Origin of the sequence: Nocardia rhamnosiphila NBRC 108938 (assembly GCF_000720425.1) — a bacterium.
GTDB lineage: Bacteria > Actinomycetota > Actinomycetes > Mycobacteriales > Mycobacteriaceae > Nocardia > Nocardia rhamnosiphila.
This window is the reverse complement of record NZ_JOAJ01000001.1, coordinates 455,320-570,662: the sequence shown is the minus strand read 5'-3', so window position 1 is coordinate 570,662 and position 115,343 is coordinate 455,320. Positions and strand designations below refer to the sequence as shown.

At 68.3% G+C, this 115,343-nt stretch carries 95 protein-coding genes and 2 pseudogenes (1 of these 97 running past the window's edge); 55 read left to right on the top strand and 42 right to left on the bottom strand.

The window, feature by feature from the left end; genetic code table 11:
• The first annotated feature begins 65 nt into the window (after positions 1-65).
• The 4 genes from IG75_RS0102685 (at position 66) to IG75_RS0102670 (ending at position 5,387) form a co-directional block, all read left to right on the top strand.
• A complete protein-coding gene (locus IG75_RS0102685; protein WP_030519520.1) occupies positions 66-2,012 on the top strand; it encodes an oxidoreductase in 1,947 nt (648 codons plus the stop codon).
• 116 nt (positions 2,013-2,128) lie between these two features.
• Entirely contained in the window at positions 2,129-3,172 is a 1,044-nt protein-coding gene (locus IG75_RS0102680) for an extracellular solute-binding protein (RefSeq protein WP_051714145.1), read from the top strand.
• Positions 3,173-3,207: 35 nt separating this feature from the next.
• On the top strand, positions 3,208-3,996 hold the full coding sequence (locus tag IG75_RS0102675; RefSeq protein ID WP_030519518.1) for an SDR family NAD(P)-dependent oxidoreductase: 789 nt from the start codon (positions 3,208-3,210) through the stop codon (positions 3,994-3,996).
• A gap of 62 nt (positions 3,997-4,058) precedes the next feature.
• Positions 4,059-5,387 (top strand): FAD-dependent oxidoreductase, encoded by a 1,329-nt coding sequence (locus IG75_RS0102670; RefSeq protein ID WP_030519517.1) that lies wholly within the window; start codon positions 4,059-4,061, stop codon positions 5,385-5,387.
• A gap of 163 nt (positions 5,388-5,550) precedes the next feature.
• Here IG75_RS0102670 and IG75_RS0102665 read toward each other — a convergent pair whose 3' ends face one another.
• Positions 5,551-5,958 (bottom strand): MerR family transcriptional regulator, encoded by a 408-nt coding sequence (locus tag IG75_RS0102665; protein WP_030519516.1) that lies wholly within the window; start codon positions 5,956-5,958, stop codon positions 5,551-5,553.
• Positions 5,959-6,013: 55 nt separating this feature from the next.
• On the opposite strand from IG75_RS0102665, the gene IG75_RS0102660 reads away from it, so the two are divergent.
• Both IG75_RS0102660 and IG75_RS0102655 read left to right on the top strand, forming a co-directional pair.
• Complete coding sequence (locus IG75_RS0102660; protein WP_030519515.1) at positions 6,014-6,991, top strand: oxidoreductase; 978 nt, start codon at positions 6,014-6,016, stop codon at positions 6,989-6,991.
• A gap of 52 nt (positions 6,992-7,043) precedes the next feature.
• Complete coding sequence (locus IG75_RS0102655) at positions 7,044-7,493, top strand: hypothetical protein (RefSeq protein WP_030519514.1); 450 nt, start codon at positions 7,044-7,046, stop codon at positions 7,491-7,493.
• 56 nt (positions 7,494-7,549) lie between these two features.
• Here IG75_RS0102655 and IG75_RS0102650 read toward each other — a convergent pair whose 3' ends face one another.
• Positions 7,550-8,596: a YdcF family protein gene (locus IG75_RS0102650; protein WP_030519513.1), complete on the bottom strand. Its 1,047-nt coding sequence runs from the start codon at positions 8,594-8,596 to the stop codon at positions 7,550-7,552.
• A 356-nt stretch (positions 8,597-8,952) separates the two neighbouring features.
• On the opposite strand from IG75_RS0102650, the gene IG75_RS0102645 reads away from it, so the two are divergent.
• Positions 8,953-10,374: a hypothetical protein gene (locus IG75_RS0102645; RefSeq protein ID WP_030519512.1), complete on the top strand. Its 1,422-nt coding sequence runs from the start codon at positions 8,953-8,955 to the stop codon at positions 10,372-10,374.
• Between the two features lie 110 nt (positions 10,375-10,484).
• On the opposite strand, the gene IG75_RS0102640 is transcribed toward IG75_RS0102645, so the two are convergent.
• Complete coding sequence (locus tag IG75_RS0102640) at positions 10,485-11,693, bottom strand: MFS transporter (RefSeq protein WP_373863725.1); 1,209 nt, start codon at positions 11,691-11,693, stop codon at positions 10,485-10,487.
• A gap of 506 nt (positions 11,694-12,199) precedes the next feature.
• Here IG75_RS0102640 and IG75_RS0102635 point away from each other — a divergent pair.
• Complete coding sequence (locus tag IG75_RS0102635; protein ID WP_030519510.1) at positions 12,200-13,018, top strand: alpha/beta hydrolase; 819 nt, start codon at positions 12,200-12,202, stop codon at positions 13,016-13,018.
• Between the two features lie 43 nt (positions 13,019-13,061).
• Here the strand turns inward: IG75_RS0102635 and IG75_RS0102630 are convergent, their stop codons facing one another.
• From IG75_RS0102630 to IG75_RS0102620, 3 genes are all read right to left on the bottom strand, one after another.
• Complete coding sequence (locus tag IG75_RS0102630) at positions 13,062-14,114, bottom strand: hypothetical protein (protein ID WP_051714144.1); 1,053 nt, start codon at positions 14,112-14,114, stop codon at positions 13,062-13,064.
• A gap of 126 nt (positions 14,115-14,240) precedes the next feature.
• Positions 14,241-15,092, bottom strand: coding sequence for a crotonase/enoyl-CoA hydratase family protein (locus IG75_RS0102625; protein WP_030519508.1), 852 nt, complete (start codon positions 15,090-15,092; stop codon positions 14,241-14,243).
• 39 nt (positions 15,093-15,131) lie between these two features.
• The gene (locus IG75_RS0102620) at positions 15,132-16,037 is read right to left on the bottom strand and encodes a LysR family transcriptional regulator (RefSeq protein WP_030519507.1); all 906 of its coding nucleotides are present in this window, start codon (positions 16,035-16,037) and stop codon (positions 15,132-15,134) included.
• A gap of 36 nt (positions 16,038-16,073) precedes the next feature.
• Here IG75_RS0102620 and IG75_RS0102615 point away from each other — a divergent pair, with 36 nt between their 5' ends.
• Positions 16,074-17,123, top strand: a complete 1,050-nt coding sequence (locus IG75_RS0102615) for a YeiH family protein (RefSeq protein ID WP_030519506.1) — start codon at positions 16,074-16,076, stop codon at positions 17,121-17,123.
• A gap of 70 nt (positions 17,124-17,193) precedes the next feature.
• On the opposite strand, the gene IG75_RS0102610 is transcribed toward IG75_RS0102615, so the two are convergent.
• From IG75_RS0102610 to IG75_RS0102585, 6 genes are all read right to left on the bottom strand, one after another.
• The gene (locus tag IG75_RS0102610) at positions 17,194-17,928 is read right to left on the bottom strand and encodes a DUF8020 domain-containing protein (protein ID WP_030519505.1); all 735 of its coding nucleotides are present in this window, start codon (positions 17,926-17,928) and stop codon (positions 17,194-17,196) included.
• A 77-nt stretch (positions 17,929-18,005) separates the two neighbouring features.
• Positions 18,006-19,259 carry an ABC transporter substrate-binding protein gene (locus IG75_RS0102605; RefSeq protein ID WP_030519504.1) on the bottom strand — a complete coding sequence of 418 codons (1,254 nt, stop codon included), beginning with the start codon at positions 19,257-19,259 and terminating at the stop codon, positions 18,006-18,008.
• Positions 19,249-20,301, bottom strand: a complete 1,053-nt coding sequence (locus IG75_RS0102600; protein ID WP_030519503.1) for a branched-chain amino acid ABC transporter permease — start codon at positions 20,299-20,301, stop codon at positions 19,249-19,251. The genes IG75_RS0102605 and IG75_RS0102600 overlap by 11 nt, the downstream gene beginning before the upstream one ends.
• Complete coding sequence (locus IG75_RS0102595; RefSeq protein WP_030519502.1) at positions 20,298-21,179, bottom strand: branched-chain amino acid ABC transporter permease; 882 nt, start codon at positions 21,177-21,179, stop codon at positions 20,298-20,300. The genes IG75_RS0102600 and IG75_RS0102595 overlap by 4 nt, the downstream gene beginning before the upstream one ends.
• Entirely contained in the window at positions 21,176-21,907 is a 732-nt protein-coding gene (locus IG75_RS0102590) for an ABC transporter ATP-binding protein (protein ID WP_030519501.1), read from the bottom strand. Before IG75_RS0102590 ends, IG75_RS0102595 begins: the two co-directional genes overlap by 4 nt.
• Positions 21,904-22,662 carry an ABC transporter ATP-binding protein gene (locus tag IG75_RS0102585; RefSeq protein ID WP_081876592.1) on the bottom strand — a complete coding sequence of 253 codons (759 nt, stop codon included), beginning with the start codon at positions 22,660-22,662 and terminating at the stop codon, positions 21,904-21,906. The genes IG75_RS0102590 and IG75_RS0102585 overlap by 4 nt, the downstream gene beginning before the upstream one ends.
• A gap of 230 nt (positions 22,663-22,892) precedes the next feature.
• Here IG75_RS0102585 and IG75_RS0102580 point away from each other — a divergent pair, with 230 nt between their 5' ends.
• From IG75_RS0102580 to IG75_RS0102555, 6 genes are all read left to right on the top strand, one after another.
• Entirely contained in the window at positions 22,893-24,212 is a 1,320-nt protein-coding gene (locus tag IG75_RS0102580) for a PucR family transcriptional regulator (protein WP_030519499.1), read from the top strand.
• A 166-nt stretch (positions 24,213-24,378) separates the two neighbouring features.
• On the top strand, positions 24,379-25,200 hold the full coding sequence (locus IG75_RS0102575) for an LppX_LprAFG lipoprotein (RefSeq protein ID WP_051714140.1): 822 nt from the start codon (positions 24,379-24,381) through the stop codon (positions 25,198-25,200).
• Between the two features lie 447 nt (positions 25,201-25,647).
• Positions 25,648-27,135 carry a cytochrome b5 domain-containing protein gene (locus tag IG75_RS0102570; protein ID WP_030519497.1) on the top strand — a complete coding sequence of 496 codons (1,488 nt, stop codon included), beginning with the start codon at positions 25,648-25,650 and terminating at the stop codon, positions 27,133-27,135.
• A 76-nt stretch (positions 27,136-27,211) separates the two neighbouring features.
• Positions 27,212-28,396 (top strand): type III polyketide synthase, encoded by a 1,185-nt coding sequence (locus IG75_RS0102565; RefSeq protein WP_030519496.1) that lies wholly within the window; start codon positions 27,212-27,214, stop codon positions 28,394-28,396.
• 51 nt (positions 28,397-28,447) lie between these two features.
• On the top strand, positions 28,448-30,238 hold the full coding sequence (locus IG75_RS0102560; RefSeq protein ID WP_030519495.1) for an ATP-binding cassette domain-containing protein: 1,791 nt from the start codon (positions 28,448-28,450) through the stop codon (positions 30,236-30,238).
• Positions 30,239-30,440: 202 nt separating this feature from the next.
• Positions 30,441-31,697 carry a cytochrome P450 gene (locus IG75_RS0102555; protein WP_245713118.1) on the top strand — a complete coding sequence of 419 codons (1,257 nt, stop codon included), beginning with the start codon at positions 30,441-30,443 and terminating at the stop codon, positions 31,695-31,697.
• A gap of 15 nt (positions 31,698-31,712) precedes the next feature.
• Here IG75_RS0102555 and IG75_RS0102550 read toward each other — a convergent pair whose 3' ends face one another.
• Positions 31,713-33,314, bottom strand: a complete 1,602-nt coding sequence (locus tag IG75_RS0102550; protein WP_051714138.1) for an alkaline phosphatase D family protein — start codon at positions 33,312-33,314, stop codon at positions 31,713-31,715.
• 461 nt (positions 33,315-33,775) lie between these two features.
• Here IG75_RS0102550 and IG75_RS0102545 point away from each other — a divergent pair, with 461 nt between their 5' ends.
• The 3 genes from IG75_RS0102545 (at position 33,776) to erm (ending at position 38,179) form a co-directional block, all read left to right on the top strand.
• Positions 33,776-35,386: a tetratricopeptide repeat protein gene (locus IG75_RS0102545; RefSeq protein ID WP_030519492.1), complete on the top strand. Its 1,611-nt coding sequence runs from the start codon at positions 33,776-33,778 to the stop codon at positions 35,384-35,386.
• A gap of 121 nt (positions 35,387-35,507) precedes the next feature.
• Positions 35,508-36,989 carry an MFS transporter gene (locus IG75_RS0102540; protein WP_081876591.1) on the top strand — a complete coding sequence of 494 codons (1,482 nt, stop codon included), beginning with the start codon at positions 35,508-35,510 and terminating at the stop codon, positions 36,987-36,989.
• Between the two features lie 359 nt (positions 36,990-37,348).
• Entirely contained in the window at positions 37,349-38,179 is an 831-nt protein-coding gene (gene erm / locus IG75_RS0102535) for a 23S ribosomal RNA methyltransferase Erm (protein ID WP_051714136.1), read from the top strand.
• A gap of 66 nt (positions 38,180-38,245) precedes the next feature.
• Here erm and thpD read toward each other — a convergent pair whose 3' ends face one another.
• The 11 genes from thpD to IG75_RS0102470 form a co-directional block, all read right to left on the bottom strand.
• Positions 38,246-39,115 (bottom strand): ectoine hydroxylase, encoded by an 870-nt coding sequence (thpD, locus tag IG75_RS0102530; RefSeq protein WP_030519489.1) that lies wholly within the window; start codon positions 39,113-39,115, stop codon positions 38,246-38,248.
• An 18-nt stretch (positions 39,116-39,133) separates the two neighbouring features.
• Positions 39,134-39,529 carry an ectoine synthase gene (locus IG75_RS0102525; RefSeq protein WP_030519488.1) on the bottom strand — a complete coding sequence of 132 codons (396 nt, stop codon included), beginning with the start codon at positions 39,527-39,529 and terminating at the stop codon, positions 39,134-39,136.
• Positions 39,530-39,545: 16 nt separating this feature from the next.
• Positions 39,546-40,805: a diaminobutyrate--2-oxoglutarate transaminase gene (gene ectB, locus IG75_RS0102520; RefSeq protein WP_030519487.1), complete on the bottom strand. Its 1,260-nt coding sequence runs from the start codon at positions 40,803-40,805 to the stop codon at positions 39,546-39,548.
• Positions 40,802-41,416 (bottom strand): diaminobutyrate acetyltransferase, encoded by a 615-nt coding sequence (gene ectA / locus IG75_RS0102515; RefSeq protein WP_030519486.1) that lies wholly within the window; start codon positions 41,414-41,416, stop codon positions 40,802-40,804. Before ectA ends, ectB begins: the two co-directional genes overlap by 4 nt.
• Before the next feature lie 592 nt (positions 41,417-42,008).
• Positions 42,009-42,269: a hypothetical protein gene (locus IG75_RS39790; RefSeq protein WP_174561161.1), complete on the bottom strand. Its 261-nt coding sequence runs from the start codon at positions 42,267-42,269 to the stop codon at positions 42,009-42,011.
• A gap of 161 nt (positions 42,270-42,430) precedes the next feature.
• Entirely contained in the window at positions 42,431-42,736 is a 306-nt protein-coding gene (locus IG75_RS0102500; protein WP_051714134.1) for a hypothetical protein, read from the bottom strand.
• 214 nt (positions 42,737-42,950) lie between these two features.
• Positions 42,951-44,060, bottom strand: a complete 1,110-nt coding sequence (locus IG75_RS0102495; protein WP_030519482.1) for a PP2C family protein-serine/threonine phosphatase — start codon at positions 44,058-44,060, stop codon at positions 42,951-42,953.
• 142 nt (positions 44,061-44,202) lie between these two features.
• Entirely contained in the window at positions 44,203-45,576 is a 1,374-nt protein-coding gene (locus IG75_RS0102485; RefSeq protein WP_030519481.1) for an FAD-dependent oxidoreductase, read from the bottom strand.
• A gap of 279 nt (positions 45,577-45,855) precedes the next feature.
• Entirely contained in the window at positions 45,856-47,397 is a 1,542-nt protein-coding gene (locus IG75_RS0102475; protein ID WP_036512096.1) for a flavin-containing monooxygenase, read from the bottom strand.
• A gap of 335 nt (positions 47,398-47,732) precedes the next feature.
• On the bottom strand, positions 47,733-47,924 hold the full coding sequence (locus IG75_RS38885) for a hypothetical protein (protein WP_030519479.1): 192 nt from the start codon (positions 47,922-47,924) through the stop codon (positions 47,733-47,735).
• Positions 47,925-47,934: 10 nt separating this feature from the next.
• Positions 47,935-49,014, bottom strand: a complete 1,080-nt coding sequence (locus tag IG75_RS0102470) for an NAD-dependent epimerase/dehydratase family protein (protein ID WP_036512533.1) — start codon at positions 49,012-49,014, stop codon at positions 47,935-47,937.
• Between the two features lie 112 nt (positions 49,015-49,126).
• On the opposite strand from IG75_RS0102470, the gene IG75_RS0102465 reads away from it, so the two are divergent.
• From IG75_RS0102465 to IG75_RS0102455, 3 genes are all read left to right on the top strand, one after another.
• Positions 49,127-49,768 carry a TetR/AcrR family transcriptional regulator gene (locus IG75_RS0102465; protein ID WP_081876590.1) on the top strand — a complete coding sequence of 214 codons (642 nt, stop codon included), beginning with the start codon at positions 49,127-49,129 and terminating at the stop codon, positions 49,766-49,768.
• A 91-nt stretch (positions 49,769-49,859) separates the two neighbouring features.
• Positions 49,860-50,168 (top strand): hypothetical protein, encoded by a 309-nt coding sequence (locus tag IG75_RS0102460; RefSeq protein ID WP_030519476.1) that lies wholly within the window; start codon positions 49,860-49,862, stop codon positions 50,166-50,168.
• A gap of 321 nt (positions 50,169-50,489) precedes the next feature.
• On the top strand, positions 50,490-50,906 hold the full coding sequence (locus tag IG75_RS0102455; protein WP_162183769.1) for a DUF779 domain-containing protein: 417 nt from the start codon (positions 50,490-50,492) through the stop codon (positions 50,904-50,906).
• 11 nt (positions 50,907-50,917) lie between these two features.
• On the opposite strand, the gene IG75_RS0102450 is transcribed toward IG75_RS0102455, so the two are convergent.
• A complete protein-coding gene (locus IG75_RS0102450; protein ID WP_030519474.1) occupies positions 50,918-52,471 on the bottom strand; it encodes a succinic semialdehyde dehydrogenase in 1,554 nt (517 codons plus the stop codon).
• 166 nt (positions 52,472-52,637) lie between these two features.
• Between IG75_RS0102450 and IG75_RS0102445 the strand changes: the two genes are divergently transcribed.
• Genes IG75_RS0102445 through IG75_RS0102430 form a run of 4 tightly spaced genes read left to right on the top strand, consistent with a single transcriptional unit; the run spans position 52,638 to position 56,466 of the window.
• A complete protein-coding gene (locus tag IG75_RS0102445; RefSeq protein WP_030519473.1) occupies positions 52,638-55,043 on the top strand; it encodes a sensor histidine kinase in 2,406 nt (801 codons plus the stop codon).
• On the top strand, positions 55,044-55,457 hold the full coding sequence (locus IG75_RS0102440; RefSeq protein WP_030519472.1) for a roadblock/LC7 domain-containing protein: 414 nt from the start codon (positions 55,044-55,046) through the stop codon (positions 55,455-55,457).
• Positions 55,458-55,496: 39 nt separating this feature from the next.
• Positions 55,497-55,871, top strand: a complete 375-nt coding sequence (locus IG75_RS0102435; RefSeq protein WP_030519471.1) for a DUF742 domain-containing protein — start codon at positions 55,497-55,499, stop codon at positions 55,869-55,871.
• Between the two features lie 10 nt (positions 55,872-55,881).
• Positions 55,882-56,466, top strand: coding sequence for a GTP-binding protein (locus IG75_RS0102430; RefSeq protein WP_036512093.1), 585 nt, complete (start codon positions 55,882-55,884; stop codon positions 56,464-56,466).
• 40 nt (positions 56,467-56,506) lie between these two features.
• Here the strand turns inward: IG75_RS0102430 and IG75_RS0102425 are convergent, their stop codons facing one another.
• Complete coding sequence (locus IG75_RS0102425; RefSeq protein WP_030519469.1) at positions 56,507-56,914, bottom strand: NUDIX hydrolase; 408 nt, start codon at positions 56,912-56,914, stop codon at positions 56,507-56,509.
• A 62-nt stretch (positions 56,915-56,976) separates the two neighbouring features.
• On the opposite strand from IG75_RS0102425, the gene IG75_RS0102420 reads away from it, so the two are divergent.
• The 16 genes from IG75_RS0102420 (at position 56,977) to IG75_RS0102345 (ending at position 76,226) form a co-directional block, all read left to right on the top strand.
• Complete coding sequence (locus IG75_RS0102420) at positions 56,977-57,387, top strand: Rv3143 family two-component system response regulator (protein ID WP_030519468.1); 411 nt, start codon at positions 56,977-56,979, stop codon at positions 57,385-57,387.
• 282 nt (positions 57,388-57,669) lie between these two features.
• Positions 57,670-58,050 (top strand): NADH-quinone oxidoreductase subunit A, encoded by a 381-nt coding sequence (locus IG75_RS0102415; protein WP_030519467.1) that lies wholly within the window; start codon positions 57,670-57,672, stop codon positions 58,048-58,050.
• Between the two features lie 64 nt (positions 58,051-58,114).
• Positions 58,115-58,669 carry a NuoB/complex I 20 kDa subunit family protein gene (locus IG75_RS0102410; protein ID WP_030519466.1) on the top strand — a complete coding sequence of 185 codons (555 nt, stop codon included), beginning with the start codon at positions 58,115-58,117 and terminating at the stop codon, positions 58,667-58,669.
• Positions 58,666-59,391 (top strand): NADH-quinone oxidoreductase subunit C, encoded by a 726-nt coding sequence (locus IG75_RS0102405; protein ID WP_051714133.1) that lies wholly within the window; start codon positions 58,666-58,668, stop codon positions 59,389-59,391. Before IG75_RS0102410 ends, IG75_RS0102405 begins: the two co-directional genes overlap by 4 nt.
• Complete coding sequence (locus IG75_RS0102400; RefSeq protein WP_030519464.1) at positions 59,391-60,776, top strand: NADH-quinone oxidoreductase subunit D; 1,386 nt, start codon at positions 59,391-59,393, stop codon at positions 60,774-60,776. Before IG75_RS0102405 ends, IG75_RS0102400 begins: the two co-directional genes overlap by 1 nt.
• 139 nt (positions 60,777-60,915) lie before the next feature.
• Positions 60,916-61,629 carry an NADH-quinone oxidoreductase subunit NuoE gene (gene nuoE, locus IG75_RS0102395; protein WP_036512077.1) on the top strand — a complete coding sequence of 238 codons (714 nt, stop codon included), beginning with the start codon at positions 60,916-60,918 and terminating at the stop codon, positions 61,627-61,629.
• Entirely contained in the window at positions 61,626-62,954 is a 1,329-nt protein-coding gene (gene nuoF / locus IG75_RS0102390; protein ID WP_030519462.1) for an NADH-quinone oxidoreductase subunit NuoF, read from the top strand. The genes nuoE and nuoF overlap by 4 nt, the downstream gene beginning before the upstream one ends.
• A complete protein-coding gene (locus tag IG75_RS0102385) occupies positions 62,951-65,407 on the top strand; it encodes an NADH-quinone oxidoreductase subunit G (RefSeq protein ID WP_030519461.1) in 2,457 nt (818 codons plus the stop codon). Before nuoF ends, IG75_RS0102385 begins: the two co-directional genes overlap by 4 nt.
• Positions 65,400-67,217, top strand: a complete 1,818-nt coding sequence (gene nuoH, locus IG75_RS0102380) for an NADH-quinone oxidoreductase subunit NuoH (protein ID WP_030519460.1) — start codon at positions 65,400-65,402, stop codon at positions 67,215-67,217. The genes IG75_RS0102385 and nuoH overlap by 8 nt, the downstream gene beginning before the upstream one ends.
• Complete coding sequence (locus IG75_RS0102375) at positions 67,214-68,065, top strand: NADH-quinone oxidoreductase subunit J (RefSeq protein ID WP_030519459.1); 852 nt, start codon at positions 67,214-67,216, stop codon at positions 68,063-68,065. The genes nuoH and IG75_RS0102375 overlap by 4 nt, the downstream gene beginning before the upstream one ends.
• The gene (gene nuoK, locus IG75_RS0102370) at positions 68,062-68,361 is read left to right on the top strand and encodes an NADH-quinone oxidoreductase subunit NuoK (RefSeq protein ID WP_030519458.1); all 300 of its coding nucleotides are present in this window, start codon (positions 68,062-68,064) and stop codon (positions 68,359-68,361) included. The genes IG75_RS0102375 and nuoK overlap by 4 nt, the downstream gene beginning before the upstream one ends.
• 77 nt (positions 68,362-68,438) lie before the next feature.
• A complete protein-coding gene (nuoL, locus tag IG75_RS0102365) occupies positions 68,439-70,325 on the top strand; it encodes an NADH-quinone oxidoreductase subunit L (protein ID WP_030519457.1) in 1,887 nt (628 codons plus the stop codon).
• Positions 70,322-71,944: an NADH-quinone oxidoreductase subunit M gene (locus tag IG75_RS0102360; protein ID WP_030519456.1), complete on the top strand. Its 1,623-nt coding sequence runs from the start codon at positions 70,322-70,324 to the stop codon at positions 71,942-71,944. Before nuoL ends, IG75_RS0102360 begins: the two co-directional genes overlap by 4 nt.
• Positions 71,934-73,556, top strand: coding sequence for an NADH-quinone oxidoreductase subunit NuoN (nuoN, locus tag IG75_RS0102355; protein ID WP_030519455.1), 1,623 nt, complete (start codon positions 71,934-71,936; stop codon positions 73,554-73,556). The genes IG75_RS0102360 and nuoN overlap by 11 nt, the downstream gene beginning before the upstream one ends.
• A gap of 479 nt (positions 73,557-74,035) precedes the next feature.
• On the top strand, positions 74,036-74,593 hold the full coding sequence (locus IG75_RS0102350; protein ID WP_030519454.1) for a MarR family winged helix-turn-helix transcriptional regulator: 558 nt from the start codon (positions 74,036-74,038) through the stop codon (positions 74,591-74,593).
• Positions 74,586-76,226 (top strand): MDR family MFS transporter, encoded by a 1,641-nt coding sequence (locus tag IG75_RS0102345; RefSeq protein ID WP_245713119.1) that lies wholly within the window; start codon positions 74,586-74,588, stop codon positions 76,224-76,226. Before IG75_RS0102350 ends, IG75_RS0102345 begins: the two co-directional genes overlap by 8 nt.
• A gap of 122 nt (positions 76,227-76,348) precedes the next feature.
• Here the strand turns inward: IG75_RS0102345 and IG75_RS0102340 are convergent, their stop codons facing one another.
• Positions 76,349-76,654 carry a hypothetical protein gene (locus IG75_RS0102340; RefSeq protein ID WP_051714362.1) on the bottom strand — a complete coding sequence of 102 codons (306 nt, stop codon included), beginning with the start codon at positions 76,652-76,654 and terminating at the stop codon, positions 76,349-76,351.
• 148 nt (positions 76,655-76,802) lie between these two features.
• Here IG75_RS0102340 and IG75_RS0102335 point away from each other — a divergent pair, with 148 nt between their 5' ends.
• The 3 genes from IG75_RS0102335 to IG75_RS0102325 all read left to right on the top strand — a co-directional run bounded on the left by IG75_RS0102335 (position 76,803) and on the right by IG75_RS0102325 (position 79,338).
• The gene (locus IG75_RS0102335; protein WP_245713120.1) at positions 76,803-77,060 is read left to right on the top strand and encodes an AMP-binding enzyme; all 258 of its coding nucleotides are present in this window, start codon (positions 76,803-76,805) and stop codon (positions 77,058-77,060) included.
• 263 nt (positions 77,061-77,323) lie between these two features.
• On the top strand, positions 77,324-78,706 hold the full coding sequence (locus IG75_RS0102330; RefSeq protein WP_030519450.1) for an ABC1 kinase family protein: 1,383 nt from the start codon (positions 77,324-77,326) through the stop codon (positions 78,704-78,706).
• Positions 78,706-79,338, top strand: coding sequence for a TetR/AcrR family transcriptional regulator (locus tag IG75_RS0102325; protein WP_030519449.1), 633 nt, complete (start codon positions 78,706-78,708; stop codon positions 79,336-79,338). Before IG75_RS0102330 ends, IG75_RS0102325 begins: the two co-directional genes overlap by 1 nt.
• Here the strand turns inward: IG75_RS0102325 and IG75_RS0102320 are convergent.
• The 3 genes from IG75_RS0102320 to IG75_RS0102310 all read right to left on the bottom strand — a co-directional run bounded on the left by IG75_RS0102320 (position 79,335) and on the right by IG75_RS0102310 (position 85,375).
• Complete coding sequence (locus tag IG75_RS0102320) at positions 79,335-80,675, bottom strand: PucR family transcriptional regulator (protein WP_063834084.1); 1,341 nt, start codon at positions 80,673-80,675, stop codon at positions 79,335-79,337. The two genes, IG75_RS0102325 and IG75_RS0102320, sit on opposite strands and share 4 nt — an antisense overlap.
• A gap of 525 nt (positions 80,676-81,200) precedes the next feature.
• Positions 81,201-82,400: an esterase/lipase family protein gene (locus IG75_RS0102315; protein WP_036512075.1), complete on the bottom strand. Its 1,200-nt coding sequence runs from the start codon at positions 82,398-82,400 to the stop codon at positions 81,201-81,203.
• 737 nt (positions 82,401-83,137) lie between these two features.
• A complete protein-coding gene (locus IG75_RS0102310; RefSeq protein ID WP_081876586.1) occupies positions 83,138-85,375 on the bottom strand; it encodes an MMPL family transporter in 2,238 nt (745 codons plus the stop codon).
• Between the two features lie 263 nt (positions 85,376-85,638).
• Between IG75_RS0102310 and IG75_RS0102305 the strand changes: the two genes are divergently transcribed.
• The 5 genes from IG75_RS0102305 (at position 85,639) to IG75_RS0102285 (ending at position 95,469) form a co-directional block, all read left to right on the top strand.
• Positions 85,639-92,040: a type I polyketide synthase gene (locus IG75_RS0102305; RefSeq protein WP_030519445.1), complete on the top strand. Its 6,402-nt coding sequence runs from the start codon at positions 85,639-85,641 to the stop codon at positions 92,038-92,040.
• A gap of 28 nt (positions 92,041-92,068) precedes the next feature.
• Complete coding sequence (locus IG75_RS0102300; protein WP_030519444.1) at positions 92,069-93,469, top strand: condensation domain-containing protein; 1,401 nt, start codon at positions 92,069-92,071, stop codon at positions 93,467-93,469.
• The gene (locus tag IG75_RS0102295; RefSeq protein ID WP_156058594.1) at positions 93,466-94,149 is read left to right on the top strand and encodes a hypothetical protein; all 684 of its coding nucleotides are present in this window, start codon (positions 93,466-93,468) and stop codon (positions 94,147-94,149) included. Before IG75_RS0102300 ends, IG75_RS0102295 begins: the two co-directional genes overlap by 4 nt.
• A 175-nt stretch (positions 94,150-94,324) precedes the next feature.
• Positions 94,325-94,609 (top strand): hypothetical protein, encoded by a 285-nt coding sequence (locus IG75_RS0102290; protein ID WP_156058592.1) that lies wholly within the window; start codon positions 94,325-94,327, stop codon positions 94,607-94,609.
• A gap of 497 nt (positions 94,610-95,106) precedes the next feature.
• Positions 95,107-95,469: a hypothetical protein gene (locus tag IG75_RS0102285; protein ID WP_156058590.1), complete on the top strand. Its 363-nt coding sequence runs from the start codon at positions 95,107-95,109 to the stop codon at positions 95,467-95,469.
• A 181-nt stretch (positions 95,470-95,650) separates the two neighbouring features.
• Here the strand turns inward: IG75_RS0102285 and IG75_RS0102280 are convergent, their stop codons facing one another.
• Both IG75_RS0102280 and IG75_RS0102275 read right to left on the bottom strand, forming a co-directional pair.
• Positions 95,651-96,580: a hypothetical protein gene (locus IG75_RS0102280; RefSeq protein ID WP_036512058.1), complete on the bottom strand. Its 930-nt coding sequence runs from the start codon at positions 96,578-96,580 to the stop codon at positions 95,651-95,653.
• Positions 96,581-97,048, bottom strand: a complete 468-nt coding sequence (locus IG75_RS0102275) for a hypothetical protein (protein WP_030519439.1) — start codon at positions 97,046-97,048, stop codon at positions 96,581-96,583. It abuts the gene before it with no gap.
• Between the two features lie 67 nt (positions 97,049-97,115).
• Between IG75_RS0102275 and IG75_RS0102270 the strand changes: the two genes are divergently transcribed.
• Positions 97,116-100,649 (top strand): CHAT domain-containing protein, encoded by a 3,534-nt coding sequence (locus IG75_RS0102270; RefSeq protein ID WP_051714129.1) that lies wholly within the window; start codon positions 97,116-97,118, stop codon positions 100,647-100,649.
• 100 nt (positions 100,650-100,749) lie between these two features.
• Here the strand turns inward: IG75_RS0102270 and IG75_RS0102265 are convergent, their stop codons facing one another.
• On the bottom strand, positions 100,750-101,385 hold the full coding sequence (locus IG75_RS0102265; protein ID WP_030519437.1) for a TetR/AcrR family transcriptional regulator C-terminal domain-containing protein: 636 nt from the start codon (positions 101,383-101,385) through the stop codon (positions 100,750-100,752).
• A 69-nt stretch (positions 101,386-101,454) separates the two neighbouring features.
• Here IG75_RS0102265 and IG75_RS0102260 point away from each other — a divergent pair, with 69 nt between their 5' ends.
• Positions 101,455-102,414, top strand: a complete 960-nt coding sequence (locus IG75_RS0102260; protein WP_030519436.1) for a zinc-binding alcohol dehydrogenase family protein — start codon at positions 101,455-101,457, stop codon at positions 102,412-102,414.
• Positions 102,415-102,632: 218 nt separating this feature from the next.
• Here IG75_RS0102260 and IG75_RS40845 read toward each other — a convergent pair whose 3' ends face one another.
• The gene (locus IG75_RS40845; RefSeq protein ID WP_425594447.1) at positions 102,633-102,953 is read right to left on the bottom strand and encodes a spirocyclase AveC family protein; all 321 of its coding nucleotides are present in this window, start codon (positions 102,951-102,953) and stop codon (positions 102,633-102,635) included.
• A gap of 139 nt (positions 102,954-103,092) precedes the next feature.
• On the opposite strand from IG75_RS40845, the pseudogene IG75_RS35960 reads away from it, so the two are divergent.
• Together IG75_RS35960 and IG75_RS0102245 are read left to right on the top strand one after the other, a co-directional pair.
• Positions 103,093-103,680, top strand: a pseudogene (locus IG75_RS35960) (NAD-dependent epimerase/dehydratase family protein); the annotation flags it as partial.
• A gap of 584 nt (positions 103,681-104,264) precedes the next feature.
• Complete coding sequence (locus IG75_RS0102245; RefSeq protein ID WP_030519435.1) at positions 104,265-105,908, top strand: flavin-containing monooxygenase; 1,644 nt, start codon at positions 104,265-104,267, stop codon at positions 105,906-105,908.
• A gap of 53 nt (positions 105,909-105,961) precedes the next feature.
• Here the strand turns inward: IG75_RS0102245 and IG75_RS0102240 are convergent, their stop codons facing one another.
• From IG75_RS0102240 to IG75_RS0102200, 8 genes are all read right to left on the bottom strand, one after another.
• A complete protein-coding gene (locus tag IG75_RS0102240) occupies positions 105,962-107,065 on the bottom strand; it encodes a cytochrome P450 family protein (RefSeq protein WP_245713136.1) in 1,104 nt (367 codons plus the stop codon).
• Positions 107,066-107,457: 392 nt separating this feature from the next.
• Positions 107,458-107,784 (bottom strand): histone-like nucleoid-structuring protein Lsr2, encoded by a 327-nt coding sequence (locus IG75_RS0102230; protein ID WP_030519433.1) that lies wholly within the window; start codon positions 107,782-107,784, stop codon positions 107,458-107,460.
• A 140-nt stretch (positions 107,785-107,924) separates the two neighbouring features.
• Entirely contained in the window at positions 107,925-109,394 is a 1,470-nt protein-coding gene (locus IG75_RS0102225) for a DUF4153 domain-containing protein (RefSeq protein ID WP_168165604.1), read from the bottom strand.
• Between the two features lie 328 nt (positions 109,395-109,722).
• Complete coding sequence (locus tag IG75_RS0102220) at positions 109,723-110,670, bottom strand: HAMP domain-containing sensor histidine kinase (protein WP_373863731.1); 948 nt, start codon at positions 110,668-110,670, stop codon at positions 109,723-109,725.
• Between the two features lie 137 nt (positions 110,671-110,807).
• The gene (locus IG75_RS0102215; protein ID WP_081876582.1) at positions 110,808-111,509 is read right to left on the bottom strand and encodes a response regulator transcription factor; all 702 of its coding nucleotides are present in this window, start codon (positions 111,507-111,509) and stop codon (positions 110,808-110,810) included.
• 236 nt (positions 111,510-111,745) lie between these two features.
• Positions 111,746-112,702 carry a hypothetical protein gene (locus IG75_RS38880; RefSeq protein WP_156058588.1) on the bottom strand — a complete coding sequence of 319 codons (957 nt, stop codon included), beginning with the start codon at positions 112,700-112,702 and terminating at the stop codon, positions 111,746-111,748.
• A 207-nt stretch (positions 112,703-112,909) separates the two neighbouring features.
• Entirely contained in the window at positions 112,910-113,197 is a 288-nt protein-coding gene (locus IG75_RS35955) for a dihydrofolate reductase family protein (RefSeq protein ID WP_030519428.1), read from the bottom strand.
• A gap of 182 nt (positions 113,198-113,379) precedes the next feature.
• Positions 113,380-113,940 (bottom strand): TetR/AcrR family transcriptional regulator, encoded by a 561-nt coding sequence (locus tag IG75_RS0102200; protein ID WP_030519427.1) that lies wholly within the window; start codon positions 113,938-113,940, stop codon positions 113,380-113,382.
• 94 nt (positions 113,941-114,034) lie between these two features.
• Here IG75_RS0102200 and IG75_RS0102195 point away from each other — a divergent pair, with 94 nt between their 5' ends.
• On the top strand, positions 114,035-114,946 hold the full coding sequence (locus IG75_RS0102195) for an alpha/beta fold hydrolase (protein ID WP_051714123.1): 912 nt from the start codon (positions 114,035-114,037) through the stop codon (positions 114,944-114,946).
• A gap of 100 nt (positions 114,947-115,046) precedes the next feature.
• A pseudogene (locus IG75_RS40580) lies at positions 115,047-115,343 on the top strand (cupin domain-containing protein); its annotated part runs 210 nt beyond the window's last position; the annotation flags it as partial.

Below are 115,343 nucleotides of genomic sequence, written 5' to 3'. Positions count from 1 at the left end.
TACCCATTGTGGTGTCAATCACTGTGTGGCAATAATATGAAGTGAATCCAGTTCAAGGAGGAACGGTGAGCTCCCCTCATATGTCGTCCCCGCTGCGGATCGGCTCCCTGACGCTGCGCAACCGTCTCGTGGCCACCGCGCACGGATCCGGGGCGGTCAGCGCGGGTACGGCCCAGCCCGGCGACGAGGAATACTGGCGGCGCTGCGCGGCCGGCGGCGCGGCCATGGTGATCGCCGGCGGCACCGTGGTCGGCTCGGATTCGGGCAACCGCACCGGCAACATCACCGATGCCTCCGATCCCGCGGGGCTGCCCGGACTGCGTCGGCGCGCCCGGGCCATCACCGAGGCAGGCGCGGTGGCGGTCTGCCAACTGGTCCATTTGGGACGCGAAACGCTGGGCGCGGAGATCTGGGAGCACCCGGTGGCGCCCTCGCCCGTTCGCTCCCCCCGCGAACCGGTGCGGGCGCGCGTACTGTCCGACGGCGATATCGACGCGCTCGTCGACGCCTTCGTGCTCAGTTCCCGGCACGCCGCGAAGGCGGGATTCGCCGCGGTGGAACTGCACGCCGCGCACGGATACCTGCTGGCCCAGTTCCTGTCCGCGGCCTCGAACACCCGACCGGACGCGGGCACCCTCACCGGACGCGCCGCGATACTGCACCGGCTGCACACCGCGATCACCGCGGCGTGCCCGGAACTCGCGCTCGGCGTGCGTGTCTCGATCGACGGCGCCGAAGAGGCCGGGATGGACACCGACGGCCTCTGCGAACTGCTGCCGCTGCTGGGTATGTTCGACTACATCAATGTGACGGTGGGCGTTCGTACCACCTACGTCCGCGATATGGCGACCGCCGGCCCCCCGCTGCTCCCGGAACTGCACCGGTTACGCGCGGCCACCGACCGGCCGCTGCTGGTCTCCCAGGCCTTCCGGTCCCGGGCGGATATCGAGGCGGCGCTCGCCGCGGGCGCCGACCTGGTCGGCATGGCGCGACCCTTCGTCGCCGACCCCGATATCGCGCGGAAGCTGCTGCGCGGCGAGGACAGCCGGATCCGCCCGTGCGTCTCCTGCAACGAGGACTGCCGGTCGTTCACCCCGGTCCTGCTCTGCTCCGTGAACCCCGACCTGGCGCCGCCCGGGCAGTCGGCCCGCCCGGCTCGGCCGTTGCGGTTCGGTCCGGCACCGGACCGGAGGCCGCGAGTGGCGATCGTCGGCGCCGGGCCCGCGGGATTGGAAGCCGCCTTCCGGCTGGCCCCGACCCACACCGTCACCGTCTTCGAAGCGACCCGCTGGATCGGTGGCCAGTTGCGCACCGCGGCGCAGGCGCCGAACCGGACCGGCTGGTCGGCGCTGCTGCGCTACTACCAGGACAATCTCGGCGGCGCCGCGCTGGAACTGGGCTACCGCGCGCGACCGGCGGATCTCGCCGGATACGACGAGGTGATCGTGGCGACCGGCGCCACCGAAACCGCGACACCCGGCACCGCGACGACCACCGCGGCCCTGATCGATCCCTGGCAGATATGGCCCGGTGACCGGGTGGTGGTCGTCGACGACGGTTTCGGCTACTGGCCGGCCCTCGGCGTGGTGGAGGCCGCCCTCGCGGGCGGCGCGAGCCAGGTCACCGTACTCGTGCCCGGACCGGCCGTCGCCGCGAGCATCCCGGCGGAGAGCCGGGTCCAGCTGCGGCGGCGCCTGGCGGGCCGCCCGGTGGAGTTCATCGTCGAGGCCGCGGTGTCGGCGGTGACCCGGCAGGAGTCGCAGACCGTGGTGGCCTACCGGAATCTCCTCTCCGGCCGCACGACCGAACTGACCTGCGACAGGGTGGTGGTCGCGGGTGAACGACAGGCCACCGACTGGCAGTCGTTCACGCAGGAGTCGGCGCACGCCCGGGTCCAGATCATCGGCGACGCGGTGGTGCCCCGGCGGGTCTCCCATGCGATCGCCGAGGGCCGTGCCGCCGCGGCGGCCGTACTCGGCACCGGCAGCCACTCCCGCGCCCGGGCCGGGTGACCGGCGCCGGAGCCGACCCCGCCCAGTCACTTCCGAGACCGGACGCGTCCGGTCGGCCGAAACCACCCGTCGGTGTCGATACCCCTTGACATCAGGATCGAAATGATGAGGTACCCATGCGGAAAACCCTGCGAGTGCACGCACTGAGAACAGCCGCGATAGTCGGCTCCCTCGCCTTGGCCCTGGCGGGCTGCGGCGGGACCGGCGAAGTCTCCCGGCCCGTCGCCGGCACCTGGGAGGAGGTGGTCGCCGCGGCGAACGCCGAAGGCGCGGTCACCATCTACTCCACCCAGGCCCAGCCGGTGCTCGCGGACCTGGAGAAGGCGTTCGAAACCGCGTATCCGCAGATCGATCTCACCGTGGTGCGGGGTGTCGATGCCGACCTGCTCTCCCGGATCGACGCGGAATCGCGAACCGGAAAAGGTACCGGCGATATCGCGGTCATCACCGATGTGTCCTGGATGCAGCAGGCCGAGGGCACCGATGCCGCCGTGGAGGTGGTCGGACCCGCGTTCGACGCGCCCGAATACCGCCCGGCGGACAGCATCATCGAGGGGAAGTTCTTCCTCGAGGGCGCGGTGATCCTGGGCTTCGGCTGGAACACCGCCGGCTACCCCAAGGGCATCCGCACCGCGCAGGATCTGCTGGACCCCGCCCTGAAAGGCAAGGTCGGCATCGTCACCCCGGCCACCTCACCCACCTATATCGACTACTACGACCACATCGAGGAGAACTACGGCGGACGGGACTTCCTACGGCAGCTCGCGCAGAACAATCCGCGGATCTACCCGAGCAGCCAGCCTCTGGGACAGGCCCTGGCCTCCGGAGAGATCGTGGCCGCCCTCATGTGCAATCCGATGCTGCCCGAACGGGCCGCGGGAGCGCCGGTCGCCTGGACCGAAGGCCCGCACGTATGGGGCGCACGATGGTACGGGCTGGCGCTCGGCTCGGCGCCGCACCCCAATGCCGCCCAGGTGCTCGCCGATTTCATGGTGAGCCGGCCGGGCCAGCAGGCGACCTCACCCGGCTACGGCGCCGTGCTGCCCGATATCGACGGGGCGCTGGCGGTCGCGCAGGACGTCCCCGACCAGAACCTCGAGGTCACGATCGGCGAAGGCGCCGAACGCTATCGCAACGAATGGGAGGGCATCTTCCAGTGACCGGCAATGCGCGAACGGGGGACGAGGAGAAGACCATGACGACAGCACAGTTCGGCGACAAGGTGGCCCTGGTGACCGGAGCGGGTTCGGGCATCGGCGCCGCCACCGCCCGCCTGCTCGCCCGGCGAGGGGCCCGAGCGGTCTACCTGTGCGATATCGACCGGCAGGCGGCGGGGCGTATCGCGGCCGACATCCCCGGCGCGACCGCGATCGAACTGGACGTGGCCGACTCGGCCCAGGTGGACAGCGCCTTCGCCACCGCACTCGGCGACCACGGCCGCGTCGATGTGGTGGTACACGCGGCGGGTGTCGACGATCCGCACAGCAAACAGCGGATCTACGAGGCGGCCGAACAGTGCCGCCCCGCCGATGTTCTCACCCATCTCGGCGACGAGCAGTGGCGGCGGATCCTCTCGGTGAATCTGGACGGCACCTTCTATGTGCTGCGTGCGGCGGTCCGTGCGATGAAGGAGACCGGCGGCGGTGCGATCGTCACCGTGGGATCGTCGGCGGCCTTCGACACGCTCACCGGGTACCCGCACTACGCGGCCTCGAAGGCGGGCGTGCACGCACTGAGCCAGTCGGTGGCCAAGGAGGCCGCGCATTTCGGGATCCGGGTGAACACCGTGGCACCCGGCCCGGTGGACACCGGAATGGCGGCCCGGACCCCGGCGCATCTGCGTGCGGCCATGGCCGACGGCGCCCCACGCGGCTACGCGACCGCCGCGGAACTGGCCGACAACATCCTGTACCTCGCCTCCCCCGGGGCCGCCAATGTCATCGGCGCGGTGCTGCTCAGCAATGGCGGCAGGTTCACGGTATGAGCCGGCCGGGCCCGGATCGACGGCGGGCGCCCACCCGCGAAACGAGCGACAAGGAAACACCTATGCGGACAATCGACACAGATGTACTGGTGATCGGCGCGGGAATGGCCGGCCTCACCGCCGCCGCCCGATCCCTCGACCGGGGACGCTCGGTCGTGGTGGTGGAGAAGGCGGATGCGGTCGGCGGGTCGGCCCGGTATGCCGGCTATGCCTGGACCGCGCCCACCCGCGCGGTGATGGACGAGGTGAACCCGGACGGCGATCCGGCGCTGCGCCACGCGCTGGTCGACGGGTTCCCCGCGGCCCTCGCGTGGATCCGCGCGGTCGGGGTGCAGTGCGGTGATCCGGTCCCCGTGCTCCGGTACGGGATCGGGCATCAATTCGACACCAACCAGTACATCGACGAATGCCGGCGCCGGATCACCGCCGCCGCGCAATTGCTCACCGGCACCGAGACCGTCCGGCTGCTCACCGACGGTGCGGCCGTGACCGGAGCCCGGGTCCGCGGACCGGACGGGATCGACATCGAGATCCGCTGCGCCGCAGTGGTACTCGCCACCGGTGGCTTCCAGGCCGATGCCGAACTGGTCGCCGAGAACATCCATCCGCAGGCACCGGCCATGCAGTTGCGCTCCAATCCGGCGAGCGCCGGAGACGGACTCCGGCTGGCCGCCGAGGTCGGTGCCGCCACCGGTACGCCGAACTCCGGGTTCTACGGGCACCTGGTGCCGACGCGAGTTCCGTTCCGCGAGCCCGCCGATTTCGTGGCACTGTCGCTGTACTACAGCGAACACGCCCTGCTGTTCAACCTGGACAACCGGCGTTTCACCGACGAAACCCTGGGCGACCACCTGACCGCCATGCGGCTACTCGAACAGCCGGAGGCCCGGGGGCTGCTCGTCGCCGACGAACGGGTCTACCGCGACCGGGTGCTCGGCAGCTATGTCGAAGGCGCGGTGGCGGTCGACAAATTCGATCTCACCCGGCGCCGCGAGGGGCGTTGCGGCATCGCCGAGACCCTGGACGACTTCGCCTACCTGCCGGAGGAATGGGGTTACGACGGGGCCGCCATCGCCGAACAGATCCGTGCGGTGAACGCCGCCGGGGCCGCGGTGGCCCCCACCCGCACCTATGACGCACAGCCGCTGGACCGGGGCCCCTACTACATCATCGAAACCTGTCCGGCGCTGACCTTCCCGTTCCACGGGATCCGCATCGACGCCGCCGCCCGGGTACTCTCCGCCACGGGCGACCCGATCGACGGTCTATACGCGGCGGGGTCCGATACCGGCGGTCTCTACGACAACGCGTACGCGGGCGGTATCGCACCGGCACTCGTCTTCGGCCTCGCCGCGGCCGATACCGCGGCAGACCGGCCGGTCGCGGTCTGAGCGCAGTCCCGAGCGCTTTCGGGACGCAACTTTCGGAGGGGCGGAGGGCACCGGCCACCCACGGTCGCCGGGCCCCCGCTCCGCGGCCGCGGGCTCCCCCACGGCAGGCCGAGTGGCCGGTCGGGTGCGACGCGGCACCGAGGCTCGGCCGTGGCCGGTGGCCCTACTCCCGTCGCGTAGGAGCCCAGAGGCCCGCCGCGGTCCCTTCCGCCATATGTTCCCGATAGGTGCCGACCTTGTCGCGAATGATACGGAGACTCGCGCCGAGCTCGGCTATCTTGGCCTCGACCGACTGCTGGTGCTCCTCCAGCAGCGCCAACCGCTGGGCTTCGTTCCCCGGCCCGGACCGGACCAATTCGGCGAATTTCTGCACGGTCGCGATCGGCATACCCGAGTCGCGCAACCGCTTGCACAGCAGCAGCCATTCCACGTCGGCGGTGTCGTAGACCCGACGCCCGCCCGCCGTACGCGGAATCGGCCGCAGGAAAAGCTTCTCTCGTTCGAAGAAGCGCAATGCGTGGATCCCCAGACCGGTCGCCTTCGCCACGTCTCCGATGGACAGTTCGCTCATGCACCGACCCTCATAGCTTGACCTAGATCGCACTCTAGATCTTAGCGTTCGGCGAATGACCACGACACAGCACAAGCTCAACTCCGGGTTCGGCCCCCACAGCACCGCGGACGATGTCCTGGCGGGTCTCGATCTCACCGGCCGCAACGCCTTGATCACCGGCGGATACTCGGGTCTCGGACTGGCAGCCACCACCGCACTCGCCCGGGCGGGAGCACAGGTGATCGTGCCCGCGCGCCGACCCACGGTGGCCACCGCGGCCCTCCGGGACGTCCCGCGCACGCAGGTGCTGCCACTGGATCTGGCCGACCCGGACAATATACGGAGGTTCGCCGAGCAGTTCCGGGAGAAAGGTCCGGTACTCGATATCGTGATCGGTAACGCGGGTGTGATGGCCTACCCGGTCCAGCACATCGGGCCCGGGTGGGAGGCACATTTCGCCATCAACCATCTCGGCCACTTCGCGCTGATCACCGCGCTGCGGCCCGCGTTCGCCCGGACCGGCGCGCGGGTGGTCTCGGTATCGTCGTCCGGGCACTTCCTCTCCGGTATCCGCTGGGACGACCCGCATTTCCGGCACGACTACGATCACTGGGCCGCGTACGGACAGTCCAAAACCGCCAACGCACTGTTCGCTGTGCACCTCGACGAACTCGGCGCAACCGATGGACTGCATGCCTTCGCGGTACACCCGGGCAGTATTCTCACACCGCTGCAGCGGCGTATTCCCCGGTCCGAGCAGCTCGCCCAGGGCTGGCTCACCGACGACGGCCGAATCGCCCCGGGTTTCAAGACCCCGGCGCAGGGAGCAGCCACCGCGGTGTGGGCCGCCACCGCACCGCTGTTACACGGGCACGGCGGCGCGTACTGCCAGGACTGCGATATCGCCGAGGCGGCCCGCGACGACGATATGCTCGTCGGCGGCGTCAAGCCGTGGGCAACCGACCGGGACGCCGCGGCCCGGCTGTGGACCCTGTCTGTCGCACTCACCGGGGTGGACGGGTTCTCCGTCTCCCCGGCCCGGTACCGATGAGACCGGGCGCGGGTGCCGGGCGCGTCCGCCCCTGGCCGGTACTGTGCCGAATATGACCGAAACAAGTGGACTACCCGATACCACCGAACCGTTGGACGCGCGGTCGGAGGTCGAACGGGTCCACTCGCTGCTGGCCACCTGGCTCGGCACGCCCGCGTCTCCCCAGGTGCTGGACGGGTTCGCCGCCGCTCAGCACGACGATTTCTCGATGGTGACGGTCGCGGGCGCGGTGGTGCGGAAAACCGAACTGCTCGCGGGCCTGCACCGCGCCCGCAACAGTCGCCCGGGTCTGGTCATCGAGGTGTCGGATATCGAGACAGTCTGCGCCTCGGCCGATCTCACCGTGGTGCGCTTCGTGGAAGAGCATCGCGACGGCGACACCAGCGAGTATCGGCGGACGACCGCGGTACTGCGCGCCGACCCGGACGAGAATCGGTATCACTGGCTGACCGTTCACGAAACCCCGCTCGGACCGGACGAGATCCAGCGTTCCCTCACCTGACCGGGGCCCGGCCCGGGTACGCCCGGCTTCCGGGACCTCGGCCGGCAGCCGGGAACTCACATGGACAAGTAGGCGTCGATTCCGGCGGCGGCGAGGGCGACAACCGTGGCGCCGGCGACCGCCAAGTGGGTGCGGCGATAGTGGGTGGTCAGGACGGCCGCGAACTCGCGCAGGAAAGCGGCGGGGATGAAGTAACGCGCAGTGCGGGCACCGACGACCTGGGCCCGGATGCCGAGACGGCGGGTCAGCGCCGCGGCACGCAGGACGTGAAAGTTACTGGTGACAACCGTGACCCGGGCGTCCGCGGCGTCGAGCCCGTACCGGTGGAGCAGGTCCGCGGTATTGCGCAGGTTCTCCTCGGTATTGCGTGAGCAGCGTTCCCGGAGGATCGACGTCTCGGCGACACCGGCGTCGACGAGATAGGCCGCCATCGCGTCGGCCTCACTGAGTGCCTCGTCGCTGCCCTTGCCTCCGGAGGTGACGAGGACCGGCCTGCGCCCGAGCGCTGTTTCGGCGCGATAGACCTGGAGTGCTCGGTTCAGGCGGGCCGCGAGCAGGGGCGTGACGCGGTTCCGGTTCAGGCCGCAGCCGAGGACCACCACGGCGTCCGCGCCCGTCTCATCCGGGAGTTTGCCGTACAGCACGGCATGCCCGGCGAAGGCGAGCAGATGCGCCAGCAGGTAGATACCCACCACAGTGGCCGTGGCGGCGATGAGCATCAGCCAGTGCGGTACGGCGGGTCCACGTCGTAGGGCGAGCAACGCCGCGAGAGGCAGCACGAGCAGACCGAGTCCCACCACCACCGGGGTCATGGTGATCGGCCGCACCCCCTCGCGCCGGGCGACGGTGATGCCGTTCGTGAGCAGCCCGAGGCCCACCACCATCACGCCCAGCGAGAACAGTGCGCCCAGGAGCACCGAAACCGATTCCGGGCCGGACGGGTCGGCCAGCCGCGCGGCCGCGGCTCCCGCACCGGCGAGGACCAGCGCGACCGCCGCGAGCAGGAAGAATCCCGTGGACAACCGGCGCGGCTCCCGGCCGAGCCGGGTGGCGCCGAACACCCCTGCCGCCCACCCCGCCACGAGCAATACCGCAGGATCCACTCTCTCCTCCTCCACCGTTGCGGTCGGAACTGCCGCTACTCCGGCCGGATACCCGAAAAGTTGCCCGTCGTTCGCCTCGGCGCGGAGTAGGTAAGGCTCCATGCGGATGTGGGTCGTCCCGAGACGCTCGCCCGGGTGATCATCCGGCCGCACCGGGCGGTGTGCGTATTCACCTGTGTTCGGCACGGTCCGTGGTCCGGCCGCGAGAGACCGGCTTCTCCCGGCGCCGCGGAAGACGCTCGGTGGTCCGCGCACCCCCGTATGCTGCCCGCAGTACGAAACCCGCCGCCACGTTCCCGGAACCCGCTCGCCGGAACGGATCCGGATACGTGCGGCGAGACGGAGGGATGTGGTCCATGCGGTGCTACAGCGCAAGAGTGCGCCGGGTGTTGCCGGTGGTGGTGTCCGTACTGATGATGGCCGGGGCCGCCGGAGCTGCGGCCGCGGACCCGGCGGTCCCCGACCTCGGGCCGGCCGGAACCTCGCTGATCCACGGCGATCTCGCGTCCACCGACAGCACCGGGCACCCCGGTCCCGGGCCGGACGGCCGGCTCGCCGCCTCCTCGGTACCGGGTGGGGCGTGCAGCGCCACGTTCGTCGCGTCCGACGGTATGCCGGTGGCGCTGTGCACCGGCTACGCCGGACTCACCCCACCGGACGTCGCCGTGCCGACGGTGAAACTCTTCGATCCGGTCTCCGCGGCCCCCGTCGCCGCACTGCAGCTGGCGAAAGGCGGTCTGCTGGGTGGGGTGTACGGCTATCTCGACAGCCGCGACCGCGTGGTCGTCGCCGACGGGTCGGGCGCGATCGTCGAGGTCGGGCACCGGCGCGCCGCCGGTGGCCGCTGGGAGTTGTTCGTCGACGAGCGGGTCGACCTCGCGGACAGCATTCCGGCCGGCGACGCGATCACCGGTGTGGCGCCCGACTACGCGGGCCGCATCTGGTTCGTCACCACCGGCGGGGTGATCGGCACAGTCGACCGCACCGGCCGCGCGGCGACGACCCGCCTGCCCGAGGACGAGAAACTCACCAACGGGCTGAGCGTGCGCCGGGACGGTACCTCGGTCCTCACCACCCACGCGCTCTACGAGATGCGGGCCGGGGCCTCCGGTGTGCCCGAGGTGGTCTGGCGGCAGCCCTACGCGGCGGGCACGATCCGCAAACCCGGCCAGCTCGGGCCCGGATCCGGTACCACCCCGACCTATTTCGGGCCCGGCGGTGACGAATGGGTGGCAATCGTCGATGATGCCGAACGCCCGGATCTGCTCGTCTACCGGGCCGACGACGGAACCCAGGTGTGCCGGACCCCGGCCTTCGGAACCTCCGGGCAGGGCACCGAGAACTCACCGATGGCCTGGGGAAATTCCCTGGTGATCCCCAGCACCTACGGGTTCGGCTATCCACCGGCTGCTACATCCGGGCCCAGCGACCCACCGAATGCGATGTTCACCGGCGGTATGACCCGCATCGATGTCTCGGAGACCGGGTGCCGCCGGATCTGGGAGACCGGGGACCGGATGGCCTCGCTTCCTCGCCTGTCACGCGCGGACGGCCTGATCTACGGGCTCTCCTACGGGCCGCTCCCGCCCGGCGGCGGAATCCAGCAGGTGGGTCCGGTGTACTACACGGCGGTGGATTTCGGCACGGGTGAGCTGCGGGCACACCGGCCGGTGGGTATCGCGCCGCTGGACGAGCCCCTGCAGCTCACCGGGACCATCGGTCCCGATCGTTCATACTGGCAGGCCACCGTCGGCCGGATGCTGCGCATTGCTCCCTGAGTACGCCGGCCGAGCAGATCGATCGGGTCCGCAGAGGTGGATGGCCCCGTGACAGCGGTACCGGAGCGGCGGGTACCCGCGCGCCGGCTCGATGGGTGTTCGAGCAGAGGTCAGGAGCGGCGAGCTGCCCACACGGTCACGGTGAACAGCGCGACGCCGAGAGCCGCCAGACCCGCGCCGACCAGCGCAGGCGCCGTATAGCCGTAACCGGCCGCGATCACCAGACCGCCCAGCCAGGCGCCGGCGGCGTTGGCGATGTTCAGGGCCGCGTGGTTGAGCGCCGCGGCCAGGGTCTGCGCGTCGGCGGCCACATCCATCAATCGGGTCTGCAGTCCCGGCGCCAGCGCGGCGCCCGTGGCACCCACCAGCAGGGCACCGATTCCGGCGGTGATGGGGTTGTGCGCCGCGGCGACGAAACCGAGCAGCACGACCGTCATGGCGCCCATGGCCACGAAGATCGACCGGTCCACCCCGCGATCGGCGAGCACCCCGCCACCTATATTGCCCAGCACCATGCCGACGCCGAAGAGCGCGAGCACCAGCGGCACCAGGCCCGCTCCCATCCCCGCGACATCGGTGAGGGTGGTGCTCACATAGGTGTAGACGGCGAACATGCCGCCGAAGCCGATGGCGCCCACCCCGAGGGTCAGCAGAACCTGCGGCCGGCGCAGCGCGCCGAGTTCGGTGAGTGGATTGGTGGTCACGATCGCCGTCAGCGGCGGGACGAAGCGCAGCAGCGCGACCACCGTGGCCACTCCGAGCACCGCGACCACCACGAAGGCACTGCGCCACCCGAGATGCTGCCCCAGCCAGGTCGCCGCCGGGACCCCGACCACATTCGCGGTGCTCAACCCGAGCATCACCGCCGCCACGGCCTTGGCGCGCTGCCCGGCCGGCGCCAGGGAGGCGGCCGCCAGCGAGGCGACACCGAAATAGGCGCCGTGCGGGAGCCCGGAGACGAACCGGGCGGCGACCAGGGTGGCGAAATTCGGCGCGAGCGCCGAGGCGAGATTGCCGATCGCGAATGCCGCCATGAGGACCACCAGCAGCCGCTTCCGCGCCACCTTCGCGCAGGCGGCCGCGATCACCGGCGCACCGACCACCACCCCGAGCGCATAGGCGGAGACCGCGTGCCCGGCGGTCGGCTCGGAAACCGAGAAAGCGCCGGCGATATCGGGGAGCAGCCCCATCGTGACGAATTCGGTGGTGCCGATACCGAAGCCGCCGAGCGCGAGGGCAAGCATCGCCGGTACATGCCAGCCGGTGCGGGGAGAGGCAGCGACAGCTGTGCTCGCCGTGGTGGTAGCGGTGGAAGTCACGCTTTCGTGCAACAGGCGACCCGCGGCGAGGTTTCCGCACACCGCTGTGAGTTGGGGCACCCGCGACCCGGCGCGAGTGACCGGTATGTCCGGTACCAATGGCGTAATTCGAGGTGAGACGCGCGGCGGCCGCCGATTCCCGGGACCGGGAATCGGCGATCATCTCGCGTGCGGCGTCGGATGCTCGTGGTCACGACGACTGGTCCCGCCGCCGGCCTGCTCGCCTTCGTGGCCGCCCTCGCACTCATCAGTCGCCGGCCTCGGACCCGGCGTGCTGTTCACCATCGGGCTCGACCCTCCGGAGCGATCGGTCTCGTCCGGGCAGAGACAAGAGGAAGGCGCCGACCACCACTCGCACCGCGGTCGGCGATACCGCCGATGCCGGGCCGCGACGGCCCGGCGATACCATCGCCGGGACCGTACGGCGCCGAGCCGGCGGTGCACGCGATACGTGGACCCCGCGGACGCCGTCCGGGCGGGGCAGGATTCCGGATCGAGGACTATGGATGGGCGACACGCAGATCCGTGACAGGCACCTTTCCGGACTCCGGGGCCGGATACCGATCCGCGAGTATCTTCCCGCCGCACCGGACCCGGCGGCCCCGCCGCTGCTGTGGATCCACGGTGGGGCGTTCGTCTCGGGCGGGCTCGACCAGCTGGAATCGCATGCGGTGGCCCTGCGGGTCGCCGCGTCCGGGCGCCGGGTACGCACCGTCGATTACGCGCTGGTCCCCCGGTTCCGGGCGTGGGGCCCGCCGAAGTACCGGCCGTCGGACAACCGGTATCCGGCGCCGCTCGACGATGTACTCACCGCGGTCGCGGACCTGATGACCGACGAACCCCGCACCGTGCTCGCGGGCGCCTGCCTCGCCGCATCCGCCGCGCTGCGGCTACGCGACTCGAGCGGGCCGGGACCGGCCGGGCTGGCCCTGGCCTATGCCACCCTGCACGCCGAACTCCCCCGCCTTCCGGAACCGGTGCGCGCCCGGCTGCGCGGCCGGCGCCGGATCGGCACTTTCACCCGGGATGTCATCCGGCGGATGAATCTCAACTATGTGGGCTCGGAAGAGCTGCTGCGCGATCCGGACGTCTTCCCGGGCGGAGCGAAATTGACCGGGCTGCCGCCGGTGCTGCTGCTCGACGCCGCCTACGACTCGTTGAGCGCGTCGAGTACGACCTTCGCCGAGGAACTCACCGACGCCGGGATCGAGACCGACCATGTGATCGTGCCCGGCACCCGGCACGGCTTCCTCAACCGGCCCCGGTCCGCCGGATTCCGGGACGGAACCGAGACCCTGGTGCGCTGGCTCGATCGGCTGACCTAGTGTTCCGGCCGGCCCCTTCATCGAACCGGCCGGAGCACCGTGCTCAGCGGGCGGCCGCGGCCGTCTGCCCCTCGGCCGGATGGACACCGTACTGATCGGTTTCCATCAGATGCGCGATATCGCGGCCGGCCGGGGTCATGGTCAGGTCCGACCTGGTCTCGATGAGGAATGCGCGGTACCCGGGTTGCACATCCTCTTCGGGCCCCTGGTGCAGCAGGCCCTTGGGCGTCCAGGTGACGGTCCCGGGCGTATCGACCGAACCCCACGGGGACGGCCCCATGGCGTAGCAGATGACCTCGTCGAAATCGGCGTTGTGGTGAACCGGCGGGCGGGTACTGCGCCGGCTACCGGTGCCGAAGACGAAATCGTCGCCCGAGGTGCTGCTCATGAGCCGCGCCGGGGCGAGACCGCCCTCGGCGACGGCGAGACCCTGCACATGTTCGAGGTTGAAACGGACGACGAGCGGGGCGCCGAGTACATCGAGGCACGGAATGGGATCGACATCGTAGAAATACGAGGTGAAGGTGTCGCCGGTGCGGACGACCACCTCGTATTCGTCGTCGACCGGTAGCCCGGGGCGGCCGTGCGGAGTGGGCCGGTCCAGGTGCAGGTCGGGATTGAAGGTGCCGGGCGCGCCTTCGGGGTCGAGGTGGAGCTCGGAGGCGGTGACCACGATGAACTCGTTGATCTCCTCGGCGATCTCGCCCCACCGATAGGTGACCGCGCGCGGGATCAGGACGATATCCCCGGCCCGCACGTCGAGCGTGCCCACCTCGGTGTCGAGTTCGCCGCGCCCGGACACGATGTAGTGCAGTTCGTCGGACCGGACATTGACATAACCGAAGGACATCGCGGCCGAGCGCCGGTTCAGTTCGAAGCCGATGCCGTCACCCTCGAGAATCGGGACCGGTAGGGCCTTCGGCTCGGCGAACACACCGGCGGGTAGATCCCAGGTGTGGAAGCGCCGCGGCACGTATTCGCCGCGGGCGTGCAGGAAACGGGGCCGGTACTGGGCGCGCACGATGGTCGTGTTCGGACCGGCGAAACCGTTGCGGGAGAAAAGCTCGATGTTGGGCGCCAGGACTTCGTCCGGCATGCAGCACCTCCGAAACTCGTTGTGCCACAGATCCTAGACCCGCGCCGAACCCCGCGCGCACTTTTGCGAACTCACCTTTGCCCAGGTATCTGTCACCGAAAGTACACTCCCAGCAGGGATTCCGGATCAGCGCCGGAACGGCGGTACCGGCAGATCGTCACCGAAGATATCCGGCAGATCGCGCGCCACACTGTCGGGATACCGCGCGGGCCGCTTCTCCAGGAACGACGACACGCCTTCCTTCGCGTCGGCGCTGGCACCCCGGCTGTGGATACCGCGCGATTCGACCCGATGCGCGATCATCGGATGATCGGCACCCAGCCCGCGCCACAACATCTGCCGCGACAGCGCCACCGAGACCGGAGCGGAATGCTCGGTGATCCGGCGTGCCAGCGCATAGGCCTGTTCCAGCAGACTCTCCGCCGGATACAGCCCGTAGAACAGTCCGGCCTCGTGCGCCTCGGCCGCATCGATGAGCCGGCCCGAGTACACCCAGTCCAGCGCCTTCTGCATGGAGACCAGGCGCGGCAGGAACCAGCTGGAACAGGACTCCGGGACGATACCGCGCCGATTGAACACGAAACCGATCCGAGCGTTGTCGGCAGCCAGCCGGAAATCGGCGGCCAGCGTCATGGTGATGCCCACCCCGACGGCGGGCCCGTTGATCGCGGCGATAATGGGTTTACGCGATTCGAACATCCGCAGCACCAGTTCCCCGCCACCGTCGCGGAAGTCCTCGGTCGCCGCCTCCTCGGGGGCGACGAAGGTCTCCGCGCCGGCCGACAGGTCTGCGCCGGCACAGAAGGCGCGTCCGGCGCCGGTGAGCACCACGGCACGTACCGCGTCGTCACGGTCGCAGGTGTCGAACGCCTCGATCAGCTCGTAACCCATCGCGGTGGTGAAGGCGTTGAGTTTGTCCGGGCGGTCGAGCGTGATGGTGGCGACGGAGTCGGAGATATCGAGGCGAATAGCGGCCATACGGGACAGCATGCCATCTGTGTCCCGGATACGGACGGTTCACCGTGCGGTCGCGCACCGCACGAGGCTCTCCGCCGCATCCGCCGGCGGGTTGCCGCGCCGCCAGATGGCACGAAACTGCCTGGTCAGTACTACCGAGTCGGCCAACGCGACCTGATGCAGCGCACCGGCGGCCAGTTCCGGGGCGGCGACAAGAGTGCTGAGCACCGCCGGCGCCATCCCGCTCCGGGCGGCGGCGACGATGGCGACCGCCGAGCCGAGTTCGGCGGCGGGCGGCGCCGGCGGACCGTAGGAGCTCAGGATCTCCTGGACCGTTTCCCGGGTCCCGGACCCCGATTCGCGCCACAGCAGTGGGGTCGTCGCCAGCTCGCGCAGGCTCACCGGATGGGTACGGGCGGCCCACGGATGCGTGGGTCCCACCACCACCAGTAGTTCGTCCGCGCCGAGCACCCGGCCGCCGAGACCGGGCGGCGGATGCGGGCCCTCGACGAAACCGATATCGGCCGCACCCGCACGCACCATGGCTTCCACCTGGGCCGTGTTGTCGACCTCCAACGAGACCGCGATATCCGGCCGGACCCCGCGCAGATCGGCGAGCCACTGCGGCATCCGGTGGTCGGCAATGGTTTTGGAGGCCGCGATGCGCAGCCGGGGAGTATCGGCGGAATGCAGGGCGGCGACGGTCTCGTTGAACGTCCGGGCCGCGGCGAGCACCGTGCGCGCCTGATCGACCACGGCGCGACCGGGTTCGGTGAGCGTGGAACCGGTGGGTCCCCGGTCGAGCAACCGTAATCGCAACCGCCGCTCGAGGGCACTGATCCGCATACTCGCGGCGGGCTGGGTCATCCCGTGTCGCCGGGCCGCGGCGCCGAGGCTGCCGGTATCCGCCACGGAGACCAGCAGGTCGAGCACCGCGAGGTCGGGGGTGGTGGGCGGCAGGGTCACGCATCGATTATGGAACGCCGGTCATCAGGTTTTCTTATGAGGTCCTCCGGAATCGGCGGCTACCGGCCCGCGCCGACATTCAGCAAGGTCACAGGGGTGAACGAGGTGTATCGCAGGTTTCCGGGCCTGATGCTGGCGGCCGCGCTGGCAACCGTGGCCACCGCACTGGCCGTTGCCGTCCCGCTCGCGGGAGCTCCGGTGCTGGCCTTGGCCTGCGGGACGATCCTGGGCGGTCGGGTCGCACGGTCGGACCGGTTCGGCCCCGGGCTGGACTGGGCACGGCAGCATCTGCTGGGCGTCGCGATCGTGCTGATGGGACTCGGCCTGCCCCTGGACGCGGTGCTCACCGTCGGCCGGGAAACCGCCGTGGTGCTGCTGGGCACACTGGGCGTGGCGGCCGTGACCGCGGTCGTGGTGGGACGGCTGCTGGCGCTGCACCGTGAATCGACAGTACTGATCGCGGCGGGGTCCGCCATCTGCGGCGCGTCGGCGATCGCGGCCGCCACCGCGGTCCTGAAACCGGACCGCGAACGGGTGGCCTACGCGCTCGGCACCATTTTCGTCTTCAATATCGCCGCGGTGCTGGTCTATCCGCCGCTCGGCCGACTGCTGGGTATGTCGGAGCGGGCGTTCGGACTGTGGGCGGGTACCGCGGTCAACGACACCTCCTCGGTATTGGCCGCCGGTATCGCCTTCGGCCCGGCGGCGGCGAGTTTCGCGGTGATCGTGAAACTGGTGCGCAGCCTGATGATCGTCCCGCTGTGTCTCGGCCTGCACCTGTCCGCCCGTCGCGCCGCACCGTCGGCACCGCGCGCTCCGCTGTGGCGCAGCGTTCCACTGTTCGTCGTGCTGTTCGTCGCGGCATCGATCGTCGCCGGGCTCGGCGTGCTGCCGGCCGGCTGGACCGACCGGCTCACCGGCCTCAGTTCCTGGCTCGTCGCCGCGGTCCTCGCCGCGATCGGTACCTCGCTCACCTGGCGGCGGCTGCGCGCGGCCGGGCCGCGACCGCTGCTGTTCGGCGCCGTCCTCGCGGTGACGCTCGCGGCGTCCGCGCTGGTATTGCAGTACGCGACGGGATGGCGGTGAGGTACGCCGCGACGGCCGGCCCGTTCCATTTTCCGGAACGGGCCGGCCGGGCGTTCCGGCGGCGACCGGTCTACGGCGTACTGGGCCGGCAGGCCGGATGCTCCGGCGGGCACGGCGACAGAATGGTCGAGAAGTACTGGAAGGCAGCGAATACGGCGACCGGACCGCCGATGAGGAAGGCGCCGATGATGCCGCCCGCGGCGCCGAGTGTCGCCGCGCCCGCCACGCAGCCGCCGATGGTGGCCCCGACGAACGGCACCAGCAGCAGGGCGATCGGGCTGGACACCAGCGCGCCGGTCGCGGCGCCCAGGACACAGCCGAGACTGCCGCCGAGCACCGCGCCGATCGCGCCGGCGATGGCCGCGCTCATGGTCGCGCGCTGGGTGAACACACCGAGCGCTTGCAGGTCCCGCGGGGTGAACTGCTCGGCGATCTCCTTACCCGCCTGCTCGGGGGTGATCACCGGCGCCCGCACCGGCGCCACCGGGACGCCGCCGTCGCGCCGCGGGGTGAGCACCGCGGTGCCGCCGTCGATCCGGGCCGCGATCGGGTAGGCGATATCGTCCTTGCGATAGGTCAGCGGAACCGTGGTCAGCGGGGTGTCGTCGACGGCCTTCAGAATCAGCTGGTCACCCGCCAGCTGCCATTTCCCGTTCGTGTCCACCACCGCGGAGGCGCCCTCCTGGGTGATCTCGTAGGTGAGTTCCCGCGGTACGGGCGCGGGCTGGGCGTAGGCCGGGGCGGCCGCCGCGCCGAGGGAGGCGACCGCTATCGCGGCGGTCGCTACGCTGGTTCTGATTTTCATGGTGTGTGTCCTCATCACTTGATCGAGGCGGGCCGCCGGCGCCGGATCGCGCCGCGGACGTATCGGTGGGCGGGGGTTCACCGGCCCGCGGTGTCGACGAGATCGCCGGCGAGCATCCAGCGGTCCCCTTCGAACCGCTGGATCCGCATGGCCTCCATGGGGAATCCGTCGCCGTCGCCGGTGCGCAGGGTGATACCGGGCAGCAGCAGATCGATCGCGACGTCGTCGAGTGAGCGCATGGCGTCGCGCAGGCCCTCGCGGGTCTTGCAGGACGCGGCGTCGAAGGTCTTGTGGAAACTCTGGGCCATGGCCCAGCCCACGAGGGTGTAACCGTCGGCGGGGTCGGCGCCGGGCTGGTACCGGGCCACCTTGTCCCGGTACAGCTTCATCCCGGGATCGCCGGCCCACTGCGGATCGGCCGGGTCCTTGACGAACACCGAGGTGACGACATTCTGCACATTCGGAAAACCGACCGGGGCGAGCACGCTCATGGTGCTCGAGACCTGGGTGAGGATGTGCAGCGGATTCCACTCGGGATTGCGCGCGTCGGCCGCCAGCGTCTGGGCGGCGAACTTGGGGGTCGCGAAGTTCAGCAGCACATCGGCTTTCGACCCGGCGAGATTGCGCAGCTGCGGATCGACCGTCGGGTCGGTGACCTCGTAGCTCTGTTCGGCGATCACCCGGACCCCGCTGCCCGCGGTGGCCTCGGTGAAGCTGGCCAGCAGGTCCTTCCCGAAATCATCGTTCTGGTAAAGCACGGCGACGGTCGCGTCCGGTTTCTGCTCCCGCACATACCGGGCGAACACCTGCCCTTCCGCGCGGTAGCTGGGCTGCCAGCCGATGGTCCACGGATGCGCGTCGCCCACACCCCATTGCGTGGCACCGCCCGCCACGAAGATCTGCGGGACCTCGCGCTGGTTCAGGTAATCCCAGACCGCCGCCGAAGTGGGTGTGCCGAGGGTGGACAGAACCGCGAACACCTGATCCTGCTCGACCAGGCGCCGGGTCTCCTCCACGGTCTTGGGCGGCTGGTAGCCGTCGTCGCGCAGCAGATACTCGACCCGGCGCCCGTCGATCCCGCCCTGTTCGGCATTGACATAGTCGAAGTAGGCCTGCATCCCCTTGGGAAGTTCGGCGTAGGCCGACGCCGGACCGGACAGCGGGAACACACCGCCCAGCTTCATACCGGTATCGGTGAGCCCTGTGGTCTGCTGCCCGCGGCAGTCGCCGGAGGCCACCGGGCCACCGGCCTCCTCGCGGTCACCGCAGCCGGCGACCGCGAACAGTATCGCGGCCGCGACGGCCGCCGCCTGTATCCCTCTAGTGCGCATCGGTTCTTCCTTTCCCCGCTCGGTGTCCGAGCCAGTGCGCCGCCCGGCCGACGAGTCCGGCCGCTCCATTCGGCGCGAGGTACATGACCGCGATGATCAGGAGTCCGAAGACCACCCCCGGCGCGGCCTGATTGACGTCCTGGGCGATATTCGGGACGTACATGACGAACACGCCGCCCAGCAGGGGCCCCCAGTGCCCGCCGAGACCGCCGACGACCAGCCCCGCGAGCAGCGTGATGGAGAGGGTGAGGGTGAACGAATCCGGTGAGACGTAGCCGATCACCCAGATGTGGACACAGCCGGCGACCCCGGCGAACATCGCGCCCCAGGCGAAGGCCAGGGTCTTGTAGAACGCCGGGCGCACCCCCATCACCTCGGCGGCGATCTCGTTGTCCCGCACCGCGTGCAACGCCCGGCCCACCCGGGAGCGCAGCAGACCGGCGACCAGCAGGTAGCTCACCACGGTGACCGCGAGCGCCAGGAAGTACAGCCACTGGTCCCCGGCCAGGCCGAGCCGGGCCGGCGGCCGCGGTGTGTCCAGGGTCAGGCCCATGGACCCGCCGGTCACCGATTCGAACCGTTTGAGCAGCGGAACCAGGAAGATCGCGATCGCCAGCGTGACGAGGGCGAGGTACAAACCGCGCAATCGCAGCGCCGGAATACCGAGCGCGAGGCCGAGGACGAAGGCCACTGCCGCCGCGGCCGGCAGGGTCACCCCGTACGGAAGGTCCCAGCGGTCCATCAGCACCGCCGCGGTGTAGGCGCCGACCGCGAAGAACGCGCCGTGGCCCAGTGATATCTGTCCGGTATGCCCCACCAGCAGGTTCAGCCCGAGCAGCGCGACCGCGTAGACCATGGCCATCGACAGCTGGAAGGTATGGAACGGCGCCAGTTCGAACGGCGCCCAGCAGGCGGCCGCCAGCAGCACCGCCGCGGCGGGCCCGGACGCGCCGATCCGCCTCCCCCGGACGCGCGGCGCCGCTCGATCCGGAGCCGCCCGATCCGCTTCCACGGTGGAGTGACGAGATCCCATATCGCTCATACCCTTTCCACCGCCGCGGTGCCGAACAGTCCCTGCGGCCGCAGCAGCAGCACGCCGAGGATGATGACCAGCGGAACACCGATCTTGAGTTCGGTGCCGATCACGTCGAGGTAGGCGCCGGCCAGGGTTTCCGCGACACCGACGATCAGTCCGCCGGCCACCGCCCCGCCGGGACTGTCGAATCCACCGAGGGTGGCCGCCGCGAAGGCATAGATGAGGACCCCGCCCATCATGTTGGGTTCCAGGAACAGCAGTGGCGCCGAGAGCACGCCCGAGACCGCGCCGACGGCGGCGGCCAGGCCCCAGCCGAGCGCCAGTACGGTGCCGACCCCGATACCCACCAGCCGCGCCGATTGCGGGTTCGCGGCCACCGCCCGCATCGCCAGGCCGATCCGGGTGTACCGGAACAGCACGTACAGCAGTGTCATCACCATCGCCACGACGACGAGAACACCGAGGCTGCCGTAGCCGGCGGTGACGCCGCCCATCCGCAGCGACCCCTCCGGGAACGGGTTGGGAAAGGATTTCAGCTGATACGACCAGATCCAGCCCGCGGCCGCGTTCACGAAGAAGAACAGTCCGATGGTGACGATCACCAGGGTGAGTTCCGGGGCTCCCCCGACCGGCCGGATCACGAGCCGCTCGATGAGCATGCCGCCGGCGAAGGATACGGCGACGGTCACCGGCAGCGCCGCCCAGAACGGCATCCCGCTCTCGACCAGTTGCCAGGCCAGGAATGCCGAGAACATGGCCAGTTCGCCCTGCGCGAAGTTGACGATGCCGGTGAACCGGTAGATGAGGACGAGCGCCAGCGCCATTCCGGCGTAGAGGGCCCCGGCGCTGAGGCCTTCGACGATCTGTTGCGCGAATCCGGTCACGGTCCCACCCGATATCCCAGATAGGACTGTGCGACCTGGTCGTTCGCCGCGATCTCGGCGGCGCTGCCGGCCAGCACGATCCGCCCGCTCTCCAGTACATAGGCCCGGTGCGCGGTACGCAGGGCCAGCGCGGCGTTCTGCTCGACCACGATCACGGTGGTGCGTTCCGCCGCGTTGATATCGCCCACGATGCGGAAGAGCTCCTGGGTCACCCGCGGCGCGAGTCCGAGCGAGGGTTCGTCCAGGAGCAGTAGACGGGGTCTGGACAGGAGGGCGCGGGCGAGGGCCAGCATCTGCTGTTGGCCGCCGGACAGCTGACCCGCGGTGTCGCGCAACCTCTCGCGCAGGACCGGGAAGTAGTCGAGAACCCGGCGCAGATCGGCTTCGACACCGGCGCGGTCGCGCCGGGCATAGCTGCCCAGGCGCAGGTTCTCCGCCACGGTCAGCGGGGCGAAGGTGCCGCGCCCTTCCGGGACGTGCGCCACCCCCATCCGCGCCAGTCTCTCCGGCGCCCGGCCCGCGACCTCGGTACCCGCCAGGGACACCGATCCGCGGACCGCGATCATTCCGCTGAGCGCGCGGAGCAGGGTGGTCTTCCCGGCGCCGTTGGGCCCGAGTACGGCACACACCTCCCCCTCGGCGACCGACAGCCCGATTCCGTGCAGTACCCGGGCCGCGCCGTACCCCGCGGTGAGATCGGTGACCGTGAGCAGGGGTTCGGCGTTCATGCGGCTGTCCCCAGGTAGGCTTCGACGACAGCCGGGTCGCGCTGCACCGCCACCGGCGCGCCGTCGGCGATGACCCGGCCGAAGTCCAGGCAGACGACGCGATCACAGAGCCCCATCACGAATCCCATATGGTGTTCGACCACGAGCACGGTGAGATCGAAATCGACGCGCAGGCCCGCGAGCAGCTCGGCGAACGCGCCGACCTCCCCGTGGCTCAGCCCGTTGACGGGTTCGTCGAGCAGCAGCAGGCGGGGTCCGGCGGCCAGCGCCCGGGCCAGTTCGATGCGCTTGAGCGTGCCGAAAGGCAGTCCGGCCGCGGGATGGTCGGCGACCTCGCGCAACTCGAGGCGTTCGAGCAGACCGTCCACCTGGGCACGTAGCCGGCGCTCCTCGGATCGGACAGCCGGGAAGAAGAGTCCGGCGCCGAGGAAACCCGCGCGGGCACGGTGGTGCGCCCCGACGAGCACGTTGTCCCGCACAGACATATGGGTGAACAGCCCCAGGTTCTGGAAGGTGCGGGCGATGCCGAGCCCGGCCAGGAGGTCGGGGCGCACGGTCAGCAGATCGGTGCCCCGATAGCTCAGGGTTCCGGAGGTGGGGGCGCAACGCCTGGTCAGGCAGTTGAACAGGGTGGTCTTCCCGGCGCCGTTGGGGCCGATGAGGCCCAGCATCGCCCCGGTGTCCACGGCGAATCCGACATCGTCGAGGGCTGTGATGCCGCCGAATCGGACGGTGAGGCCGGATATGTCGAGCACAGTTCCTCCGGATGATGTGAGCGTGAGCGAAATCCTGTGTGACAGAGCACAGTCCGCCGGACCGGCTATGGGTCAGGCCAGCGTAAGAGCGGCCAGAATGAAACACATCAGCCTCTGCGTCCCAATTATCCCCGAGGGAATTGTCCACCGCGAACAAACGACCTGGGCATAATTTGATACAAATACCGGCTCGTGTTGACTTTCGCCGCGCGGCCGTGGACCATCCCTCTATGTCAGCTGGATCACAGACGGTCGACAGCCCACTTCCCGAGCGGGTGCGCGTCGAGCGCACCCGGATCGCCGGCGATATCTACGAACGCGCCGACGAAATCGCCGACCTGGGCCTCTCCGCGATACTCGCGCAACTCCCCGGATACACCGGTCGCGACGCCGAATTCCACGCCGATGTGCACGAGCAGGTCGCCCGGCTGTGCCGTACCGGACTGGGCGCGCTGCTGGCCACCCGCCACGTCACCGCCGCCGATCTCGCCGGCACCCGGCGCGCGGCAGTGCGCCGGGCCCGCTCCGGACTGCCGCTGACCGACTACATCGCCGCGTTCCGCATCGGCCAGCAGGCGTTCTGGAAGTCGCTGGTCGCCCACGCCGGCGACGCGCCGGACGCCCGGGAGGCGACCCTGTCGATGGTCCTGCCGCTCACCCGGTACTGCGATCTGGTGAGCATCCAGGCCACCCAGGCGTATCTGGAGTTCCAGCAGCACCGCTCGGCCGACGCGGGCCGCGACAGCCGCGAACTACTGGACTGCCTGCTCGGCGGCACCTTGCCCGAACGCGGGCCGCTTCCGGCCACCGCGGCCGCGCACGGGATCGGGGTGGCCCACCCCGACCGCCTCGTCGTCGTCACCGCGGCGGTGTGCGGTGTCCGGGAACACCGCGCCGACACCACCGGCACCGAGGCCGCGCATCGCGTCTCCACCGCACTCGCCCGCACCGCGGTCAACGGCCACCGCACGCTGGCGGTGGTCCGCGACGCCGGCACCCGCGACCCCGAGGTCGTCGCCGTCGCCGCCCTCGGCCGCACCGGGACCGCCGAGGAGCTGTGCGCACGGCTGAAACGCACCCACGAAACCCTTGCCGGTGAGGGGATCACGACCGCCGTCGGCGTCAGCACCGTCAGCGCCGGGGTCGAGTACCTGCCCCGCGCCCGGCAGGAGGCCCGCGCCGCGCTCGACCTGCTCCCGGACGGCGGCGGAGTGATGGCACTGCCGGAGTTGAGCCCGTTCCGGTACCTGGTACTGCGCTCCGACGAGACCGCACGCAACCTGGTCGATCCGCGAATCACGCGGACGCTCACCGATGATCAGGCCAAGGGTGCGGTCCTGGCGGACACCATCCGCGCGTTCGCCGACGCCGATATGAACCTGCGCGAGGCGGCCGAGGCCCTGCGCATCCACCACAACACCGCCAAATACCGGCTGCGGCGCATCCAGCAACTCACCGGCCGCAACATCCGCAGTGTCACCGATCTGGTGGACCTGCTGGTCGCCCTCGAACTCCGGGCCACTCCGCGGCCGGCCGCGGGCGGTCGCTGAGCCACGCCACGCGCCGGGCCGAAACCCGCCGCCGGACATCGTGATCGGTACACATTTTCGGTGCGGATCGGCGAGCACGCGGATACTCTGTGCGAGGCAGCGTCGCTGCCGACCAACCGGCGCCGAAACGTTCGGCGCCGTTCGGATCTCTTACGGGGTGGTAACCATGACCGACCATGCAATTCGCGGGCGCTCCCGGCGCAGACCGCTGCTCTTCCGGCTGACACCGGTCGTCGCCGCGGTATCACTGGCCGCCGCGCTGGCGACCGGCTGCACGTCCGCCGAGGACAGCACCGATACCCCCGCGCCGCCGGCTTCCGCGCCGCTTCCCGACGGCGCGCAGATTCTGCAGGAATCCTCCCGGACCACCCAGACACTGCAGTCGGTGCATCTGGAGCTGGATGTCGAGAACCTGCCGGACCTGCCGGTGGAGACGGTGTCCGCGGACGTCACGAATCAGCCGCAGGGTGCGGGTCAGGCCATGGGGACCGCGCGGGTGCGTACCGCGCCGGAGGAGCCGTTCATCGACGCCGAGTTCATCGTCGTCGACAAGACCCTGTACACCGCGGCCGGTGAGGCCGCCTACGCGCCGGTCGGACCGGCGGAGAAGATCTACGACCCGGGTGTGATCCTGGACAAGGACAAGGGCCTGGCACATGTGATCGCCGAGGTGCAGAACCCGGAGACCGAAGGCCGGGAGACAATCGACGGCACCAATGTCGTGAAGGTCACCGGCACCATCGATGCCTCGGTGATCGATCCCATCGTCCCCCGCTCCGGCGAAGGCGGCGGCGCGTACCCGATCACCCTCTGGATCGCCGATGTCGCGCCGCCGGAGACCGGCCAGGCCGTCAAACCCTCCGAGGCCGCCTCGCCCGGTGACGGCCCGAACCTGGTGCGCGCGGTGGTCGACAAGGCGCCCGGCACCATCGAGGTGACCCTGTCGAAGTGGGCGGAGCCGGTCGAGGTCGTCAAACCCAAAGGCTGAGCCGTACACCCCGGCCCCGGCGGCGATGGCGCCGCCGGGGCCGGGGACGATCTCCGGTGCTGTCCGCCCGACGCGGACAGCACCGGCTGCCATTTCGGAACCCGGTCCTGCGTGCACGAAAATTACTGTCGCACAGTCTATTTCGTCCCCTCGCCCGTCGCGCTGACGATCACAGCGAGCGATAGACATCCGGATAAACCACTCAGGAGTCCGGCACCCCTGACTGCGCGGCCGGCGCCGTGCGGATTTAAGCGATCGTTCAGCGAAGGCCAAGCCCGTGCGGAAAACATTCGGGCAGCGAGCATTCGGTCGACGCTGCGAAACGATCCGCGCACCGGCCCTCCTCCTTCCGGCTCGTCCGCGTCACGCGTCACCTGCCGGAACCACGACGCAGGACACAAACCCTGATCGGCCGAGCTCACCGACGATCGGATACGAAGGATTGACATGACGACGAGCGACCACGCGGATCTCGGTGATCGGTTCGGTGAACCGGATGAAGAGTTCCGCCGGCCACCGGGCCCGCCCGGTAGACCCCCGATCTCGAATGTCTGGGTGTACAACGGCAGAGCCTATGACCTGAGCGACTGGATTTCCAGGCATCCGGGCGGGGAATTCTTCATCGGTCGCACCAAGAACCGCGATATCACCTCGATCATCGGCTCCTACCATCGTGAGCCGGAGCGGATCGAGCGGATGCTGCAGCGATATTCACTGGACCGACGTGCGGTACCCGAGGATATCCACCCGAAGAACAACGCACCCGATTTCCTGTTCATCGAGGGCTTCGACAGCTGGCGTGATACGCCCAAATACGATTTCTCCGATCCGGGCGATCTCCTGCATCGCATCAAGGCCAAATTGAAGGAACCGGCCGTCGCCGCCCGGATAGCGCGCATGGACCGGCTTTTCGATATCGTGGCCGTCCTGCTGGTCATCGCCTACTTCGCTGTACAGGGATTGCGGCTGACCGTCCCGGCCTGGATACCGCTGCCGCTGTTCGTGCTCGCCATGGTGGTGCTGCGCAGTTCCCTGGCCGGGTTCGGTCACTATGCGATCCATCGTGCCCAGAAGGGTATGAACAAGGTCTTCACGAATTCGTTCGATCTCAACTATGTCGCGCTGTCCTTCGTCACCGCGGACGGTCACGCCCTGCTGCATCATCCGCACACCCAGAGCGAAGTCGATATCAAGAAGAACGTCTTCACCATGATGATGCAGATTCCCCGGCTCTACCGGATCCCGGTGCACACCGTGCACAAATTCGGACACACGGTCACCGGAATGACGATCCGGTTGCTCGATGTCGTACGACTGACCCGGAAAGTCGGGGTGAAGGAGATGTACGGGACCATGGGCGGCGCCCTCCCGCATTTCCTCGGTTCCTTCGGGGTACGTTTCCTGCTGGTCGCCGAACTGGTCGTGTTCATCGCGGCCGGCGATTTCTGGGCCTGGGCACTGCAATTCGTGGTCACCCTGTGGATCAGCACCTTTCTCGTGGTCGCCAGCCACGATTTCGATGTGCACACCGACGACCTGCCCGGCTCCGATACCGAGGACTGGGCGGTCCATCAGCTCGAGCAGGCCTACGACCTGACCGTGGTCGGCAATCGCTATATCGACTGCTTCCTGTCCGCCGGCCTCGCCCCGCATCGCGTCCACCACGTATTGCCCTACCAGCGCAGCGGTTTCGCCAATATCGCCGCCGAGGACATCGTCCGCGAGGAGGCCGCCGAATCCGGGGTGGCGTGGTTGCCGCCGAAGAGTTTCCTCACCGACCGGTTCCCGGCGCTGTGCCGGATCTATCTGTTCTCCCGTTCCCGGGAGGCCGCGGAACGCGACTGGGGTCCGATACGCGAACACCTCGCGCCGGCCGCATGGAAAACCTGCGCTGTCTACATGGTGCAGGGATTCACCGGAATCGGCACCGTCTGAAGCATTCGAGCCGGTGCCGCCCCGATCGATCATCCGGGGGCGGCGGCGCCGGTATCCGTTCTCGAAAGGAAGAAACGTGTCCCTGACCATCGAATCCGGGGGTGCTTCGGCTACCGGACGCGGGGCGGCCGCCTCGCTCGAGCACAGCCCGTTACCGCCCGCGCCGCCGACCACCGTCGGGGTGATCGAAGCCGTGGCCACCGGTGCGCCCACGCCCACGGTCGCCCAGTCCGAGGCCGCCGAACGGGTCACCGCCCTGTTCGGCGATCCCGCCCAGCGGGCCCGCATCGCCCGGATATACGAGAAGACCATGATCGACACCCGGCAGCTGGCCGTCGATCCGCTCTCGCCGGCATTCCTGGGCTTCGGCCGGGAACCCGGCACCATCCGCCGGCGGATGAACCTGTTCTACGAACACGCGGTGCCGCTGGCGGTGGACGTGGCCGGCCGGGCGCTGGCCCGGGTCGAAGACCCCGCCGCGGAGATCGGGCTCCTGGTCTTCGTGACCAGCACCGGACTCATCGCGCCCGGGGTGGATATCGCGGTGGTGCGCGCCCTCGGACTCTCCCCCGCGGTGAGCCGGGTCGTGGTCAATTTCATGGGGTGCGCCGCCGCCATGAACGGCATCCGCACCGCGGTCGACTATGCGCGCGCCCACCCGGACAAGAAAGCGATGGTGATCTGCCTCGAGCTGAGCTCGATCAACGCGGTGTTCGCCGACGATGTCAACGATGTCATCACCCACAGCCTGTTCGGTGACGGCTGCGGCGCGGTCGTGGTGGGGGCGGGCCAGGCGCATCGACCGCTGGCGCCGGGAAAGGTCGTGATACGCGACGGGTTCAGTCATCTGTTCGACGATGCCGCCGACGGGATCGTGCTCGGTATCGACCACAACGGCATCACCTGCGAACTGTCGGAGCACCTCCCGCAGTACATCCTGCGCGGGGTGGACCCGGTGGTCACCCGGATGCTCGAACGCAACGGTCTGGGCAAGGACGATATCGACCTGTGGGCCGTCCATCCCGGCGGACCCAAGATCATCTCGGAATCGGTGCGCTCGCTGGGGATCGGTTCCGAACGGGTCCGGCCGAGCTGGGACGTCCTGGCCCGCTACGGCAATATGCTGTCGGTTTCGCTGATCTTCGTCCTGGAGCGGATGATCCGGGACACCACGGCCACCGGGGCCATCTCGACCGGCGTGGCGTTCTCCTTCGCGCCCGGCGTCACGCTCGAGGGCCTGCTCTTCGATATCGTCCGCTGAGCCGCGACCGGCGTCGGTAGCGGGCTCCCTCGCCGCAGGAGCGATCACATCATGCAACTCGTCAAATTCCTCGTCTCCATCTCGTGGACCCGGATCGTGGCCGTGGTGGCCGCGGGCCTGATCTGCGGAGCCGCCAACACCTATCTGATCACCCTGATCAACGGTGTCGTCGCGCCCGGGGACCGCCCACCCGCCACACTCGGCCGATTCGCGGTCACCGTGCTGATCGTGCTGGTCAGCGGCCTGCTCTCCCAGGTGCTGCTGGTCCGGCTCGCGCAGGACGCGATCTACCGGCTGCGCGCCGATCTGAGCGCGAGCGTCGTCGCGGCCCCGCTCGAACATCTGGAGCGGCTCGGTATGCACCGGCTGGTCGCCACACTCACCGAGGACGTCCGCGCACTGTCCCTGGCGGTCACCGCCATTCCGGCGATCTGTATCGATATCGCCACCGTCGTGGGCTGTTTCGTCTTCCTGGCCACCCTGTCCGGGCCGTTGTTCGCCATCATGGTGGCCGGAACCCTGGCCGGCGTGGCCTGCGTCGAACTGTTCCTCACCCGGGTGCGCCGAATCTACCGGGAGGCCCGCGAGAACGAGGACGCGCTCATCCGCTCGTTCCAGGCGGTGACCCTGGGCATCAAGGAACTGAAACTGCACCGCGGGCGGCGTCGCGATTTCATGCGGCGGGAACTGCTCGGTTCGGCCGCGACCCTGCGGGCCCAGAACGTCGACGCGGGCGCGAAATTCGCTGTCGCGCAGAACCTCGGGCAATTGCTGCAACTGGCGACCATGGCGCTCATCCTCTTCGCCGTGGCCGCCGCGCTGGATCTGCCCCGGGAGGTGATGGTCGGCTACGTGCTGGTGACCACCTTCCTGTCGATGCCGATGCAGAATTTCATGCACCGCCTGCCCGACCTGCTACGCGGGGATGTCGCACTGGCCAAGGTCCGGGCCATGAACTTGTCCATGGACACGCCCCACAACGAGGAGGAACTTCCCTTCGACGAGCGACCGGTATCGCAATCGGCCCGGCTGGAGCTGATCGGCGTGAGCTATACCTACCGGCGTGAGATACCGCCGCCGTTCCCGCCCGGACCCGGACCCGCACATACGCATCCACGGGCGCCGCACGGCGGGCCGCCGCATCCGCCCCCGGATGTGGACGGCCGCCGCCGCATCGATCACCACAGCGACGACCGCCCGGTGCCCGCGCGGCCCGGCGCGGGCACCGGCGACGAATCCGGATTCCGGCTCGGCCCGCTGAACCTGGTGTTCGAACCCGGTGAGATCAGCTTCGTGATCGGCGGCAACGGCAGCGGTAAATCGACACTGGCCAAACTGATCACGGGGTTGTACGTACCGCGGGGCGGCACCATCACGGTGAACGGCGAACCGGTGGACCACGACAACATCGAATGGTTCCGGCAACATTCGGCGGCGGTGTTCACCGATTTCCACCTCTTCGAGAACTACCTCGGTCTCGACCGACCGGATATCGACGACGACGTGCGGCGCTATCTGGCGGAACTGCAGCTCACCGACAAGGTCGCGGTGCGGGACGGCCGGTTGTCCACCCTCGCGCTGTCCCAGGGACAGCGCAAACGACTGGCGTTGCTGACCGCACTGCTCGAGGACCGTCCGATCTATGTGTTCGACGAATGGGCGGCCGACCAGGATCCCCGGTTCCGTGAGGTCTTCTACCGGGAGATCCTGGAGGGGTTACGACGGCGTGGGAAAACAGTCGTGGTGATCACCCATGACGACCGCTATTTCGACTGCGCCGACCGCATCGTGAAACTCGATATCGGCCGGGTGGTGACACCGGTCGACGCGAGGGAGAACTGATCGCCTGCGCCCTTGCGCAAGACCGGGCGGACGAGGCCGAAACGCCGGGCGGTTCGCATGCGACTTCCGCAACGGCCTGGGTATCATCTCTCGCCAGACGCGAAAGGCGTACCGGCCGAGCGCTTTCGAGCAGGGGAACCCGCTGCGGCCGGAGTACAGTCGCGCCCGGGTGCCGGGCGCACGACCTCAGGGGGTACCTCGAGTGACAGGGCCGACCCGGCTGCAGCCGGCGCACAGACGCGGTAGACATGCCGCCACCGAGACCAGCGCGTCCCGGATCCCCATCTACACCGCCGAGTTCGCCGCCGATCCACACGGTTGCTACCGGCAGATGCGCGCCCGGCACGGATCGCTGGCTCCGGTGGACCTCGCGCCCGGGGTGCCCGCCACCCTGGTCCTCGGCTACCGCACCGCCCTGCGCATTCTTGCCGATCCCACGCATTTCCCGGCCGACCCGCGCGCCTGGCAGCAGAAGGTGCCCGCGGGCCTGCCCATCGTCGCGATGATGCGCCATCGCCCGAATACGCTGCGCACCGACGATACCGAGCACGAGCGCTATCGTTCGGTGACGGTCGCGGCACTCGCCGGTGTCGATCCGCACGCGCTGCGCGCGATGACCGCGCGGGCCGCGGTCGAGCTGATCAACGAGTTCTGCGCCGACGGCGGCGCCGATCTCCTCGACCGGTACGTCACACCGCTGGTGTTCCGGGTGCTCGGCGAATCGGTCGGTTGCCCGCCCGCGCTCGCCGACCGGCTGACGCCGGCGCTCACCGCCGTATTCGCTATGCGCACCGACGAGGATGCCGCGGCCGAGGCCGACGCCGCCCTCGCCGAACTGGTCGCGGCCAAACGCGCCGAACCGGGTGACGACATCGCCACCCGCCTCCTCGACCATCCGGCGGAACTGTCGGACGCCGAACTGGTCGACCAGCTGCTCGCCGTCTATCAGGCGGGGGTCGAGCCGACCCGTGATCTCATCGCCAACACGCTGCTGCTGATACTGCTCGACCCGCGGTTCACGACCAACCAGGTGGGCTTCGCACCGCCGACCCGCGCGGCGCTGGAGGAGGTGCTGGCGACCGACCCGCCGCTGGCACATCACAGCATCGTCTATCCCCCGCTGCCGGTGCTGATCGAGGATGTGTGGCTGCCCGCCGATCAGCCGGTACTCATCAGTGCGGGGGCCTGCCACGACGATCCCGAACGCGCGGCCGCCCACCATCCGGGTCACGGCACGGATCTGGCCTGGGGCGCCGGCGCGCACGCCTGTCCGGAGCAGGCACGGTCCATCACCTATCTGCTCGCCGAAGAGGCCGTCGACCAGTTGCTGGACGCCCTGCCGGATCTCCGCCCGGAATTCGGCCCGGACGAACCGGTCTGGCGACCGGGACCGTTCCAGCGTGCGCTCACCGCCCTCCCGGTCACCTTCCCGCCCACCCCCGGTATGACCGTCCTCTGACCCGCCGGCCGCTGTTCATCGCGCGTCCTCCGGCTGCCCACCGGCCGCTGAGCCGGCCGGCACCTGCCGTGCCGCCGGCCTGGACAGCGGTCGGTGGTCCCGGACCGGACGCACCCCGGGCACCGCATCCTCGACCACGTAGGAGGCGCGGGTCGAGATCGGCGCACCCGGACGACTCACATAGGGCAGCACCCGGAAGTCGGTGCGCCATTCCTGTGCGTCCACCTCGACCCGGGCGTAACCGCGCTGCCCGTTGCAGAACTTCAGATCGGGATTGGCCGCGAGCAGTTCGGTGCCGCGTCCGCCGATATCGATACCGTCGCCGCCGCTGGTGATCGAGGTTCCGGTGAATTCCGCCGCCACCACCGGGGTACGGGGGTCGGCGGGGTCGGCCCGTAGATCGGCGGCGTAGTTCTCGTGCCGGTCGCCGGTGATCACCACCAGGTTGCGCACCGACCGCGCGGCGGCGGCCAGCACGGCGGCACGTTCGGCGGGATAGCCGTCCCAGGCGTCGGCGGACAGCATTGCGGCGGGGCCCGCATCGTGATCGGTACGACCGAGCACCACCTGATTACCCAAGACCTGCCAGCGCGCGGCGGAGTTCGCGAAACTGTCTATCAGCCAATCCCGTTGGCGCGCTCCGAGAATCGAGTCACCGCGGCGGAACTGACGGGTGTCCAGCATCGTGAACTCGGCCAGATCGCCGAATCGGTAGCGCCGGTGCATCCGGATCCGCGGGCCGGAGGGCAACTGCGCCAGGCGCAGCGGCTGATGTTCGTACATCGCCTGGAACGCCGCCGCCCGGCGGGCCCGGAAGATCGGCGCCAGCCGATCGCGATCCACCGATACGCGTGCCGCCTCGCCCGCCCAGTCGTCGGCCAGTTCGTGATCATCCATGGTGATCAGCCACGGGAACGCGGCATGCGCGCGCCGCAGGGCGGGATCGGCTTTGTACCAGGCGTAGTGCATTCGATAGCCGGCGAGGTCGCGCGGCTCGTGGCGCAACCCGGGCTCGATCGGGGTACCCGGGCGGTCGCGCGCGATCGGATATTCGTAGAGGTAATCGCCGAGGTGCACGACGAGGTCCAGGTCTTCCGCGGCCATATGGTCGTAGGCCGTGTAGTGCCCGTCGTTCCATGCCTGGCAGGAGGCGAACGCGAAGCGCAACCGAGGGACCGGACGCCCGGCCGCGGGCGCGGTCCGGGTACGGCCGGTCGCGGAGATCGCCGGCCCGGCCCGGAACCGGTAGTAGTACCAGCGGGCCGGTTCGAGGCCGCGGACCTCCGGATGCACCGAATGGCCCAGAGCGCGATCGGCGACGACGGCACCGCGGTGCACGACCTGCCGGAACCGGTCGTCGTGGGCGACTTCGTAGTCGACGGTCACCGGCGCGTGGCCCATCCCACCCGACCCGTCCGGGGCGCCGGGGTCGGGAGCCAGCCGCGTCCACAGGACCATCCCGTCGGGGGTGGGATCACCGGAGGCGACACCCAGCGTGAACGGATCACCCAGGACCCGGGGCGCCCGGAACCGCGCGCTGCCCGCCGCCGTCGTTCCGGCGAGCAGCAGGGACGCCGCGGCTCCCCCGGCGAGGAAACGCCTGCGTGTGGTGTCCATGTTTCATGGATCCCGCACCCGGCCGACCACCCCGTGGCGCCCGGATGACGACCCGGTGACCATCGGACGAGCGTTGCCGGATCGGGTCGCGCGGCAGGCTCCGGACAGCGGTAGGACGACATGGAGCTTCGCCTGATGTAAAGTGTCGGTGTTCGCCGGTTCTCGGCACTCATCCCAAATTCGAGCGTTCCTCGATTTATGTGTAACCGTCGGTTACACATAAATAAGAATTCGATATCGTGCAGGCGAACGTGTTGTCGCCCACCAAATCGCCCCCCGCGCGAGGGATCCGGCTAGTACGGTATAGCCACCGCATTGCTGCGGGGTCAACGGGAGCGGTGGGAAAGGCGGGGCAGGATATGTTCGATCCGGTATCGTCGTCGACCGGAGTTGTTCCATCGCAGGCTGATATGCCCGCTTCGGCACCGCGTGCCGGACAACTACCGAGGTATCTACGCCGCATGCGCCTCGATGCCACACCGTTGCTGACGGGCGACACGCTCGACACGCCGACCGCCACCGGGGCCCCGGCGGACCCACTCACCGACGATCCGGCCCTGGCGTTCCGCTATCGCAGCGCCGAACCGATCGACTGGGAGGGCGCGACGGTCCACCCGCTCTACAGCGAGCAGTTGTCCACCACGACAGCGGCGCTCACGGTCACCCTGCTGTCGGCCACGCCGCCCGCCGGGCTGACCGGCGTCGGCATCGGTCTGTCCATGGTGGACGGGTACATCGATATCGACGGTCGCCGGCTGGCCGGTGTCGACATCTGGCGCGACGCCCTGGAACGGGGGATCACCTTCGATCTGACCGCGAACTCCCCCGGTACGCTCTTCGTCCTGACCCCGGTCTGGGCCGATGCCACCGGGGAACCGCGGTCCTGGTCGGGAAACTACGGCATCGTGGTCGAACGCACCGATAACGACCGCACCGTGCTGTGGTGCAGTATGGGCGAGGGACCACCGCATTTCGCGGATCTGGTGGTCGAGGTCCGCAGTACCCCGCTGGATCCGCATCCGCGGCTGTTCACTCCGGGGACGGGCGTCGTACCGTCGGTATCCGTGCCCGCCACGCGCGACGCATCCGGCGGGGCAAGGATTCCGCGCCCGACCGCCGTCGGTACGACCACGGCCCTCGCCGTCCCGGGACATCGCGCCGCGGGCTCCGGGCGCCCCGTCGCGGACAGCGGCGAACCGGAAGGCTACCCGTGCAGTCTCGCGGATCTGGTCCTGCACTCTCCGGACGTCGGCGGTGCCGATATTCTCATCGAACCCCTGGACGGCCTCGAGGAATTCTTCGACTACTCGTCCCTGTTCGACGAACCGGTCCCCGATCCCCTGCCCGCGCTCACGTTTTCCGGCCCGGCCACGCTGCTCACCGGCCCCGAACAGTGGTATCTGCGGAACTCCGCGGACAATACCGACGCCGATCCGGCCGCCACCCACGGCTGGGCCGACTCTCCGGACCAGACCGGCCTGGTCCCGGTGATCAGTGGGGCGGACCTGCCGGATTACGGCCCGGAACCGGTCCGGGAGTCGCGCGCCGGCGGCGAACCGTCCGTATTCCCCCTGACCACCGCCTATTTCACCACGTCGCGAGCCGCCCACGGCATCCCGGAGGACGACCCGATGGCCACCGATGACGAATCCTCGGCGGCCGATACCATCGCCGACGGTTCACTCGCCCCGTTTCCGGCCGACGAGAGCGCAGCCGCCACCGGCAGCCCGGACCGGCTCTACGATCTGGGCGCGGCCCGGTGCGCGGCGGGAGACGACGAGCAGGCCGCGCGGTGGTGGGCCGAAGCCGCCGACGCCGGACATCTGGGTGCCGCCTACGATTTGGGCGCACTCTATTACCGGCACGACGAATTCGATGCCGCGCAACGCTGGTGGCGGGTCGCGGCGGGGCGTCGGCATATCCGGTCCATGGCCTGCCTCGCCGACCTGCTCGAGCAACGCGGCGCCGTCCCCGAGGCGCGGATGTGGCGGACCCAGGCCGTCGCCGAAGAGGTCCTCGCCAATGCCGCCCAGATCACCGACTCCTTCGCGGTGCCTACCGCGCGCCGGTGAGCGACACCGAGCGGGCATTTCCACGGACACCGATCATTTTCGATGGCGGCGGCGGTCAGAGGTGGTGATACTTCCAGCAGGTCACCCCTTGACCTGAACCAATGTCGAGGTTGTTGAGTACATGACTATGGAATCCACCCGGCGCTCCGCCGCCGAGCCCGCGGCCCGTCTCGATTTCGGCGACCCCATCGTGCGAACCTTCACGCAACTGCTGGTGAACGTGCTGCTGGTGTCGTTCATCAACTTCACCGTCTGGTTCGGCATCACGTTCTTCGTGTACCTGGAGACCCGATCGGTCTTCGCCACCGGAATGATCGCCGGCATCTTCCTGGTCGCCATGGCCGGCACCGGGGTGTGGTTCGGCAGCATCGTCGACCACCACCGCAAGAAGAGCGTCATGCAGGTGTCCGCGCTCGTCTCGCTGGGAATCTACGCCGTCGCGCTGGTCTACTATTCGATCACCCCGGCCGAGGAATGGCGTGATCCGGCGAGTGTCCGGCTGTGGGTCTTCGTGGTTCTCGCGATGAGCGGGGTGATCGCCGGTAGTCTGCGCACGATCGCGCTGCCCACCGTGGTCACCGCCATGTTCGACGAACGCCACCGGGATCGGGCCAACGGGCTGGTCGGGACGACGACCGGTATCTCCCACCTGGTCACCTCGGTGGCGAGTGCGCTGCTGGTCGGCTGGAACGGCATGCTGGGCGTGCTGGTACTGGCCGTTGTCGTGCTCACCATCGCGGTGGTGCACCTGCGCGGATTGATACTGCCGGAATCGCTGGCCCACGCCGCCGCCGCGGGCGAACCGCAACGGGTCGATCTGCGCGGGACCGTCCGAGTCATCCGCGGGATCCCCGGTATGGTCCCGCTGATCGTGTTCTCGGCGTTGAACAACCTGCTGTTCGGCGGGCTCATGGCCCTGATGGACCCGTACGCGCTGTCGATGATGTCGGTCCAGGCGTGGGGGGCCATCTGGGGAGCACTCAGCGCGGTGATGATCGTCGGCGGGCTGCTGGTGGCCCGCACCGGGACGTCGTCGAACCCGGTGCGGTTGATCCTGCTCGTCAATCTGGCCCTGTGGGCGGTCATGCTGATCTTCCCGATCCAGGATTCCGTTCTGCTGCTGATCGGCGGAATGGCCGTGTTCATGGTGCTCATGCCGTTCGCGGAGGCGGCCGAGCAAACCGTGCTGCAGAAGGTTGTGCCCTATCAGCGCCAGGGCCGAGTCTTCGGCTTCGCGCAGAGCGTCGAACAGGCCGCCTCGCCGCTCACCGCGTTCCTCGTCAGCCCGCTGGCCCAGTTCTTCTTCATCCCGTTCATGACCACCGGACCGGGCGCCCGCTCGATCGGCGGCTGGTTCGGCACCGGTGAGGCCCGCGGAATGGCACTGGTCTTCGTCCTGCTGGGTCTGCTCGGCCTGCTCTTCACCGGCTACGCGCTGGGCAGCCGGCACTACCGGCGACTGAGCCGTAGCTTCCGCGCCGGTGCGGATGCCGCGGCGACGACCGGCGCGGCGGGCCCGGTCGAGCCCGGACTCGCGGATCTGGGCGCCCTGCCGGACCGGCGGCATGACATACCGTGCCCCCAGGGCGCGGGAACCGCCTGATCTCTCGCGGCGATGAGCCTGCGGGCCCGGCGGCGGCGATACCGGAAATTCGGTGGACCGGTCCGCCGGGCCTGCCTAGGGTATGGCCCCATGGGATCTTTGGGCAGCAACGGAGTGTGCGCGGTCGGCGCGCATTACATCCGGCAGCGCACGGCAGCTCGGACTCTGCCGGTGCACCCCACACTCCGCTGACCGATCCGGGCAGTCCCCATCGCGGGACCACTCGGCGGTAGGCGGCGCCGGTTCACTCGAACCGGCGCCGTCGCGATCGTTCGGCGCCACTGCGCGCCGCCTTCTGCCCCGGCATGGGTCCGGGCGAATCAGCGTCTGACGATTCGGCCCACTCTTCGGAGGATCCCATGTCCCGCCCTGCCCAGGGTCCGCGTGCCCGCACGTCCGCGACCCGCAAGCGGCTCTCCCAGAATTTTCTCACCGACCCCCGGGTCGCTCGCCGTATCGTGCGGGCCTCCGGTATCGGCCGCGACGATCTCGTCCTCGAGATCGGTCCCGGTGACGGTATGCTCACCCGCCATCTACTCCCCGCCGCGGCCCGGGTGGTGGCCTACGAGAAGGACCCGCACTATGCCCGCCGGCTCGCCGTCCGGTACTGCGGTGACCGCCGTATCCGAGTGCTGAACCAGGATTTCCGCTCGGTCGTCGCGCCGCGCGAACCGTTCGCCGTGGTTGCCAACATCCCGTTCGCGGTGAGCACCGATATCGTGCGCTGGTGCCTGGCCGCGCCGCGGCTCACCTCCGCGACACTGCTCACCCAATACGAATTCGCACGCAAGCACAGCGGCGACTACGGCCGATGGACCAAATTGACCGTCACCCACTGGCCGGAGTCGGAACCGACACTGGGCGAGCGGATCGACCGCCGGGAGTTCTTCCCGGTGCCGCGGGTGGACGGGGCGGTGCTGCACATCGCACGCCGTCCCACTCCGCTCTTGCCTCCCGCGTCCCAGGCGCAGTACCGGCGCCTGGTCGAACTCGGTTTCACCGGCGTCGGCGGGTCGCTCGCCGCCTCGTTACGTCGCGTCCACCCCGCCCGCGTGGTCGCCGCGGCGTGTGCCGCCGCCGCGATACCGGCCGACGCGCCGGTGGGCCTGGTGCCGCCGGACGCGTGGCTCACCCTCTATCGACGGCTGCACGCAACGCGCGATCCCGGCCGGGGTATCGCGCGCCACTGACCCGGACACGACGACGGGGACGAACCCGAGTGGATTCGTCCCCGTCGCCCTGGGCAACTGTCCCGTCTACACCGGCGTGAACTCGCGATCGGCGATATACGCCGGCCGCCGGGCCGGTGCGGCGAACGGTTCCTCCAGCGTGTTCTCGACACTGTTGAACACCAGGAAGATATTCGACCGCGGGAACGGCGTGATGTTGTTGCCCGACGCGTGCATGATGTTCGAGTCGAACAGCAGCGCCGAACCGGCCGCACCGGTGAACTGGGTTATCCCGTACTTATGGGCCAGGTCGGTGATATCGGCCGTGGTCGGCACTCCGGTCTCCTGCTCACGCAACGACTCCCGATAGTTGTCCGCCGGCGTCGCGCCCTGGCAGGGCACGAATGTCCGGTGCGACCCCGGCATCACCATCAGGCTGCCGTTGTACGGGTAGTTGTCGGTCAACGCGATGGACAGGCTCACCGCTCGAGGCGAGGGCATGCCGTCCTCGGCGTGCCAGGTCTCGAAATCGGAATGCCAATAGAAACCGGTGCCGAAGCCGGGCAGATAGTTGACCCGGCTCTGGTGGATGTACACATCCGATCCCAGTACCTGCCGGGCCAGGTCCACGACCCGCGCCTCCCGCACCAGCTCCGCCACCGCCGGACTCAGTTTGTGCACCTCGAATACCGAGCGCACCTGCTGCGACGATTTCTCCACGATGAGCCGGTCGTCACCCCGCAGATCCGGATCGCTTGCCAGCCGGTCGATCTCGGCGGCGTACTCGGCCACCTCCTCGGGGGTCAGCAAGCGATCCATGATCGCGAAACCGTCGGTATCGAACGCAGCCAGCTCCGCGTTGCCGATCCGGCCCCACACAGTCGCGTCGTGCCGCTCCTGCAGCGGCAGACGCTCGGCGGTCCTGGTCGGATAGCGATCGATCCGATTGTCTACCAACGTCGTTCGTCCTTCCTCTCAGTCGGCCGGAACGGCGATCAACGGATAAACGCCGTTCTCGTCGTGCACCTCCTGCCCCGTGACAGGAGGATTGAACACGCACAGCATCCGCATCCGTGTCCGGGTCCGCACCTCGTGCTTCTCGTGCCCGTTGAGCAGGTACATGGTGCCCGGGGCGAGGTCGTAGGTGCGGTCGTTGGTCAGGTCGTGGAGGGTGCCTTCACCCTCGACCAGCCAGACCGCTTCCACATGGTTCTGATAGTGGAAGACGTGAGAGGTACCGGCTTCGATGGTCGTCTCGTGAAACGAGAATCCGACTCCATCACCGCCCAGCACGATCCGCTTGCTCCGCCAGTTCTCGGCGCCGACATCGCGGTGGGTGCCGGTGATCTCCTCGGTGGTGCGCACGATCATCGGTAGATTTTTCCTTTCAGCTGCAAACGGTTTCGACGGAGTCGCTCAGAATGTGCAGGCCCTGGTCGAGTTCGTCGTCGGCGATCGTCAGCGGCGGGAGCAGTTTGACGACTTCATCGGACGCACCCGAGGTCTCGGCCAGCAGGCCACGCTCGAAAGCGACCTGGCAGACCTTTCCGGCCTGCGAGGCGTCGTCGAAGACCAGCCCGTGCACCAGGCCACGGCCCCGAGTGGACACCCCGGGAACGGCCCCGGCGATCTCCTCGAGCGCCGTGGCCACCCGCTTGCCCTTGGCGAGGGTGGACTTCTCCAGTACATCATCGGACCAGAAGTGCTCGAGCGCCACCTGCGCGGTGGTGAAAGACGGATTGTTACCGCGGAAGGTGCCGTTGTGCTCCCCGGGTGACCACACATCGTGCTCCGGCTTGAACAGCACCAGCGCCATCGGCAGGCCGTAACCGCCGACAGACTTGGACAGCGTCACGATATCGGGGGTGATACCGGCCGATTCGAAGGAGAAGAACGGGCCGGTCCGGCCGCAACCCATCTGGACGTCGTCGACGATGAGCAGGATGCCACGGGCGGAGCACAACGAGGCCAGGTGCCGTAGCCATTCGTCGCGCGCCAGGTTCACCCCACCCTCGCCCTGCACGGTCTCCACGATGACGGCGGCCGGACGATCCATACCGGAGGACGAATCGTCGAGCACCCGTTCCATCCACAGGAAATCGGCGGTGGCGCCGTCGAAGTAACCGTCGTACGGCATCGGGGTGGCGTGGTTGAGCGGGACGCCGGCGCCTGCCCGCTTCATGGCGTTACCGGTCACCGACAGTGCGCCCAGCGTCATCCCGTGGAAGGCGTTGGTGAAGCTCATGATGGTCTGCCGGCCGGTCACCTTACGGGCGAGTTTGAGTGCGGCCTCGACCGCGTTCGCGCCGGTCGGTCCGGGAAACTGCACCTTGTAGTCCAGGCCGCGGGGCACCAGCAGGGTGTCACGGACGGTCTCCAGTAGTTTGCGCTTGGCAACTGTAGACATATCCAGGCCGTGCGTAATTCCGTCACCGGCGATGTAGTCGATCAGCGCCGATTTCAGCACCGGGTTGTTGTGCCCGTAGTTGAGCGCGCCCGCCCCCGCGAAGAAGTCGAGAAAATCTTTACCGGACTCATCGCGCAGCCATGCGCCCTGCGCGGTCTCGAAGACCGTCGGCCAGGAACGGCAGTAACCTCGGACATTCGATTCGATTTCGTCGAAGATCGTCGTTTCGGCGGCAATCATGAGTGTTCCCTTTCGGTTTTACGGGCGATCGGGGAAATGTGGTACAGGTCCTCGGCGGCATGGCTGTCCGGAAAAACTTCCGGTTCGAACAGCTCGCTGCGCACCATTTCGGCGCCACGGCGGCGGGCCAGCGACGCGAACATGGCGATCGAGGCGGGATTGTCGGGGGAAACGGTGGTCTCCAGCGCCTCGACGGCGCCGCCGGTCGGGTGACCGGGCGCGGTGACGGTGGATACCAGCCAGTCCAGCATGGCGACCCCCAGGCCACGGCCACGCTGGTCGGCGTCCACGGCGACCTGCCAGACGAACAGGGTGCCGGGCGCTTCGGGTCTCACATAGCCGGTCACGAATCCGACGACTCGGCCTTCGCTCTCGACGACTACCGAACTGGCGGCGAAATCGCGACACCACAGCAGGTAGGCGTAGCTCGAATTGACATCCAATACTTGCGACTCGTCGGCGATCTGCCACAGTCGCGCGGCGTCGGTGATCCGCGGTGCCCGCAGGACCACGCCGGTACTGGCGGGCTCCGCATCGGTGGCGGCGGACGAATTGGCCGAGCCGTTGCCGGCGTTGCCGGCGGTCTGCGTGGACTCAGTTTGTAAAGACATACAACTCCGATGTCTGCGTGCAGTACTTTCCCAGGCTCACGAATCAACTCCGAAGCGACTGGTCGAGCTCTTTACGGTCGTGTTACAGGCGTGTTAAGTGGCCCCTTTCGTTGAATAACCCGAATTCGGAGAACGAAACGCCCGATTCGGCGGGGCGCTCCTCACATTCCACCCGGCCGGGGCATGCAGCCGCCGCTGTTCCGGCGGCCGGAGACGGGCCGCGACCCGTGCCGGGACGGACGCAACGGCGGCTCGCGGGTACGGTCACCGCCCCGCCGGATACCGGCGAATCGGCGTACAACCGGCCCGAGTCGGTGGCCGCCGCGGTCACCCGGTGCGATACCGGGCGCACCCGCCGCGATCCGTCCTCGCGCCGCCGGTCCAGTAGATCCACAGCACTGGCCGACGCGTTCAGGGGGGTAGGGAGTTCGTGACGGACGTCACTGGAGAGTCGTTGTTCCCGGCGGACGCGAGCGCGGGCGGCCGTCGCCGGGGCAGAGGGCAATACGACAGCGGCGTCCATCCGGGTGCGCGGCGTCCATCCACTCGTATCGAGTCCGATACGAGTCGCGCCCATCGCGCTGCCCATGAGCTAGCGCTGGACGCCCAGCCGGTGACCGGGACCGGGAATGGCGGCCACGGTTCGCAGGTCGGAGAGATCCCACTCCGCTCTGCCGTCGGGCCTGCGATCGGCGATCGTCGCGTCGGGGACGACGCCGATCGCACACAGAGGGGTGAGCGCGGCCTCGGCTTCCTCGGCCACCGCGACGTCGTAGCCCTCGTCCTCCACGGCCGGGCGCACAACACCCCGGACCCGCTCGCCGTCTTCCACGATCATCAGGTTCGCGCTCAATATTTCAATCCCTTGCAGACACACGTGGCGTGCCGCGGCGCGGGTTTCGCATCCCCGTACCGACGCGACAGCCCGCTACTCAGCTTACTCGAGCAACCTTTCGGTTATACGGATAGCCAGAATGCCCGCCGGGTAAACCCCCAGAGTGAAATGCCTCACGTTCAGATATCGCCGGCGCGTTCCAAGCGGAAGAAATTGCTGGGCGTGCCGTCCGGACGCATCTCCTGGTACCGGAAGTTCAGTTTCCGGGCGTCGAAGGTTGCGAACCAGTCCGCCCAGCTGACCGGCTGCAGTACCGCACCGCCGTAGTGCGGGAAATCCAACCGCAGGACGCCCACCTCGCCGTCGTACTGACTGCCGGGCGTCGTCGCCGGGTTTGCACCGCGCCGCTGGGCCCACTGGCGGATGACCTCATGATTCGTGGTGACCATGGTTGTTCCGGGAGCGGCGGACAGGCCACCCTTCATGACGAACCTCCTTGCGGTAGGTGCGTACGTGCTCTCCCGGCGCGACCTCGGTAGCCGCACCGGCTTTCCCGTCTTGTACCCGACTTCGCACTCTTGCAAACACAGCGGACACCGAGATGTCCGCCGTGTCCGCCGCCCCGTCCCCCACCCGGAGCCGCCGCCGCAGCGACCGATTCACCACGTTGCCCAGGATTTGCCGGGGCCGGCTATCGGATCAGCCGGCGGCGGGAATCGGGGTCAGCGCGACTGTGATGTTATCGCTGCCACCACAGACGACGGCGTAATCCACGAGCGCCCGCGCGCCCTCCACGATCGGCACGCCGAGCACCCGCCGCGCCAGATCGGCCGCGCCGGGCAGATAGTTCCACAGCCCGTCGGTACACAGCAGGAGCGATCCGGGTGTATCCACGTAATAGGTACGGATACTGTCCGCGGACCACGGCTGCTGACCGGCGTCGGCCCCCAGCCAGCGCATCAGGGTATGCGCCCGGGGATCGGCCATGGCGGCTTTCTCGTCCATGGCGCCGGCCTCCACCAGCGTCTGTGCCCACGAATCGTCCAGGGTGAGCTTCTGCGCCCCGGCCAGCGGCTCCGGATGGCCCGGCCGGGCCGGTTGCTGGGCCGTGGGCTCGCCCGCCGCCAGCCAGTAGGCACGGCTGTCGCCGATATTCGAGACGGTGATCGAGATACGCCCCCCGGTCTCGGTGCGCACGATCGCCGAGACATAGGTGCACGACGGCGCGTCACCGTCGGGACCGACCAGATTGCGCACCGCTTCCGAGGCCGCCGCCATCCCCGCGGCGGTGGCCTCCTCGGCCGTACGATCACCGGCCAGCGCCGCCACACACGCATCGACCCCGGTGCGCACGGCAGTGCCCGAGGCGGCCTGCGGATCGGGCGAGGAGGAGACTCCGTCGCAGACCACCAGCACGATAGTCCCCGGCTCCCCGTTCTCGTCCGGTACCACCGCGGCGGCCACGGCATCCTCGTTGCGCGCGTGCAGGATTCCGCGATCGGTCACCAGACCGGCGACACCCAGATCGGCCTCGAACCGGTCCTGGACGCGGTGCGGATGCTCACAGGTGGGACAGCGCGGGCCCCGGCTCTGTGTCCCGCAGTTCACGCACACCACTTCGGCGAGTTCGTCGTCCGGCAGGGCGACCCGGTGGACGCCCGAGCCCAGCGACTGCCGCGGCACGGTCGCTTCCGCGGCGGCGGCACGGCGACGGGTATCGAATGTTTCCCGCACTCGCGGTACCGGCTCGGTCACCGCGTCGAGAATATCCGCCGGGTCGGTGCCGCCGGCGTTCGCGTCAGGGTTCATCCGGCCGCCACATTCATGAGTAGTTTCCGGTGCTCGCCGATCCGGACGAACCGGATATCTCGGGTCCGCACACCGACCCCCTTCGTTCGACCCGTTCCGTACTGACGATCGACGATAGTACGCGGTACGCCGATGAGTGAGTTCACCCGCGCTCCCGCACCGCTCGCACCGCTTTGCGCGCCGCCACCAGCACCGGATCCCATACCGGCGAGAAAGGTGGCGCGTAGCCGAGATCGAGTGTGGTCATCTGCGCCACCGTCATTCCCGCGGTCAGCGCCACGGCCGCGATATCGACCCGTTTGCCCGCGCCCTCCCGGCCCACGATCTGCACCCCCAGCAGGCGGCCGCTGAGTCTTTCCGCCAGCATCTTCACCGTCATCACGGGCGCGTCCGGTAGATATCCGGCGCGGCTGGTGGATTCGATGGTCGCGGTGACGTACTGCAGACCCACCGCGCGAGCATCTTTCTCCCGCAGGCCCGTTCGCGCCACCTCGAGGTCGCAGACCTTGCTGACGGCGGTGCCGACGACACCGGGGAAGGTCGCATACCCGCCACCGATATTGGCGCCGATGATCTGACCGTGCTTGTTCGCGTGTGTGCCCAGCGCGATATGCCTGCGCATACCCGAGACCAGGTCCAGTACCTCGACACAATCCCCGCCGGCCCAGATGTTGTCATACCCTGTCACGCGCATGGCCGAATCGGTGAGCAGCCCGCCGTGGTTTCCGGTCGGTAGCCCGGCCGCGGCGGCCAGGGTCGTTTCGGGCACCACCCCGATCCCGAGAACCACCACATCCGCCGGGTGTTCGCGCCCGGCGGCGAACACCGACCGGACGCGGCCGTCGTCCCCGGTCCGGATCTCGGTGACCTCGCTGTCCCCGACCACCTTCACGTCCAGGCCCTGCAGGGCCTCGCGGACCAGCACACCCATATCCGGGTCCAGGGTGGACATCGGCTGGGCGCCGCTGTGCACGATGGTGACCTCGTAACCGCGCCGGATCAAGGCCTCGGCCATCTCGACCCCGATGTATCCGGCCCCGACCACCACCGCCCGCCGGCCGGTACCGGCGGCCAATGCCGCGATCAGCGACTCGCCGTCGTCCAGGGTCTGTACGCCGTGGACTCCGGGCGCGTCGATTCCGGGCAGTGCCGGGCGGATCGGACGCGCCCCGGTGGCCAGGACGAGGTGGTCGTACCCGGTCCACGTCTCGGTACCGGTGGCCAGTTCCCTGCTGCGCAGCCGGCCCCCGGCCACATCGAGTTCGACGACTTCGTGGCGCAGGCGTACATCGATACCGCGCGCCCGATGCTCCTCGGGCGTCCGGGCGATGAGGTGATCACGCTCCCGCACATGCCCGCCCACCCAGTACGGGATACCGCAGGCGGAGTACGAGGTGAAGTGCCCGCGTTCGAACACCACGATCTCGAGGTCCGATACGTCCCGGTGACGCCGGGCCTGGGCGGCCGCCGACATTCCGGTCGCGTCCCCGCCGACGACCACCAACCGCTCTGTCATGAGATCAAACTACCCAGCCGGCGCCCGATGCCATCCGCACCGCCTGCCTACCGGCTCGGCTCCGGCCCGATACCACCGCGGGTCGGCCACAGTTCGGCCGATGCCGGGCCGGGGTACCCGCCGACGCCGGATCCGGTTGGCTCGGCCGTCGCCGGTGCCGCCATTCCCGCAACAGGGCACCGACCAGCAACCGGGCCCCGTCGTCGGTGGTGGCGGCCCGGAGTCTCCCTTCTTGCGGGCCGAATGATCCCCGGTATCCGGCCGGGGTCCATCTCGACCTCAGGCGGGCCGGGTGCCGATGAGCGGCAGGCGGCTCGCCGCGCCGCGCGCCCGGCCCCCGGAACTGGTGGTCTCCGCCCCGGCGCGGTCGGTGAAGGTCAGGATGCCGTCCTCGATCGGGCTCTTGCGCAGGTAGGAGCGGTCGCGGAAGTAGCTGTTGACCACCTTCCACGGGCCGCCGGTCCCCTGCCGCGGCATCACCGCGTCCCCGCGCTGGATATACCCGGAACTCAGCGCCCCGCCCATCACCGACACCTCGGAGCGGTCGGAATCCTGCGCCCGGACCACGAACCGGGTGTATCCCTTGTCCCGCATCCGGTTCAGCACCCGGCAGAAGTACTCGGCGGCCAGATCGGCCTTAAGGGTCCAGGAGGCGTTCGTGTACCCGAGCACCATCAGGGCGTTCGGCACACCGTCGAGCAGTGAACCCTTGTACATGACCCGGTCCCGGGTGACCACCGGCTCACCGTCCACCTCGAGCGCTACCCCGCCCAGGATCTGAATGGTCAGCCCGGTGGCGGTGACGACGATATCGGCTTCGATCTCTTCGCCCGAGGAAAGCCGGATACCGGTTTCGGTGAAGGTCTCGATGGTGTCGGTGACCACCGAGGCGTCGCCGCGGCGCAGGGCCTTGAACAGGTCGCCGTCGGGTACGACGCACAGGCGTTGATCCCACGGCGCGTACTCCGGGGTGAAGTGACGCATGTCCACCCCTGGGCCGACCGCCAGCCGGACCCACTTCAGGAACATCTGCCGGGCCAGCTTCGGCCGGCGCCGCGACAGCTGGTAGCTGGCCTGCTGCACCGCGATATTGCGGGCGCGCCCGACCTGATAGGTGAGCCCGGCGGGGGACCCGACCTTCGTCATCCCCAGCGCCACCGGGTCGTCACCCGGGATGGAGGCGATATAGGTGGGCGATCGCTGCAGCATGGTCACATGGGCGGCCTCGCCCACCATGGACGGCACCAGCGTGATCGCGGTGGCGCCGCTGCCGATCACGACCACCTTCTTGTCCCGGTAGTCCAGGTCTTCGGGCCAGTGCTGCGGATGCACGATCCGCCCGGTGAACGCGTCCTCGCCGGGGAACGACGGCCGGTGGCCGTTGTCGTAGTCGTAGTAACCGGTGGCCCCCACCAGGAAGGTGCTGGTCCAGACCTCCTCGACACCGGTCGCCTCTTCGAGCACCCGCACCGTCCACCTGTTGTCCGGGCCGGACCAGCTCGCCGAAACCACCTTGCGGCCGAAACGGATCTTCGGCGTCACACCGTATTCGTCGGCGGTCTCGGCGATATAGCGGCGGATACCGGCGCCGTCGGCGAGCATGCGGGTACCGCGCCAGGGTCGGAAGCCGTAGCCGAACGAGTACATATCGGAGTCGGAGCGAATTCCCGGGTAGCGGAACAGGTCCCAGGTGCCGCCGACGGCAGTGCGGCGCTCCAGGATCGCGTAGCTGCGCCCGGTGTTCTCCTTCTCCAGGTGACAGGCCACATCGATACCGGACAGACCGGCTCCGATGATCAGTACGTCGACATGCCGCGTCATTGCGTTCCTCGTCTGCTCGTGCCCGGGGTCGTCGCCAATCATGACAGACACACCTTTTATCTGTAACCGAGAGTACTCGATAAACCCTCGATGGCACGCCGGGTCGCGCACGCCGATGCGATCAGCCTTCAACGCCCGGCAGATCCCCGCGGAACGGAGTCTCCGCGGACCCTCCGCCCGGCCCTACCGACTGTGATCTAAAACATATTTCTTCCACACCGGCATGACCGCACGCCGGGAGACGAGCCGCCGCGCCGATGGCCGAGCGCTGCACGGCGAACACGCCTGGTGGAAGCACGCTGCCGCCCGGATGGCCACGGCTTTCCGCAGAACCCTCAGCAGCAGACCGCCGCCACAGTAGCCGTGAGACCGCCCGCCGAGGCGAGCCCGATCGGCACCACCACCCGCACACCCCGCCATCGGCTTCCCTCCGCCGGCCGGGCCGACGCACTCGCCCGCGGCGGCCGGCCGTTGCGCCATCGGCGCCCCAGCGCACCCAGAGTGATCAGCAATGTCGCTATCAGCATCTCGGACCCCTCACACCCCGGCTACCGGCACCGGGCGAGCACTCGGACCGGATCCGGCCCGCCCGGGCGACGGCACCACCCCCGCACGCAGCAGACTCTCCGCCGTATCACGCACCGTGTCGTCCACCGGGCGCATCGTCCACCCCAGGTCACGCCGGGCTCGCGCGGCGCTCACTCTCTCGACCTTGCCCAGCGCCGGAACCGTCAGCCGCAGCCCGCGATCGAACAGCGCCACCAGGCGTACGAGTGAATCGGGCAGCGCACGGGTGGCGACGCGGAATCCGCGCGGCCCGTACGCCGCGGCCAGGATCTGCGCCATATCCCGCATCCACACGTGGTCACCGGCGCAGATGTAGCGATTCCCGGCCGCCTGCGCGGTCTCCATGGCCAACCGGTGCGCCACCGCCAGATCGCGGACATCGACCACCGACCATCCCACACGCGGCACACCCGGAACAGCGCCTGCCAGTAGCCGGCGGACCGGTTCGTGCGAGGTGCTCGTCGCCGGAGACAGCACCGGCCCGAGAACCATTCCCGGGTTCAGCACGACCAGCTCGAGACCACGCGTCGCGGACAGGGACTCGGCGAATTCCCACGCGGCACGCTCGGCCAGCGTTTTACTGCGCTGATACGCCGGACTGCGCTCCACGACAGTCCAATCCGCCTCGGTGCGCACCGCCTCGTCACGATGCCCGTGCGCGATCGCGGCGATCGAGGAGGTCAGCACCACTCGTCGCACACCGGGCGCGGCGGCCGCGGCCCGCAGCACCCGCAGCGTCCCGTCCACCGCGGTGCGGATCAGTTCGCTGTCATCGTCGGGCGGGGTCGCCGGGAAGGGCGAGGCCACATGCAGCACCTGCGCACAGCCCGCGACGGCTTCGGCCCAGCCGGCATCGCGATCGAGGTCGGCCGCGGCGAATTCCAGGTCACCGCCCACGCGGGCGGCGTAGTCGACGAGATGCGCCCGCCTGCCGGCGCCGCCGAGATCGCGCACGGTGCCGCGCACCGCGTAGCCGTGATCGAGTAGTTCGGCGATGACATGCCCGGCGACGAATCCCGTGGCGCCGGTCACCAGTACCCGTGTGCTCATTTCCATCCTCGAGGGTGTTGATCTGAACGCTGCTCAGATAATCTAAGCACCGCATAGATCCGCTGTCCAGACCCGGTCCGGGCATGGAACGCCCGGCGCTTACCCTCAGAAGGTGACCCGGACCTCCTACCACCACGGCGCCCTGCGTGATGCCCTGCTGGCCGCCTGTCTGCGGCTCATCGAAACCGAGGGCATCGCGGCGGTGAGCCTGCGCCGGGTCGCCCGGGAGGCCGGCGTCAGTTCCGGCGCCCCGTACCACCATTTCGCCGATCGCGCGGCACTGCTGGCCGATCTCGCCACCCAGGGCTTCCGCTTGCTCACCGAGCAACTCTCGGCCGCCCGCGCCACCGCCGGCTCCCCCACCGCGGCACTCCTCGCCCTGGAACAGTCCTATATCCGGTTCGCCCGGGAGCAGCCCGGCTACTTCCGGCTGATGTTCCGCCCGGAACTGTCACAGCCGGAGAAGCACCCCGACACCCGCGCGGCCGGCGAAGCCGCCTTCGGCGTGCTCGCCGACGCGGTCGAGGCCTGCGTGATCGCCGGCGAACTACCGCCGGAACGCGCCGAACCGACCACTCTCACGCTCTGGGCGCTCGGCCACGGTCTGGCGTCGTTGTGGCTCGACGGTCAGTTGGACAAACGCGGCACCTTGTTCGGTACGACCGCAGCCGCCCTGGTCGATTCGGTGGTCGACGGCATTCCCGGATTTCTCGGCGCCGGCACCGGATCACCGCCCGTTCTCCCGCCGGAGTGAGCCGGCCGCCGTGGTGGGTATGCCGGGCATAGAGTGAACTGGACTCGGGTTCGCACCGCACGGCCCGAGCCGACCAGGAGGATTGTTGTCGATGAATGCCACGAAGGCCCGCGCGGGCCTGTTGATCGCGGCCGCCGTGCTCACACTGGCCGGCTGTACCGAAATCGAACGGGCCATGAACAAGGGCGGCGACACCCCGTGCCGCGAGTACGTGGAGCAGGACCAGAAGACCCAGCGCGTCACCATCACCAAGTTCCTGGAGGAGCAGCGGGGCGCGGAACCGAGCGGCACGAACGTGGACCTGTCCATCGCGGCGGTCAACGCGCTGTGCAGCGTGCAGGCCAACGCCGACACTCCGATCGAGCGGGCCGACGTCGCGGGTATCTTCATCCGCAAATGAGCTGGTGCGCAATGATTTTCGAGGCGACGTAGCTCCCGTCCGGACGGCCCGGCCGCACACTCGTTCCGGGCCCACGAGCACACAAGGCCATACCACAAGCGTTTTCGGCCGCTCACGGACACCCGCTCGCTCCGGCGACCGCAATACGCAAGAATGTGTTCGCAAAAGTGCCGGCCACCACGAGCCGGTATCTCGGACGGCGGGTGTATCGAATCCCCGGACCGTCCGATACGGGGCCGGCGATGCACAAGGGAGCGAGATGTTTCATCGGATCGATTCGGCAACGCCACCGCGGTGCCACGGCACGGCACGGAGCTGCTGATGGCGTATCGCAGCGACCGGGTCGCGGTAACGGATCGGGCCCGCAACGCGTTACGCGAGTTGATCGAACAGCACGGGCCCATCCTGCTGTACCTTCCGCACCGCGAATCCGCCGACCCGCAACCGGACTGGCTACCGATCCGCGATTTCCGGGCCGCCGAGGGAGATACTCTGTTCGGCCGCCTCGCCTGGCATACCGAACTGTGGATGAGCACGGAGGCCTACACCCGTTTCGAGCGCGAACATCTCACCGTGGACGTGCCCGCCGACGCCGGTCCGGCAGCCGGCGGTGATTCGAACGGCGGATCGCCGCCCGAAGAGGCCGCGGTCTTCCTGCTCCGCACCCGCCGGCTCAGTGCCGCGGAAGCCGCCGCGCTCGACAGCCGCAAGCGCGGCGGCCCCGGCACCGCGACCTGACCCGGCCGGTCTCAGCGGCCGGGTAGTAACCGCAGCGACCGAGCGATCGTCATCAGCACCCGCTGCCACAGGTCCCGGGGGACCAGTGGCGGCGGGTCCAGGTTCAGGAAACGGGTCGAGACCACCGATTGCGGTTCGGTGTATTTGAGCAGCCCCGCCGGCCCGTGCCGGCGGCCCACCCCGGAGATCCCGGTCCCGCCCATCGGCGCCGCGGTCGTCCCCCAGGCCGGCGCGTACCCCTCGTTCACGCAGACCGTGCCGGTTTTCAGCAGCCGCGCGATCCGCTCGCCTTCGGCGAGACCACCCGCCCAGACGCTCGCGTTCAAACCGTATTCGGTGTCGTTGGCCGCTGCCACCGCCTCGGCCACGGAATCGACCGGATAGATCGAGACCAACGGCCCGAAGGTTTCCTCGCGCGCGCAGACCATCTCCTCGGTGACCCCGGTGAGCACCGTCGGCTCGAAGAACAGCGGACCGATATCGGGTCGCGCCGCACCTCCGACGCGCACTTCGGCGCCCTTGGCGACGGCATCGGCGAGATGGTCGGTGACGGTACGCAGCTGGGCCGCGGAGATGAGCGAGCCGATATCCATCGAGTTGTCGTACGCGGCACCGAGCGTTGCGGCCGATACGGCGGCCGTGAACTTCTCGGTGAACTCCGCGGCCACCGCACGGTGCACGTAGATCCGTTCGATGGAGATGCACAACTGGCCGGCATTGGAGAAACACGCGCGGACGGCCGCCCGCGCCGCACGGCCGATATCGGCGTCTTCGGTGACGATCATCGGATTCTTACCGCCCAGCTCGGCGGAGAAACCGATGAGCCGCGCACCGCACCGCTGGGCGAGCGTCCGGCCGGTGGCCGAGGAACCGGTGAACATCAGATAGTCACCGCAGTCCACCATCGCCTCGCCGACCACCGGGCCGGGACCGGTGACCACCGCCAGCAGATCCCGGGGCAGCCCGGCACGGTAGAGCAGTTCGGCGCCGGCGAGCGCGGAGAACGGCGTCGAACTGTCGGGTTTGAGGACCACCGCGTTGCCCGCCAGCAGCGCGGGAATCGCATCACCCAGGGACAGCACCAGCGGATAGTTCCACGGCGCGATCACCGCGACGACGCCCTTGGGCCGGGCATCGACGAACGCGCGGTTCAGCACCGGAAAGGCGCCGGGCACCCGCCGCTCATCCAGCAGCGCGGGCGCCACGCGCGCGAAATACCGCGCGGCGAACATCAGCCCCGTGACCTCTTCCTGGGCCGCCCAGCGCGCCTTACCCGTCTCCGCCTGGATCACATCCATCAGTGCCGCCCGCTGCGCCACGACCAGGGACCGGTAGCGGTGGAACACCCGGGCGCGTTCCCGCGCCGGGCGGGCCGCCCAGTGGGACTGCGCCACGCGGGCGCGGGCGACGGCCGCGGCGACATCCCCGGCCGTACCGATCGGCACCGAACCCAGCGGTTTGCCGGTGAAGACCTCGTCGATCGTCCGAGGTGGGCGGGCGGCGGCATCATCGATCGCGACCAGAGTGCGTAACCGGTCGAAGACTTCGGTTTCCGGTATGGGCATTACGCCTCCTACCTGTCGGTATTCGCGAGGTGAGGACAAATCTACCCGCGGCGCACCGGACGGCGACGGCGCCGCCACGCCGCATATGCCGGATTCGGTGTCAAAGTGAGTCCTGTTCAATGGGATTCGATGTGCAGGAAATCGGTCGAACGGTTAACTTGTGGCGATGTTCAGAGCGAGGCTCGGTGTCCGCGCCCGGATCCTGGCCATCGCGCTCATCCCGAGTCTGACCCTGTTGGTGGCCGGTGTGGGTGCGACGGGCTATCTGATCGACCAGGGACAACACAACCGGCAGGTGACCGAGGCGTTACGCGAGGTCTCGGGCCCCACTCGCGATGTGTACGAGGTGATCCAGAACGAGCGCCGCCTCACGCTCGCCCATCTCGCCGGTGACCCCACCGCGGCCGCCGCCCTCACCGCGGTCCGGCCCAACACCGAACAAGCCCTCCGCGACCTGGTCACCGGAGCTCAGCGGATCCGGGAACTGCAGCCGGCGGAGATCACCGACGATGTCGGCTCGTTCACCACGCTCACCCAGCAGCTCGGCAATATCCGTACCGCGGTCGACACCCGCGCGGTGCCGACCGGTGACGCCTATACCTTCTACGTCCGGGTCCTCGATGCCTTCAGCACCGGCGCCCAGCTGTCGAACACCTTCGAACAGGACCCGGCGGCGGTCGGCCAGCTGGGCCTGGTCTCGCGCATCATGCACGCGCTGGAAGCGGCTTCGCGCAGTCACGCCCTCGCCGGCGCGGCGCTGCGCACCGGCAACCCGGTCGCACTGCCCGACGAATTCATCCAGCAGACCGGCTTCTACCACACCGAAACCGCCCTGCTGGCCACTCAGCTGGATCCGGAGATCGGCGAGCGGGTGCGCACCCTGGTCGACAGCCCGGAGTGGCGGTTGCTGGCCCGCACCGAGAACACGCTCATCGCGCGCAGCGTCGGAGGGGCCGACGCCGAGAACACCGCGGCCGCGCTCTCGCCGGGGCAGCTGACGGCCTGGCAGGCGGCAGCCGACCACGTCAACCAGGAGATGCTCAACCTCTGGGACGACCAGAACCAGCTCATGCAGGAGCTGTCGCTGAACGCCGCCGCCCGCACCACCAATCAGTCGCTGCTGATCGGCCTGGCGGTCCTGGTGATCTCCGCGGCCGCGTTCGGGGTATCGCTGGTCCTGGCCAACCGGTTCATCCATCGCCTGGTGCGGTTGCGCGACCATACGCTGGCCCTCGCCGACGAACGCCTGCCCGATATGCTCGAACGTCTGCGCACCGGGGAGGACATCGACGAAACCGCGGCCGCCGCGAAGCTCGACTTCGGCCGGGACGAACTCGGGGCGGTGGCCACCGCCTTCGAACACGCGCACGCCGTGGCGGTCAATGCCGCGATCACCGAGGCCCGCACTCAGGAGGGTGTGAAGGCGATCTTCCTCAACATCGCCCACCGCAGCCAGATCGTGGTCCACAAACAACTGGAGATCCTCGACGACGCCGAACGGCGCGAAGAAGACCCGGCAATGCTGGACATCCTGTTCAAACTCGATCATCTGGCCACCCGCGAACGCCGCAACGCCGAAAACCTCACCATCCTCGGTGGCGGGAAACCGGGCCGCCAGTGGCGGGCCCCCGTACCGCTGGTCGACCTGGTACGCAGTGCGGTGGGGGAAACCCAGGACTACACCCGGGTGCGGCTGGCCCGCCTCCCCGAACTCCGTATCGCCGGCAACGCCGTCGGTGACCTCATCCATCTGCTCGCCGAACTCGTCGACAACGCCACCTCGTTCTCCCCGCCGCAGTCGCGGGTCCAGGTCACCGGTTCGGTGATCGGCAAGGGCGTGGCCGTGGAGATCACCGATCAGGGCATGGGCATCTCGGAAGAGGACCGCGAGCGCCTGAACGAACTCCTGGAGAACCCGCCGAACTTCGAGGTCGCGTCCCTGCAGAAGGATTCGCGGCTCGGTATCTTCGTCGTCGCGCAGCTGGCGGCCCGCCACGGTGTCGCGGTGCGGTTGTGGGAATCGGAATACGGCGGTGTCCGGGCGGTGGTCATCGTGCCCGCCACCCTGCTGACCGATCCCGCCGAGGAGACCACACCGCTGACCGGGCTGCGGACCCCGGGCCCGGGGCCGGAGAGCGGCACGGAGAGCCATACCGACCCCCTCCCCGAGAGCTCCGCCCTCGCGACGCTGCTCGCCGACCGGCCCCACGACACCGAGCCCACCGGCGATCGGGCCGAGCAGGCCGGCGCCGCGCCGACCGGTACATCCGACACTGTTCCGGCCGCCCGGCCCGAAGCCACGGAGACCACCGCCGAACCGACCCTGCTGCCCGACGGTCGTCCGGCTTTACCCCGCCGTAGCAGGCAGGCTAAAGTCGCACCGCGACCGGAAGTTTCGGACGTCGCCCAGACCGCCGCAACGGCGCGGCCACGCTCGGCCGAACAGGCCAGGGATCTGATGTCGGCGATCGAGAACGGCACCCGGCAGGGCCGCAAGCCATTGCCCGCCGCAGAAACCGGCGCCGGGAACCCGGCGGCGGATGGCGCATCCCCGGATGAACAGGAAGGCTAAGTGTCCACTTCCACACAAGGTGACCTGAACTGGCTGCTCGACGACCTGGTCGAGCGACTCGCGGGGGTCCGCCTCGCGGTCGTACTGTCCACCGACGGAATGCTGCTGGGCCACTCCTCCAAAATGGATCGCACCGAGGCCGAGCATTTCGCCGCGATGTCGTCCACCCTGCACGGCCTGGCCCGGAGCGCTGGCGCGCGGTTCGAAGGCGGTGCCGTACGGCAGGCGGTGATCGAGCTCGATCGCGCCGTACTGTTCGTCACCTCGGCCGGTGACAACGCGTGCATCGCCGTACAGGCCGCCGCGGACGCCAATCTCGGCATGGTGGCCTACGAGATGAACCTCACCGTCCAGCGGGTCGGCAGCCATCTGTCGACCGGTTCCCGCGGCGGGGCCGGGGCCGACCCCCGGTAACTGCGGAAACAGCAACGGTGCCATGACAGGTATGCGGGTATGACCGGGCCACGGGAACCCTGGTTCGACGACGACGCCGGACCTCTGGTGCGGCCGTACGCCATCACCAAGGGTCGCACTGTGGGTGCGGGACACGACCTGGATATGCTCACTGTCGTGGTCAAAGCTCGTGGTGCCCCGCCGTTGCGCCGGACCGAACCCGAGTACACCGATATCGTGCACCTGTGCACGGAAGCACAAACCGTGGCGGAGGTGGCAGCCGCCTTGAAACTGCCGCTGGCGGTGACCAAGATTCTCGTCGGAGATCTGATCGGTGACGGCCATCTGATCTTCCGGGCTCCCGTGCAGATGGAGTCCGGTCCCGGCGACTTCAACATATTGCGAGCGGTACTGGATGGAATCCGAAAAATTTGACCCTGCCCGGATGGACCCCGGGGCTCCGGCTCTTGCTGCGTCGGTGAAGGTCCTCATCGCCGGTGGTTTCGGCGTCGGCAAGACCACGATGGTGGCCTCGATCAGCGAGATCCCGCCGCTACGCACCGAGGAGATGATCACCGAACTCAGTACCGGCATCGATGATCTGTCCGGTGTCGAGTCCAAGACCACCACGACGGTGGCACTGGACTTCGGCCGGATCACCATCGACAAGGACCTGGTGCTGTACCTGTTCGGCACCCCCGGCCAGGATCGCTTCTGGTTCCTGTGGGACGAACTCGCCCGGGGCGCGCTCGGCGCGGTGGTCCTGGCCGATACCCGCCGGTTGGGGAATTCCTTCGCCGCCATCGACTATTTCGAGCGGCGCGGCCTGCCCTTCCTGATCGCGGTGAACTGTTTCGACGGTGCGCCGCGGTACACGATCGACGAGGTCCGCGACGCGCTCGATCTCGACCCGTCCATCCCGGTCATGCTGTGCGACGCGCGCGACCGGGTCTCGGCGAAGAATGTGCTGCTCAGTCTGATCGAGCATCTCATCGAACGGGCCACCCGCCCGAATCTCACCACCAAGTAGGCCGGCACGGGCGGGGCCGCACCGGTTCCGCCCGCCGGGTTCAGCGTGCCAGGTGACCCGCCGCGTGGAGCTCGTCGAACAGCAACTGGTCCACCGGCGGCACCCGGGGCCGATCGCCGAAGCCGAACCACGCGAGTTCGGCGATCTCACTACTCGCGACCAGCGTTCCCCGATAGTCCGCTCGATAGCAGCTCATACGGACCCGCGCGTCGCCGTCGACCGCTTCGTAGACACCCACCGCCTCGACCGTCTCCGGTATCAGCGCGACGGTCAGTTCCTCGGTGATCTCGCGCAGCAGCGTCTGCTCATCGGATTCGCCGGCTTCCCGTTTCCCGCCCGGAATGTAGAAGACGTCCTTGCCGCGCGGACGCGCACACAGGATTCGCCCGTCCACGATGAGGACCCAGGCGACCGTATCGATGAGTTCCCCGACCAGCTCGTCTGTCACCGGGGCATATTATCTGGTCCAAGCTGCCACGAATCCCGTGGTCGCGGACGTACCATGCGAACGTGGCCGATGCGAATCCTCCCGCCGCGCTGCGGGTCCTGGTCTACAGCAACGACGCCGACACCCGGGGTCAGGTGATGCTGGCGCTCGGCCGCCGGCCGCATCCGGACCTACCGCCGCTGGAGTACCTCGAGGTGGCCACGGCCCCGGTGGTGTTGGAGCGGATGGATGCCGGCGCGGCCGATCTGGCCGTACTGGATGGCGAATCCGCGCCGGTGGGTGGGATGGGCCTGGCCAAACAGCTCAAGGACGAGATCCGCGGGTGTCCGCCGCTGGTCGTGCTCACCGGGCGCGCCGACGATGCCTGGCTGGCGAACTGGTCGCGGGCCGAAGCCGTCGCCACCCACCCGATCGACCCCTTGCGACTCACCGAGATCGTGGTCGATCTGCTGCGCCGGCGCCCGGCCGCCTGAGCGGTGATTAGGTTCATTCGCTCATAAATCTCAGTCGCGAATTCGATCAAAGCCCTCCACCAATCCGCGTTCGTCCTGCCACGACAGTTGTAGGCTGTGCTGTAGCTCACATGAGCGCGGGAGATGACATATAACCCGCGTCGACTGATCCTCCCCCAGCCCTGTGTCGAATCCGGGGACGATCCGGCGGCGCGGGGCATACGCATCCACCGCCCGACCCCGTTCGCGGGACCCGGTGGCACAACCGCGGGGTTCCAGTTCGCAAGGAGGGGAAGCGCAGTCGTGAACACCGAACTGCCGATACTGGTCCTCGGCGCGGTCGCCGCCGCGTTCGCGGTGATCTCGATCCTGATCGCCGGCCTCATCGGCCCCAAACGCTACAACCGCGCCAAACTACAGGCCTACGAATGCGGTATCGAACCCACCCCGCACGCGACGGCCGGAGGCGCGGGAAACATTACCGGACAACGGTTTCCGGTGAAGTACTACCTCACCGCGATGCTGTTCATCATCTTCGATATCGAGATCGTGTTCCTCTACCCGTGGGCGGTCCATATCGATGCGCTCGGGGTGTTCGGACTGGCCGCGATGGCACTGTTCATCGTCAATGTCTCGGTCGCCTACGCCTACGAATGGCGGCGCGGCGGCCTCAGCTGGGACTGAGCCGCGAACCTCCGATCAGCCGCACCGCGCCCGGCGCGGGCCGATATCCAGGGAGTAGTCGGACATGGGTTTGGAAGAGAAACTGCCCAGTGGTTTCGTGCTCAGCACGGTCGAAGCCATGGCGGGATACATGCGCAAGGGGTCGGTGTGGCCGGCCACCTTCGGTCTGGCCTGCTGCGCCATCGAGATGATGGCCACCGGCGGTGGCAGATTCGACTCGGCGCGTTTCGGTATGGAGGTCTTCCGTGCGTCACCGCGGCAGGCCGATCTGATGATCGTGGCGGGCCGGGTCAGCCAGAAGATGGCGCCGGTGCTCCGCCAGGTCTACGACCAGATGACCGAACCGAAATGGGTGCTGGCCATGGGGGTGTGCGCCTCCTCCGGTGGCATGTTCAACAACTACGCCATCGTGCAGGGCGTGGATCATGTGGTCCCCGTCGACATCTACCTACCGGGTTGTCCACCCCGCCCGGAGATGCTGCTCAACGCCATCCTCGCACTGCACGAGAAGATCCAGGCGACCCCGATGGGCGTGAACCGGACCGAGGCGATCCGCGCCGCCGAAGCGGCGGCGCTGGCGGCCACCCCGACCATCCGGATGGAAGGCCTGCTGCGATGAGCACCGAAGACCCGGGCTCCACCGACAGCCGCGCCGTGGAACCCGAACAGCCGATCGGTCCCGAGGACGAGGTCATCGGGGTGCGCCGGGGTATGTTCGGGATCTCCGGCAGCGGCGACACCTCCGGCTACGGCCGCCTGGTCCACCGGGTCGCGCTGCCCGGCGGCAGCGCGCCACCCTACGGGAGCTATTTCGACACCGTGGTCGACCTGCTGCGCGCGGCCCTGTCGTCCGGCGCCGGGTTCGATACCGCGATCGAGAAGGTCGTGGTGGACCGCGGCGAACTCACCCTGCACGTCGACCGCGACCATCTGGTCGCGGTGGCGCGGGCGCTGCGCGACGATCCGGCGCTGCGATTCGAACTGTGCCTCGGAGTCAACGGCGTGCACTACCCGGACGAATCCGGCCGGGAGCTACACGCGGTCTATCACCTGAACTCGATCACGCACGGCCGCCGGCTGCGGCTCGAGGTGTCCGCCCCGGACACCGACCCGCACATCCCGTCGCTGTACCGCGTGTATCCGACCTGCGACTGGCACGAACGGGAGACCTACGACTTCTTCGGAATCCTGTTCGACGGGCATCCCTCGCTGACCCGCATCACCATGCCCGACGACTGGCGCGGTCACCCGCAGCGCAAGGACTACCCGCTCGGCGGGATACCGGTCGAGTACAAGGGCGCGCGGATACCGCCGCCCGATGAGCGGAGGGCATACAGCTGATGAGCGAGATCGATTACCGGCCCGGAGTCTCCGGCGGGCCGGACAGCGACGACTCCCGGACCGCCCCCACGGCGCCCGGCCACAGCGGTGCGGACCCCACCGAACAGGTCTTGACGGTCGCCGGGCAGGACTGGGACGAGGTCGCCGACGCACTGCGCGGCGCGGGCGAGGAACGCATCGTCGTCAATATGGGCCCGCAGCATCCGTCCACGCACGGGGTGTTGCGGCTCATCCTGGAGATCGAGGGCGAAACCGTGGTCGAGGCCCGGTGCGGTATCGGCTATCTGCACACCGGTATCGAGAAGAACCTCGAATTCCGCGCCTGGGCCCAGGGCGTCACCTTCGTCACCCGGATGGACTACCTGTCCCCCTTCTTCAACGAGACCGCCTTCTGCCTCGGCGTGGAGCGACTGCTGGGCATCACCGACGACATCCCCGAGCGCGCCACCGTGATCCGGGTGCTGCTGATGGAGCTCAACCGCATCTCCTCGCATCTGGTGGCGCTGGCGACCGGCGGTATGGAACTGGGCGCGCTGACCCCGATGCTGTTCGGCTTCCGGGAGCGTGAACTGATCCTCGACGTTTTCGAGAACATCACCGGCCTGCGGATGAACCACGCGTACATCCGGCCCGGCGGTATCGCCCAGGACCTGCCCGGCGACGCGGTGGGCAAGGTTCGCGACCTGCTGGCGCTGATGCCGAAACGTCTGCGGGACATGGAGCATCTGCTCACCCACAATCCGATCTTCAAGGCACGCACCCAGAACATCGGCTACCTCGACCTGACCGGCTGTATCGCGCTCGGCGTCACCGGACCGGTCCTGCGCTCCACCGGTCTGCCCCACGATCTGCGCAAGGCCGCGCCCTATTGCGGATACGACACCTACGAATTCACCGTCCCCACCACCGACACCTGTGACTGCTACGGCCGCTACCTCATCCGGATCGAGGAGATGAAGCAGTCGCTGGCGATCGTGGAACAGTGCCTGGACCGGTTGCGGCCGGGTCCGGTGATGGTGGCGGACAAGAAGATCGCCTGGCCCGCGGATCTGGAACTGGGCGCCGACGGGCTGGGCAATTCGCCACAGCATATCGGCAAGATCATGGGAACCTCGATGGAAGGCCTCATCCACCACTTCAAGCTGGTCACCGAGGGTATCCGGGTGCCCCCGGGGCAGGTCTACGAGGCGGTGGAGTCGCCGCGCGGCGAACTCGGCGTCCATATGGTCAGCGACGGTGGCACGCGACCCTACCGCGTGCACTATCGCGATCCCTCCTTCACCAACCTGCAGGCCGTGGCAGCGATGTGCGAGGGCGGCATGGTCGCCGACGTGATCGCGGCCGTCGCCAGCATCGATCCGGTGATGGGCGGTGTGGACCGGTGAGGGGCGATACCTCCGCCAACGCTTCGGCCTCCGCCGACCACGCGTATCGGCCACGAAGGAGACCTGAACTCATGCGGCGGTACCTCCGCCCACGCTGCGGTCTCCGCGGGACGCCTGTACCGGCTTCGAAAGAGGTTCCATGACCGAGATTCTCTTGCGGCTGACTGCTCGGCCGCAGCCCTACCCGGATGATGTTCGTGCCCGGCTCGAGCCGGATGCGAAGGAGATCGTCGCCCGGTACCCGCAGCCCCGCTCGGCGCTGCTACCGCTGCTCCATCTGGTGCAGTCGGAGGAGGGCTACGTCAGCAGTACCGGGATCGAGTTCTGCGCGGAGTTGCTCGGCCTCACCGGCGCCGAGGTGACGGCGGTCGCCACCTTCTACTCCATGTACCGGCGCACTCCCACCGGGGATTACCACGTGGGCGTCTGCACCAATACCCTGTGCGCGGTTCTCGGGGGCGATGCCATCCTCGCGGAACTGCGCGCGCATCTGGGGATCGCGCACGGGGAGACCACCGACGACGGCGCGATCACCCTCGAACACATCGAATGCAACGCGGCCTGCGATTACGCACCGGTGATCATGGTGAACTGGGAGTTCTTCGACAATCAGACCCCGGAATCGGCCCGCGAACTGGTGGACGCACTCCGCGACGGACGCACCGTCACCCCCACCCGCGGCGCGCCGCTGTGTACCTTCCGGGAGACCGCGCGGGTCCTGGCCGGTTTCCCGGACACCCGGCCCGGCGTACTCGACGGTGACCCGGGCGCCCCGACGCTCACCGGTCTGGACACCGCGCGCGAGCAGGGTATGCGTGCACCCGAGGTACCGGACGAGGACGGTGCCCGATGACCCTGACGCCCGTCCTCAGCAAGTACTGGAATCTGCCGAATTCCTGGACCCTCGACACCTACCGGGCCCATGAGGGATACGAAGCGCTGCCGATCGCGCTCGGCATGACACCGGACCAGGTGATCACCACCGTCAAGGACGCCGGCCTGCGCGGCCGCGGCGGGGCCGGGTTCCCGACCGGTATGAAATGGGGTTTCATCCCACAGGGCCCCGAACCCGACGGCTCGACGAAACCGCACTACCTGGTGGTGAACGCGGACGAGTCCGAACCGGGCACCTGCAAGGACATCCCGCTCATGCTCGCGGCACCGCATTCGCTCATCGAGGGTGTGATCATCGCCGCCTATGCCATTCGCGCCGCGCACGCCTTCATCTATCTGCGCGGTGAGGTGGTGCCGGTACTACGCCGGCTGCAGGCCGCGGTCGCCGATGCCTACGCGGCCGGGCTGCTGGGCCGCGATATCCTCGGCTCCGGCTACGATCTGGAGCTCACCGTGCACGCCGGCGCCGGCGCCTATATCTGCGGTGAGGAGACCGCCCTGCTGGATTCGCTGGAGGGCAGGCGCGGGCAGCCCCGGCTGCGCCCGCCGTTTCCGGCGGTCGCGGGTCTGTACGCCAGTCCGACCGTGGTGAACAATGTCGAATCCATCGCCAGTGTGCCGCCGATCATCCGCAACGGCCCGGCCTGGTTCCGCTCCATGGGCAGCGAGAAATCACCCGGTTTCACGCTGTACTCGCTGTCCGGGCATATCGCCCGGCCCGGCCAGTACGAGGCCCCGCTCGGCATCACCCTGCGTGAATTGCTCGGGTACGCGGGCGGGGTCCGCGCGGGCCGGTCCCTGAAGTTCTGGACACCCGGCGGTTCCTCGACCCCGCTGTTCACTGCCGAGCATCTCGATGTGCCACTGGACTACGAGAACGTGATGGCACAGGGTTCGATGCTGGGCACCAAGGCACTGCAGATCTTCGACGACACCACCTGCGTGGTCCGTGCGGTGCTGCGCTGGACCGAGTTCTACGCCCACGAATCCTGCGGTAAGTGCACCCCGTGCCGGGAGGGTACGTACTGGCTGGTCCAGCTGCTCACCCGGCTCGAATCGGGCGAGGGCACACCCGCCGACCTGGACAAACTCCTGGATATCGCCGACAACATCAACGGCAAGTCCTTCTGCGCGCTCGGTGACGGCGCGGCCAGCCCCATCGTGTCCTCGCTGAAGTACTTCCGCGACGAGTACCTCGCGCATATGACGCACGGCGGCTGCCCGTTCGATCCGGCCCGCGCGACCGCCTGGGCCGGATCCGCGGCCGGAGAGGGGATCCGATGACCGCCACCGTCCGTTCCGATTCCGCCGATCTGCAGCCGGCCGACCTGGTCACCGTCACGATCGACGGCACCACGGTCAGTGTTCCGGCCGGCACCCTGCTCATCCGCGCCGCCGAACTGATCGGTATCCAGATCCCGCGGTTCTGTGATCACCCGCTGCTCGCCCCGGTCGGTGCCTGCCGACAGTGCCTGGTGGAGGTGGAGGGCCAGCGTAAGCCCGTGGCCTCCTGCACCATGGCGGTCACCGAGGGCATGGTGGCGCATACCCAGCTCGATTCCGCGGTCGCGGAGAAAGCGCAGCAGGGTGTGATGGAACTGCTGCTGATCAACCATCCGCTGGACTGCCCGGTTTGCGACAAGGGCGGGGAGTGCCCGCTACAGAACCAGGCCATGTCCACCGGGCGGGCGGAGAGCCGCTTCGACGGGGAGAAACGCAAGTATCCGAAACCGATTCCGCTGTCGACCGCGGTCCTGCTCGATCGTGAACGGTGCGTGCTGTGCGCGCGCTGTACCCGTTTCTCCCAGCAGATCGCCGGGGATCCGTTCATCGAACTGCTCGACCGTGGCGCGCTCCAGCAGGTCGGCACCGCCGCGCACGAACCCCTCGATTCATACTTCTCCGGTAATACCGTGCAGATCTGCCCGGTCGGCGCCCTCACCGGCACCAGCTACCGATTCCGGGCCCGCCCGTTCGACCTGGTTTCCAGCCCTAATGTCTGCGAGCACTGCGCCTCCGGTTGCGCCCAGCGCACCGACCACCGGCGCGGGAAGGTCCTGCGTCGCCTCGCCGGCGACGATCCCGAGGTCAACGAGGAATGGAACTGCGACAAGGGGCGCTGGGCGTTCGACTACACCGGGGAGCGCGATCGGATCACCGGCCCGCTGCTGCGCGGCGCCGACGGGACGCTGTCCCCGTGCTCGTGGTCCGAGGCGCTCGCGGCCGCCGCACGTGGTCTGCGCGCCGGCGTGGGTAACGCGGCGGTGCTCCCCGGTGGCCGGATCACCGAGGAGGAGGCGTACGCGTACGCCAAATTCGCGCGAACGGTGCTGGGCACCAACGATATCGACTTCCGGGCCCGGGCCCAGACGGCGGAGGAGGCGGACTTCCTGGGCGCCTGGGTAGCCGGGCACACCGGCACCGTCACGTACGACAATCTGGAGACGGCCCCGGTCGTGCTCCTGGCCGGGTTCGAACCGGAAGAGGAATCGCCCATCGTCTACCTGCGGCTGCGCAAAGCGGCCCGGACCCGAGGGCTATCGGTGTTCTCGATCGCCGCCTTCGCGTCACGCGGCCTGGAGCGGATGTCGGGCACCGTCGTCCCGGCGGTCCCCGGCAGCGAGGCCCGGATCCTCACCGAGCTGATCGAACCCGGCGCCGAGTCCGGCCCGGCCCGGCTGCTGCGGGAACCCGGTGCGGTGATCCTGGTCGGCGAACGGCTGGCGACCGCCCCCGGTGCGCTGTCGGCGGCGATCCGGCTCGCCGCCGATACCGGCGCCGCACTCGCCTGGGTGCCGCGGCGGGCCGGCGAGCGCGGCGCGGTGGAGGCCGGCGCGCTGCCCGGGCTGCTCCCGGGTGGCCGGCCCGTCACCGATCCCGAGGCCCGGCGGCAGGTGGCCGAGCTCTGGGGCGTCACCGATCTCCCCGACCACCCCGGCCGCGATACCGCTGCGGTTCTCGACGGCACCGCGACGGTGGGCACCCTGGTGGTCGGCGGGATCGAACTCGCCGATCTGCCCGATCCCGCCGCGGCGCGGGCCACCCTGCGGGCCGCCGATTTCATCATCTCGCTGGAACAGCGGCACAGCGAGGTCACCGCGTCCGCGGACGTCGTGTTCCCGGTGGCCACGGCGATGGAGAAAGCCGGCACCTTCCGTACCTGGGAGGGTCGTCCGCGTCCGTTCGCCGCGGCGCTCACCGACAATACGGTGCGCCGCATGGCCGCGCCGCTGTCCGATCTGCGGGTACTGCACAGTCTGGCGGCGGAAGTGGGTGTGGCGCTCGGCCTTCCCGATACCGCCGCCGCCCGGGCCGAACTCGACCGTCTCGGTCCCTGGACCGGCGCCACGGTCGCGCCCCCCGCGCGACCGGCCGCGCCGCCCGTCCGCCCCGAAGCCGGCACCGCGGTGCTGGCGAGCTGGCGGATGCTGCTGGACCGGGGCCGGATGCAGGACGGCGAAGCGAATCTGGCCGGTATCGCGCGACCGCCGGTGGCCAGGTTGTCGGCGGTGACGGCCGCGGAAGTGGGAGCCACCGACGGCGCTCCGGTCACCGTGACGACCCCGCACGGCGCGGTGACCCTGCCGCTGGCCGTCACCGAGATGCCGGACCGGGTGGTATGGCTGCCCATGAACTCACCCGGGTGCTCGATCCACACCGATCTGGGCGCCCGACCGGGCGACGTCGTGACCCTACGGCGCGCCGACCAGCGGACGGAGGCATCCGACCATGACTGATCTGTCCCTCTTCGGGCACGACCCGCTGTGGCTGGTCGCCGCCAAAGCCGTCGCCATTTTCGTATTCCTGCTGCTGACCGTGCTGTTCGGCGTGCTGATCGAACGCAAGGTCGTGGCCTGGATGCAGATGCGGGTCGGGCCCGACCGGGTCGGGCCCAAGGGGTTGCTGCAGAGCGCCGCCGACGGGGTGAAGATGGCGTTCAAGGAAGATATCGTCCCCGCGATCGTGGACAAACCCATCTTCGTACTCGCGCCGATCATCTCGGTCGTCTCGGCCGTCCTGGCCTTCGCCGTGATCCCGTTCGGGCCGGAGGTCTCGATCCTGGGGCAGCGCACCGCCCTGCAGCTCACCGATCTACACGTCGGTGTTCTCTATATCCTTGCGGTCACCTCGATCGGTGTGTACGGAATCGTGCTGGCCGGCTGGGCCTCTGGCTCCACCTATCCGCTGCTGGGCGGTCTGCGCTCCACCGCGCAGGTGATCTCCTACGAGATCTCCATGGCGCTCTGCTTCGGGGCGGTATTCCTGCTCGGCGGCACCATGGCGACGTCCGGCATCATCGCCGCCCAGCAACCCACCTGGTATGTGTTCCTGCTGTTGCCGTCGTTCCTCATCTACTGCATCTCCATGGTCGGGGAGACCAACCGGGCGCCGTTCGACCTGCCCGAGGCCGAGGGCGAACTCGTCGGCGGGTTCCACACCGAGTACTCCTCGCTGAAGTTCGCGATGTTCATGCTCGCCGAATACGTGAACATGGCCACGGTCTCGGCGCTGGCGACCACCATGTTCCTCGGTGGCTGGCGGGCCCCGTTCCCCGTCAACCTCTGGGAGGGTGCGAATTCGGGCTGGTGGCCGCTGCTGTGGTTCACCGCCAAGGTCTGGATGTTCCTGTTCGTGTTCATCTGGCTGCGCGGTACGCTGCCGCGCCTGCGCTACGACCAGTTCATGAATTTGGGCTGGAAACTGCTCATCCCGACCTCGCTGGCCTGGGTGATGGTGGTGGCCACCGCCCGGGTTCTCGATCTCGAGGGATATCCCGTGCGCACACCCATCCTGGTGATCGGCGGCCTGCTGCTCACCGGGCTCCTGATCGGGTTGTTCCTCCGAGCCGGGAACGCCCCGGCCACCGCGCCGGAGTTCGGTCCCGAAGACGATCTACCGGTGGGGAACGCTCCACCGGGCACGCCGGGTGGGGGTCAGGTCTTCCTGGGATTCCCGACCCCGCCGCTGCCGGAGCAGACCTCGACCATCACCTCCTCCCCCGGGCTCCTCGAACCGCTGGCGGGTTTCGCGGTCACCGCTCTCACCATGTTCAAGAAGCCCAATACCGAGTTCTATCCCGAGGAGAAGGTCCCCACCGCGCCGCGCTATCACGGACGCCACCAGCTCAACCGGCACCCCGACGGGCTGGAGAAGTGCATCGGCTGTGAGCTGTGCGCCTGGGCCTGCCCGGCCGACGCGATCTACGTCGAAGGCGCCGACAACACCGACGAGGAGCGCTTCTCCCCCGGTGAACGCTACGGCCGGGTGTACCAGATCAACTATCTGCGCTGTATCGGCTGCGGCCTGTGCATCGAGGCGTGCCCGACCCGGGCGCTGACGATGACCAACGAGTACGAACTCACCGACGACAACCGCGCCGATCTCATCTACGAGAAGGACCGGTTACTCGCCCCGCTGGCTCCGGAGATGCAGTCCCCGCCACACGAGATGCAACCGGGCAGCACCGAAGCCGACTACTACCTCGGCCGGGTGGACCCCGCGGCACCGCGGCCCACCGCCGATACCGCGCCGGGAGGTAACCGATGACCGGCACCGAATCGGCCCTGCTGGCCGCCGCCCCGCTGACCGACGCCGGAACCGGTGAAACGGTGCAGTTCTGGATCCTCGCCCCGCTGGCGGTGCTCGGCGCGCTCGGTATGGTGTTCGCGGCCAAGGCCGTGCACTCGGCGATCTGCCTGGCGGCCACCATGATCACCCTGGCGGTGTTCTACATCGCCCAGGACGCGCTGTTCCTCGGAGTCGTGCAGATCGTGGTGTACACCGGCGCGGTCATGATGCTGTTCCTGTTCGTCCTCATGCTGGTCGGGGTCGATTCGGCGGAATCACTGCGGGAGACGCTGCGCGGGCAGCGGATCGCCGCCGGGGTGGTCGGTGTCGGCTTCGGGGTCCTGCTGTGCACGGGTATCGCGCACGGGGTCCGCAATTCCGGTGTCGAATTCCCCGCCACCGGCTTCCCGGGTCGTGATGTGATCGGCGCCCTGGCCGAACTGATCTTCATACGCTACGTCTGGGCCTTCGAACTCACCGGCGCACTGCTGATCGCCGCCACCATCGGTGCCATGTTGCTGGCCCACCGGGAGACCTTCGGTCCGAAACTCGGCCAGCGCGAACTGTCGCGCCGGCGTTTCCGCGACGCCGGGCACCGGCCCACGCCGCTGCCTACCCCCGGCGTCTACGCCCGGCACAACGCGGTGGACATCCCGGCGCGGCTACCGGACGGGTCGTTCGAGGAGCTGTCGGTCTCGACCATTCTGCGGCACCGCCGTACCCAGGCACTCACCGATGCCGCGGTGCTCTCGGTCGGTTCCGCGCCGGCCCCCGGATCCGACGAGGCCCGCACCGCCCGCCCGGCCGACGAGGAAGGTATCCGGTGAATCCCGAGAACTATCTGTTCCTGTCCGCGCTACTGTTCACCATCGGCGCCGCGGGCGTGCTGCTGCGGCGTAACGCGATCATCGTCTTCATGTGCATCGAGCTCATGCTCAATGCGGTGAACCTCGCGTTCGTCACCTTCGCGCGGATGCACGCGAACCTCGACGGCCAGGTCTTCGCCTTCTTCACCATGGTGGTCGCCGCGGCCGAGGTCGTGGTCGGTCTGGCCATCATCGTCACCATTTTCCGCGCCCGCCGCTCGACCTCGGTCGACGACGCCAACCTGCTGAAGTTCTGACGTGCTCGGGTCAAGCGCGGAGGCGGTAGCGCAGTGTCACCACGCAGCGCTCCCGAGCATGCCGAAAGGACACTGACGTGGATACCGCAACGCTGTGGCTGCTGCCCGCCCTGCCCCTGGCCGGCGCCGCCGTACTGCTGCTCACCGGGCGTCGCTCCGACGGATGGGGTCATCTGCTCGCCACCGTGACCGCGCTGGCCTCCTTCGTAGTGGCGGTGATCGCCTTTGCGGGGATGCTCGGCCGTTCCGGCGCCGATCGCGCGGTGGCGCTGGATCTGTTCAGCTGGGTGCCGATAGCCGGGCTCCGGGTCGACTTCGGGCTCGCACTGGACCAGCTGTCCATCTGTTTCGCCCTGCTCATTACCGGCGTCGGCTCGCTCATCCACATCTACTCCGTCGGATATATGAGCCACGATCCCGGCCGCCGCCGGTTCTTCGCCTACCTGAACCTGTTCCTCGCGGCCATGCTGCTACTCGTGCTGGCGAACAACTACCTGGTGCTGTACCTGGGCTGGGAGGGCGTCGGTCTGGCCTCGTATCTGCTGATCGGGTTCTGGTATCACAAGCCGTCGGCGGCCACGGCCGCCAAGAAGGCGTTCGTGGTCAACCGGGTCGGTGATATGGGCCTGGCGATCGCCATGATGATCATGTTCGCCACCTTCGGGTCCCTCGATTTCGGTGCGGTGTTCGGCGCGGCCCCCGGGGCGAGCGACGCCACACTCACCGCCGTCGGCCTGTTCCTGCTCCTGGCCGCCTGCGGTAAATCCGCCCAGGTACCACTGCAATCGTGGCTCGGCGATGCCATGGAGGGCCCCACCCCGGTCTCCGCGCTCATCCACGCCGCCACCATGGTCACCGCGGGTGTGTACCTGATCGCCCGCTCGAACCCGCTCTACGATCTCGCCCCCACCGCCCGGGTCGCGGTGGTGGTGGTCGGCGCGGTGACCCTGCTGTTCGGCGCGATCATCGGTTGCGCCAAGGACGACATCAAGAAGGCGCTGGCCGCCTCCACCATGAGCCAGATCGGCTATATGGTGCTGGCCGTCGGCCTCGGTCCCGCGGGATACGCGGTGGCCATCATGCATCTGCTGACCCACGGCTTCTTCAAGGCGGGCCTGTTCCTCGGGGCGGGTTCGGTCATGCACGCCATGGACGACGAAACCGATATGCGGCGCTACGGCGGATTGCGCACCCTGCTACCGATCACCTACCTCACCTTCGGTCTCGGATATCTCGCCATCATCGGTGTGCCGCCGTTCGCCGGATTCTTCTCCAAGGACCGCATCATCGAAGCGGCCTTCGCCGCCGAAGGCGCCGCCGGTCCGATTCTGGGCACCATCACCCTGCTCGGCGCCGGACTCACCGCCTTCTATATGACGCGGGTGATGCTGCTGACCTTCTTCGGCGAACGCCGCTGGAAGCCCGATACCCACCCGCACGAATCCCCCGCCGTGATGACGGGTCCGATGATCCTGCTTGCGCTCGGGTCGGTCGGCGCCGGGGCGGTTTTCGTCTGGGGGTCCTCGCTACAGAACTGGCTGGCACCGGTCGTCGGCGAGCACCACGGCGAACCGGTCCTGCCGGTTCCGGTGATCACCGGGCTCGCTCTCGCCGTGGTCGCGGTGGGCGTCGCGGTCGCCTACCGGCAGTACGGGCGCAGCGCGGTGCCCGACAGTGCACCGCAGGAGGTGACCGCACTGACCGTCGCCGCGCGGCGCGACCTCTACGGCGACGCCGTCAACGAGGCCGCCTTCATGCGGCCCGGCCGCCACCTGACCCGTGCGCTGGTCTTCCTCGACAACCGCGGTATCGACGGTCTCGTCAACGGCACCGCCGCGGTCATCGGCGGTCTGTCCGCGCGGGCCCGCCGGATCCAGACCGGTTTCGTCCGTTCGTATGCCCTGTCCATGTTCACCGGCGCGGCCCTGGTGGCCGCAGCCCTGCTGGCCGTGAGGATCTGGTGAGCGCCGTGCCCTGGTTGTCTGTGATCTGGCTGTTGCCCCTGGTGGGCGCGGCGGTCGTACTCCTGCTGCCGGCCGCGCAGCGACTACTGGCCCGCTGGGTCGGCCTGCTGTTCGCCGTGGCCACCTTCGGGGTGGCGCTAGGGGTGGCGACGGCCTTCCAGCCCGGCGGCGAGCAGTTCCAGTTCGTCGAATCCCACACCTGGATACCGGCGTTCGGCGCCGGATACACCCTCGGCGTGGACGGGATCGCGCTGGTCCTGGTACTGCTCACCGCCGGGCTGGTGCCGTTGCTCATCATCGCCGGCTGGCACGACGACCGCGAGGTCGGCACCGGGAAACGGGTGGCACACACCTATATCGCGCTCACCCTCCTGGTGGAGGCGATGGTGCTGGTGTCCTTCCTGTCCCTGGACATCCTGCTGTTCTATGTGTTCTTCGAGGCCATGCTGATCCCGATGTACTTCCTCATCGGTGGTTTCGGGCCGCGCACCGACGACGCGCAGGTCCGGCAGCAGCGTTCCCGCGCCGCGGTGAAGTTCCTGCTGTACAACCTGTTCGGCGGCCTGATCATGCTCGCCGCGGTGATCGGCCTCTACGTACTGACCGTCCAGCAGGATCTCGGCGCGGACGGCGCCGGAACCTTCGACCTGCGCACAGTGGTCGCGGCCGCCAACTCCGGACAGCTCGGCGCCGGACCGGCGGTGCTCAACGCCCTGTTCCTCGGTTTCATGTTCGCGTTCGCGGTCAAGGCGCCGCTGTGGCCGCTGCACACCTGGCTGCCGGACGCCGCCGTCTCCGCGACCCCGGCGAGCGCGGTGCTGATGATGGCGGTGGTCGACAAGGTCGGCACCTTCGGCATGCTGCGCTACTGCCTGCTGCTGTTCCCCGCCGCGGTCGACACCTATGCGCCGCTGGTGATCACGCTGGCCGTGATCGGCATCCTCTACGGTGCGCTACTGGCCATCGGCCAGACCGATGTGATGCGACTCATCGCCTACACCTCCATCTCGCACTTCGGTTTCATCGTGCTCGGTATCTTCGCCATGACCAGCCAGGCCCAGACCGGCGCGACCCTGTACATGGTCAATCACGGGCTGTCCACGGCGGCACTGTTCCTGGTGGCCGGTTTCCTGGTCTCGCGGCGCGGCAGCCGGCTCATCGCCGACTACGGCGGAGTGCAGAAGGTGGCGCCGGTGCTGGCCGGAACGTTCTTCATCGCCGGCCTGGCCACCCTCTCCCTGCCCGGGCTCGCCCCGTTCGTCAGCGAATTCCTGGTCCTGATCGGCACTTTCAGCAGGTATCAGGTGGCCGCGGTGATCGCCGCCGCCGCGCTGGTCCTGGCGGCGATCTATGTGCTGTGGCTGTACCAGCGGATGATGACGGGGCCGGTCCGCGAGGGCAGCGAACGCATCCGGGACCTGGTGCCGCGTGAGCTCGTGGTCGTGGTGCCGCTGCTCGGCGCCCTGATCTTCTTCGGTGTCTATCCGAAACCGGTACTGGATTTCATCGATCCCGCGGTGAACCAGACCCTCACCACGGTCGGCAGTGTCGACCCCGCACCGCCGGTCCCGGCCCATCCGGAAGCGGCGAACCCCGGAGGTGTGCCTCATGAGCGCTGAGCTGTCCGCCGATATGGTCCTGGCCGCGACCGTGCCGGCGCCGAGTATCGAATACCACGTGCTGGCGCCGATCCTCATCGTGTTCGGCGCGGCGGTCGTGGGAGTACTGGTGGACGCGTTCTTCCCGCGCCCGTGGCGGTATCCCGCGCAGCTGGTACTTACCCTGGCGGCACTGGGGGCCGCGCTGGTCGCCGTGCTACTGCTGTCCGGGACCAAGACGACGGCCGCGGTCGGCGCGGTCGCGGTCGACGGGGTCACCCTTTTCCTCCAGGGCACCCTGTTGATCGTCGGCATCTTGTCGGTGCTGTTCGTCGCCGAACGCGGGCCGCTGCCCCGGCCGCGCTCCGGACCGGGCACCTGGAGCCGCGCCGCCGCGACCGCCGACTACGGAATGGACGCGTTCACCCCGCAGGCCTCCGCCGTCCCGGGCAGCGGGGCCGAGCGGTCGGCCGCGACCGCGGGTATCACGCCCACCGAGGTCTTCCCGCTGCTGCTGCTGGCGCTGGGCGGCCTGCTGCTGTTCCCCGCCGCCAACGATCTGCTCACCATGTTCGTCGCGCTGGAAGTGCTGTCTCTGCCGCTGTACCTGCTGTGCGGTCTGGCCCGGCGGCGCCGGCTGCTCTCGCAGGAGGCGGCGCTCAAGTACTTCCTGCTGGGCGCGTTCTCCTCGGCTTTCTTCCTGTACGGGGTCGCGCTGCTCTACGGCCAGACCGGCACGGTCCGCCTCGCCGGAATCGCCGACGCGCTCGCCGCCGAGACCGGCGCGCCCACCCTGGCGCTGCTGGGTGTGGCCATGCTGGCCGTGGGTCTGCTGTTCAAGGTCGGCGCGGTGCCGTTCCAGGCATGGGTGCCCGATGTGTACCAGGGCGCGCCGACGCCGATCACCGCGTTCATGGCTGCGGCGACCAAGATCGCCGCGCTGGGTGCTCTACTGCGCGTGCTGTCCGTGGGTGTCGCGGAGATCGCCGACGACTGGCGGCCGGTACTGGCGGCCGTCGCGGTGGCCACCATGGTGGTCGGCGCGATCCTGGCGATCACCCAGACCGATATGAAACGGATGCTCGCCTATTCGTCCATCGCGCATACCGGCTTCCTGCTCACCGCGCTGGTCGCCGCCGACGACCGTGGCATCGCCGCGACTCTGTTCTATCTGTTCGTCTACGGCCTGGGCACCCTGGGCGCCTTCGCGGTCGTGAGCATGGTCCGCGAAACCGACGGGACGGAGGCGACGGCACTGTCGCGCTGGGCCGGTCTCGGCCGCCGCGCCCCGTGGCTCGCCACCATGTTCGCGCTGCTGCTGCTGTCGTTCGCCGGTATCCCGATCACCGCGGGATTCGTCGCGAAATTCGCGGTCTTCCAGGCCGCGGCCGGCAGCGACGCCGGCCTGCTGGTGATTGTCGGCGTACTGGCCAGCGCGATCGCCGCGTTCTTCTATGTCCGGGTGATCGTGCTGATGTTCTTCACCGATCCGCCGGCCGACCCACCCGAGATCGTCGGTCCGCCCGCCGCGACCACGGTGGCGGGCATCGCGGCACTGGCCACCCTGATCTTCGGCATCGTTCCGCAACCCCTCCTGGAGCTCGCCGACCACGCCGGCGAATTCGTGCGGTAGCCCGGAGCACCGCCGCCTCAGGGTTTTAGACCGCACAGTGTCCAGACCGCCGAGTGCTCGGCCGGGACAGCGCCGCCGACCACGCGTTGATTTCGGCACGAGGCGGATTCGGTTCGGCTTCCGGCGGCGGTGGCTTCCCCACCGGTTCATAGATCACCGACCACAGACAGTGGTAGCCGACCGTTACCGCCGCGGTTTCCGCGCTGCCGCAGCCTGTCGCAGAACATACCGGTCGCATATCGGCGCCGGCGGGCGGGATGCGGCCGGAATGGGCATGAACCCACCGGCCGCCGCTCGAAACGCTGGTCACGCGTAGCCGTACGTGGTAAACGGCGGCGGAACACGGCATGCCCTGCGCGCTGTCCGGTCGGCGCGTCTTCCCGGCTCGGCTGTGGGAATACGCACACTCCAAATTTGTTGATTAGCGCAAGCAACAAATTTATAGTTGATTAGCGCAAGCAACTAGGTTTGGAGCACGCATGGGAGTTCCCCCCGACACCGCACAGGGCATCCTCGACGAGCTGTTCCTCATCAGTCGAGCCCTCCGGCGGTCCCTCGCACAACCCGAGGAGGGCCGGCTGCTGCCGGGCGGGATCAGTGTCCTGGTCAACCTGGAATCGGCCGGTCCATGCCGGCAGGTCGACCTCGCCACCCAGATCGGTATCAGCGCCTCGGCCATGAGCCGGCACATCACCGAACTGGTCGCCGACGGTTACGTCCTGCGCAATACCGATCCCAGCGACGGGCGCGCCATCCGCGTCGAGGTCTCCCCCGCCGGCCACGAACTTCTTGCCCGGATCCGGGAATCACGGGTCCGGGGCCTGCAGGAGGTCCTGGCCGACTGGACCGTGGACGACGCCGAACACGCCCACCGAACTCTGCACACACTCCGGAGCCGACTCATCGCCCGGGACAGTCGCCACGCCGCGACCGACAACCAGAAACCTCCGCACAGCTCACTGTCCGCGGACACGCAGCGCAGCGTCACCGAAGAACACGAGCCGGAATCGAAAGAGAGTCAGGAAATAGATGTCTAGTCCAGTCGAGGCGGTGACGCGGCGAGATCCCTACGCGATGAGCCACCGCGAGGTTCTTGAATCGCTCACCGGGCTACTGGCCGCACTGTTCACCGCGCTGCTCAGTACCACGATCGTGGCGACCGCGCTGCCCACGATCATCGGCGATCTACAGGCCTCGCAGACCGCCTACGCATGGGTGATCACCGCCGCACTGCTGGCCAACGCGGCCTCCACCCCCATCTGGGGCAAACTCGCCGACCTCTTCAACAAGAAGGTCTTGGTCCAGACGGCCATCGTCATCTTCGTGGCGGGCTCGGTCCTCGCCGGTTTCGCCCACGATGTGACACTGCTGCTGACCGCCCGTGTCGTCCAGGGCATCGGTATGGGCGGTCTGACCGCCCTCGTCGTCGCCATCATCGGCAGTATCGTCGCGCCGCGGGAACGGGGCCGGTACTCCGGTTATATGGGCGCGGTCATGGCGGTCTCCATGTCGGGCGGACCCATTCTCGGCGGCGTCATCGTGGACAGCCCACTCGGCTGGCGCTGGTGCTTCTTCGTCTGCGTACCACTCGCACTGATCGCGCTGTTCCTGCTGCAGCGCACGCTGCGACTGCCCACCGAACGCAAGGCCGACGTGTCCATCGACTGGCCCGGCGCCGTCCTGATGACCGCCGGTGTCTCGATTCTGCTGATCTGGGTCTCCTTCGCCGGGAAGGCCGGCTACTACGAGTGGTTCTCCCGGGAATCTCTGCTGTACGTGGTGGCGGGCGTGGCACTGCTCGCGGCGACCGTATGGGTGGAGGCCCGCGCGAAGTCGCCGATCGTGCCACTGCGGATTGTCACCGAGCGCACCACCGGCCTGGCGATCATCGCCTCCGTCGCGGTGGGTATCGGGATGTTCGGTGCCACCACCTTCCTCGGCCAGTACTTCCAGACCTCGCGCGGTTATTCGCCGACGATCGCCGGCATCCTGACCATTCCGATGGTCGCGGGCACGCTCGTCGCCTCGGTGGTCTCCGGTCAGCTGATCACCCGGTTCGGCAAGTGGAAGGGATTCGTCGTCGGTGGCGCCACCCTGCTGGTGTTCGGCTTCGCACTGCTCTCCGCGCTCGACCACGAAACCAACCTGTGGCTGGTCAGCGCGTACATCGCGGTGGTGGGCCTGGGTGTCGGCATGATGATGCAGAACCTGGTACTGGCCGTGCAGAACACGGTGAGCGTGCGCGATATCGGCGCGGCCTCCAGCAATGTCGCCTTCTTCCGCACCTTCGGCGGCGCCATCGGGGTCTCGGTGCTGGGATCGGTTCTGGCGACCCGCGTCGGCGAGCTGTCGGCCCAGGGGTTCGCCCGGCTGGGTATCCAGACCTCCTCGGGTGGCGGCAGCAATCTCGACCTGGACAGCCTGCCCGCACCGATCGCCACCATCGTGCGTGCCTCCTACGGCGACGCGACCGGCCGGATCTTCCTGATCGCCGCGTTCGCGGCGGTGGTCGCGCTCCTGGCGACCACGCTGTTGCCGAACCGCCCGTTGCGCCGCACGATCGATATCGACCCCGAACTCGATCCGATGGGCTCCGAGGACGCGCCGCACCGGATGGGCGAGGCCGAGTCCGGCGAATTCGCCCGCCGGGAACCCGCATTGCAGAACTGAGCGGGTACCGCTCCCGTAGGACCCCGGGTATCGCTGCGATACCCGGGGTCTTCTGTAAGTACCGACCGCAGGCGGCCGGATACCTGGTGTCCGATGCCGGGCACGGGCCGCGGCCGTCCGGATCAGCTCCAGAGCACGGCGATCAGCACATTCACGATCGCCAGCCCACCCGCCGCGTCCGGCATCCACGCGGGATCCTTCCCACGCTTGGCGTCGGCCCGGCCCATTTCGGCGAAGGCGGCCACCAGCACGGAGATCACGAGCTTGACCCCGATCTTCACCATGTTCAGGTCTTTGTCCAGGGAGGTCAGGGACTCCGCCATGCCGACCAGCACCACCCCGGTAACGAGCTGCGCCCGGGCACCCCAGACCATCACCTCGTTCACGGTGGGCCGACCGGCGGCATATCCGCCGACCACCGCCGCCATACCGAGCAGATGGGTGACGACCACAACGTTGTAGACGATTTCCGACACATTCACGGTGCACGATCCTGCCAAATACGGTGTTGATGGGGTATTCGGGCACCGGTGCGGCCATCGGGCCCCGTTCGGCGCCCAGGCGGTGGTGGTGGCCGTGAGCGGGATCGTCCTGGAAGTGGCGACCGCGGTGGCCATGCCCGACCCGGTCCTGGGCGAGCGGACCTGCCTCTACGTCACTGTGAAGGCCGGGTTCGCCGTCGGTTTGGACGATGTGGTCAGGGTGATGAACCGAGCCGGGATCGCCCGATCCAAACTGCCCGAGAAGTTGGTCCTGCTCGACACTATGCCGACCACGAAGGTCGGCAAGAACGACAAGAAGGCGCTGCGGGAGGATATTCGCAACCGGCTCTGAGATTGTGCCGTCCCGGTTGAGGTCGACGTGCCGGCCGGTCTGCGGTGCCTGCTTGCTCGCCGCGGAGAGTCCGCTGCGTGCGCTGTGCCAGGTCACAAGCCGGGCACTGTTCGGCTGGGCCGTCGCCGAAGTCGAGTGGTCCGGGACCGCAGCGCGATGTGGTCTTGAACAATGAGGCAGCGGATGTGCTGATTCGGCTCGATGCCGGTTCCGGCACTGCACGGTTCGCGACGGCGTGGGTAACGGCTCGAGGAGGTCTGCCGGTGGACGGTCACGTCACTTCGGGGCGGCTGGCCCGGGCGGGCAGGCTCGGTCGGCTCACTGCCGGGCAGGCCGCTCGCGGGGTGGGGACCCGGCTGGCCATGATCGGACGGCCCGAACAGGCTCGTCGTATTCTCGCCGAGCGCTCGACATTGCAGGCGGCGCAGCAGATGGTGGCTGTACTGGGCAGCATGAAGGGCGCGGCGATGAAGCTGGGCCAGATGTTGTCGGTGCTGGATGTGGACTTGGTCCCCGAATCGCATCGTGAATTGTTCCGGGCGAAACTGGGCGAACTGCGTGACCGGGCACCGTTGGTGCCGTTCGCCGCCATGCGAGGAATCGTCGAGGACGAACTCGGTTCGCTCAGTGGCGTCTTTTCCGATTTCGACGAGGACCCGGTCGCGGCCGCCTCGATCGGGCAGGTGTATCGCGCGGTGTTGCGAGATGGCCGCACCGTAGCGGTGAAAGTGCAGTATCCGGGCGTCGGGGAGGCCGTGGTCGCCGACATCAAGAATCTGCAGTTCTTCAGCAGGCTGTGGAAATCGGCGCTGCCGAGCGCGGCCGATGGCGCTGTACTCGACGAGGTCGCCGAAAACCTGACCCGTGAACTGGACTATCTACGCGAAGCGCGCTCCCAGCACCGAGTGGCCGATCGTTACCGCGGGCACCCGCTGATCGCGGTACCGGATGTGGTGGCGCCCCTGTGCACGCCGCGAGTGCTGGTTACCGAGTTCGTCGAAGGAAAGTCTTTCGAACACATGCAGGAGCTCCCCCAACAAGAACGCGACCGGCTGGGTGAATTGATCTGCCGCTTCTACATCAACGCCCTGTTCACCGACTACGAATTCTGTGGTGACCCCCACCCGGGCAATCTGTTGCTCGCTCCCGACGGCCGGCTGACCTTCGTCGATTTCGGTCTCTACAAGCGGATGGATCCCACCGATGTCGATTTCGAACGCCGATGCCTGCGCGCGGCGGGTGAGCACCGCGCCGAAGACCTCTACAACAATTGGGTCGGCCGCGGGATCATCGACCCGGACTCGGGTGTGGACATCCGGGAATGCCTCGAATACGTGTGGTCCGCCGCCGGCTGGCACCTGCTCGACGAGCAGATCACGGTCACCCCGGAACTCGCCACCGGCGCGGTGGTGCTGGCCATCGATCCACGGTCCACCCGGTTCCGCGGCATGCGGCACCAGCTACTCCCCCGCGAGCATGTTTTCTCCCGGCGCGCCGACCTGTTCACCTTCGCGCTGCTCGGCCAACTCCGAGCCGGCAACAACTGGCACCGCATAGCCCGCGAATGGCTCTACGACGAACCGGCGACGACCGATATCGGCCTCGCGCACGCCGCCTGGCGGGCCGGCGCACTCCAGGGCCACTGATGCCGCCCAAAGCGGCCGGCCCGCGGCGGCGGCCGAGTCAAGAGCGCGCGAAAGCCACCAGAGAACACATCCTGGACACCGCGGCGCGGTTGTTCGGCGAGCGGGGTATCGCCGCCACCTCGACCAATCGGATCGCCACCGAGGCAGGCCTGAGTATCGGTACCGTCTACCGGTACTTTTCGGACCGCTCGGTCATGGTCGAAGAACTCCTGCAGCGGTTGCTGGAGACCATCGAACGCCGCTTCACCCAGCGTTTGTCGACGCTACCGCACACGGCCCTCGAAGCTCTGATCTCCGATATCCTCCACACCGTCACCGACGAACTCGTCGCCAACGCCGGCCTGGTCCGAGCCCTGGTGGGCGGCGTCCAGTTCTACAGCAGCGGCCTACCGGAGTTCGAGCCACGCCTGCGTCTCCTGGTCAAAGTGATGCTGATCCAGGGCCTCGGTCCCGGCGACGACCACCGCTACGACGTCATGGCATTCGTCTTCCTCAACACCGGATTCGCCGCGGTTCTGCGCGCTTCGGCCGAAGGCATCACCGACGAAGACCGCCGAGAAGCCATCGAGATGACAGCTCGAATGATCGGCTCATGGCTCGATGCCGAAGCCGGTGCGCCCGCCGGCTCCTAGCGATCGGTGTGGCCGTCGCAGCGAGATCCACCAGCCGCAGACCCCGCCTGCCCAACCGATATCGGCTTCCGGTCGACGCTGGTGCGCTGCCGCGGGTGGTTTCGGTCCACCGGCTCCCGGGCCGGCTTCCGGTGTGGTGACGCGGTGCGCGTGATCAGTGCTGCGTGGAGATACCACCAGGCCTTGGCGTCGGAGATATCCAGGCCGGTGAGTTCGCCTATGCGTTGCAGCCGGTAGTCGACGGTATTGGGGTGGAGGCATAGTTGGCGGGCGGTGCGTTGCCGGTTGCGGTTGTTGGCGATGTAGGTCTGCAGGGTGTGTCCGAGGTCGGGGTGGTCGTCGAGTGGGGCGAGTCGCTGCTGCAGGACGGTTTGTCCGATCCCGGGCCGGGTGAGCTGGTATTCCATGGCCAATTCGGTGAAGCGGTGCACGCCCGGACCGAGCCCGAGGTGTTCGACGGTGTCGAGGAGTTCGTGGGCGTGCCGCGTCGCAGCGGCTATCTCTTCGGTCACGGCGAAGAGGGCAGTGACAGTGAGCGGGATCTGCGCCGCGGCGGAGAGGTCGTGCACGAGCTCGTCTACCGCCGGTTCGGTATCCGGTTCGGCGGGGAGCAGGATCGTTCCTCCGTCGACGGAGAGCAGGGACAGGGCCTTGTTGTCCGATCGGGTGGCGAGAGCCGATTGCACGCGGCGCAGTTTTCGGCGGGCGACGATATGGCGGTCGAGTCCGGGCTTTCGTTCGTCCGGGTGGGCCGGGATCGCCACCGCGAGCACGAAGTAGTGGGAGGCCACCGCAATCCCGCATTCCCTGGCTGCCGCGGTGGTGGTGTGGCCGCTGAGCAGTGCGGAGGTCAGCGTGTGGACGGCGGTCCGGTGCGCGGCGGTGCGGCTTTTGAGTTCGCGCACATAGATTCTGCTGACCGTGGAGGTGACCGAATTCAGGAGTTGCACCACCGCGGTCATTCCGGTGGTGATATCGAATCCATGGCCGGGGTGCGCGACGGGGAACAGCAGATCCACACCCTTTTTCAGGCCTTGGTGGACTGCGTGCAGGACGGTACCGATCGGAACACCGCAGTGGGCCCAGCGGGCGGCAGCCGATTCGAGCCGTTCGATCTGGTCGGGCACGGCTTCACCGTTCAACCGCCGGATGATCCAGACCAGGCAGGACCGGGCCACCGCGGTGAGTTCGCTACCGGAAGTATCTTCGGGCCCGACAGCGCACGGGACGCCTGTGCGGGCGAGGTGTGCCACGATCTCCCGCGCGAGCCGGGGGATATCGGGTACCGGTGTGCGATAACGCGTCTCGGGTGCGCGGAGGGCGATGTTCTCGATCATTACCTGTGACCTCCTTGTCACCGCAGTGCCGAACGACGCCCCGCAGCGGAAGCCGCGGGACCCGATCAGCCCGGCGGCAACAGATGGTGCCGTGAAGCGCTTACTGCTGTCACAGGCTAATCTGAGCGATTACTCACCTTCTACTCCTCTTTCGGGCGGGAGCAACGGTTGTCATACACCGCTGCTGAACAGGGATAATCTTCCGATTGACGAGAGCTGTCGGCAGATTCGTTGCACCGATCTGGGTCGGTGCTCACTTTTCGCAGCTCGCCGGAAACGAACGCCGACCGACGAGCGGCGCCCAGGCGGAAAACGTGTTCGCGAGTCGCTCGTACGGCCGGAGGCGGTAATTCGGGGAGCGGCCTGTGCGGCACAGCCACTCGGTGGACGTACTGCCGCCGTTCGACTGCAAACGCCAACGGCGTGAGAGGGAAACGCCCACGCGTCGCCACGGCGGCCGGGCGCACCCGATCCGGCGGGCGGGAGAAGCTGCCGATCCGGTGGGTGCGCCCGCCTCATGACCGGTCACAACTTTCCGGCACCTCCGATCAGCCACGGGTTGAAGGAGCATTGCAGTGCCGGAAACCGGATGGGATCCAAGGCCTGCAGCGCAATGGACAATGCCCGGGGCGAGTACATGAGGGTCAGGTGATCCGACAGGTCCTGTTCGCAGCCGTCCTGCAGAGTGATGTTGCGGACCGTCGCGCCGGGGCCGGGTTGCAGGAATGTCAGATCATAGGGGTTGGTCACCTCGTCGTAGCGGGTACCGACCACGGTGTAGTCGACCCCGGCGACCGTATCCCCGGCAGCGTTGAGCTGGTTGACGAAATCCGATCCGATGGTCTGCTGGATGCCGGCGTGGCCCACGAAGATCTCGATGAACCCGAGAATATCGATGCCGAAGTTGTTGATGGCCCGGCCCAGCGCCCCGATCCCGTCCAGGGAGGTCCCGTGGTGAGTGGCGCCGAAGGTCACCAGCTTGCCGACCTTGTCCGCGCCGCCCTCGAATTTGGTGTACCAGTTCGCCATCGACCCACCCTGTGAGTGGGCGACGAGATCGACTTCGGAGGCGCCGGTGGCGGCCAGCACCCGGTCCACGAACCCGGCCAGCTGCTTCGCCGAGTCCTGGATGTAGCCGGTACCCATCACACCGGGCAGTACCGATCCCACACCGCCGCCCTGCACGAGGTTGGAGCGACCGTAGTTGAAGGTGAAGGTGCAGAACCCGGCGTCCTTGATCGGCTGACCCATGAACGCGAACCCGTTGTAGGCGTTCATCCAGGTGCCGTGGATCAGCAGCACCGGACGAGGATGCTCGGCGGTAGGTTTGCAGTTCCAGTCGTTTGATCCCGGCGGGGCGGCATCCCCGTTGGCCAGCCCGTACCCGAAGGCCGCCAGCCATGAGGTCTGCGCCGGCCCGTAACCGACGGTGTCGGAGGCGTACCCACCCGACAAGCCGGAGCTGCTGCCCGATCCGCCGTAGCAGTCGCCGGAGCCGTTTCCCGACCCCGCACCGCTGCCGGAATTACACGCCGAACCGCTGGCGCTACCCGATTCGGCGATCGGTTGTCCGGTGCGCCCGGCCGCGATATAGGCGGCCAGATCTTGCTCCGTGGGCGCTGCCGCGGGCTGTGCATGGCCACTCGCCGTGGTGAGTCCGCAAGTGACCGCGGTAGCGGCCAGAAACACGGCCGCCCGCAGACGGGCGGAGGTCGGTCTTGTCATGAAGGGCCTTCCTGAGGAGAACAGCACGATCGACTTCCCGTGCCGCGGAGCGGTTTTCACCACGAGGAAGCTGCGCCGACAATACGAGAGCCAACCCTGTTCTCCGGTCTCCGCGCATATGTACTGGATACGTCACGAATTGCCGACAACGGGATTTGGACCTGCTCACAGAAATCGGCCGAATAACGCTGCGCCGAGGGACTTTTGCGCCATATGGTCAGCCTCTTCGAACACCGTCCCATATACCAATAAATCGCTGTTGGATTCGGTGAACAATCAGATATTCGAGAAGATCACGAGACGATCACGTCGAATACACCGAATATGAGGCAGGACTCCTCCTCCCTCCGGCCCCTCGGCCCCTTCCGTTCGGAGCACCCATGCTCGACTCGTTCGCCGACCGTGCCCACCACCGAGGCACCCGTTCACGGTCGCGCACGGTGCGCGCGACCCTCACCACACTGCTGTCGGTCACGGTCTGCGCCGGCTATTTCGCGGGCACTGCCGAATCCACTCCACCGGCCGCGTCGTGGCAACCGGCCGTCCTCATCGACGTACTCGACGGCCCACTGGCCCGGATCGACACTCACCCCGAGTCAGATCCCGGCCTTTGCGGCCTCCTTCACGCCATGACCACCCAACCGACACGGGATTCGGCTCCTGCGGGATTGCGCCGCCCGCACACCGGCATCGAACCGGCAACGCTGTGCGTTGCGGCCCTGCCCGGGGCAAGCGCATTACCGCTCGCCGGCCTGGACCAGCGGCTCCCCTGCTTCCGCGACGGGCGGGAGGTTCCCGCGCCGATGCCCGTCCGCCGCGGCGACCGGGCCCTCGGGTTCCCCACAGCGCCGACGGCGGAAGAACCCGGGAGCCCACCATGAGGCACGTCCGAACATTTTCATCGTCGCGGGGACGAGCAGCATCCGCAGAATGGTGGCATCGATGAACAGCGCCGCCACCATGCCGACCGCGATGTACTGCATCATGACCAGGTCGGACAATGCGAAGGCCCCGCAGACGACGAGTAGGACGAGGGCGGCGGCGGTGATGATCCAGCCGGTGCGCGCGATACCGGTGCGCACGGCCTCGGTGACAGTCGCGCCCGCCGCCCGCGCCTCCGCGATGCGGGCCAGAAGAAATACCTGATAGTCGGTGGACAGCCCGTAGATCACCGAGACGATCAGGACCAGTACCAGTGCCATGATCGGCTGCGGCGTGAACCCCAGCGCTCCGGCGCCGTGCCCCTCGATGAAGATCCAGGTGAGGATGCCGAGGGTGGAGCCGAGCCCGAGCAGGTTCAGGAAGCCGGCCTGCAACGGCAGCACCACCGACCCGAAGGCGAGCATCATCAACACGGTCGTGACCAGGAAGACCAGCGTGGTCATGAGCGGCAACCGGTCCACCAGCGCGGCCACGCTGTCCCGTTCCACCGCGGGTTGCCCGCCGACCAGCACCGTCGTACCGTTCGGCACCGGCATGGACCGCAGGTAGCCGAGGGTCTCGCCGGCATCGTGCGCGTCGCGCAGCACGGTCGAGGTGGTGAAAACGCCCAGATGCGACTGCGCCTGTAAGGCCGGCGGGAACGGGGTCCGCAGACCGGGTGCCGTATTCGCCCGGTCCACCACTGTCCCGATATCCCTGGTGTCGTGGGTGATCACCACCAGGTCGACCGGGTTGATCTGGCGCAGCGGGAAGATCTCGTCGAAATGCTGCTGCGCTGTGCGGGTCGGATGCTCCGGCGGCAGGAAACGTTCGGAGATCCCGCCGAACGCCATATCGCGCACCGGAACGATGAGCAGTACCAGGACCGCCAGCACCGGCACCGCGACGAGCAGCGGCCTGCGCATAACCCACCCGGCGACCCGGCCCCACGGATTGTTCCGCTGGTCGGTGCCCGCCCGGCGGGAGTGGAAGCTGTTGAATCCCAACATATCCACCCGGCGGCCGAGGATCGCCAGGACTGCGGGCAAGACGGTGACCGAGACAGCGGCGGCCAGCGCCACCGTCACCATGGCGCCGAGCGCGAACGAACGCAGGAATCCGTGCGGGAAGAGCAGGATCACACCCGATGCGGCCACCACTATCGTGGCGGAGAACACCACGGTCCGCCCCGCGGTCGCGGTCGCGCGCCGCACCGACTCCCCGACCTCGTGCCCGGCGGCCAGTTCCTCGCGGAACCGGCTCACGAGGAACAGCCCGTAATCGATGGCGAGGCCGAGCCCGATCATCGACACCACCGGGGAGACGAACGAGTTCACCTCCATGAGATGGGTGAGCAGCCGGACGATTCCCCAGGCGCCGAGCACGGTCAGCCCGCCCACGAGCAGCGGCAGCGCCGCGGCCACCACCCCACCGAACAGGAAGAACAACAGCACTGCCACCGCCGGGATCGCGATCAGCTCCATGCGCCGCTGGTCGTGTGCCATGGTGTCGTTCAGGGCCAGCGCGACCGGTTGCCCGCCGGCGACCTCCATATCGACGCCGGGAATCGTGAGCCGGTCGGCGATCTTCCGGTAGTTGAGCAGCACCGTGGTGTCATCGTCACCGCGCACAGCGACCGAGGCGAAGGCGTGGTCGCGCTGCTCGGTGCCGAAGATGTCCGGCAGGGCGAGTCCGGTGCCGGTGGGCCAGTAGGCGCCGTTGATCCTCGCGATCTCGGCCGGGAACCGTTTCGGCAGGCTGTCCAGGTGGGCGACCACGGTCGCGGCGAAGTCCGGGTCGTCGATGGTCGCGCCGGCGGGCGCGTGGAACAGCAGGATCACGTCGGCGACATGGTTGCGCCCGAACGCCTCGTCCTTCAGCCGGAGGGCGTGGGCGGATTCCGATCCTGGATCGTCCCAGCCGCTGACGCCGAGCCGATCGCCGAGCCCGAGGCCGTATCCGCCGAGCGCCAGCAGGGCCGGCACAACCACCCCGAGCACGACGAATCGGCGCCGGACGATCAGATCGATCCAGTGGGTGAACTCGCCGAACAAAGCTGCCTCCCAACAGAAATGTGGTTCTGGCACAGATCGCCGGACATGCGGAACATAGGCCGAACCAACCGGTTGCGCAGCGGCGGGCCGGGATGATTCGAGATCCCACAAACAGAGTGTTGTTCGTTTGTGAAGTGCCCCTGAAGCATGTCGGCCACCCTGTGACGACCTTTACGCTGACGCCGTCGCCAGGTGCGCGGGCCGGTTCGTAGCTCGCCCTTAACACGTTGGCTCTCAATTACTTCCGACTCGGGAGGATATGCATGTCGGATATCGCAATAGTCGGCATAGGGTGCCGGTTCGCGGGTGGGATAGATTCACCGGAAACCTTCTGGGATTTCGTCCTGGACAAACGTGACGGCGTGGTGGACATGCCGGCGGACCGCTGGGACTACCGCCGCTATTACGACCCGGAACCCCGGACCCCGGGCCGCAGTTACACCAAGCGTGGCGCCTTCATGACGATCGATCCGTGGGAATTCGACCCGGACTTCTTCGGGATCTCGCCGCGTGAGGCGACCGTGCTGGATCCGCAGCAGCGCTTGATGCTCGAGGTGACCTGGGAAGCACTCGACGACGCCGGGATCGCGCGCCGCGCGGCCGGCGGATCGGTCGGGGTCTACGTCGGCGGTTTCGTGGTCGACCAGTCGGTGATCGGCGTGGTCGGGCCCGCACTGTTCCACACCGATATGCACACCCCGGCCAGCGCGTCGTACACCATGCTGTCCAACCGGATCGCCTACGCACTCGACCTGGTCGGTCCCGCGCTGACGGTGGATACCGCGTGCTCGTCGTCGCTGGTTGCCTTTCACCTCGCCTGCCAGGCGCTGGAGAACGGCGACTGCGAGGTCGCGCTGGCGGGCGGCGTCAATGTCATGCTGCAGCCGGAAACCTTCGTACTCATGTGCAAAGGCGGCTTCCTGGCCGCCGACGGGCGCTGCAAATCCTTCGACGCCGCCGCCGACGGCTACGGCCGCGGTGAAGGCGCCGGCATGGTGGCGCTTAAGCGGCTCGACGACGCGGTACGCGACAACGACCGGATCTACGCCGTCGTCAAAGCCACCGGATCCAACCAGGACGGCCGCACCACCGCGATCACGGTACCCAATGTGGATTCCCAGGAGTCGCTGGCACGTGCGGTATGCGCCCGTTCCGGGCTGGCGCCGGAGTCGATCACCTACGTGGAGGCGCACGGGACCGGGACCCTCGTCGGCGACCCGGTCGAATTGCGCGCGCTGGGCCGGGTGTTCGGCGTACCGGCCGGGCGCACCGGATCGCTCGGAGTCGGCTCGGTCAAGTCCACCCTCGGGCACACCGAGGCCGCGGCCGGTATCGCCAGTGTGATCAAGGCGGCACTGGCCGTCCGGCACCGCACCATCCCGCCGCAGGGCTGGCTCGACAAGCCCAACCCGGATATCCCGTTCGACGAACTCGGCCTGCACGTCCAACTGGAAGCCCGGCCGCTGCCCGCCGATACCGGCCCGATGTCGGTCGCGGTCAACGGGTTCGGCTACGGCGGCACCAACGCGCACGCCATCCTGCAGGAATACCGCCCCGCGACCGTCGCCGGAGCAGCGCCGGAGCCCGGGCACTACGGCGTACTGCCGATCTCGGCCCGCAGCACCGGCGCCGCACGGGCAGTGGCCGGCCGGTTCGCCGACCTGATCGACGCGGGCGCCGACCCGGCCCGGCTGGCCGAGGCCGCCTGGACCCGGATGGCGCACCATCAATACCGCACCGGCATGCTGCTCGGCGAAACCGGCGACCTGATACACGACCTGCGCGCCTTCGCCGGCGGCCAGGGCCGGGACGCGGTGCGCACGATCGTGGCGCGGACCACCGAGCCGGTCTTCGTGTTCTCCGGCATGGGACCGCAGTGGTGGGGCATGGCTCGCGAACTCCTCACCACCGAGGGTGTGTTCGCCGATACCGCCGCGCAGATCGACGCCGAGTTCCGCACGGTCGCGGGATGGTCGATCACGGAGGAACTGCTGAAGCCGGCGGAAGAGTCCCGGGTCACCGGTACAGAGGTCGCCCAACCGGCCAACTTCCTGGTGCAGGTGGCGCTGGTCCGCGAACTCGCGCAGTACGGTATCGAACCCGCGGCCATCGTCGGCCACAGCGTCGGCGAGGTATCCGCCGCCTACATCAGCGGCATGCTGTCGCTGCGCGACGCGGTACTGGTGGCGTATCACCGGGCCCGGCTGCAAGCGCGGACCGCCGGGTCCGGCGGCATGCTCGCGGTCGGTATGTCTGCCGAACAGGCCGGCGAACTCGTCGGCGACGACCCGCGAGTGGATATCGCCGCGATCAACAGCGCGAGCGCCCTGACCCTTTCCGGTGATGTCGACCGGTTGGACGAGATCGCCGAAACACTCACGGAAGACGGTGTTTTCGCACGCCGCCTTCGGGTCGAGGTGCCGTACCACAGTCGGCTCATGGACCCCATCCTCACGGAACTGCGTGAGGTGCTGGCGCCGCTGCAACCGCAGGCACCGGCGATTCCGTTGTTCTCCTCGGTCACCGGCACACAGGTGACCGGCGCGGAATGGGACGCCGAGTACTGGTGCGCCAATGTGCGCGAGCCGGTGCGCTTCGCCGACGCGATCGCCGCGATCGTTGCCGAGCGCCGGGTGTTCCTGGAGGTCGGGCCGCATCCGGTGCTGTCCGGCAATATCCGCGAGATCCTGCTCGGCGCCGACGTCAACGGCACCACGGTACCGACGCTGGACCGCAAGCAACCCGATTCGGAGAGCGTGCGGCGCACCCTGATCGGCCTGTACGGCGCGGGGGTGCTCGATCTCGACACGCTGTTCCCGGCGAACCGGCCCGCCACCGCGCATATGCCGCTGCCGCGGTACCCGTGGCAGCGAACCCGACTGCACTCGGCGCTGCCCCTGTTCGAGCAGGCCCGGCTCGGCACCCCCGGTACCTACGCCATGCTCGGCGATCCGGACGTCGAGGGCCGGCCGGACTATTTGCTGCAGGTCGGCACCGAACTGCTGCCGTGGCTGGCCGACCATGTGGTGAACAACGTCAAGATCATGCCCGGTGCGGCGTATCTGGACGCGGCGCTCAGCGCGACCGCGGCACGCCTCGGTGTGGAGCGGGTGGCGCTGGAGCAGGTGCGCTTCGTCGCACCGCTGATCATGGGCGCGCCCGATGTACCGCTGGTGTCGCTGACCGTGGAGGAGGCCAGTGGGCGTTTCATGATCCGCTCCCGCTCGGCCACCGGCACGGCCTGGACACTGCACGCGACCGGTCGCACACTGACCGGTAGCCACAGGCAGATCAAGGTCGAGGTGCCCGAGATCGAGCTCGGTGTCGACATCGACCCGGCGATGTTCTACACCGGCCTGGCCGCGGCGGGACTGCAGTACGGGCCGTCCTTCCGGCGGGTGATCAGCGCGCGAGTCGGACGGGACACGGCGGTCGCCACCGTGGACGGCAGTATCGCGGCCGATTCCGGACACCTGGCCCATCCCGCCGTGGTCGATGCGGCGATGCAGACCGTGGCGCTGCTGTTCGCCGAAGCCCGGGTCGACGAGGGCACTCTGGTGCCGGTCGGGGTGGCGGCCGCGCGACTGGTCGCGCCGCTGCCCGAGCGGATCACCGTGGTGGCCCGGCGCGATCCCACGGCGCGGCTGCGGGCCGACGTCGATCTCCTCGATGCCGATCACAACCTGGTGATGCGGTTGAGCGGCCTGCAGATCGGCGCGCTCACGCCCGGGCAGGACCCGCTGCGCCGCATGGCCGAGTTCTACTACGTCGAGACCATGGAGCGGCGGGACCCGCTCGATCCCGCGGCACTGCCGCAGGGTTCGGTGAGCACCGTGGTGCTCGCGCTGGGCGGCGCCGGTAGCCGCGCGGAGGCGCTGGCCGAGGCGATTCCCGGATCCCGGCTGCACCTCGTCGGATTGCCGGGCGAGGAGCCGGCGGCCGGTCTGGCCGCGACACTCGAGGCGGCCCGGGCCGACGCCTGCGACCGGCTGCACGTGGTGGTGGTCGCGGGCACGGTCGCCGACGATATCGCTGCCCTGTGGGCGCTGGAGCAGGTGGCGGTGGCGATCGACATCTTCGCGCATCCGCCGGATGACGAGCAGGGCCCCGGCAGCGTCTTCGGTGACGGCGAATGTCACGTCACCCTGGTGACCGAACGCGCGTTCGCGGTACCGGACGATCCGGCCGCGCCGGACCCCGGGCAGGCCGCGCTGGCCGGGGCGCACCGGGTGCTGTTGAACGAGCAGACCGCGCTGCGGTGGCGGCTGATCGATGTCGAGCCGGATACCGAAACCGCCGTACTGGTCACCGAACTCGCCGTTCCCGGCGCGTTCTGGCGCGATAACACCGACGAGGTCGCGCTGCGCGGCGGCACCCGGTGGACGCCGCTGGTGACCAAGCCGCTGCCCGAGCGTCTGGAACAACTCGACACCGCCGAACCCCTGACCGACCCCGAGGTCAACTTCGCGCTGGAGATGCCGCGCAGCCGGGTGCTGTCCGCCCTGGCGTGGCGCCGGTGCCCGCGCCCGGCTCCGGAGCCGGGCCGGCTCGAGGTCCGGATGAAGGTCGTCGGATTGAACTACAAGGATCCGCTGAAGGTCATCGGCCTGCTCGGGGAGCGGGAACTGGCCCCGACCTACTTCGGCACCGTCCCCGGTATGGAGGGCGTCGGCGAAGTGGTACGGGTCGGCGCGGGGGTCACCGATATCGCGGTGGGCGATCAGGTCGCGATCGCCACCAAGGGCATGATGCAGCGGTTCGTCGTGGTCGACCGGGCCCGGGCCATCCCACTGCCCGCGGACGCCGATCCCGGATTCTGCACCAGCACCATCGCGTTCGGCACCGCCGAGTACGCGCTACACGATCTGGCCCGGCTGCAACCGGGTGAGACGGTGCTGATCCACGGCGCCGCGGGCGGTGTCGGCACGGCCGCGATCCAGGTCGCCAAGGACCGCGGGGCGCGGATCATCGGCACCGCGAGCACCGACGAACGCCGAGCGCATGTGCTCTCCCTCGGCGCCGATCACGCCATCGACTCGCGCTCGCTGAACTTCGTCGACGATGTACTGGCCCTCACCGAGGGCAAGGGCGTCGAAGTGGTGTTGAGCAGCGCACCGGGCGAAATCTTGCGCCAGAATTTCCACGCCGTCGCCGAATTCGGGCGCATCGTCGAGGTGGGCAAGGCCGATATCTACACCGGTGGCCTGCTGGAGCTGGCCAACTTCGACAAGAATGTCGCGTACTACTCGATGGACCTGGACCGCCTGGTCGCGGTCGACGCCCAGCGGCTGATCGCGCTGTTGCAGCGGGTCTACGAGAAGGTGCTCGCGGGCATATACACACCCTTGCCGTACCGATCGTTCGAGACCGACGATGTGGCGAGCGCATTCGAGGAGACCATCCGCTCGACCGGCCTGAGCCGGATCGCACTGCGAATGGATTCACCGCGGCCCTCGGTGCGGCCGTATCTGCCCGGCGTCGAGATCGAAGCAGCCGGTACCTATCTGATCACCGGCGGTTTCGGTGGCTTCGGCATGGCCATCGGACGCTGGCTCACGCTGCGCGGTGCCCGGCGGCTGGTCCTGGTCGGGCGCAGCGGTGCGAGTACCGAGGAGGCGCGCCGGCAGCTCGAAGCGTGGCGGACCGCCGGGGTCGAGGTGATCGAAGAACGGGCCGATGTCACCGATCCGGTGGCGATCGCCGCGATCGTGGACCGGGCACATACGGGCGGGCAGCCGCTGCGCGGGGTGTTCCACGCGGCCGGATCGGTGGCCGACAACCGCCTGGACGCCATGACCTACCACGAGCTGGATATCGTCTACCGGCCCAAGGTGCACGGCGCCCGGATCCTGCATCAGGCGGTGGCCGACGCCGGGATCACACTCGACATGTTCGTCCTGTGCTCCTCCGGCGGTTCCATGTACGGCATCTACGGCCAGTACAACTACTGCGCGGCCAATGTGGCCGTGGAGACGATGGCCCAGGAATGGGCCCGGTCGGGCGAGCGAGCGCTGTGCATCGGCTGGGGACACCTGTCCGGCGCGTCCGGTGGCATGGCCGCCGACGAGACCGCCGTCAAGTACCTCGATCTGGTCGGCTTCGATCCGATCGATATGGCCGACGCCACCGCCTACCTGGAACAGGTGCTGCGCCTGGGTGCTTCGCGGGCGGCCGTCATCCCGACCGATTGGGCCAAGCTGACCGGTACCTTCCCCCAGCTGACCCGCACCGGTCGCACCCTCGCGCTCGCGCAGGTCTCCGCGAAGGACACCTCGGAAATGGCCCGGTTGCGGGCCGAGGTGGCCGCGATCGAGGAGGGCAGACGGGGCGCTTTCGTGGCCCGCAAGATGGCCGAGGAACTCGCCGTGGTGATGGGCGTCCCGGTCGAATCCATCGATCTGACGGTCCCGGTCCCCGAACTCGGCCTGGACTCGCTGATGGCAGTGGAACTCGGCGCCCGGGTCACCAAAACCTTGGGCATCGATCTGATGTCACTGCAGATGGGCCGCTCGTTCAGCCTGGAACAGGCGGGGCCGAAGGTGGCCGAGCTGATTCTTGCCGGGGAAGCGACGAACGAACCGGCGGGTCCGGGCCCGATCGCGCCGCTCGCGAAGCCCGTATCCGGTAGTGCCGCCGAGCCGGTCCGGGTGGGAGCCATATCGTGACCGGCAGTCGTCGAAACGAGGGTGCACCATGGTCGACTTCGGTTTGATCGATGACTGGAAACCGGCACCGGGCCGGCTGACCAGCTGGGTGGCGTCACCGGAATCGGTGACGCGCGCCCGGCAGGCGCCGGCCCACCCGGCCCCGCCCTCGCACCAGCAGGAGCAGTATCTGCGCCTGGCCCACCGGCACGCCGCGGCCGAGTTCCGGTATTCCGGGCTGTGCGTGGTGACCGCCGAGATACCCACCGCCGATCTCGACCGAAAGGCGATGACCCGCGCGGTCAATGCCTTCCTGCTGCGGCACGACACCTTCCGGACCTGGTTCCGGATCGGCGCGGACGGCGCGCTCGAACGGCATCTGGTACCCGAGCGCGATGTCGAGTTCGTGCCGGTCGACTGCGGCCGGATCGACGACCCCCGTACTGTCGTGGACCACGTGCAGAAGACCACACCCGGACCGTTCGACTGGGACTGCTTCACCTTCGGCACGATCGAACGCGAGGGTTCGACCACGGTCTATCTCGCGGTGGATCACCTGCACACCGACGGATTCGGGCAGTATCTGTCCGGCTTCGACCTTGCCCTGCTCTACACCCGTGAGGTCTGGCCGGAGGCACCGGACATGCTGTCACCGGCGGCCAGTTACCTGGACTACTGCACGGTCGAGCGGGCCTATACCGGGCAGATGACCCTCACCTCGCCCGGGGTCGGCAAATGGCTGGAACTGATCCGTGGGAACGACGGAAGATTGCCGTCGTTCCCGCTGGATCTGGGCCGGCGCACCGATGTGTACAACCGCAGCGCGCACCGCACGGTGACGCTGTTCGACGAGGCCACCGCCTCCCTTTTCGAACGACGCTGCCGGCGCAACGGCGCGGAGTTCGTGGGCGGGATCTTCGCCGCGGCGGCGCTGACCGAACGAGAACTGATCGACAGCGACTACTACTTCGGCATGACCCCGGTGAGCACCCGCAGCAGTCCCGCGGAACGCGCCTCGGTCGGCTGGTATGTGACGTTGCTGCCGGTGACGTTCCCACTCGCCGCCGCCTCGTTCGACCGGGTGGTCACACTCGCGCAGCACGCCTACGAGAACGGGCTGCGGCTGGCCCCCACCTCGTTCCAGCGCGTGGTGGAGTTGCTGCCCGCCGACTCCGATCTGGATGTGGAACCGGGCTGGTCCTGCCCGATGATCTCCTACGTCGATGCCCGGGAACTCCTCGGCAACGAGTTCTTCGACGCGGCGGGATGCGGCCTCTACGCCAACCGCGCCGCTTCCGAACAGGTTCTGATCTGGATCAACCGGCTGGCGACCGAGACCACGCTCAGCGTCATCTACCCGGACACCCCGGTGGCACACGATTCCGTCGACCGGTATGTACGGACGCTGAAGACGGTTTTCGGCGTGGCGGCGCAGGAGGAAACCCTGTGATCGACAGCATTTTCCGGGATCCGGAGATTCCGGACGGAGAGAAGTCCGTCTACACCGTGAGCGTCGCGGACGGCTCCCCCGCGCTCGAGCTCGTGAGCGCGATCGGCCACGACGGCGACGAGTACCACTCGTCCGTGCAGGTCGCCTCCACCAACGGGAGATTCGCGATCACTGTGGACCAGCGGTTCCAACGCGTCGAGGGCCGCCTCCTGGCCTCCACCTACCGCGCCGAAACCCGTTCCGGTGGCCGGCTGGTGAGCAGGGAGGAAGCCAACTTCCTGGGGACCACCCATCTACAGTTCGGTGGGGGGATCGCGCCCTTCCCGGCCGACCTCATGCCGCTCGCCGCCGGTCTCACTCTGCTCCGCGGCCTCGATTTCACCGAGCACACCGAGGAGAACCTCGCCTGCTGGCTGGCCTTCTCGGTACACATTCCGCTCAGCGCGAAGGTCGAACAGCGCGCCCCGGTCGAGGTCCCGGCAGGACGGATCGACTGTTGGCAGGTGCGGCTGCGACCACGTCTGTCCGGATTGAACGCACTGCTGGAGAAGATGCTCAGCGGGTTCCTGCCGCCGGCCGTGGCGCATTTCGAGGTGGCGCCTGCACACCGGATGGTCCGGTTCAGCTTCCCCACCGGCCCGATGCCGTGGGATACCCGGGGGCTGATGGAGCTGACCTAGTCCTCGGGCCCACCGGGCCGGCGCAGAATCGACGGCCATGAGGGCGGCCACAACCGCGAGTCCGGCGGGCCGGGTGTCGCCGGCCTTCCGACGCGGCGCTGCCGGGTCTACCCGGGTGTACCTCGGATAGGCGCCATGCGGTGACACCTTCGGCCCCGTACTAGAGTCCGACCGCGTGGCAGTCCTCTCTCGCCCCGTCAGCAGCTTGGCGATCGTACTCGCCGTCGCCGTCGCGATTCCGATGCTCGCGACTCTGGCCTTCGCGGCTATCGGCCACCCCGAATGCGCGACCATACCGGAGGATGTGGGTCCCTGCGGATACTGGGCCCGAGTGGCGGAATACGGTCCGTTCATCATGCTGTGGGGAACGGTCGTCACCGCAGGCCTCGGAGCCACGCTGTGGCTGGTGGTCGTCGCCGTATTCGGTCTCTTCGCAGCGCTACGCCCGCGCCGCGAGTGATACATCCGGCTCAGTGGACCGAAGCAATCACAGTCGGTCGGAGGGCCGTCTTGTCGACTCGCCGGGGACTTCCCTGTCGACGTCCCCGTGGAGGCGGGCGCCACCGAATGGTGCTCCACTCCACGGTCCGCAGTAACAGGTGTCCAGAGGGGATCGGAAGACCATTCGGTGGCAGGCCGGCCCCCACGCGGCGAGGATAGGGGCGTGGGCGTGAATATCTGGGTAGGTGTCGCCGATTGGGCGCGCCTGACCGAAACGCTGCAGCGATCGGGTGCGGACGAGATGTGGGACCTGTTGTTCCCCTTCCCCAATTCCTACGACTCCCCCAATTCTCACCACCACCTGCCCGTAGCGGTCGAACCCGAATCCGTTTTGCTCCGCGGATCGACCTCGTCGAAGACGGAGTGCTCTGGTGGCCGACCATCGTTGATCGGTGGTACGCCAGAGGCGTATTTCGTGGGATCGGCGCCGGCGGTTCGTACAAACCCCACTTCTACTTGCGGGACCTGGTGGAACACACCGCCCAGCGTGCCGACGCACCGAAGGAGACACTGGCGCCGTTGGGCGCGTGGCTCAGCCGCCTCCTCCCCGACGAGGGAAGCGACGAACTGGCCGCCATGGGGCCCGGCAGCACCACAGGCATCTACGGTTTTCCGCCGGCCGAAGTCGCCGAACTGGCGCAACTCTGGCGCCACAGCCGTGACCGGATCGAAGACCTGCGACCGGCGGTCACCGCCCAACTCGACGAAGACACCTGGCTCCCGGATTTCGACAGCGCCGTGAGACTGCTGCGGGACTGGGGAGAAATACTCATCCGGTCCCAGCAGCACGGATGGGGTCTGTTCTACCTGATCGACTAGAACGGAACCGGGATTCGTGGTGCTGCCTTTCGATAACCACCCATCCCCACATGGTGCCTCCGAGTCGGCCCGGCCGGGCTGCGGAACTGCTCACACTTCGGGTGGGCGCCGGCGCGACCGATGCGCTCGGACGCGGGGGGCACTACAAAGCAATGCACGCCAGAGGCTGATGCCGGTTCGCTCAATCGGTGGACGGACGCGGGCTGCCGAGGTGGCGGGTGAGCAGGCGACCGAGTTGCGGCGTGAGCGGGCCCGCGTGCTCGATACCGAGTTGGGTGGCGAGAGAAACGGCGTGCAACCGGCTCGCGGTTTCCAGGAGAGTGGCGTAGGCATCGGTTGCGGTGCGGATTCGATACCGGGCCGTTGCCGCGGTGACGACACCGATCAGGGCGGCGGGCCACCACCAGACCGTCAGGACCGAATACAGGACCGACCAGGCGAGCAGCGTGGTCGCCCGCGCCAAAGCGGTTCGCGCCTCCCCGATCTGATCGCGGGTGGGATCCGGAAGGATCAGCCACACCGACGGCCATACGGTGGCGAGGTCGAGGTGGTGGTCGCGGTCGAGGCGCACAGCCGCGGCATGTACTCGATCACCGCTCCAGGTGGGCCGTTCCGGCCGCTCCACCGAGATCCGGTTCCGGGTGCGGGCCGCGCGATGCCGGAGCGCGGAATCCGGCCGGTCCGCGGGGTCGGGAGCCAGCGTCTTCCGGAGCTCCCGGTGGTAGACGGCCTCGGCGGTGTCCCAGCGACGTTTTCGCCGACCCATCGACCATCGCGCCGGATGCCGGGCCGGCCACGGCCAGGCGGCCCACTCCGTGGCCAGCGCGATGTGTTCGGTAAGGGTTCCGGCGGCCTGGGCGACGAGCCCGACCGCGGCCGCACCGGCCGAGATCGCCGGCAGAAGCATGATTCCCGCGCCCGGGGCGGTGAATGCCGGGTTTTCGGCATGGGAGGTGATCGTGCGTGCGAGCAGTCCCACATCCAGCGCATGACCGTGTCCGAGAACGAATGCGGCACCGGCGACCGCGAGATAGAGGGCACCGGGCAGAACCAGCAGCGACAGCCATTTCTCGGCGAGCTTCTTCGTCAGTTCGCCCCACAATCCGCCCATTCAGGAAAGTCGCTCTCGCAAGAGCTCCCGCTCGGTGAGGGCGCATCGTGGCGGGTCGTCGTGGACCTCGGCGGCGGTACGGCCCGTGCACCGTGCGAGCGGACAGCGGTAGACGATCTCGAGGTGGTGCACACCGATCGGTGTGGCGGCGCGGTGATGTCCGTACAGCCCGCGCGCGTCGCCGCCGGCCTGTAGTGCGGTGTGGACGGCATCGAGCGCGACACCCAAATCGGTGACGCCGTCCGAGTGCACGACGGCGAGCAGACGGTTGAGCGGCGTTCCGTGATCGGCCCCGTCATCGCCGAGCACGCTACGAATATCCTCCAGATGCTCACACAGATAAGCCAATCCGGCGGCGATCCGCCCGGCATCTTGTGACGACGGCAGCAAACAACCCCCTGGGACGACGAGCAATCCGGCAGACGCCACGCTCACGGCCTCGGCGGTGCAGCGCGGCAGTTCGATCATATCGTCGAAAACGTTGTGCTTCAGGCCGTCGGGTGACTAGCGTCGGTACTCATCCGGGGAGGGCGGTATGACAGATCGTGAGCGCGAGGGCGGCACCGGCGGATCCGGCTTCTTCACCACCGCCAAGGGTCTCTGGCAGCAGCTGGGTGCGCTGGCCACCGTCGCCCGAATCGGCCCGTTCGGCCCATTGGACGCCTTCCGAAGACGTCTGAATCGAGCGAAGTCCGTCGCCGAACTGGACGACGCGATCCGCATGGGCCGACAGCTCGTCGCCGCCACCCCGGTCGGCCACCCCGCATATCCCGGCGCTCGATACCACCTGGCCAGGGCGCTGGTATTCCGGTTCGGCCGGACGAATGCGGCAGCCGATCTGGACGAGGCCATCCTGCTCGGTCGCCGGACACTGGATGTCGTCCCGGCGGATCTCCCCTTCCGTGCCGTCCTGCTGGTAGCCGTGGGGAGCAGTTTGCATACCCGGTTCGAGAACTCGGGAGACCCTACCGACCTGGACGACGCGGTCCTGCTGTTGCGGGAAGCGGTCGCCCGCACAGTCGACGGCGATCCGGATCTCGCCGACAGGACCGACAGGCTCGGTGCTGTGCTACTGGGCCGATTCGAGCGAACCGGGCAACTCGCCGACCTCGACGAAGCGATCGCGCTGGGACACCGGACGGTGGCGGCGACGGCCGCGGACGATCCGCTGCTCTGCGTGCGGCTGGTACACCTTGCCGCGGCGCACGCGGACAGGTACGCGCGGACGGGGATGGCGGCCGATCTGGACGAGACCATCCGGCTCGGCGAGCAGACCATGTCCGCCATGCCCGCAACGCTTCCCGACAGTCTGCGGACCGAGATCCGGCATGTCCTGGGCCAGAGCGTGGGGTCCCGCTTCGAGCGGACCGGCGAACGGGCCGATGCCGATGAAGCCATTCGGCTCGTGCGACAGGCGGTGACCGGGACCCCTACCGGCGATCCGGGCCGCGCCGACTCCATGAACACCCTCCGGGGGGCGCTGCTGGGCCGGTTCGAACGGGCCGGGACGTTATCGGATCTGGACGAGGCGGTCGACGCGGGACGACAGGCAGTGGCAGCGACCCCGGCCGGTCATCCCGATCGTGGCCGGAACCTGTTCGGTCTGGGATTCACACTGCGCATCCACTTCGAGCGCACCGGGAATCCGGCGGATCTGGACGAGGCGATCCGAATCGGCCGGGAAGCGGTCACGGCCACGCTCGCGGAGGATCCCGATTACCCCGACCGGACGAGCAGCCTCGGCCGGGCGCTGATCGATCGGTTCGATCGAACCGGTTCCATGACGGATCTGGACGAAGCCATCCGGATGGCTCGACGAGCTGTCACCGGCACAGCGGGAGACAGCAGCACCCGAGCCGGCAGGCTCACGACGCTGGGGACGGCGCTGCGGCATCGATACCAGCGCACGGGAACACGACCGGACCTGGACGAGGCCATCACCAGGTTGCGCGCCGCGGTGGACTCGGCCCCGACCGGCTACCGCACAATGAACCTGCTGCTGATGAATCTCGGAAACGCCCTGTCGGACCGATTCGAGCAGACGACCGAAACAGCCGATCTGGATGCGGCGATCGATATGTTCCGGCAGGCCGTCGCCGCGACACCCGCCGATCACCCCGACCTGCCGGCCATGCTGAGCAACCTCGGGCTCACCATCCGGACTCGCTTCGACCGGACGGGCACTCCGGCAGATCTCGTCGAGGCCATCGATATGCTCCGGCGGGCCGCGGATATCACACCCGCCGATCACCCCGCGCACGCCCAACGGCTGATCAGGTTCGGGGCCGCACTGATGATGCGGTTCTGGCTAACGGACACCACGCGCGACCGTGATGAGGCCACCGCAGCATTTCTGGACGCGCAGCGGTCCACTGTGGCACCGCCGGCGACCCGGATGCTGGCGGCCCGCGCGGCCGCCGACCTGGTCGCGGCCACGCAGCCGGACCGTGCGGCCGAGTTGATCGAGCACGCGATCCGACTGCTTCCCGAGATCGCGCCACGGCAGTTGGAACGGTCCGACCAGCAGTACGCCATCGGCCGGTGGGGCGGATTCGCCGCCGACGCCGCGGCACTGGCGCTCCGGAATCCGGCTGTACCCGAGAACGACCGGGCGGATCTGGCGCTGCGCTTGCTCGAGGCCGGCCGGGCCGTACTGCTGAACCGAACGGTCCAGGTCCGCGCGGATACCACCGAGCTCATGGACCGGCATCCGGACCTCGGTGGTGACTTCGTCCGGTTGCGTGAACAGCTCAATCGATCCGGCGCCGGCCGCTTTCCGGGCGGTTCCGCCGACCGGGCTCCGGATCGGCACCGGCTGGCGCGTGAGTTCGAGGAGGTACTCACCCGTATCCGGACGCAACCCGGATTCGACACCTTCGCCCTGCCACCGTCGACCGGGCAACTGGTCGCGCAGGCCGGCCACGGGCCGGTGGTGGCCTTCAGCATCGGCCGGTACGGTAGCGACGCGCTTCTGCTCACCGCCGACGGAATCTCCTGCCTGCCGCTGCCCGCCCTGTCCGTGGAGGCGGTGTGCGATCGAACCCGCGCCTTCCGCGAGGCGCTGAATACCGCCGCGCACGGCGTCACGGGATCCGAACGGCAAGCCGCTCAACGACAATTGAGTGCCACCCTGGAATGGCTGTGGGACAACGCAACCGGTCCAGTGCTCGAGGCGCTGGGCTTTCATCGGCCGATCGGGCCCGACCGGTCCGGACCGCGGGTGTGGTGGGCGCCGGGCGGACTGCTGGGCCAACTGCCGATCCACGCGGCCGGCTATCACACTCACCCGTCCCGGTCCGACGCAGCGACGGTGATGGACCGCGTCATCTCTTCCTATACGCCCACCGTCGCCGCTCTGGAATACGCGCGACGCCGGCACTCGTCCACCATAGACCCGGACACGCCCGGGCAGGCCCTCGTCGTGGCCATGCCGACAACTCCGGGGATCGACGGGCGGCTGCACTACGTGCTCGACGAGGCCCATCTGGTCGCCACGCATCTGCCGGGGTCCACCGTCCTCACCGAGCCCGACGAGGTGAACGACCTCCGAGCCCCGGCGAGTCCGAGTGCCGAACATACGCTTCCGACAACGGACACCGTGCTGCATCTGCTGCCGGAACGCGCCATCGTGCACTTCGCCTGCCATGGAGCCACCGACCCCGACGACCCCTCACGCAGTCGGCTGCTGTTACACGATCACGCCACGACGCCGCTCACCGTCGCCGCACTCGCCCCGATCCATCTCGACCGGGCACGGTTGGCGTATCTGTCTGCCTGCGATACCGCTCTCAGCACCGACACTCAACTGGTCGACGAGTCCATCCACCTCGCATCCGCTTTCCAGTTCGCCGGATATCCCCACGTCATCGGCACTCTGTGGACAATCGACGACGATATCGCGATCCGCATCGCCGACGACTTCTACACGGCCTTGCGTACCGCGCCCGATTCGACGGTGGTCGATATCGGCCGCGCGCCCCACGCACTGCACCACGCTGTCCGGGCGGCGCGCGACACCTTTCCCGCCACCCCCTCGCTGTGGGCCGCTCACCTCCACACCGGAGCGTGACCCGTCCCGGCGAAAACCGGTCGACCCGCAGTCGTCGGATGGGGCCGGCCCATGGCGATCGTCGCGCCTGTCGCCATGGGCCGGTGCACTTCCCGAGCCGTCAGCGCAGCCGGGCCGCGAGCCCGTCGAGGAGAACGCCGAGCTGCCGTTCGAACCTCCGGTCGCCGTCGTCGCGGAGATGCCCGGCGGCTTTCACGAGTTCGGCGCCCTCGCCGAGCCAGGCGTCACGTCCGGCGAGCGAGTATCGCGCGGGGTCGCTGCCGGTCGACCGACCGCGCTCCTGCTCCTCGATGACGAAGCCGACCACGAAGGCGGTGACCAGATCGAGGGTGTCGTCTGCTTCGGTCAGTGAGAACCCGGTCGCGGTCAATCGCTCGAGCCAGGGTTCTTTCGCTTTCACGACCGCGGGGTCGGCGATACGCGTACCGCTGAAGATACGCGCCCCGTCCCGGTGCAGCAGGTACTCCGACCGCAGGACGCGGGCGTAGGCGGCTATGGCGTCACGCCATTCGCCGCCGGGCGGGATCGCCGCGAGGGCGTCGGTGACGCGGCGCATGACGAAGGTGGCCATCTCGTCGAGCAGTTCCTGTTTGTTGCGGACGTGCCAGTACAGGGCGGGGGCCTTCACCTCGAGCCGGGACGCGAGCGCACGGACGGTGAGGGCGTCCATGCCGTGTTCGTTGAGCAGTTCGAGGGCCGCCGCCACGATCTGCTCCCGGGTGATTCCCTTGGCCACGGTTGACACCTTAACAAAGTTCAGGGACAGTGGTCGGCATCGCAATTTAACTTAGTTAAGGAGTGTGTCATGCGTGCTGCAGTCGTGAAAACCCCCGACACGACACCCGTCTGCGCGGATTTCCCGGATCCCGAACAGCGGCCCGGCCGGGCGCCGCTGAGGCTCGTGGGCGCGGGTTTGCACCACGTCGTCCGCGGGATGGCCGCCGGTCGCCATTACGGCAGCGGCCGGGTATATCCCCTCGTGCCGGGCGTCGACGCGGTGGCCCGGACCGAGAACGGGCGGCTGGTATACACGGGCTTCGCCCGGTCGCCATGGGGAACCATGGCGGAATGGCTGGTTACGCCATTCGACAGGGAGCTGCCCGCCGGCGCCGATCCGCTCGCGGTCGCCGCCGGTATGAATCCCGCTCTGTCGGGCTGGATGCCGCTGGTCGCCCGGCGCGAGGAGGCGGGCGAACTCGGCACCGTGCTGGTGCTCGGCGCGACCGGCATGTCGGGTGGTCTCGCGGTGCGGGCAGCGCGGTTCCTCGGCGCGAAACAGGTGGTCGCGGTCGGGCGCGACCACGACGCGCTGGAGCAGCTGCGCGGCCCGGGCGTGGTCACCGTTGCGCTCGCATCCGGCGCACCCGACGCCTGGGCGGCCGCCCTCACTACGGCGGTCACCGAGACACAGCCCACCCTCGTCCTCGACTACGTGTGGGGCCCCGTCGCCGAGGCCGCTTTCGCGGCATTGGGACGATCCGGCCCGGACGACGACAGCGCGGCGGTCGACTACGTGCAGATCGGCTCGCTCGCCGGAGCCGAGGCGGCGCTGCCCGCAGCACTACTGCGCAGCCGACGGATCCGGGTCGGCGGCAGCGGCAAGGGCTCGGTCTCCAAGGAGCAGATGATCGCCGAACTCCCCGGCATCCTGGCCCGATTCGCCGACGGCACCTTCGACGCGCCGTACACCGTGTACCCGCTCGGCCGCGTCGGCGAAGCCTGGGCGCATCAGGGACGAACCCGGGCCGTCATCGTCCCGGACTGACCGGGATCGACTCGAGCAGAAAGGCGGCTACTCCGTCGACCCGAACGGTTCACCTGCTCCTGCACGGCAGGGCATTCGTGATGCGCCGTCCGGAGCAGGACAGGACCGGAAGTCCCTGGCAGGAGGCGTGGCGAAATACCCCTGCCTTGTTGTTGGGCGCGGGGCAGAACGGCGCCTGCACGTGACGGTAACCCACAGCTGTGGCCCTGGCCGGCATATCAGTTCTCCCGTTCGAACGGCACGATCTTCGGGACCTCGGCTCCGTCCGGAAGGACCAATTCACCGTCCTTGTCGAGGTAGCCGGAGTCCTGGCGTGGCATCGGCAGATCGGGATGGAACATCCAGGTGTTGTAGGTGCACCACGTGTTCAGGTAGTTCAGGAAGGGGTCCTGGAAGAACATCAGGCCCGTGGACACCAGCAGTATGGCGTCCAGGGTGATCCGGCGCTCGCACCACCACGGCCTGATGATCCACCAGTAGATGGCGAAGGGGAGACCGATCAGGACGCCGGCCGTCCAGATGCTCAGGATCGTCTTCATGAGTATGGGCGGGTCGCTCGGCCCGGTGGGCACCCGCTCGAAATAAGGGCCGATGATCCATCTGATCCACACGTACACCTGGAGCGTCGGGATCAGCGCGCCGAGCGACGCCCAGATGTAGACGGTCCCGCTCGGCTGCCGGTTTCCGGGCGTGCTGTCCCCCGACACCACCGCCGGCCTGAACACCGACCATCTGGTGCTCATCCGCGCGACCCCCGGTGACAATCGGCTGCACGGCGTGGACGCCCGCGACGCCGCACTGGCATTCGCCAACGCTGTCGACCGCCGCGACGCAATCAGCGGCAAAGTGCTGCTCGTCGCCGGTAACGACAGTTACGCCCACACCCATCGCGACGTCGAGGACTCCATATTCGAAGCGATGGGTATCGGCCGGCTCGGACCATCCGCGAGCTTGCCGGGCGATCCCGGCGACGACCGGGGATGGGCCTTCACCGGTTGGTTCGATACCAGGGAATCGCAGGCACTCCTCGACTTCCAACAGCACGATTGGCCGCAGACGGTCGCCTGGATCGCCGAGGCCCAGCCGCGCTTGCTGCGCGCAATCCTCCGGACGACCGGCCCCCTCCTACGGCCGGTGATACGCACAACACTGGCGCTGCAGCGGCGCATCGAGCGCCGCGGCCCCTACGCCGACCCCTGGGCCTTGATCGCCTCCCGATACGGCCCCCAGGCCCTGGCACAGAGCAGCGGAACAACCGACTCCTGAGCACGGCGTCCCGGGATCAACCCGGCACCCCTGCCGACAACCCATCGTCATGGCAATCGAGTCGACCGCGCGATAACTCGACTCGGAGCTCGCACATCAGAAAGCCCCGGCCGAAATCGCGGACGCCGGATACAGCTTCTGCCGACCGGACATCACGCTGTGGTTCGGAGTCTCGATGCTGTCGACGGATTCGCTGCCGCGCGGAGACAGTCGTAACGACGGCAGGGCAAGTCCTATTCTGCAACCCCATGCAATCGACCTGCTCGCGTTTGTGATGCCCGGCAAATGCGGGCGCCGCGCGGAAACATCAACGCGCACAACCGAGTCCCGCCGATCTGCAACGTGTACCGGTCTGGAAAACTGACGCTCGGCGAGTCTTGTCCGCGCACCGATCAGCTCGTGACATCGACCGGGCTGCAGCGACACGAGGGAGGAGCAAGAACCTTCTGCGGCGTCATCGTCTCCAATGTCCGACCACCATCTCACGCCAGCTCTTCCCTCGACCAGGTAACTGCCGACTCGCCCCGTAGTTGAACCGAACAGCTGTGTCTCCCACGGCGACTCATCGAAAGGCAGGTCCCACGATGACAACGACCTCCGAGCATTCCGTATCCTCGACCGGGCAGGAGGCCCGCGAGATCGACGCAGTCGTCGTCGGAGCCGGATTCGCCGGCCTCCACATGCTGTACAAGTTGCGCGAACTCGGCCTTTCGGTGCAGGTGTACGAGGCGGGCGGTGGACTCGGCGGCACCTGGTACTGGAACCGTTATCCGGGCGCACGCGTCGATGTGAAAAGCGTGTACTACAACTACTCCTTCGACCCCGAGCTCGAGCAGGAGTGGGAGTGGACCGAGAAGTTGCCGCCGCAGCCGGAGTTGCTCCGCTACATCAACCACGTCGCGGATCGTTTCGATCTGCGTAAGGACGTGCAGTTGCGGACCCGCGTCACCGCCGCGGTCTACGACGAGTCCGCCGCGCGGTGGCGGATCACGACCGATCAGGGCGAGGTCGTCTCGGCGCGGTACGCGATCATGGCGACAGGCTGTCTGTCGGCGCCGAAGATGGTGGAAGTTCCGGGCATCGATACGTTCCGGGGGCGCAGCTTCCACACCGGCAACTGGCCCGCGCAGGAGGTGGACTTCACCGGCCGGCGGGTCGCGGTGATCGGCACCGGTTCCTCCGGGGTGCAGGTTATTCCGCTCATCGCCGAATCGGCCGAGCAACTCACCGTGTTCCAGCGGACCGCGAACTATGTTCTTCCCGCCGGCAATCACGCGATCGATCCCGAATTCCAGCGCGGGATCAAGTCTCGCTACCGCGAGGTGCGCAAGGCCAACCGGGAATCGTCGTTCGGCATCGCGCAACCCGAAGCCACCAAGGGGGCGCTAGAGGTGAGCGAAGACGAACGAAATGCCTTCTACCGCAGAGTGTGGAGCGACAAGGACAGCGAACTGGTCAGCATGCTCGTCGGATTCACGGACCTACTCGCCGACGAAGCCGCCAACGAGACCGCCGCCCAGTTCATTCGCGACCGAATCGCCGAGATCGTGACGGACCCGGCTGTCGCCCGGCTGCTTCAGCCCGCCGGCCTCTTCGGCGTCAAACGCCCGGTCCTGGGGACGGACTACTACGAGACCTTCAATCGTCCCAATGTCCGGCTCGTAGACGTTCGCACGACCCCGCTCACCGAGGTGACCGCGTCCGGACTCGAGACGACGCAGGAGAGTTTCGAGTTCGATGACATCATCTACGCCACCGGATACGACGCGATGACCGGTGCGCTGGGCGCGATCGACATTCGCGGCCGGGATGGTGCATCGCTGCGGGAGAAGTGGGCCGACGGGCCCGTCACCTACCTCGGTCTCACCGTGGCGGGCTTTCCGAACCTCTTCACGATCACGGGCCCGGGCAGCCCGTCGGTCCTGTCGAACATGATGGTGTCCATCGAGCAGCACGTCGACTGGGTATCGGACGCGATCGAAGCGATGCGATCCAAGGGCGTCACGGTCATGGAGGCCGAGACCGAGGCGGAGCAGGAATGGACGCGGCACGTCGGCGAGGTCGGCGATATGACGCTCTATCCGAAGGTGGACTCCTGGTACGTGGGATCGAATGTGCCCGGTAAGCCGAGGGTGATGTACGCATACATCGGCGGCGTCGGAGCGTATCGCGAAAAGTGCGACCAGGTCGCCGCCGACGACTACGACGGTTTCACTCTGACGCAGTGACGGTGCACTACCGGTGGCGGGCACCGCATGGCGCCCGCCACCCATCGTCACCTCTACCAGGCGAGACGCATCGGCGGGCACGCCGGGAACTCGACCGGTAGTGCCGCCAGGGCACGGTGGAACTGCCCCTGCCGCCAAGGCAGTTGCTGCGCGGATACTTTCGGCCGAATATCCGGCAGGGCATCGAGTAGCAGGTCGATGCCCTGCGAGGCGATGGTCTGGGCGAGGCTCTGGGCCGGGCAGCCGTGCGGGCCGGCTCCCCATGCCAGGTGCGACCGGTTGCCCCTGCGGTCACCACCGCCTACAACGCTGGGATCGTTGTTGCACGCGGCCAAGCTGATGACCACCGGCTGATCGGCCGGCAGCCACACATCGCCGACGAGTTGCGGCTGCCTGGGGTAGCTCACGCTCCAATTCGCCAGCGGTGGATCCTCGAACAGCACCGCATCGATGGCGTCCCGGGTGGCCATGGCACCGCTGAGGACCTCACCCCCGTATTGCTCGTCGGTCATCAACAGCAGCAGCGCATTGAGAATGAGATTGCAGGTCGGCTCCGTACCCATCGAGAACAGGAGCGCGGCCTGATTCACCATCTCCATGGCATCGAGCCCGTCCGGGTGTTTCAGCAGCTCCGAGGTCAAATCGTCGCCCGGCTCGGCCCGCTTCTGCTCGACAACCCCGATCAGAGCCTCGACGAAACGCTGCTGCCCTTCTTCGGCGCCCACTCCCTCCAGCATCGCCGCCATCCCGTGATACGCCGCGGCCGCGGCGTCTTCGGGAAAGCCCATCAGTTCGCTCAGCACCCGGAAAGTCAACGGATACGCGTAGTCCGTTCGCAGGTCGGCGGTACCGCGCTCGCAGAAGTCGTTGATCAGTCCCTCGGCGGCCCGGGCAACTGCGCCGTGAACCTTGTGCATGTCGACGGTGTCCAACGCCGCGATGATGGTGCGCCGGTATCGCTCGTGCTCCAGACCTGCGGTGCGCAGCGCATTCTGGCGGTAGCCCAACATCGGCAGCATCGGGGAATCCGAGGGGGCGTTCTTCTCCCATCGGCGTGGGTCCGCGGGGAAATGGGCCTCGTCGTTGAGGATTTGCATGGCCACCTGGTAACCGATCACGAGCGTCGCCGGCACACCCGGAGAAAGCTCGATCGGCACCAACGGGCCATGATGTCGCATATCTGCGTACGCGCGGTGCGGATCGGCCGCGAACGTGGGGGTGTCCAGCCGAACATATGATTCGGCGGCTACCGCGGGCCCGTGCGTGATCAGGGATTCCCTCTGCGAACCCGGATCTGCATTGCTCAACGCGTGACTCCCCCGCACGGTGCCGCGGTGTGTCCCGTTCGGCCTGCGGCGGGACGGCCTGGCATTCGTTGTGTGGACATGCTGCGGCATACTACCGGGACATGTTCCAGGCCAACATCTTTGGCCGATCCGGCGCCACTGTCTCCTGCGGACATACGGCCCGGAAGTTGATGCCCGCGCGGAACGCGGAAACGACCGGCTCGGCCTCCTCGGCCACCCCGCACGCCGGGATAGTACCGGCGTCAGTTCGCGGCCCGCTGGTATGCCTGCAGCACCGCGGAGGGCATCCGGCCACGCTCGGGCACATCATGCCCATTTCGACGTGCCCACTCCCGCACTGCCTTCGCATCCTTCCGCCGACCCGCCGCAGGATCCTTGACCCGGCTCCGTCCCCCGACCCTGCGCGCGAAGGGGGTCCACTTGTCGAGGCCGGCACGGAGTTCCCGCGCATTCGCCTCGGACAGGTCGATCTCGTAGCCCACCCCGTCGATGCCGAACGAGACGGTCTCGGCGGCGGCGGATGCACCGTCCAGATCGTCGATCACGGTCACCACAACCTTGCGCGCCACTCTCCACACCTCCACTGGCCGAACTCTGCCGGACCGCTACATTGTCCGGCACAGTATCAGCGCCCGATCGGCCCCCATCCAGAGCACCGTCGAGCAGTGGAGACCCGACATGCGGATCAACTGTGAGACGACTGCACGGCTCAGCGTGCCCGGGTGCGGGCCAGATTCCAGCTGTTCCAGGTGTCCTCGTCGAGCCGGTTCTCGAGCTGTTCGAGCAGGCCATCGCGGATCTGGGCGGGCAGGCGGTCGAGGGCGGGGACGATATCGACGGACAGACCGGCCAGGTAGTCGACGTCGAGGTCTTCGCCGCGCTCCCAGCGGTCGATGTTCTCGGCGGCGACCAGGCCCTCGGGATTCAGTGCGGCAAGGGCCAGTAGTGCGGCCGTTCCCGTCGCGATCGCACAGCGTGGCAGCCATGCCGTTTCCAGGCGCAGAACGGCAATGATCACCAGCACATAGACGATGCCGAGCCAGAGTTCGCATGTGCCGACCAGCAACCGCAGCACGGTGAATCCGTACGCCTGCTGGTAGGTCCACATACGTCCGAGCGCGGAGACGATCATCACCAGCGTGAGCCCGCTCAACGCGCACAACAGGCCGCGCGACCACAGCCGATCCACGGCGGTGTCCCGGGCTGCCCGGTGCAGGACGGGCAGGATGACGGCGAGCGTCAGCACGGTGACCGCGGAGAGCTGCCAGAAACCGCCCCGGGCGTACTCGGCGTAGGTCAGGCCGGCGGTGCGCTGCACATAATCGTCCCCACCGAACAGGGCCACCAACTGTGCTCCGAGAAACAGCGCGAACACCGCTGTCAGGGTGCCGACCGGCAGACCCCATTCCAGTCGCGCCAGCGTGCGATTCGCGACTTTCGGCTGCCCGTCGGCCGGGAGCGGAGGTCCGGCGAGCAGATACAGGGCGCCCAGCGTTCCGATACCCGCTGCGACGAACACCACGACCCAGCGGGTCAGCGTGTCACTGTCCATCGGCGGCACCAGACCGTCGACGAGCGCGGCGAACGTGGCGTCTGCGCCGGCCAGTAGTGGTACGAACACCACCAGTAACGCCACCGTGACGACGGCGGATATCCCGACTCGGCGATTACGCGTCTCGGCACCGTCGGGCCGCTTTCCCAATGCGGTGAACACCCAGGCGACGGCGCCGGCCGACGCCAGCGGAACAGCCAGCGCATCCCGGAATGTCCCGCGCTCGGAACGCCGGCCCACCACCGCCAGCGACCCGGCCACGGCCGCCGCCGCCAGGCACAGAACGAACAACCACCCCGCGGCCCGGAAACTGCCGACCGCCAGCAACACCAGTGCCGTGATCGCCCACCACAGGCGCTCCCGGTGCCGGGTCTGTCCATGCTCCGTTTCCGCGGTACGACGTGCCCGGCGATGGACTGCACCGACCGCGGCCGCGGCCGCGGAACCCGCCAGCAACCAGCCGATTCCGGGCCGGTCGAGCGGGACGGTCGCCGCGGCGACCAGACCCGCGATTCCCGCCGCAGGCAGGACACCCGCCGGGTAGGCGACCAGGTACCGGTGTGGTGGAACGGCCGGCGCATTCGGGTGCTCCGGTGCAACCCGAACGTTCGGCGGCTGCACTTGCATCCGGCTACCGGGCCCCCAGAGCGCAGCATCGGACAACGAACCCGCGGCGGTTTCCTTCCCGGTAGCGGACCCCGAACCGCTCGGTTCGGCAGGGGCTGCCGAGTCGATGGTCTCGGTCGTTCCTCGGGTCCCCGTTGTTCCCGTCGGACTCGCTGCGTTCTCGGTGGCCGGCGGAGTTCCGGGTTCGGCAGATTCCGCCGATTCCACCGGGGTCGTCCGTTCCGCGTTGTCGTCGTTCGGCCTGGTTCGTCTGGGCATGGGGCTCCTCCTGAGGGTGTGCGTTATCGCCCCGGGGCCGATAGGCGGCCGGGCTGTGCAGCGGGAAAGGTCAGAGGTCGGGCGGCTCGGTGGCCGGCAGGACCACGCGGATCCGGGAGCCGGGGCCGGTGACGGCGATGTCGCCGCGATGCAGATCGATCACCCAGCGCGCGATCGCAAGTCCGAGCCCGGTGCCGCCGCCGTCGGTACGGCCACCGCGGGTGAAGCGGTCGAAGATGCGCTCGCGCTGGTCAGGCGGTATGCCGGGACCGTCGTCTTCGACATCGATCACAAGGTCGTCGCCCACGGTGTGGGCGCGCAACCGGACCTCACCGCCGGCCGGACCGTGCCGGGCGGCGTTGTCCAGGAGGTTCAGTACCACCTGGTGGAGGCGGGCGCGGTCGGCGTACACGGTCGCGGTCACCGGCTCGACCTCGCTGCGGAAACGGATCCCGCGGCCCGAGGCGGCCGTCATGACCTCCACCTCGGCCGCCACTTCCGCGAGAAGCGGTGCGATAGCGAATTCGCCGCGGTCGAGCGGGACGGCGCCGGCCTCGATACTGGAGATGTCGAGCAGTTCGGAAACGAGCCGCCCCAGCCGCTCGGTCTGCGCGAGAGCCGTTTCGAGTGTTTTCGGATCGGGCTTCGATACCCCGTCCACCAGGTTCTCCAGGACGGCGCCCAGCGCGGTGACGGGGGTGCGCAATTCATGCGAGACATTTGCTATCAGGTCACGGCGCTGCTGGTCGGCTGCGGCGAGGTCGTCCGCCATCCGGTTGAACGCATCGGCCAGCTGGCCCACTTCGTCGCGGGAGGAGGCGCGCACACGGCTCGTGTAGTCCCCGCGCGCCATCCGTTGCGCGGCGGCGGTCATCTCCCGCAGCGGCATGGTGATGCCGTGCGCCAGGAACTGAGAGGACACCAGCGCGATCACCATCGCGGCCAGCGTGGTCATCGGTGGCAGCCAGCCGATCTGCAGACGGAAATAGCCGAAGGCGAGTCCGCCCGCGAAGGTCATCAGGACGGCCAGTTTGAGTTTGATGGAGCGGACCCGATCCAGCGGCCGCGGCAATACCGCCGCCACCCGGTCGGATATCCGCCGCCACCCACCCACGACCCCGCCCCGGGCGTCGGCGCCGGTGACCGCGCGCCCGCTCATCTGCTCTCCAGCGCATACCCGACACCATGGACGGTCCGGATCAGGTCGGCGCCGAGTTTGCGGCGTAATGCCTTGATATGGTTGTCGACCGCCCGGGTGCCCGCGGCATCGGCCCAGTCCCATACCTCCTCGAGGAGCCGTTCGCGGGCCAGCACCGCGCGGGGCCGCTGCGCCAGCCGGGCCAGCAGATCGAATTCCAGCGGCGTCAGTTGTGCTTCGACCCCACCGCGCCAGACCCGGCGCTGATCGGTATCGATTCGCAGATCGCCCACCACGGTGATCGTGCCGGGCAGCGCGGCGGCGCGCTCGACCCGGCGCAGCAACGCGTGTACCCGGGCGGTGAGGACCCGCAGGGAGAACGGTTTGGTGAGGTAGTCATCGGCGCCGACGCCGAGACCGATGAGCTGATCGATCTCATCGGTTCGCGCGGTGAGCATCAGTACCGGCACCGAGCGTTCGGCCTGGATCCGCCGACAGACCTCCAGTCCGTCGAAGCCGGGCAGCATGACGTCGAGGACGACCAGGTCGGGGCCGAAGGTGCTCGCGGCGGCCACCGCGGCGGGTCCGTCGTGGGCCACCTCCACCGTGAATTCCTCGGCTCGCAACCGCGCCGCCACCGATTCCGCGATGGTGAGTTCGTCGTCCACCACCAGGATCCGCCGCGCCACCGCTCCCCCTGCCGGTGCGTTCTGTTCCATGCCCGGGAAGCCTAGCCACCCCGTGTGGAGAGAACAGGCGTCAATTGTGGAGATTCTGTGTGCCCGGCAGACCTACCGTCGCGTCGTGCCTCTCGCCGCACAACGGCCTGCAGCACCCGCTGACCTGATTCCACAGGCCGTCCGTACCGAAGGCGACAGCGCAGAAAGATGTGCCGATACGGCAGGTCTCACTGCTGACGACCGGTCGCACCGGAGACGTCGGAACCGCGCTCCATCTATGAGCTGTACCGACCCGTAGCCGGGTACAGCTCCCAGATCTTGGCTTCGTCGTCCGGTCGGCGTTCTCCCGACCGAGAAGGCTCCGGCATGTCCCCCATCCGCTCCACCGAAAGTGGAGCGCGGTCCAGCGCTTGTTCCCACACGATCTGCTCCCCGCGACTCACATATACATCACGCCGTAGTTGCTCCTGATTTTGAAGAGCATCAGCGAAACGCTGCCCCAAGAAGCAACCCGGTGCTGCCGCACTGCTCGAAAGCACCACGATCGGCCGGCCGGATTCCGATACCGCCAACCGACGGATATCGCTGTCGTTCGAGACGACTCTGGCGAACATTTCCGGCGAGAGAGCCATGATCGAACCCTGCGCCATGTCGTCACCGTGTACAGCAGACGGGGAAACGTCCGCATTGACATAGAAGACTTCCAGTTCGTGATCCGAATCGGCGTGCAGTATTATCGCCCGTTCCGACGGCCACGCCGACATGGCGTCATGGAAATCCTTTATCTGCCGACCCGAGCGGGAGTAGGTGCCGTGCAACATGAGAGAAGGAGTGAATCTCACCCTCTTGAAGAATGCAGCTCGTCCCCGAGTCGACGAGAAAGATACCCCGGTCGGAACGTCTGTCGCACGCCCTTGTCCATCGAAATTCTTGCTGTAGAGACGTTCCTTTCTGACATCTCCGGTCCAGAAGGCCAGTTCTATACCTCGCGCTGTATCCCAGCCCGTCACAGCTTCCCCGGAAGCCGGTGGAGGAAGGGCTGCCGAGCGTCCCCAGGAATCAGACCCGTCCCATTGCGTCTTTTCCTTCGATATCCGATCGACCTGCAAGAACTCATCGGTGGCTCGAACGAGTCCGGCTCGCGATCCGCGTATCACGTCCTCGGCCAGAAAGTGGCTGTACTTTCCGGTGGCGTCGATCAGCGGTTTCCCGAGTAGCAGGCCGAGGTCCACTGGGGCTTGGATCCCCTCGATCCATCTCGGCATCGAATTCCCTCTCTCCCTCTTCGCCACTCGGGCGCCCGACGCATATCCGGCCTTCGAGAGCCACTCTCGGTACAGACGTCCCGCAGGCTCGGCTCCGGGGCGCCCCGGCCTGCCCGGAGGGAGTGAGCCGCCGCAGTGACCAGGCGGGGCACGGTGATCGTGGCGTTCGACCACCTATCGCAGCCGCACCTCGGTCACGATGCCCAGACCCGTGTTGGGGTAGCCGTTCAGACAGGTCACCGTGACGCCCCAGGACCCGGCGAAGGACTCGTAGGTGCGCCGACCGAGCAGGAATGCATCCGCACGTTCGAAGATCCCACCGAGGAACGCCTCGGCGTCATCGTCGAACAGCGGCAGAGCCCACCCGGCACGCTCGAATCCATCCTGCCGGTCCTCTTCCGGGCCGCCGAGTCCCTGCATCACCCCGTCGACGGATACGTGGGTGATAGTGGTCAGTCTCATTGTGGTGAATCCCTTTCGCCGAGCACGTATCCCGCGTACGCCGATCATCTTCTGAGGCGTTGCCAGGAAGGATAGCAATACGTTCGTATCGGAGCAATACGAACGTATTGTATTTACCTCGGGAGTGAGACGGCAGTGGTTGGCGACTCACGACGAGAGACGGGATACGACCACGCCGACGATCAGTCCCGATCCGCTTCGAGGTCGCCGATCGCGCGATCGATCGCGTCGACAGCTTCCGCCGGCTCGAGATCGCCGGTGATGACCCGGGCGGCGAGACCATCCGACAGCGCGACCAGTCGCCGCGCGACCGTGGCGGCGTCGACCCCGGGCGCGAAGTCGGCGAGCAGGCGGGCCGCGTTCGCCTCCTGCCCGCGCTTGGCATCGCGCAGCATTGCCGCCAGTTCGGGGTCGGCGATACTCGCGGCAATGTAGGCATGCCAGACGACGACGCCGCGACGCGACCCCGGCGTCGCCGGTACCGCGTGGGCGATCAGACGGCGTAGCTCGGCATGGACATCGGCCGGACGGTCGGTGAAGCGTCGCGCCGATCCTTCGATCATCGCGGCGGCACTGAGACGCACGAGCTTCTCCTTCGACCCGACGTAGTGCTGCACCAGCCCGACCGAGACGCCCGCAGCCGCGGCGACATTGCGGAACGAGACCGCGGCGACACCCTTGTCGGCGATGACCGACCATACAGCGGCGAGAATCGCGGTGCGTTTGTCGTTTTCGAGGGTCATATCGCTCCATGGGACAAGATTCCAATACGTTCGTATTGCTCCAATACGAACGTATTGCTATTCTTCCGGAGCGAGCTTACTCGAACGGAGAACGATGATGACGCTGGGCCGCTTCCGATCACAGAAGGGGCGATGGGCGTACGCGAAGGCCTACCAGGCCGCGCTTGCGGCCGGGCCGGCGCCGACCTCCACACATGATGTGCGGACGACATTCGGAACTGTGCGCACCTATGTGTGGAACGGCGGCGACGGCAATGCCGATCCCATTGTCCTCCTCCCCGGGCGCAGCTCCGGCGTTCCCATGTGGTCGGCGAATCTCGCTGCCCTGCACGAACGCATCGGTCGCCCGATCCTCGCCATGGACGCGATCGGGGACGCGGGGATGTCGGAGCAGACGGCGCCGCTGACGTCGATGGCCGATCAGGCGCGCTGGGTAGACGAAGCGCTGGCCGATCTGGGCTGTTCACGCGTCCACCTCCTCGGACATTCCTTCGGGGGTGCGACCGCTGCGGCGGTGGCCCTGCACGCGCCCCACCGCCTCGCCTCGCTTCTGCTGGTGGAGCCGGTGTTCACGCTCCGTCTTCCCCCACCGTCGACCTTCCTCTGGGCGCTGCTGTTCACTGTCACACCCCGCGCCGCGTGGCACGACCACGCGCTGGCCGCGATCGGCGGGGTGTCCGTAGAGGAAGTCCGCGCCGCGACACCGATCGGCGAGATGATCCGGACCGCGGCCGCGCAGTACCGGAGTTCGCTTCCGATCCCGGGCCTGCTCAGCAGTGCCGAGTTGGCAGGTATCGAAATCCCCACCTACGTAGCTATCGCCGGGAAGTCCCTTGCCGGTGGGGAGCGCGCCGCGCGCCGAGCCGAAGCCTCCATCCCGCGGGTCGAGGTGGATATCTGGCCGGGCACGACGCATTCGCTGCCCATGCAGGTCCCGACCCGGTTAGCCGACCGCCTGCGAGCATTCATCGAATCGCAGCGGCACAGTGGGAGCGGGTTGCAGTGACCCGATACATCACTGTCCCGAGAGCGCAGGAGCCGTTCAGGGATAGCGCACTCGCCGGTGAGGGGCCGGGCGGCTCGGAAGTTCACCCGTTCGCGGAGCGTTTCCGATGTGGCGCGTGCTGAATCGGCCCTTTTCCCTGCATATTTCGGAACGGACACCATTGACGGTGTTGTCGCCGGCTCGCGGGGGCATCTGGATGATCACCGCTCGGCACGGCTCGCGATACGTGAATCCCGGCGAGGTCGCGATCATCCGCAGCTCGGAAACATACCTCGTGGCAGACAACCCGATGAGCGAGCCGCCGCTCATCCTCCATCCCGGGCGGCTGAGCCCGGCATCGGCAGAGGTGCTCTCGCGTGAGGTACTGAGCCCCGGCGCGGCACCACAGATCGACCGG

What these genes read in the sequence shown, in the direction of transcription:
- IG75_RS0102680 (WP_051714145.1), top strand. Translation starts at nt 2,129, where the DNA reads ATGCGGAAAACCCTGCGAGTGCACGCACTGAGAACAGCCGCGATAGTC.
- IG75_RS0102675 (WP_030519518.1), top strand. Translation starts at nt 3,208, where the DNA reads ATGACGACAGCACAGTTCGGCGACAAGGTGGCCCTGGTGACCGGAGCG.
- IG75_RS0102670 (WP_030519517.1), top strand. Translation starts at nt 4,059, where the DNA reads ATGCGGACAATCGACACAGATGTACTGGTGATCGGCGCGGGAATGGCC.
- IG75_RS0102665 (WP_030519516.1), bottom strand. Translation starts at nt 5,958, where the DNA reads ATGAGCGAACTGTCCATCGGAGACGTGGCGAAGGCGACCGGTCTGGGG.
- IG75_RS0102660 (WP_030519515.1), top strand. Translation starts at nt 6,014, where the DNA reads ATGACCACGACACAGCACAAGCTCAACTCCGGGTTCGGCCCCCACAGC.
- IG75_RS0102655 (WP_030519514.1), top strand. Translation starts at nt 7,044, where the DNA reads ATGACCGAAACAAGTGGACTACCCGATACCACCGAACCGTTGGACGCG.
- IG75_RS0102645 (WP_030519512.1), top strand. Translation starts at nt 8,953, where the DNA reads ATGCGGTGCTACAGCGCAAGAGTGCGCCGGGTGTTGCCGGTGGTGGTG.
- IG75_RS0102635 (WP_030519510.1), top strand. Translation starts at nt 12,200, where the DNA reads ATGGGCGACACGCAGATCCGTGACAGGCACCTTTCCGGACTCCGGGGC.
- IG75_RS0102630 (WP_051714144.1), bottom strand. Translation starts at nt 14,114, where the DNA reads ATGCCGGACGAAGTCCTGGCGCCCAACATCGAGCTTTTCTCCCGCAAC.
- IG75_RS0102625 (WP_030519508.1), bottom strand. Translation starts at nt 15,092, where the DNA reads ATGGCCGCTATTCGCCTCGATATCTCCGACTCCGTCGCCACCATCACG.
- IG75_RS0102615 (WP_030519506.1), top strand. Translation starts at nt 16,074, where the DNA reads ATGAGGTCCTCCGGAATCGGCGGCTACCGGCCCGCGCCGACATTCAGC.
- IG75_RS0102610 (WP_030519505.1), bottom strand. Translation starts at nt 17,928, where the DNA reads ATGAAAATCAGAACCAGCGTAGCGACCGCCGCGATAGCGGTCGCCTCC.
- IG75_RS0102605 (WP_030519504.1), bottom strand. Translation starts at nt 19,259, where the DNA reads ATGCGCACTAGAGGGATACAGGCGGCGGCCGTCGCGGCCGCGATACTG.
- IG75_RS0102600 (WP_030519503.1), bottom strand. Translation starts at nt 20,301, where the DNA reads ATGAGCGATATGGGATCTCGTCACTCCACCGTGGAAGCGGATCGGGCG.
- IG75_RS0102590 (WP_030519501.1), bottom strand. Translation starts at nt 21,907, where the DNA reads ATGAACGCCGAACCCCTGCTCACGGTCACCGATCTCACCGCGGGGTAC.
- IG75_RS0102580 (WP_030519499.1), top strand. Translation starts at nt 22,893, where the DNA reads ATGTCAGCTGGATCACAGACGGTCGACAGCCCACTTCCCGAGCGGGTG.
- IG75_RS0102575 (WP_051714140.1), top strand. Translation starts at nt 24,379, where the DNA reads ATGACCGACCATGCAATTCGCGGGCGCTCCCGGCGCAGACCGCTGCTC.
- IG75_RS0102570 (WP_030519497.1), top strand. Translation starts at nt 25,648, where the DNA reads ATGACGACGAGCGACCACGCGGATCTCGGTGATCGGTTCGGTGAACCG.
- IG75_RS0102560 (WP_030519495.1), top strand. Translation starts at nt 28,448, where the DNA reads ATGCAACTCGTCAAATTCCTCGTCTCCATCTCGTGGACCCGGATCGTG.
- IG75_RS0102550 (WP_051714138.1), bottom strand. Translation starts at nt 33,314, where the DNA reads ATGGACACCACACGCAGGCGTTTCCTCGCCGGGGGAGCCGCGGCGTCC.
- IG75_RS0102545 (WP_030519492.1), top strand. Translation starts at nt 33,776, where the DNA reads ATGCGCCTCGATGCCACACCGTTGCTGACGGGCGACACGCTCGACACG.
- IG75_RS0102540 (WP_081876591.1), top strand. Translation starts at nt 35,508, where the DNA reads ATGACTATGGAATCCACCCGGCGCTCCGCCGCCGAGCCCGCGGCCCGT.
- erm (WP_051714136.1), top strand. Translation starts at nt 37,349, where the DNA reads ATGTCCCGCCCTGCCCAGGGTCCGCGTGCCCGCACGTCCGCGACCCGC.
- IG75_RS0102525 (WP_030519488.1), bottom strand. Translation starts at nt 39,529, where the DNA reads ATGATCGTGCGCACCACCGAGGAGATCACCGGCACCCACCGCGATGTC.
- ectB (WP_030519487.1), bottom strand. Translation starts at nt 40,805, where the DNA reads ATGATTGCCGCCGAAACGACGATCTTCGACGAAATCGAATCGAATGTC.
- ectA (WP_030519486.1), bottom strand. Translation starts at nt 41,416, where the DNA reads ATGTCTTTACAAACTGAGTCCACGCAGACCGCCGGCAACGCCGGCAAC.
- IG75_RS0102500 (WP_051714134.1), bottom strand. Translation starts at nt 42,736, where the DNA reads ATGAAGGGTGGCCTGTCCGCCGCTCCCGGAACAACCATGGTCACCACG.
- IG75_RS0102495 (WP_030519482.1), bottom strand. Translation starts at nt 44,060, where the DNA reads ATGAACCCTGACGCGAACGCCGGCGGCACCGACCCGGCGGATATTCTC.
- IG75_RS0102485 (WP_030519481.1), bottom strand. Translation starts at nt 45,576, where the DNA reads ATGACAGAGCGGTTGGTGGTCGTCGGCGGGGACGCGACCGGAATGTCG.
- IG75_RS0102475 (WP_036512096.1), bottom strand. Translation starts at nt 47,397, where the DNA reads ATGACGCGGCATGTCGACGTACTGATCATCGGAGCCGGTCTGTCCGGT.
- IG75_RS38885 (WP_030519479.1), bottom strand. Translation starts at nt 47,924, where the DNA reads ATGCTGATAGCGACATTGCTGATCACTCTGGGTGCGCTGGGGCGCCGA.
- IG75_RS0102470 (WP_036512533.1), bottom strand. Translation starts at nt 49,014, where the DNA reads ATGAGCACACGGGTACTGGTGACCGGCGCCACGGGATTCGTCGCCGGG.
- IG75_RS0102460 (WP_030519476.1), top strand. Translation starts at nt 49,860, where the DNA reads ATGAATGCCACGAAGGCCCGCGCGGGCCTGTTGATCGCGGCCGCCGTG.
- IG75_RS0102455 (WP_162183769.1), top strand. Translation starts at nt 50,490, where the DNA reads ATGGCGTATCGCAGCGACCGGGTCGCGGTAACGGATCGGGCCCGCAAC.
- IG75_RS0102450 (WP_030519474.1), bottom strand. Translation starts at nt 52,471, where the DNA reads ATGCCCATACCGGAAACCGAAGTCTTCGACCGGTTACGCACTCTGGTC.
- IG75_RS0102445 (WP_030519473.1), top strand. Translation starts at nt 52,638, where the DNA reads ATGTTCAGAGCGAGGCTCGGTGTCCGCGCCCGGATCCTGGCCATCGCG.
- IG75_RS0102435 (WP_030519471.1), top strand. Translation starts at nt 55,497, where the DNA reads ATGACCGGGCCACGGGAACCCTGGTTCGACGACGACGCCGGACCTCTG.
- IG75_RS0102430 (WP_036512093.1), top strand. Translation starts at nt 55,882, where the DNA reads ATGGACCCCGGGGCTCCGGCTCTTGCTGCGTCGGTGAAGGTCCTCATC.
- IG75_RS0102410 (WP_030519466.1), top strand. Translation starts at nt 58,115, where the DNA reads ATGGGTTTGGAAGAGAAACTGCCCAGTGGTTTCGTGCTCAGCACGGTC.
- IG75_RS0102405 (WP_051714133.1), top strand. Translation starts at nt 58,666, where the DNA reads ATGAGCACCGAAGACCCGGGCTCCACCGACAGCCGCGCCGTGGAACCC.
- IG75_RS0102400 (WP_030519464.1), top strand. Translation starts at nt 59,391, where the DNA reads ATGAGCGAGATCGATTACCGGCCCGGAGTCTCCGGCGGGCCGGACAGC.
- nuoE (WP_036512077.1), top strand. Translation starts at nt 60,916, where the DNA reads ATGACCGAGATTCTCTTGCGGCTGACTGCTCGGCCGCAGCCCTACCCG.
- nuoF (WP_030519462.1), top strand. Translation starts at nt 61,626, where the DNA reads ATGACCCTGACGCCCGTCCTCAGCAAGTACTGGAATCTGCCGAATTCC.
- IG75_RS0102385 (WP_030519461.1), top strand. Translation starts at nt 62,951, where the DNA reads ATGACCGCCACCGTCCGTTCCGATTCCGCCGATCTGCAGCCGGCCGAC.
- nuoH (WP_030519460.1), top strand. Translation starts at nt 65,400, where the DNA reads ATGACTGATCTGTCCCTCTTCGGGCACGACCCGCTGTGGCTGGTCGCC.
- IG75_RS0102375 (WP_030519459.1), top strand. Translation starts at nt 67,214, where the DNA reads ATGACCGGCACCGAATCGGCCCTGCTGGCCGCCGCCCCGCTGACCGAC.
- nuoN (WP_030519455.1), top strand. Translation starts at nt 71,934, where the DNA reads ATGAGCGCTGAGCTGTCCGCCGATATGGTCCTGGCCGCGACCGTGCCG.
- IG75_RS0102350 (WP_030519454.1), top strand. Translation starts at nt 74,036, where the DNA reads ATGGGAGTTCCCCCCGACACCGCACAGGGCATCCTCGACGAGCTGTTC.
- IG75_RS0102345 (WP_245713119.1), top strand. Translation starts at nt 74,586, where the DNA reads ATGTCTAGTCCAGTCGAGGCGGTGACGCGGCGAGATCCCTACGCGATG.
- IG75_RS0102340 (WP_051714362.1), bottom strand. Translation starts at nt 76,654, where the DNA reads ATGGCGGCGGTGGTCGGCGGATATGCCGCCGGTCGGCCCACCGTGAAC.
- IG75_RS0102325 (WP_030519449.1), top strand. Translation starts at nt 78,706, where the DNA reads ATGCCGCCCAAAGCGGCCGGCCCGCGGCGGCGGCCGAGTCAAGAGCGC.
- IG75_RS0102320 (WP_063834084.1), bottom strand. Translation starts at nt 80,675, where the DNA reads ATGATCGAGAACATCGCCCTCCGCGCACCCGAGACGCGTTATCGCACA.
- IG75_RS0102315 (WP_036512075.1), bottom strand. Translation starts at nt 82,400, where the DNA reads ATGACAAGACCGACCTCCGCCCGTCTGCGGGCGGCCGTGTTTCTGGCC.
- IG75_RS0102305 (WP_030519445.1), top strand. Translation starts at nt 85,639, where the DNA reads ATGTCGGATATCGCAATAGTCGGCATAGGGTGCCGGTTCGCGGGTGGG.
- IG75_RS0102300 (WP_030519444.1), top strand. Translation starts at nt 92,069, where the DNA reads ATGGTCGACTTCGGTTTGATCGATGACTGGAAACCGGCACCGGGCCGG.
- IG75_RS0102280 (WP_036512058.1), bottom strand. Translation starts at nt 96,580, where the DNA reads ATGGGCGGATTGTGGGGCGAACTGACGAAGAAGCTCGCCGAGAAATGG.
- IG75_RS0102275 (WP_030519439.1), bottom strand. Translation starts at nt 97,048, where the DNA reads ATGATCGAACTGCCGCGCTGCACCGCCGAGGCCGTGAGCGTGGCGTCT.
- IG75_RS0102270 (WP_051714129.1), top strand. Translation starts at nt 97,116, where the DNA reads ATGACAGATCGTGAGCGCGAGGGCGGCACCGGCGGATCCGGCTTCTTC.
- IG75_RS0102260 (WP_030519436.1), top strand. Translation starts at nt 101,455, where the DNA reads ATGCGTGCTGCAGTCGTGAAAACCCCCGACACGACACCCGTCTGCGCG.
- IG75_RS40845 (WP_425594447.1), bottom strand. Translation starts at nt 102,953, where the DNA reads ATGAAGACGATCCTGAGCATCTGGACGGCCGGCGTCCTGATCGGTCTC.
- IG75_RS0102245 (WP_030519435.1), top strand. Translation starts at nt 104,265, where the DNA reads ATGACAACGACCTCCGAGCATTCCGTATCCTCGACCGGGCAGGAGGCC.
- IG75_RS0102225 (WP_168165604.1), bottom strand. Translation starts at nt 109,394, where the DNA reads ATGCAAGTGCAGCCGCCGAACGTTCGGGTTGCACCGGAGCACCCGAAT.
- IG75_RS0102220 (WP_373863731.1), bottom strand. Translation starts at nt 110,670, where the DNA reads ATGACCTTCGCGGGCGGACTCGCCTTCGGCTATTTCCGTCTGCAGATC.
- IG75_RS0102215 (WP_081876582.1), bottom strand. Translation starts at nt 111,509, where the DNA reads ATGGAACAGAACGCACCGGCAGGGGGAGCGGTGGCGCGGCGGATCCTG.
- IG75_RS35955 (WP_030519428.1), bottom strand. Translation starts at nt 113,197, where the DNA reads ATGAGACTGACCACTATCACCCACGTATCCGTCGACGGGGTGATGCAG.
- IG75_RS0102200 (WP_030519427.1), bottom strand. Translation starts at nt 113,940, where the DNA reads ATGACCCTCGAAAACGACAAACGCACCGCGATTCTCGCCGCTGTATGG.
- IG75_RS0102195 (WP_051714123.1), top strand. Translation starts at nt 114,035, where the DNA reads ATGATGACGCTGGGCCGCTTCCGATCACAGAAGGGGCGATGGGCGTAC.